The sequence below is a fragment of the Myxococcus sp. CA033 genome, from assembly GCF_013336625.1.
GTDB lineage: Bacteria > Myxococcota > Myxococcia > Myxococcales > Myxococcaceae > Myxococcus > Myxococcus llanfairpwllgwyngyllgogerychwyrndrobwllllantysiliogogogochensis.
In genome coordinates this window covers 1-108,451 of record NZ_JABUMU010000034.1, presented here as the reverse complement: position 1 = coordinate 108,451, position 108,451 = coordinate 1, and the positions used below count along the sequence as shown (strand labels likewise).

Sequence of the window (108,451 nt, the reverse complement as noted above, 5' to 3'; positions counted from 1 at the left end):
GGCCCTCCCAAGCCTCAGGCGCTGCCGAACGCCGTCTGGATAAACGACCCCGCACGGCTCTCCACCTCTCAGCAGACCGCTAAGTAATCTCACGAAGTCGCTGTCTCATCCGCGTTGACAGGTTCCGCAGCTTCAAGCTCTTCATGGTGAGTCCCCTGTCATGAAGGTGTGCGAGCGGAGGACGACCAGGCTGGCGCCATCTTCTGCAATTTAAGAGGCAATTGCAATTCAAGTGCAGTTTGTGCTGCCCGGCCACGGGGACCTGCGTCACCACTCAACTGCTGTCGCAGGTGGATGACTGACTGGAGCCGGGCCTCTTCTTGCGGACCACAAGAACATGGATGCGGACTCCTTCCGACCTCGTGAGTCTTCCAGGGCGGCAGCCTCGCGTCGGCGCACTGTGCCGGGGCCTGGTTTGAGCGGGACGTGAGTTTGAAGTATCCTGTCGGACGGCGCTGATTGCTCGGGGGGACGTATGAGCGAAACTGGAGAGACGCCTTCAGAGGAGCAGCTTCGCCTGGAGCGTGAGCGCTTGGAATTGGAGCGCAGGCGGGTGCTGCTCGAGGAAAAGCGGTTCGAGCATGAGCGGACCACGTCGACCTCTCGCCAGGGGCTCCTCAATCGAAATCTAGGGGCCGTGATTTCGGTGGCGACGATCCTGATTTCTGGCGTCCAGGTCTGGGTGGCCGTGGCGTCGAAGGAGAAGGAGCTCGCGCTCGCGAAGGAACAGAAGGAACGGGAGCTACAGCTTGCTCAGCTTCAAGCGGAACGTGAGCTGGACAATGGGTGGCGCAAGGACTTCTTCGAGTATCTGAAGCTCAATGACGAGGCCATCTTCGGAGCGGATGCGAAGAAGCGCATCTTGAAGCGCAACGTCCTGGTTGCCGCCTTTCCAGAAAGTCTGGTCGGGCAGATTCGGGTGGCGCTCGCCGAGAGCGCGGGCTCCGCCGGTGAGCTGAGCCTGGTGTCGGCACAGACTGACATGGTCGAAAGGCCCCCACCGCGTGTGTATCTGGCGGAGGCCATCAAGTCAGGGCCACCGGCCTCGGATGTGCCGGCTGGCGCGCGCAGGCTGGTTGCCGCGGCCCAGGCGGAGCGAACACGGGTGTTCGTCCACTACGCGGACCCGAACGACAGGTCGATAGCCTCAGCACTTTCCCTGGCGCTGGACGGTGAAGGGTACGGGGTTCCGAGTCCCGAAATCCTCACGGAAGGGGCGTCATCGACGGGTGACGTTCGCTACTTCCACGCCGATGACAAGCAACTCGCCGACAAGGTGGGAGCGCTTGTTCAGCAGGTGCTCGGTGAGAAGGGCGTGGCGCTCAGGGGAAACGTCCGTGTGATCGGGCTGCAGGGAAAGTACGGGAACATGCCGCGCAGGGTTCTCGAGGTATGGCTCCCCGCGCTGGGCAAGCACTGAGTGTGTTGGGATTCGTCACCGTCGCACGGGCCCGCCCGGAATCCTCCCAGGCGGGCCCTCACGACGACCTGACTACAGCAGGGAGCAGAGCAGCCCGCGTCCCGTCGTTCCCGAGGGGCAACCCACGCCCTGGCAGTACGTCACCCCGGAGTCGACCGCGGGATTGCCCAGCAGCGCGGGGACGCGGACCTGACACGTGCCCGTGGTCTCATTGCCCGTCGCGTCCTTCACGCCGTAGGTGAACGTGTAGACGCGTCCGTTGCCCAGCAGCGCCGACTCAGCGCGGACCAGCGCGGACTTGCCATCAGCCGTCAGCTTGATGTCGTCACACGCAAGCAGCCGCAGCAGCGACAGCGCATCGTTCGGCTCGTCGGAGCTGACGCGCAACAGCGTGCCCGCCTGCGCCAGCGGCAGCTCCCCACCACAGTTGTCCACCGCCGGCAGCGCGCAGTCCGCCAGTGACATCAGCACGTAGTCCGAGCCCACCGACGGCGTCAGGACGCGCCCCCGGCTGGCCCCCAGCACCGGCGCCGTGGTGTCGACCACCGTCACCGTCGCGGAGCAGGTGTTCGCACTCGCCCCGTCCGTCACGTCCAGTTGCACAGGCGTCGTCCCCAGCGCGAACGGGCCCGAGGGAAGCTGCGTCACGCTGAAGGGACCCGGAAAGCCGTCCGGGTCATGCGAGCCGTGGTCCACCGAGGCCACGCCCTGGCAGGCAGCGTCCGCCACCACCGTCACGTTTCGACAGAGCGCCACCGGACCCTGGTTCGTCGCACAGGGAACGGAGAAGTCGACCGCGGCGACGTTGTTGGCCTCGTTGTCCTCGTTGAAGACCCCGTCGTCGTCCGCGACGACCACCACCCGCTGGGTGCCCTCCGGCACCGTGAAGGAGAGCTGGAAGGGGAAGCGCTCACCACCCACCAGGAAGGGCACGCTGAGGGTTCCCAGTCGCGTACCGCCCGCGCCGGTGCCGCCCGCATACACGGCCGCCGTGGAACCGGCGATGCCCGTGGCCCCGTGGTTCTGGATGACCCCCGAGAGCGTCAACGCCGTGGCCTGGCACGACGCCACCAGATCCTCGACACTCAAGTCCAGCTCACCCACCGCCCCTTCATGGACGCCCAGGTCACCCACGGGCGCCGTGGCATCTTCGGGGCCTACGCCTTCACAACCTCCCAACAGCAACAACGCCGCGAGCGCGGGAACTCCCAATGCACGTGTCATGTCTGGCTCCGGGGATGGGCCTCGAATCGAGGCATCCAAAGAATACGCGACGAGCCGGTGCCTCGCTCATGGGTCATCCTCGGAATTATGCAATGACTCACGGCGGGTGGGTTCTCACCCAACCCTTGACGTCGGAGCCCTGGGGAGAAGGCCTTTCGAGCAGGGGAGTTTCAGGGTTGATATTCATTTACTGGGGTGGCTGACATTGTTTCCAATGCCATTCATTCACCGGCGGCCTCCGTCGAACGGGTCGCGTCAGCCTCGCTCGCGGCATGACCTCATCGTGGCAGCCCCTGCTCACGAGGCTTTGACGCCCGCGACGATGAGTCCCACGCCGGCCGTCAGCAGGCCGAGCGTGAGGCTCCCCGCGCCAATCCACAGCAGGGCCAGCAGTCGGTTGGGCCGCTGGGGGTCCTTGCCGAGCACGGAGAGGAAGAAGCCCGCGGGCATGAGCAGCGCGGCCACCGGGACTCCAAAGCGCGCGACGACGTCGTAGCCGGCCGGCAGATGGGCCGCGTCGAGCACCACCAGGATGACCAGGCTGAGCATCAGCAGCACGGCCGCATGCGCATGCCCCGCGCGGAAGAAGTTCTTCTGCAGCGCGTTCGCGGGGATACTGCCCCGCCCGACACGGGTGAGGAACCAGCCGCCTGATTCCACGGTGATGAGCGAGAGAAGCAGGACGCCGAAGAGGATGAGGGTGTGGGGTTGGATAGCCATGGTATCCAATATTAGATACCGAAAGTATCCAATGCAAGGGGCCGTGCATGCGCATCTCTGAACTGGTGGAGCGGACGGGCGTTCCGCTCGCGACGCTCAAGTTCTATCTGCGGGAGGGGCTGTTGCCGGCCGGAGAGGCCACGTCGGCGACGCGGGCCGAGTACGGCGAGGCCCATGTGCGGCGCATCGCCGTGATTCGCGCGCTGACGGAGACGGTGGGCCTGAGTGTGCAGAAGGCGCGGGAGGTGCTCCAACTCATGGACCGCCCGGAGGACGACCTCTTCGAGACGCTGGGCAAGGCGATTGCCGCGTTGCCGCCCAGCGTGACGCCGGAGGCGGCGGAGGATTATCCCCGGGCCCGCGCGGTGCTCGAGAAGTTGGGCCAGGTCTATGACCCCCGGTTCGCCGCGGTCGCCCAGTTGGAGCTCGCGCTGGCGGCGGCGGAGTCGGCGGGGATTCCCTTGGATGACAGGCGGCTCGCCGTCTATGGGCCGCACATCCGCGCCATCGCCGAGTTCGACGTCGGCAGTATTCCCCGGGAGGCCACGGCCGCCGTCGAGTACGCCGTGCTCGGAACGGCGGTCCACGAGCCCGTGCTCATCGCGCTGCGGCGGCTGGCGCATCAAGACGTCGCGGCGCGGCGACTGGGGCAGGGGAGCGCGAAAGCAGGTGCTCCGACGCGCCCGGCCCCGCGGCCCCGGCCCAAGGGGCGCTGAGGGCAGACTGGGCGTTTCACGCCAGGGTGCGCCCGTGTGCAATCGACGCGGGTGAACGACGTACCCGTTGCGGCCGTGGGCGTATCATTCGCCCGCATGCTTCTGGCCTCGAGCGAGGAGCGGTGGGGCCTCTTCAAGGAGCGCTTCATGAGTCAGCGTGGAATCGTGACGAGGTGCGGTATCGCGACGGCGTGTCTCTGGGGCGTCGCTTCGAGCGGCAATGCCCTGGCCGCCCCTGAGTCCGCTGCCGTCGTGCCCGAGGTCATGGCCGTGGGCGAAATCACAGCCGCCTTCGCGGACTTTCGCCGGACCTGTGAAGCCGATGGGCGGCGACTGTGGGGGCACTCGCTGTGCGCTCCGTTGCTCGTCGTACATCCTGAAACGCGGGCCTTCGTGGCAAGCGAGTGGCCCGGGAAGTCCGGAGCGGGCCCCTGGGTGGGCGTCCTGCCCACCGACGTCACCATCGCCAACACGGCGCTCACCTGGGCCGGAGTCTCATGGGTGCAGCTGAGGGCGCCGCTGCCCGAGGCCCCCGCGCGTCGGCGCGCCCTGCTGGCCCACGAGGCCTTCCATCGGCTCGCGAGCTCGTTGGGACATCGCGGCCAGGAGGGGGCCAATGCCCACCTCGATGACTTCGAGGGCCGCACACTGTTGCAGCTCGAGTGGCGTGCCCTCGCGTCCGCGCTGCGCTCAAGCACCGCGTCCGCGCGCCGCACCGCCGTCGAGGACGCGCTGGCGTTCCGGAGCGAGCGTCGAGCGCGCTTCGCCTCGGCGACCTCCGAGGAGGGCTCGCTGGAGCGCCATGAAGGGCTCGCGGAGTACACCGGCGTGAGCGCGGCGGCCGGCCAGGCTCGAGAGCGCCGGGCGCTGGCGCTGGAGAACCTGGACGACGGCGCTCGGCGAAACTCCTTCGTGCGGGCCTTCGCCTATGCGTCAGGCCCCGCCTACGGCTTGCTGTTGGATGAAGCGGGCGCCTCCGCCACGGGCTGGCGAAAGCGGGCGCTGGAAGGCGCGGACCTGGGAGACCTGCTCGGGGAGGCCCTCCGGCTGCCCGCGCCAGGGCCCGAGCGGAACGTGGCGCGGCGCGAGACGCGTTATGAGGGCTCCGCCCTGCGCGAGGCCGAGACCACGCGTGCGCGGCTCGCCCGTGAGCGCGCGGAGGCCCTGCGCAAGCGCCTGGTGGAGGGGCCCGTGTTGCGCCTGCCCCTGCTGCGCATGCGCATCCAGTTCAACCCAGGGGAACTCGTCCCGCTGCTCGAGCATGGCACCGTGTATCCGGGAGCCCGCATCGTGGATGAATGGGGCTCGCTCAGCGTGACGTCCGAAGTGCTCGTGGCCCAGGACTGGAAGTCCGCCACCGTCGTCGCGCCACCCGAGCGTGCGCAGGGCTCCCGGTGGCAGGGCGATGGCTGGGTTCTGGAGCTTGCTCCAGGCTGGAGCGTGCGCACAGGAGCACGCCCGGGAGAGCTGGCCCTCCAGGCTCCAGAGTCCCGCTAGCCTGGAGGTGCGTGCTCAGCCCTCCTCGGGCTTGGCCTCCGGAAGGTGGATGCGCACCGAGCGCACGCGCCGGGGCGTCGCCTCCAGGACCTCCAGCTCCAACCCGTCCTTCGTCCGGAGCTTCGTGCCGGGCTCGGGAATCGCGCCGCCCGCCAGCGCGATGGTCAGCCCCGCAACCGTGGAGTAGTCGTCGTCCTCGGTCAGGTCCAGGCCCAGCTCCCGGTTGATGTCCCGGATGGCCGCGCTGCCCTGGACCACCGCCGCCAGGGGGCTTTCGCGCAGCACCAGCTCCTCGGGCGTCTCCGACTCGCTGAGGATGTCGCCCACCAGCTCCTCGACCAGGTCCTCCACCGTCACCAGGCCCACGACGCCGCCGCGCTCGTCCACGATGATGGCCAACTGCATGCGCCGCCGCTGCAGCTCCTTCAGCGCGTCCATGGCCCGCATCGTCTCCACGAGGAAGAACGCGGGTCGCACCACGTCCTCCAGGACGATGAGGTGCCCCTCCCAGGCCACCCCGAGCAGGTCCTTGGCGATGACGTAGCCGACGATGTTGTCCATCGTGCCCTCGAACACCGGCATGCGCGAGTGCCCGTGCTCCAGCAGCGTCTGGCGAATCTCCTCCGCGTTCGCGTGGCGGCGCAGCGCGACGATCTGCTCGCGCGTCACCATCAGCTCGCCCACCGTCAGGTCGCCCATCTCGAACGCACGCGCGGCGATCTCCCCGGCGCGCGGGTCCAGGGAGCCCTGCTTCGTGGCCTCCTCCACCAGCGTTTGCAGCTCCTCCGCCGACAGGCGGCTCTCGCTGAAGGTCGTCCGGTCGCCGAACAACCGCAGCACCACGTTGGAGCTGGCGGTGAGGAACCACACCACCGGCCGCATCAGCCACGACAGCCCGTTGAGAGGACGGCCGATGAGCAGCGCGTAGCGCTCCCCGGCCCGCAGCGCGAGCGACTTGGGCACCAGCTCGCCCAGCACCAGCGACAGGTACGACACGACGATGACGACTCCCGCGAGAGCGACTTCGTCCGCGGTCTCCGTCGGAAGCCCGAAGCCCGCGAGCACGGGGGCCAGCCGGTTCGCGATGCTCGCGCCGCCGAAGGCCGCAGCCGTGGCGCCGATCACCGTGATTCCAATCTGCACCGTCGCGAGGAAGCGCTCCGGGTCCTTGCGCAGGGCCTCCACCGCCTTCGCGGAGCCGCTGCCTTGCTCCACCAGTTCCTTCAGCCGCGTGCGGCGCAGGGAGATGACCGCGAGCTCCGCCCCGGCGAACACGCCATTGGCCAGGACGAGCAACAAGATGATGAGCAGCTCCGAAACGATGATGGCCCTCCTCTCAGGAGCCCTCTACCGTAACCCCGGATGCCCGGCCGCTCACTCACCAAGTGACTGCAAGAGGAGAGACAGTTGATCCTGGCTGGCGCCCTTGGGCAGGTAGTAGTGGGGGCCGGACAGCAGGGCGTCGCCCACGTCCTGGGCCGCCGCTGACGTGAGGAACACCACGCGGGGCAGGGGACCGCGCGGAAGCCGCGCCACGACCTCCAGGCCGCTCATCCCCGGCATGTTGAGGTCCAGGAGCATGACCTCGTAGCGCTCACCGCGCCGAAGACTGGCCAGGGCCTCGTGGCCATCGGCCGCTTCGGTGGCTTCATACCCCAGATCCTCCAGGCTGAGCCGAAGGAACTCCCTCCAGTCCGCGTCGTCATCGACGACGAGCACCCGTCTCGCGCTTTCTTCATCCGTGTCCAGTCGCGCCAAGCATCCTCCCCGACACGGGAAGAACCTCCCTGCGCACCCTCGACATTCGCTTCCTCGGGAGAAATGGCCCCTGCCTGGAGAGCAGGGGGGCGGGCTCAGAACAGGGCCATGCCCAGCTGCGTCACCAGGTACTGAAGAGCAGGTCGCACATTATGCCCCGCGGTCCGGGGACGCTCGGGCTGCGTCGAGTGACACCACTGGGGCTCACCGAGCAGGCGGCCGTCCGAGTGTTGGAACAGCCGGAAGCGCCCCAGGTCCGTGGAGCTGCCCGCGTTGAAGACGCGCAGCGGCCGTCCGTGCGCCGTGTCCAGCACCGTCTCGCAGGGCTGGTGACGGTGGCCATGCAGCACCAGGTCGCACCGGCCCTGCACGCGCGTCACCAGCTCCGCGCCCAGCGTCAGCTCGGAGGCGTGGGGCCAGCCCATGCGCGTGGCCAGGCGCTCCGGGAAGCTCTCCTCGGGCAGCGGCAGCACGTGGTGATGCACCAGCACCGCCACCAGCGCGTCGTGCGGCGCGGCGTCGAGCGCGGCCTCCACCCGCTCCACCGTGTCGAGCGACAGCTCTCCATGGCTCGCGAAGTAGTTGCGGTTGTGCTCACCCGTGGAGTCCACGCACACGAAGTACACGCCGGGGCGCTCCACCGTGCGGACCTTGAGTCCGTCCATCCACGCGCCACCCACGTCCTCACCAGGACGGTCATGGTTGCCGGGGATGAAGGTGAGCCGTCCGGTGTCCAACAGCGGCGCGAAGATGTCGACGAACCGACGGTACTCCTCGCGCGAGCCCTGGTGCGTCAGGTCTCCGGTCAGCACCACGTGGTCCGCGCGGCTGGCCTGGACGGCCGAGAGCAGCGCTTGCGCGGAGGCATCACTGTCGGGGCTCAGGTCCAGGTGGAGGTCCGAGAGATGAGCCAACGTCCGAAGGGGCATGCGAAGCAAGGTAGGCATTGCTCGCGGCGCCTTCACGTCCGTGCGGTGAAACCGCCGCAAGCGTGATGAAACAGATGTGCATCACCCGGCGACCCACTCGTCCCCCGGGGGGAGGGTGGTGTTCACCGTGGACACCACCGCGCGCGGCGGCAACAGCCGGGTGCCGGGGCCCACGCGAAGGCGCGTGCCACGCCAGTCCACCGTGCGGAAGAACGCGCCGTGCCACCACGCGACGAAGAGCAGCAGGTCCTTGGTGAGCACCGCTGGCGCGGCGCGCCACGACACCGACTGCGGTCGCAACGCGCGAAACACCGCGAGATCCACCAGCACCTTGCCGAGGACGACCGCCGTCGCCACCTTCACCGCCTCCGGGGTGGGGCTGGCGAGCACGCCCAGCAGGGCCAGCGGAATCGGGTTGAGCAGGGCCTGCGCCAGATAGGTGGGCGGCGCGACGGCCGTCCGGTGGATGACGCTCCAGCGCAGGTAGCGCTGGAAGAAGGCGCGCACGCTCTTGCCCAGCGACACGTTGTAGACCGGGGCGCACGCGACGACGACGCGCCGGCCCAGCTTCCGCGTCACCCACTGGCCGATGACGTAGTCCTCCGCGAGCACGTCGCGCACCGAGTAGAAGCCGCCCAGGGCCTGGACGTCCTCGCGACGCAGCGCCATGGACTTGCCCACGACGATGTCCTGGTCCGCGCAGCGCTTGGCTCCAATCATCCCCGCCGCCGCGCTGGACGTCAGGTAGAGGTTGTCCAGCAGCGAACCGAAGCTCCGCTCGCCGATGCCCGCCACCGGGTGCGTCACGCAGCCCACCGTGGGGTCCGCGAAGCTGGCGGCGATCTCCTCCAGGTAGCCGGGCCCCACGCGCGTGTTGCTGTCGCTGATGACGAACAAATCAAACCGGGCCCGGTCCGCCAGGGTGATGAGCTGATTCACTTTCGGATTCAGCCCCGGCGCGCCTTCCTGAAGCTCCAGCCGCATGACGCCGGGCCAGCGGCGCACCGCCTCGCACGCGACTCCGTAGGCCGAGTCGCGGGTGTCCTTCACCCCCAGCACCACCTCGTACTCGCCGGGGTAGTCCAGGTGGGCGAAGTGCTTCAGGTTGGTCTCCAGGTCGTCATCCGTGCCGCACAGCGGCTTGAGGATGGAGATGCCCGGCCACGCCGCGCCCGGAGGCAGGGCCCGGGGCCGCTCCCGGCGATGGCGGAGCACGAGCACGTACTGGATGACGAGCGCGGTGAGGCCGAAGCCGGCGGCGAAGAGCAGGAGGGCGGAAGCAAGCGACATGCGCGGGCAGTCCCCGAGGAGGCGCGCGGTCATCGCGCGACCTGGGTTCCACGCTAGGGGGCTTGAGCGTCAGGCCCGCGGAGCGCTCGCGGCGCCGGGGCCAATTCGACGTGACAGCGAAGTGAAGCGGGCGGGCTAGTCGCCCAGGTTGCGGCTGCGCGGGTGGCGGATGTCCTTGCCCCGCACCATGTAGACGACCATCTCCGCCACGTTCATCGCGTGGTCGCCGATGCGCTCCAGGTGCTTGGCGATGAACATCAGCGCGGTGGCCCGGCGGATGTTCTTCGAGTCCTCCATCATGTACGCGAGCAGCTCGTTGAAGATCTTGAGGAAGAGCGCATCCAGCAGGTCATCCCCCTGGAGCACCACCTCTGCCTTCGCCACGTCGCCGGAGACGAAGGCATCCAGCGAGCGCTTCACCTGCTGCTGCGCCAGCTCCGCCAGCTTCGGCGTGTCCACGTAGGGCGCCAGCGGGGGGACCTGGTTCAAGTCCATGGAGCGCTCGGCGATGTTCACCGCCAGGTCGCCGATGCGCTCCAGGTCGGTGACGATTTTCAGCGCCGTGGTGATGAGGCGCAAGTCACTGGCGGCCGGCTGGCGCAGCGCGAGGATGCGGCGGCACAGCTCGTCGATCTCCACCTCCAGCCGGTTGACGTCCTTGTCCGCGGCGACGACCTTCTCCGCCAGGGCGCTGTCGCGGTCCGTGAGGGCGCGCATGCTCTGGACGATGAGGCCCTCCACCTTGGCGCCCATCGCGAGGAGCTTCTCGCGCAAGTCCCTCAGGTCCTGCTCGAACGCCTTGTCCGTGTGAGTCAACGCCATCGCCGCCAATCCCTTCTCTTCGCTCACCCGAACTTCCCGGTGACGTAGTCCTCGGTGCGCTTCTCGCGCGGGTTGGTGAAAATCTGTTCGGTGGCGCCGCATTCCACCAGTTCACCCATGTAGAAGAAAGCCGTCCTGTCACTCACCCGCGCGGCCTGCTGCATGTTGTGGGTGACGATGGCGATGGTGTACGTCGCCTTCAGCTCGTGGATGAGCTCCTCGATCTTCGCCGTGGCGATGGGGTCCAGGGCGCTCGCGGGCTCGTCCATCAGCAGGACCTGGGGCTCCACGGCCATTGCCCGGGCGATGCACAGCCGCTGCTGCTGGCCGCCGGAAAGGCCCAGGGCGCTCTCGTGCAGCCGGTCCTTCACTTCATCCCAGAGGGCCGCGCCGCGCAGGGACTTCTCCACGCGCTGCTCCAGCGCCGCCTTGTCCTTCATGCCGCCCACGCGCAGGCCATAGGCCACGTTCTCGAAGATGCTCTTGGGGAACGGGTTGGACTTCTGGAAGACCATGCCCACGCGGCGACGCAGGTCCACCACGTCCACGCTGCGGTCATGGATGTCCATGTCGTCCAGGAGGATGGTGCCCGTGTGGTTGGCGCCCGGAATCAAGTCGTTCATCCGGTTGAGCGCGCGCAGGAAGGTGGACTTGCCGCAGCCGGACGGGCCGATGAGGGCGGTGACGCGCCGGTCCAGGATGGCCAGGGAGACCTTCTGGATGGCCGCCTTCGTGCCGTAGCGCAGGGTCAGCTCGCGCGCCTCCATCTTCGGGCGCGGGGCGTTGGGATTGAGGGACATGGAGGGCGTGTACCGTTGAGTCAGTGGGCGCCCGCGGCCTTGCGGCGCGTGCGGGTCCGGATGATGACCGCGACGAGGTTGAGGGCGAACGTCAACAACAGCAGCACCAGCACCGTCGAGTAGAGCAGCGGGCGCGTGGCCTCCACGTCCGGTGACTGCGTGGCCATCACATACGTGTGGTAACCCAGGTGCATGAACTGGGAGTTGAGGTGGCTGGGCAGGTCCGGGAGGAAGTAGGCCGCGCCCGTGAAGAGGATGGGCGCGACTTCGCCAGCGCCTCGGGAGATGGCCAGCACGGCCCCGGTGAGGATGCCCGGCAGCGCGCCCGGGAGCACCACCCGCCCCAGCGTCTGGGACTGGGTGGCCCCCAAGGCGAGGCTCGCGGTGCGGTGGTCCATGGGGACGGCGCGCAGCGCCTCCTCGGTGGAGACGATGACGACGGGCAGCGTGAGCACCGCCAGCGTCAGCGAGGCCCAGAGGATGCCCGGCTGCGCCCAGTACATCTCTTCGTGGCCGAGCGCGCGGTCCATGCCCTGGCCCACGAAGAGGATGAAGAAGCCCAGGCCGAACAGGCCGAAGACGATGGAGGGCACGCCGGCCAGGTTCACCACCGCCACGCGGACGATGCGGGCGAAGAGCGAGTGGGGCGGGGCGTACTCGTGGAGGTACACGGCCGTCAGCACGCCCACCGGCATCACCGCCACGGTCATCAGCAGGGTGAGCGCGGCGGTGCCGAAGATGGCGGGGAAGATGCCTCCGCCCATCATGCCGTCGGAGGGCGGTTGGGAGAGGAAGGTCCAGGTGACGCCGCTGGCGCCGTTCTCCACGACGTTGAAGAGGATGATGGCCAGCATCGCGATGATGATGAAGGCCGCGAGGCCGGTGAGTGACGTGAGCGCGAAGCCCACGGCGCGGCGGGTCCCCGGCGTCACGCGGCACCTCCCGTCAGCTTGCGGATGACCCTCTTGGTCCACGTGGAGGCCATGAGGTTGAGCACGAAGGTGAAGATGAAGAGCTGCACGCCGATGAAGAACAGGAGCGAGTAGTGGGGGCTGCCCACCACCACCTCGCCCATCTCCGCGGCGATGGTCGCCGACAGCGAGCGCGCCGAATCCCCCAGGCTCCAGGAGATGACGTCCGCGTTGCCGGAGGCCATGAGGACAATCATCGTCTCGCCAATGGCGCGCCCGAAGCCAAGCACACACGCGGCGAGGATGCCGGGCGCGGCCGCGGGGAGGACGACCTTCCACGCGGTCTCCCAGGGGGTCGCCCCCAGGGCCAGGGAGGCTTCGCGGTAGCTGCGTGGCACGGCTGTGAGCGCGTCTTCCGACACGGTGAAGATGACGGGGACGATGGCGAGCGCCAGGCCCAGGCCGGCCACCATCGCGTTGAGCGGCCGGTCGAAGCCGAGGGCCTCCTTCACCACGGTGGACATCACCATGAGGGCGAAGAAGCCCAGGACGACGGAGGGGATGCCCGCGAGCAGCTCGATGACGGGCTTGAGCAATTCGCGCAGGCGGCGGGGCGCGAACTCCGCGGCGAACAGCGCGCCGAACACGCCCAGCGGGACGGCCACCAGCATGGAGACCGCCGTCGTCTTCAGCGTGCCGACGAACAGCGGAATCATGCTGACCTTGGGAATCTTCGACACCGGCTGCCAGCGGAAGGGCGGCTTGCCCGGGGCCACGTCCTGGGCCAGGAACATCTTGGAGAGGCTGGCCTCGTGGCGGGCCTCCGGCTCCGTGAAGAGCGCGAGGGCCTCCTTGGCCACGAAGATGATGATGAGGATGAGCGCCGCGATGCCGGTGAAGGCCATCAGGGTGATGAACCCCGCGATGACCTTCTCCCGGAGCTGACGCCGCCGCGCCGCGGGTGACAGCGCGGGCGCGATGAGAGGCTGCGTGAGACCCTGCTCCATGATGGCATGTCTATCCATAGTGGCTCGGGCCCCTGGTGACATTCGTGTGACGGAAGGCTCACTTCACCGGGAAGTAGCCGACCTTGGTGACAACGGCCTGTCCTTCGGGTGACAGCGCGAAGTCGATGAACGTCTTGGCATCCCCGGAGGGCTTGTTGCGCAGGTAGAAATACAGGTCGCGCGACAGCGGGTACTTGCCCGTCTTGATGTTCTCCGCCGTGGGGGCGATGTCCTCGTTGCCCTTCTTGATCTTCAGCTCCTTGATGCCCTTGGCGTACGCGGCGCCGCCGTAGCCGATGCTGTTCTTCTCCTTGGAGACGGCGTTCACCACCGCGGCGGTGCCGGGCAGCGTCTGGGCGGAGGCCGCGTAGTCCTCGCCGTCCAGGACGTGGTCCTTGACGAAGACGTAGGTGCCCGAGGAGTTCTCGCGGGAGTAGATGATGATGGGCGCGTCGGGGCCGCCCAGCTGCTTCCAGTTGGTGACATCCCCCACGTAGATGCTGCGCAGCTGCTCCACGGTGAGCGCCGTCACGGGGTTGCCCTCGTTGACGTAGAAGGTGACGCCGTCCTTGGCCACGGGGATTTCCACGCCCGTGGAGTTGTAGCGGGCGCGCAGCTTCTGCTTCTCCGCGTCCTTTATTTCACGGCTGGACATGGCGATCTCCGTGGTGCCGTTCTGGAGCGCCGCCAGCCCCACGCCGGAGCCGCCGCCGGTGACTTGCACCTTGGTGGCGGGTGTCTTCTTCATGAACTCCTCGGCCCATCGCTGCCCGAGGATGACCATGGTGTCGGAGCCCTTCACGGTGACGTTGCCCGCATGGGCGGAGAGCGGGAGGGCGAGCATCAGCCCGATGACCAGTGAACCGAAAATTGCCTTCATGGCGGATTCAGCTCCAGCGAAGTGGTGGTGTTGGGAGGAAGGTAGGGCCTAGTAGCGGGCCTGCATCTGGAGGGTGAACAGGTTGTCATGCGGGTCCTTGGCGTCGTCCGGATGGGCCGTCATGGGCATCTCGTACGCCGCGGTGACCTTGAGGTTCTCCCCGAAGTAGTGGAGGACGGCGACGGCCAGGGTGCCCACCGAGTTGGTGCTCGCGGGACGTCCCTCTGACGCGCTGTTCTTGCGGCCATTCTCCGGGTCGAAGAAGTCGTAGCGGATGGCCACCGCGTCCGACACGCCCACGTTCTGGACAATCAGGCCGTACCAGCCGCTGGCGGGAACGCCGGGCTGCTCCACCTTCACGTCACCGGAGCTCTTCCAGTACGACCTGCCGGTGATGTACTCGCCCTTGATGGCCGTGGCGCCCAGGGGGAGGAGGTCCAGGTAGAGCTGCGCGTCCAGCGCCACGCGGTCCCTCGTGTGCGCCTTGCGGAAGGTGTCCGAGGGGCCCTTGGTGATGGTGTGGCCGTACCAACCGGAGACGCCTCCGGACAGCCAGCCCAGGTCGAAGCCCGCGCGGCCGATGACGTCCTTCTCCTTGTCGTTGTCCACGCCGACGGAGCCCTGGTTGAAGATGCCGTCGCCGTCGAAGAGGCCCGCTGCGACGTGGACCTTCCCCTCGAGGAAGGTGCCGGCGAACTTGACGCCGCGGTCCCGCTCGTCGGGCAGGAAGGCGCGCACGACGCGGGTGCGCTCGGGAATCTCGCGGTCGGCGGAGGACTGCACGGCCTCATAGCCGAAGGGCCACTTCATCTGGCCCAGGGTGAGGCCGGCCTGTTGGTGGGTGCCAGGGATGAAGAGGGTGGCCTCGGCGTCGCGCACGGTGACGAACGGGGCGGTGGGCACCGCGTCGATCTGCAGCATCATCTGCGCCCAGTCCGTGGTGTAGGTCGTCTTGATGCGGCCCCGGCGCACGGCGAAGCGGCTGAAACCGCCCGTGCCGGTGTCGTCCAGGCTCTGCTGGTACTGGTAGCGGCCCTGGACGTAGCCGGAAATCTTCAGCTTCTTGAGGGAGAGCAGGTCGTTCTTCGTCTCGGTGTTCTGCTCCTCCAGGGCGGCGACCTTGCCCTCGGCGGTCGTCATCCGCTCGTCCAGGTCCGCGTCGGCGGGCGCGGCGTCCGCGGGGGGCGCCTCCGGGCTGTCGGACGCGGGGGCCTGGGCGGCGGGCTCTTCGGCGGGCACGGCGGGCGTCTGGGCCACGGCCATGGCCGGGCTCAGGGCGAGGGTGAGGACCGCGGTGGCGAGTTGACGCATCGGGAAGGGTTTCGAGAGGGTCACGAAACTGGCTTCTAGGTAACGCGCGTGGCCGTTTCAGGTCCGTTGTGTGACATCGGTGTCACGAAGTCAGTGGGTCGGGTCGACGATGCGGTAGCCGACCCCGCGCACCGTCTCCAGCAGGGTGCGCGCCGGGCCCAGTTTGTCGCGCAGGCGCATGACGTGGGTGTCGATGGTGCGCGTCTCCAGCGAGGAGGACAGACCCCAGACCTCCTCCAGGAGCTGCTCGCGCGTCTGGACCCGGCCCGTGCGTGTCATGAGGTGCCCCAGCAGGCGGAACTCCAGCGCGGTGAGGGGGACCTCCTTTTCCTCGACGTAGAAGCGGTGCGCGGACAGGTCCAGCTTGAGGGCGCCCAGGGCCAGGGGCGCGGCCTGGGGCTCCTGGGGCGTGCCTCCGCGACGCAGGATGGCCTTGAGGCGCAGCACCAGCTCCCGCACGCTGAAGGGCTTGACGACGTAGTCATCCGCGCCGACCTCGAAGCCGCGGATGCGGTCGGTCTCCTCGCCCTTGGCGGTGAGCATGACGATGAGGATTTCGCGGGACTGGGCTCCGGCGCGCAGCTGCCGGCAGACGTCGATGCCAGACATGTCGGGGAGCATCAGGTCCAGCAGGACGAGCTCGGGCGGACGCTCGCGAGCGGCGATGAGCGCCGTCTCGCCCGTCGCGGCGAGCTGGGTGGAGAAGCCGGCATCGCGCAGGTTGAAGTCGATGAGGTGGGCGAGATCGGGTTCGTCGTCGACGATGAGGACGTGGGCCATGGCGGGCCGGAGTCTGCGCGTCTCGATTTTCATGCACGTGACGCATTTGCAACGATTGTGTGATGACGACCGGTGGGAGGACAGGCGGGCGGCTCACTCGCGCCTCCGGGCATGTCTGGGTGGAAACTGACAGCGGCCCCCCACCGAGGGGCCCCTCGCACGCTCGCGGCGGAGCGTTACCTGTTCATGTCCTTCGGCCTTTTGTCGGAGGTCTTGTCCAGGAGCCCGCATGTCCCTCGACTCACGTCGGTTCATGTCTCGCCTGTGTTTGCTGCTGCTGTCCGTCTGGAGCACCGCCGCGCTGGCGACCGAGGAGTACCTGCAACTGGCCACCTGCCTGGGCCCCCAACAGCAGACCTATTCGCCAGCCCTGAAGCTGTTGCCCCGGCAGACCTATTTCAGCGCGGACGCCACGCTGGATGTGTGCGTGACGCTGGACCCCGCGCTCAGCTCGGCCCGCTTCCAGGTCGCCGGCGGAGGGGTCGCGAGCTGTACGCTCGCGTCGCTCCAGAGCCGAATCGTGCTCGAGTGGAACACGGGGGAGACGAGCATCATCGACATGTCGTCTCCGCTGGACCTCAAGCCCCTGGGCCAGACGGTGGTGCCCTCCTACGGCACGGTGATATCCGGCAGGTTCGAGGGCGCCCTCGTCGTCTCCGTACTGGAGCTGACCCCCAATGACCTGGCCCTGCTCAAATGCCTGACGACGGGAGTCACCGAGTCCTCGGGGCTGATCAGCATGACCTTCCTCCAGCTGTTGCCCTGAGGCGTCAGCCCGGCCTCGTACGAGCCCAGGGGCTTCGTCGTCCCTGCGGGCGAGCCGCGCGTGAGACATCCATGAAAGTCAGACATGGCTTGCGTGCTGCGGGCGCGAGGTGCGGGCTGTTTTCGGGGCGGGGCGGAGGTTCGAGGTGTTTCGATGTCTGGAATGTGGGGCGTCCTCTCGTGAGACTCGCCAGGTCCTCCGGGGTGAAGCCCGTTGTGCCTTGGTGCTAGCTGTCTGTGGGTTGGCCGACCTCGTTTCCCGTGAAGTGTCCACGGGGCAACACAAGCCCCAGGGGGATGAGGATGTGTCATATTGCTCATGGGTTGCTCATGACTCATTTGAGAGGGATTGTGTCGATGTGAGGTGATTGATGGCTGAGAAGCTGGTGGATACCCAAGGCGCCCGTGGGAATGAGTCAAATCAGTCGGTGTTTTCCGGCTTTCAACACCTGTCGTTGGAGGAGCGGCGCGAGCGTCTCGGTGTGGGGCTGGGACTGGACGCGGAGCTCCTGGATGGACTCACCGGAGAGCAGGGGCTGCGGATGGAGGCCGCCCTGGCGATGGTGGAGAACGCGGTGGGGCTCTTCAGTCTGCCCTTGGGGTTGGGGCTCCACCTGAAGGTCAACGGGCGGGACTACACGGTGCCCATGGTGGTGGAGGAGCCGTCGGTCATCGCGGCCGCGTCCTTCGCCGCGAAGCTGGTGGGCGCCGCGGGAGGGTTCGTCGCGGAGGCGGACTCGTCCCTGATGATTGGTCAAATCCAGCTCGCGCGCTTCGGGCCGCCGAGCTTCGCCATGGCGCGCATCCTGGAGGCGCGCACGGAGCTGCTGGCGCTGGCCAACAGCCTGCATCCGCAGTTGGAGCGCCGAGGTGGCGGGGCCCGGGACGTGGAGGTGCGGCTCCTGCCCCCTCCCGAGGGGCCCGGCATGGAGCCGCTGCTGGTGGTGCACGTGCTCGTCGACACGCAGGAGGCGATGGGCGCCAACCTGGTCAACACGATGATGGAGGGCCTGGCCCCGCGCATCGAGCAGCTCACGGGTGGCAAGGTCTACCTGCGCATCCTCTCCAACCTGTCGGACCGGCGGCTGGCCCGGGCGCGCTGCTCCATTCCCGAGCGGGCCCTGGCGGACTTCGGGCTGAGCGGCGGGGAGGTCGCCGAGGGCGTCGTCCAGGCGAGCCGCTTCGCGCTGGCGGACCCGTACCGCGCGGCGACGCACAACAAGGGCATCATGAATGGCATCGACGCGCTGGCGCTCGCCACCGGGCAGGACTGGCGCGCCATCGAGGCGGGGGCACATGCCTTCGCGGCCCGCGGGGGACGGTATGGCCCGCTGTCGGTGTGGCGCAGGGAAGGGGGCCACCTGCTGGGAGAAATCCAGCTGCCGCTGGCGCTGGGCACGGTGGGGGGCTCGATGCTGGCGCATCCCGGAGTCCAGGCCTCGTTCAAGATGCTGGGACAGCCCTCCGCGCGGGAGCTGGCCTGCATCTTCGCCTCACTGGGGCTCGCGCAGAACCTGGCGGCGATTCGCGCGCTGGGCTCGGTGGGCATCCAGCGCGGCCATATGGCGCTGCACGCGCGCACCGTGGCGTCGAGTGTCGGCGCGCCACCGGAGTGGGTGGAGGCCATCGCCGCGCTGCTCGTCCAGGAGGGTGAGGTGAAGGTGGACCGGGCCCGGCAGGTGCTGGACCGGATGCGTGGCGGCGGCGAGTCCGTGACGCTCACGCCCTCCGCGCTGCGCACGGGGCTCCAGGACGAAATCGAATAGGCCCCGGGCTTCACGGCCTCCACGTCGACGAGCAAGGGGAAGGGCGCGCCGAGTGCGCGGTGTCCTTCCCCTTCTCCCCGCGTGGAGGAACCAGGGCCTGTCGCGTGTTCTGGTTCCCACCCGCCCGAGGGCTGTGCAACAACGGCGGGGTGAGCCCCCATGACTCCGCCTGACTCGCACTCCTCGCCGCCCAACACTCCGCCCCTGCGCACCCTGCCGGTGCCCACGCTGACTCCCACGCCGGGCGAGCTGGCGCATGCGCAGAAGCGGGGCGGCCGCTCGGCGCTGCTCGGGTTGGGGCTGGTGGGCGTCGTGGCGCTGACGAGTCCCGTGCTCGGCTACCTGGAGGACGTGGGCAACGCGCGCGAGGAGCTGCTGGGGCACCTGTCGAACCAGGCCCGTGTCCAGGCGGACGCGCTGGGGGTCCACCTGCTGTTGCTGGAGGCGGAGCTCGCGCGCGTCGCCGGGCACCCCACGCTCTTTCCGGAGGATGGGGCGTCCCCCGCGGAGCAGGCCCTGCTCGACAGCGCCTTCTACCACTCGTCGCTGTTCTCGGAGGGCGTGGCCCTGCTCGGTCCCCGAGGCGAGCGTGTGTGGAGCGACCCTCCCGGCATGTCGCTGGGCGCGTCGCCCATCACCGCGCGCCCCTGGTTCCAGCGGATGGTGGAGCGCAAGGCGCCGGCCATCGACCTGTTGGAGGGCGAGGGGGGGCCGCTCGTCGTCGCCGTGCCGATGATCAAGGAGGGCCAGCTCAAGGGCGTGCTGCTTGGCGAGGTGCGCACGGAGGCGCTGCCCACGCGCTCCACGGAGGAGACGGCGCTGTTCCTGATGGATGCGCGCGGACGGCTCCTGCTGCCGTCGTCGCCCTTCTCGCACCAGGAGGACTTCTCTGGAGCGCTGCGCTCGCTGGCGAAGGCGCCAGGGCCGCTGATGCTGGAGGGGAACCGGTTGATGGGCGCGGCGGCGTGGGTGGGACGCAGCGAGCTGTTGCTCGTGGTGCTCGAGGACGAGGAGTCAGCCACGGCCGGACTGCGCTCGCGCTTCCTGCGACAGCTCGCCTTCCACATCGCGCTGCTCACCTGCACCCTCGGCCTGTTCCTCGTCCTGCTGCGGCATTCCTACCGCTCGTTGCTCGCGGCGGAGGAGCGGCTGCGCCGTCAGGAGACGATGGCCGCGCTGGGCACCGCCGCCGCGCTCATCGCCCACGAGGTGAAGAACGCGCTCAACGGCATCCAGGCCGCGCTGTCCGTGCTGCGCACGACGCCCGCGGGCAGCGAATTGCCGGTGCGGGGCCTGCGCTCCCAGGTGGAGCGGCTGGGGCATCTGGCGCGCTCGCTGCTGTCGTTCGGCGCGCCCCGTGCCGCGATGCGGCGAAGCTGCGAGGTGCACCTGTTGGTGGAGGAGGCGCTTCAGGCGGTGCGCATGCTGCCCGAGTCGGAGGAGGTGGAGCTGCGCACGTCGCTGGAGGAGAACCTGACCGTCCAGGGTGACGCGGCGCTCCTGGTGTCGGCCATCGACAACCTGGTGCGCAACGCGGTGGAGGCGGGCGCGGTGGCGAAGGACACGGGCCTGCGCCCCGCGCCCTGGGTGGCGGTGAACCTGTCGCGGGATGGCGATGCGGCGCTGCTGGTGGTGGAGGACAACGCGGGCGGCGTGGACCCCCGGCTCGAGCCCCGGCTGTGGGAGCCGTTCGCCACCGGCCGCGCGAAAGGCGTGGGCCTGGGGTTGCCCATGGCGCGGACGTCCGTGGAGGCGCATGGTGGAAGCCTGACCTATACCCGCCGTCCACAGGGCAGCCTCTTCACGCTGCGGTTGCCGCTGGAGCGCACTTCATGAGCATCCATCTGCTGTTGGTGGACGACGACCGGACCTTCGCCTCGCTGGCGGCCACCGTGCTGCGTCACGAGGGCTTCCGGGTGACGCTGGCGCACTCGCTCCACGACGCGCGCGCCGCGCTCGCCCGGCAGGCGCCCGAGGTCGTCGTGTTGGACCGCCGCCTGCCGGATGGCGACGGCATCCACCTCTTGCCGGAGCTGCGCGCGCAGTTCCCGGACACGGCGGTGATGATGGTGACGGCGCACGGCGACATCGCCAGCGCGGTGGATGCCATCAAGCAGGGCGCGCGCGACTACCTGTCCAAGCCGGTGGAGCTCGACGACCTCGTCCTGCGCGCGCGCCGCGCCGCCGCGGACCTCCAGCTCCACGAGCGGCTGCGTCAGGCCGAGAGCGAGCTGGGGGGCCGGCGTCGGCTCTTGCGCCCGCGCGCCCCTGCGATGGTGGCCGCGCTCCAGATGATTGAGCGCATCGCCACCGCGCCCCGAAGTCCGGTGCTCATCACCGGCGAGACGGGCGCGGGCAAGGAGGTGCTCGCGCGGCACCTGCACAACGTGCAGGGCAACCAGGGCCCCTTCGTCCACGTCAACTGCGCCGCGCTGCCCTCCGCGCTGGTGGAGAGCGAGCTGTTCGGCCACGAGCGGGGCGCCTTCACCGACGCGCGCGCTGCCCGGCGCGGGCTGGTGGAGGTGGCCGACGGCGGCATCCTCTTCCTCGACGAGATTGGCGAGCTGCCGCTCAGCCTCCAGGCCAAGTTGCTCACCTTCCTGGACCAGGGCGCCTTCCGGCGGCTGGGTGGGACGACGGAGCTGACGAGCAACGCCCGCGTGGTGACGGCCACCAACCGCGACCTCACGCGCGAGGTGGCGGAGAGTCGCTTCCGAGAGGACCTGTACTTCCGCCTGAGCGTCTTCCGCGTGGAGATTCCCCCGCTGCGCCAGCGCCGCGAGGACGTGCTGCCGCTGGCGGAGTCACTGCTGGTGGAGCTGTGCGCGGAGCTGGGGCGCAGGCCCGTGGACTTCACCAGCGCCGCGAGGGCGCGCCTGGAGCGCTACCCGTTTCCGGGCAACGTGCGCGAGCTGCGCAACGTGCTGGAGCGCGCGCTGGTGCTCGAGCCGGGACCCGCGCTGGAGCTCCAGGCGCTGGAGCCGCGAGGCCCGCTGGGGCCCGCGGCCACGGACCCGGACGCCTTCGTGGTGTCGGGCACGCGCTCGCTCGACGAGGTGGAGCGCCTGTACGTGAAGCATGTCCTCGGCCGCCTGGACGGCCGGCGGATGGAAGCCGCGAAGGCGCTCGGGCTGTCCTACCCCACGTTCCTCCGCAAGCTCGAGGAGTGAGCCCCAGGGCGTCGGGACGGTCCCTCCGACGTGCCAGGCCGGCGCTTCAAGTTCCTTGCTCAAGTTTCTTGAAGTCCGGCGCGGGCACTTGAAGTTCCTTTCATCGCCCGCCTGCTCCCGGGCGCCGCATTCCCTTGTGAAATCGCCCGTTTAGGTCCTGGCACGGGCGTTGCCATGACGCACCGCGAGACTCAGCGTGCGCCACCGTGGGGTGGCGTCTTCTCGTGGAGGTGTGTGGCATGACGACGAGTGATGGGAACGCTGGCTCGGCCTGGAAGAATCTGGCCGCTGACCTGCCCGCTTCCCTGGTGGTTTTCCTGGTGGCGCTGCCCCTGTGCATGGGCATCGCGTTGGCTTCAGGTGCGCCCATCGTCTCGGGCCTCATCGCCGGCGTGGTGGGTGGCGTGGTGGTGGGCCTGTTGGGAGGTGCGCCGCTTCAAGTCAGCGGCCCCGCCGCGGGCCTGGCGGTGATGGTGTTCGGGTTCATCCAGACCATGGGTCTGGCGATGACGTGCGCCGCGGTGGCCGTGGCGGGCGTGGTGCAGATGATTTTCGGTGGGCTCAAGGTGGCGCGCGCGGCGCTGGCCATCTCGCCCGCGGTGATTCACGGGATGCTGGCCGGTATCGGCATCCTCATCGTGCTGGGGCAGGTCCACATCGTCCTGGGTGGCAGCCCCCAGTCGAGCGCCTGGCAGAACATCAAGGAGCTGCCGGAGCAGATCCTCGGCCTGCATGGCCCGGCCGCGGTGCTGGGCCTGGCCACCATCGGGTTGATGGTGGTGTGGCCTCTGTTGGCCAAGGGCAAGCTGAAGCTCGTGCCGGCGCCGCTGGTGGCGGTGGTGGGAGCGACGGCGGCGTCGGTGCTCTGGGGCGCGGACGTGTCGCGCGTGGAGCTGCCGGCCAACGTGTTCAGCAGCATGCAGCTTCCGGCGATTCCCACCGGCAACTGGGGTCAATTCGTAACGGCCGTGCTGTCGCTGGCGCTGGTGGCGAGCGCGGAGTCGCTGTTGTCGGCGGTGGCCACGGACAAGATGCACACGGGGCCCCGGGCCAACCTGGACAAGGAGCTGTTCGCGCAGGGCGTGGCGAACACGGTGTCCGGGCTCGTGGGTGGCCTGCCCATCACCGGCGTCATCGTGCGCAGCGCGGCGAACATCGCGGCGGGCGCGAAGTCGCGTTGGTCCGCGGTCATCCACGGCGGGTTGCTGCTGCTCTTCGTCACCACGCTCGGCTCGGTGGCGGGCCTGGTGCCGCTGACGGTGCTGGCGGGTCTGCTCGTCGTCGTCGGCACCAAGCTGGTGAACCTGCACCACATCCGCGAGCTGCAGAAGCGCGGCGAGGTGCTCGTCTACGCGGTGACGGTGGCGGGCGTCGTCGGCATCAACCTGCTGGCGGGCATTGGTCTGGGATTGCTGGTGGCCATGCTGCGGTTGCTGTGGCGGTTGGGCAGCGTGAAGGTGGACGTCAAGCAGGCTCACGGGGAGTTCCTCGTGCAGGTGTCGGGCTCGCTCACCTTCGTGGGTGTGCCCCGCCTCTCCACGGCGCTGGCGCAGGTGCCCGCGGGGTCCAGGGTTCGCGTGGACCTGACCGTGGACACGTTGGACCACTCGGGTTTCGAGGCCATCGAAAGCTGGAGTGACACGCATCGCAAGACGGGCGGCTCGGTGGTCATGGAGTCGCTCGAAGAGGTCTGGGTCCGCAGCGGTACAAGCCGGTCCTCCAGTCCTGTCCTGGGTTCGCAGGTTTCCACCAACACTCTCGCGTCTGAAGGTGCCCCATGAAGAAGCTCATCCGTGGCCTGCTGGACTTCCAGCTCAAGGGTCGGCCCGCCTATCGCGAAGTGTTCGCCCGTCTGGCGCAGGGCCAGTCCCCGGACTGCATCTTCATCTCCTGCTCGGACAGCCGGCTGGTGCCGAACCTGCTTGTGACGACGGACCCGGGCGACCTGTTCGTGGTTCGCAACGTGGGCAACCTGGTGCCGCCGTCGGACGCCCACGGCGTCTCCACGGGAGACCAGTCCGAGCCCGCGGCGCTCGAGTTCGGTCTGAGCAACCTGGAGGTGGAGGACGTGGTCGTCTGCGGCCACTCCAGCTGCGGCGCGATGAAGGCGCTGCTCGCCGGAGGCCAGGTGCCGGGCGCGCCCAACCTCCAGCGCTGGCTGGAGCATGGCCAGCAGGCGCTGCGCACCCTCAAGGAGGGCACCACGGTGGGCGAGGGCCTGCCTGAGTACGACCGGCTCTCGCAGCTCAACGTGCTCCAGCAGCTCCAGCACGTGTCGTCGTACCCGGTGGTGAAGGAGCGCATCGCCGCCGGCAAGCTGCGGCTGCACGGGTGGTGGTTCGACATCGCCAACGCGCAGGTTCACGTCTGGCGCCCGACGCACGGCCGCTTCATCCCCATGACGGAGCTGGTGGGGGAGGCGCTCTTGCGCGAGCTCGGCGGCGACCCGCTCTTCCCGGGCGAGGGTCGGGCGGCGAACCAGGAGGGGCCCGGCGGCGAGGGTGTCGCCCGGATTCTCTCCGTGGCCGCCGGCCACTGAGCCTGGGGCCTCTCGTAGCAGGCAGGCAAGGGGGCATGGCCCACATGGGGCCGTGACTCCTGATTGGAAATCGGACGCTGGAGAGGAAGGATGCGGCCTGGCTCCGCATGACCCCCTTCCTCTTCACGTTCGTCGTCCTGGGCTTCTCGGTGGGCGCGGGACTGCTGGGCTCGTTGCTGGGCATCGGCGGCGGGCTCATCCTCATCCCCGTCCTCACCCTGCTGTTGAAGGTGGACATCCACTACGCGGTGGGTGCGTCCATCGTCTCCGTCATCGCCACGTCGAGCGGCGCGGCGGCCGCGTATGTGCGCGAGCGCATGGCCAACATGCGCGTGGCCATGTTCCTGGAGCTGGCCACCACGGCGGGCGCGCTCACCGGGGCCTTCCTGTCGGGTCGGGTGGGAGGGCGCGGGGTGTACCTCGTCTTCGGCGCCGTCATGGCGTACTCGGCGCTGGTGATGCTGCGGAGGATGCACGCGAGCGAGGAAGCGCCGGTGCCCGAGGACGCGCTGGCGGACCGGCTGGCGCTGCACGGCAGCTACTGGGATGAGTCCACTGGCCGCGAGGTGAGCTACCGCGTCACCCGTCCCCTGGCGGGGCTGGGGTTGATGTATGTGGCGGGCACGGTGAGCGGCATGCTGGGCATCGGCTCGGGCGCGCTGAAGGTGCCCGCCATGGACCTGACCATGCGGCTGCCGCTGAAGGTGTCCACGGCCACCAGCAACTTCATGATTGGCGTGACAGCGGCGGCCAGCGCGGGCGTCTACTTCGCGCGAGGCCACATCGACCCGTTCATCGCGGGCCCCGTCTGCGTGGGCGTCACGCTGGGCGCGTGGCTGGGCTCACGTCACCTGATGGCGAGGGTGAATGCGTCGTGGCTGCGCGCGCTCTTCGTGGGCGTGCTGCTGTGGGTGGCCTTCGAGATGCTGCGCAAGGGGTGGTCGTCATGAACGAAGCGCCGTCATCCGAGCCCGAGCCCCGCCCCTTGCCGCCGTCCAGCGTGGCGCTGCCCGTGGGGCCAGAGGCCGTTCCGCTGGTGCCCGAGCTGCTCATTAGCGACCTGCTGCGCTACGGCGTCCTCGTCAGCATGTCGCTGGTGACGCTGGGCACGCTGGTGACGTTCTTCCGCCACCCCGACTACCTCGTGTCTTCCGAGGCCCTGGAGCGCCTCACCGCGCCGCACCCCGTGCCGCACGGGCTGGCGGACGTGGTGGCGGGCGCCATGGCCGCGCGAGGGCAGTCCTTTGTCATGGCGGGGCTCCTGGTGATGATGGCCGTGCCGGTGATGCGCGTGGCGCTGTCGCTGCTCATCTTCCGGCAGCAGAAGGACCGGCTCTACGTGGCCATCACCACCGTGGTGCTGACGCTGCTGCTGGTGTCCTTTCTCGTGGGCGCCGCGGAGGGCTGAGCGCCTCACCCCCCCGTGTCGTAGCGCTTGAGCGCGCGGCCCGGCGCGGCCCACCAGACGAGCTGGAAGCCCGCGTCGTCCCCGGTGGACTGGAGCGCCACGGCGGTGCCCTTGCGCAGCTTCTCCGGCGCCTGGGTGTCGTCGCCCAGCGCGAGCGCCAGCGCCTGCTCCAGCGAGGGGTTGTGGCCCACCAGCGCGAAGCCCGGCCCCAGCTCCCGCGCCAGCTTCAGGATGCGCCGGGGCGCGCTGTTGCGGGGCACCAGCGCGGGGTGGACCTCCACGCGCGACAGGCCCAGGGCCTCGGCGAGCAGCTCCGCCGTCTGGACGGCGCGCACCAGGGGACTGGTGACGATGCCTTGCAGCGGGGTGAGGCGGGCCAGCTTGCGCGCGTGTTGACGGAAGAGGGCGCGGCCCTCCGGGGTGAGGGCGCGGGCTTCATCCCCAAGAATATGCGTGTCTTCGGCTTCGGCGTGGCGGACGAGCAGCAGCGGCAGTTCGCGAGCGGACATGGTGGCCTGCCTCAACCACCCGCCACCGTCCCGGGCAAGCAACGTCCCGGCGACAAAGCTCAGCCGTCCAGGTCGTTCAACACATCCAGCGGCAGCGGTGTCGCGTCCGTCACGGTGCCATCCAGATCCGTGGGCAGCGAGGTGGGGTCCACGTCCGGAGGAGCACGTCCCTCCAGGGGCACCGCCGCGTTGCGAATGGGGGCGCCCGGCGGAGGCCGCAGCACGGGGCCCGCGGGCGGCAGGCCGGAGTGGCGGCGCGCGGCCTCCATCAAGGCGTTGTGATGGCGGTAGCGCGCCTCCACGAGCTTGTGGATGAGCAGCGGGCCGCCGGGGACGCGGCGCGCGGTGAGGGCCTGGGTGGCCTTGCGCACCGGGTAGCGCACCCGGCGAATCTGCACGCGCCAGCCCTTGGGCGTGTACGTGAAGACGCCGTAGGCGGGGCGCAGGTCTCCGTCGCGCGGAATCCCCGCGCTGGCCACGTCGGCGATGAGCATGCGGCCCACCCGGCGGCGGTAGGGGAAGTGCAGGTGGCCGAAGGCGCACGCCGCCGCGTCCAGGTGCGCGAAGTAGCGGCGCACCGCGACGTCATCCAGCGTGGGGTCCAGCGACTCCTCGAGGTTGCGCGGGTTGGCGTGGCAGACGAAGAGGTCTTGCCCCTTGCGCGGCGTGTAGCGCACGGAGAAGGGCAGGGCGCCCAACTGGCGCAGGTGCGCCTCGCCGAGCTGGTCTCTTGTCCAGCGCAAGAGCTCCGTCTTCCAGTGGTCCCTCTCGCGGTACGCACCGCCCAGGTAGTTCCCGGCGAGGTAACAGTCGGTGTTCCCCATCAGCACCGAGTCGCAGCGGTCGAAGAGCAGGTCCACCGTCTCGCGAGGGTGCGCTCCGCGCAGTGCGAGGTCGCCGGCGGCGACGATGTAGTCGGGCGCAACGGAGCGCGCGATGTCCTCGAGGACGGCCTCGCAGGCGGGGAGGTTGCCGTGAATGTCCGCGAGGATGGCGACCCGCATGGTCGTGCCATCCTACCCCGTCGCAGACCGAGCGGGAGCCGCCTGGGGCAGAAAAATGGTGAAGGTGCTGCCCTCGTTCGGTTGGCTCTCGACCTTGACCTCGCCGTCCATGGCCTGGAGCAGGTGCTTGACGATGGAAAGACCCAACCCGGTGCCTCCCATGTCCCGGCTCCGGCCCTTGTCCACCCGGTAGAAGCGCTCGAAGATGCGCGACAGGTGGCGCGGTTCGATGCCCACCCCGGTGTCCCGGACGCGCACCACGCACCGCCCGTCCTCGCACGCTCCGTCCACGTCCACCCGCCCACCCGCCGGGGTGTACTTCACCGCGTTGTCCAGGAGGTTGAGCAGCACCTGCTCCACCGCGCGCGGGTCTCCCACCGCCACCAGTCCCGCAGGGACATGGAGTGAAACCACCTGGCCCTTGCCCTCGGCCTTGGGGCGCACCGTGTCGGCGGCCCGGGCGGCGGCCTCGGCCAGAAGGACGTCGGTGAGTCTCAGGCTCACCTGTTGCGACTCCAGGCGGGACAGCTCCAGCAGGTCCTCCACCAGCTCGGACAGGCGCTCGGACTGCCGGTGGATGATTTCCACCATGCGTGGAGCCACCTGGGCGTCCCCGAGCGCTCCTCCCTGGAGCGTCTCCGCGTAGCCTCGGATGGCGGTAATCGGCGTGCGCAGCTCGTGGGAGACGTTGGCGACGAAGTCCTTGCGCACCTTCTCCAGCCGGCGCAGCTCGGTGACGTCGTGGAAGACGGCGGCGCTGCCCGGCAAGTCCCTTCCCAGCGGCGTCACGCGCACGGACAGGGTGCGGGGAAACAGCCCCTCGAGCGAGAGCTCCAGGTGACTGGAGTTCCCCTCGCGGCAGCCGCGCATGACGGCGTCGTGCAGCTGGTCATCGCGGATGACGGCCAGGGGGCGCTGGCCGACGATGGGCGCGCCCGTCTGGAGGATGTTCCGGAGCGCGTCGTTGTGGCGCACCACGGTGCCCTCCGCGTCCGTCACCCAGATGCCCTCGGCCATGCTGTCCAGGACGGCGGTGAGGGTGCGCGACTCCTGGGTGAGCTCCGTGTTTCGCGCGGACAGGCGGGTGTGCAGCGAGTCGATGGCGCCCTCGAGGCTGGCCACTTCCTCCAGCCGGTCCGGGTCCGGCGTCGGTCCGCCGCCCCCCTCCGCGCGGCCCCGCGTGCTGCGCGCCAGCCTGTCCAGCTGTCGTTGCAGCGCGCCACGGCTCAGGCCCAGCGCCATGAGGGAGCCGGCCAGGGTGATGAGCGCCACGGGCACCGCGGCGCCGGGGGTGCCCAGCGCGGCCACGAGCAGGCCCACCAGGGTGGCGGGCATCAACAGGGGCAGGAGCGTGTAGCGCAGGGGCATGGAGCGGGCGGCCTAGGGAGGGCTGAGCTTGTAGCCGACGCCGCGCACCGTCTCGATGATGTCGCCCGCGGGGCCCAGCTTCTCCCTGAGGCGCTTGATGTGCGTGTCCACGGTGCGCGTGTGGATCTCCGCCTGGATGCCCCAGACATCGGAGAGGAGGGTTTCGCGCGTCTGCACCCGGTCGCTTCGCTCCAGCAGCGTGCGCAGCAGGCGGAACTCCAGCGCGGTGAGGACGACCTCCACGTCCTTCACGCGCACCTGGTGGCGCGAGGTGTCCAGGAGGATGTCCCCGGCGGCGAGCACCTGCGCGGGCCCTTCGTCGGCGTCGCCCCGGCGCAGCACGGCCTTGACGCGCAGGAGCAGCTCGCGGACGGAGAAGGGCTTCACCACGTAGTCGTCCGCGCCCAGCTCCAGGCCCTGCACGCGGTCCGACTCCTGGCCCTTGGCGCTGACGATGATGACGGACGTCTTTCGCAGCTCCGGGTCCTGCTTGAGCATGCGCAGCACCTCGCCGCCCGCGATGTCCGGCAGCATCAGGTCCAGGAGCAGCAGGTCGGGTGGATGGGCCCGGGCCCGGGCAAGACCTCCGGCGCCGGTGTTCGCCGACTCCGTCTCGAAGCCCGCGGCCCGGAGGTTGTATTCGACGAGCCCGGCGAGGTCCTGCTCGTCCTCGATGATCAGGATGCGCGTCATGGGGTCCTCTCGGAAGTCCTGTGGAAGCTCGACGGAAAAGGTGTAGCCGCGGGGGGCCGCGAGCGCGGGCGAGGAGCGCCGCCTTGCTCAGGGGCCGATGGAGGGGTCGCAGGACTGCTCGGTCAACACGAGCGGCGCGGCGACCACCGGGGCGTTGTCCCCGGAGTTGACGACCTTGAGGTAGTTGCAGGAGCTGCCGAGGAAGCGCGACGGGGCGCCCACGGCGATGGCCTCGATGACGAGCGCGTAGTCGCGGCCCACCGGTACGTCGATCTCGAGCGCCTGGCTGCCGCCGTTCTGCATGGCCGCCAGGTCCACGGTGAAGCGCAGCGCGCGGCCCTCGTTGCCGCGCGAGTCCTCCAGCACCACCAGTTCCTCGCGCTTCACCTGGGTGTTGAGGCAGGTGCGCTGCAGCTCGGTGCAACTGCGGCGCGAGCCGTCCTCGAGGACGCTGACCTGGAGCGCGTGGACCTCGGCGGCCACGGCGCGCGACATCGTCACGTCCAGGCCGAAGCGGCCGGCGGGGCTGGAGTCCGTGGGACCGCAGGCGCATAGCGCGAAGGCGAGCGGCAGGGACTTCAAGAGTCGGAGGCTCATGGCTGGGAAGGGTCCACGCGGATGGTGATGGGGACTCGGCCGCGGTCCTCGGAGGAGGAGAGGGCCACCACGCCCGCGGTACCGCCGATGGCCACCGCGCCCACGGCCACCCAGAGCCAGGGGCTCTTGTACCAGGGGCGTCCTTCGGAGACCTCGGCGGCGGCTGTCGAGCGCTGTGGTGCCACCTGGAAGAGCATGGGCTGGAAGGAGTCACCGCGTCCGGCGAGCCGGCGCTGCGCGGCGTCCACCACCTCGAAGTAGTACTCCACCTCGTAGGGCTCCGGCTCCACGGGCACGTCGTAGGCGGGGACGACGGCGCGGAAGCGCTCCTTCTCGCCCCGGTCCTTCACGAAGTCCACGGAGTTGTAGGCCTGGTCTCCGGCGCGCCGGTAGAACAGCCGCGCGCGGGCGCCCAGCGCCAGCTCCTGGATGGTGGCCTCCACGACGATGGGCTCGCCGCCCGGTGGATCCGGAATCGGATCCACGTCGAGCGTCACGGGGCGCACGCGCCTGCTGCGGATGTCCTCCTTGATGCGCGCGTAGAGCGAACGCAGCTTGGGCGGCGCCGTGCGGGGCAGCTCGTAGTCGGGACGGGCCTGGAGCAGCTTCTCGTAGGCCTCGCGCGCCTGGTTCTCGTCGCCCAGGTACAGGGCGGTGAGGCCGAGCAGGCGGTAGAGCTCCACGAGCTGGTCGTCGGTGACGTCCGGGGCGTCCAGGCCCGCCTGGAGCGTGCGCCGGGCCTCCTCGAACTCGCCGTCGTCAATTTGCTCGCGGGCGCGGGTGATTTCTGGGCTTGCTGGACCGAGCTGCGAGAGGGCAGGCGAGGGGAAGAGGGGACGGGCAAGCCCCGGTGGAGCCAGGAGGCCCACGACGAGGAAGAGTGCCCCCACGCGCAACGGCAAATCGTGCCTGTGCATCAAACCGACCCTATCAAAGCGTTGTCTGGAGAATCCACGAAGGCCACCCCACCGGTGGTGACGGCGCAGTGACATCTTCGCGGTGCTGTTGAACCCGGGCGTGTTGACGCTAGAGGGGCCGCCCTCTATGTTGCCCGCCCAATTTTACCTGGATGTCGCGTAAATGCTCGTAAAGGTTGAACAAATTCATGAGTCGGGGCTGAAGCTGGACGAGCCCATCTCGCCGGAGCTGCTGGGCGCCGCGCTGGAAGGGACGGCGTCCGGGTTGGACACCGGCTTCCGGGCCACGCAGGCATCCCAGCTCAAGGCCACGTTGCGGCGGGTGAGCGGCGGGGTGCTGCTGAACGGCAATTTCACCGTACACGTCACCAGTCCCTGCAAGCGCTGCCTGAAGGACGTGGAGCTGGCGCTGCCCGTGGTCTTCTCGCTGAACCTGGTGCCCGAGTCGATGGCCCGGGGCGACGACTTCAAGGACGACGACGAGAAGTCCATGGAGAAGAAGGAGCGTCAGCAGGGGGAGACGGGCGGCTCGTTCGAAATCGATGGCGTGGACCAGGAGGTCTTCAATGGGAAGACCATCGACCTGGACCCCATCGTCCGCGAGCAGGTGCTGCTCGCCCTGCCGATGAACCTGGTCTGCAAGGACGACTGCAAGGGCCTGTGCTCGCAGTGCGGCACGAACTTCAACGAGGCCCAGTGCCAGTGTGACACGAAGCAGGTGGACCCCCGCCTGGCGTCGCTGAAGAACATCAAGCTCGGCAACTGACGTCCGCCGAGGGCGCCGGCCCCGCTGGGATTCGGGGCCGGAAAAGAGCAAGGGCCGCGACCTCCGATTGGGGAGGCGCGGCCCTTCGTGCTGCTCGACGCCCCTCTTCAGGAGCGTCGCTGGCAAGGCCTCAGGCCTCGGCTTGGGGCAGCAGCTCGCGCCCCTTGTACTGGCCACACGACGTGCAGGCGCGGTGAGGCATCACCGGCTCCTTGCAGTTGGGGCACTTGGTCACCTGCACGGCGGTGCGCAGGTTGTTGTTGCCAGCGCGACGAGTGTCACGACGCATCTTCGAAGTACGCTTCTTGGGGACGCCCACGGCTCACCTCTGTCTCACGCGCTGTGCCGGGGTCCCCGGCTGCCTGCGCAACATGTCGGTCAACACCGGCCTTGGAGCAGTCGCGACGAGCTCGCGTACTCCTGGTCCGGCTTGAAAGGCGGCGGACCCTAGCGGCTCATCCGGCCCGAGTCAATGCGCGTGTACTGCCCAGTCACACCGCGAAGTGCCTCGGGGCCGCCCGCCCGCCAGATACCTCACGCGCCCCGCCGGGACAACGCTCGTGATGGGCTCATTTCCGCCCGCCCCGCGGATCATCCGGACCTGGCGCCCCCGCTCGACGCGGCGCTGCCCACCTGGACCCACCCCATGCCATGGGGCAAGCGAGTCGTTGCCCCCCTGGGAGGTTCCTGGTGTGCTGCGCGCCGCCCGGCGGGCCGGGTGGGTTTCGAGCTGACACGCACGCAGACACGGAGAGGGCGGGGATGAGGCTGGTCCTGGACGCGATGGGGGGAGATCACGCGCCGGGGGCGCCGGTGGAGGGCGGAGTGCTCTTCGCCCGGGCCCACCCCGAGCACGAGGTCGTCCTCGTGGGGGACACGGCCCGGGTGACGCCCCACCTGGGACGCGGGCTGCCTCCGCCCAACCTCCGCGTGCACCACGCGTCCGAGGTCGTGGAGATGGATGACCATGCCTCCACTGCCTTCCGGCGCAAGCGGGACTCGTCGCTCCGGGTGGGCTTCGAGCTGGTGCGCGACGGGCACGGGGATGCGCTCGTGTCCGCGGGCAACTCCGGCGCGGTCATGGCGGGCGGCTTGATGACGCTGGGCCGGCTGCCCGGCGTGGAGCGCCCCGCCATCGCCGCGCTCTTTCCCGCGCTCAAGGGCGGCGGGCGCTGCCTGCTCTTGGACGCGGGCGCCAACGTGGATTGCCGGCCGTCGCATCTGGCGCAGTTCGCCGTGCTGGGCGAGGCCTATGTCCGCCTGCTGCTGGGCGTGGCCCGTCCCCGGGTCGCGGTGCTGTCCAACGGGGAGGAGGCGTCCAAGGGGACGCTCCTGACGCGCGAGGCGAGCGACCTCTTGCGCCAGTCCGACCTGGACTTTGGCGGCTACGTGGAGGGCAAGGACCTCTTCTCCGGCGACGTGCAGGTGGTCGTGACGGACGGCTTCACCGGGAATGTCGTCCTCAAGACATCCGAGGGCGTGGGCATGGGCGTCATCGGCATGCTGCGTCAAGCCATCGAGAAGCGGGGTGGGCTGTCGGAGAAGCTGGGGGCGCTGCTGCTCCAGCCCGCGCTGAAGGGCCTGCGGAAGATGGTGGACTACGCCGAGTACGGAGGCGCTCCGCTGCTGGGCCTGCGAGGCGTGGGAATCGTGGCCCACGGGCGCTCCTCTCCTCGAGCCATCCACAACGCCCTGGGCGCCGCGCTGGCCACCGCGCAGGGGGGACTCCAGGAGGAACTGACGCGATGCATCGCCAGGGCCGCCGCCTGGCTCCCTACCCACCCGAGGGGAAAAAGAGGGACAGAAGAAGCCGTTTCCGATTAGAGACCGGCGCCTGGGCGTTGGGTTCGATGAAGCTCCTTTTCGGGAGAACCCTCGTGGCATGCACGCAGATCATCGGCACCGGCTCCTACGCTCCCTCCCGGGTCATCACCAACCAGGAGCTGGAGGCGTGCGTGGACACGTCCGATGCCTGGATTCGTGAGCGCACCGGCATCCACGCGCGAAGGCGCGCCGCGGACGACGAAGCCACCAGCGACCTGGCCGTCGCCGCCTCGCTGAAGGCACTGGAGATGGCGGGCGTGGCGCCGGAGGAATTGGACCTCATCGTGGTGGGGACCATCACCGCGGACATGCCCATGCCCTCGTGCGCGGCCTTCGTGCAGGCGCGGCTGGGCGCGCGCCGGGCCTTCGCCTTCGACGTGGCCGCCGCGTGCGCGGGCTCGCTGTACGCGATGAGCATCGCGGATCAATTCATGCGCTCCGGACAGGTGAAGCGGGCGCTGGTGGTGGGCGCGGAGCTCCTGACGCGGGTGGTGGACTGGACGGACCGGAACACCTGCGTGCTCTTCGGGGACGGGGCGGGGGCCATGGTGCTGGCGCCCTCGGAGAAGGAGGGGCGGGGCATCCTCTCCACCCATCTGTTCACCGACGGGACGCTCGCGGACGCGCTCACCATTCCGGGCGGCGGCTCTCGCACGCCGATGACGGAGGAGGGGCTGCGGGCCCACCTCCACAAGCTGAAGATGAAGGGCCGGGAGGTGTTCCGCTTCGCTGTGCGCGCGCTCGTGGATTCCACGCGGGGTGCGCTGGCCTCTCACGGATTGACGGCGCGGGGGGTGGACCACGTCATCGCGCACCAGGCCAATGTCCGCATCCTGGACGCGGCGCTGGAGCGGCTGGAGATTCCCCGCGACAAGTGCTGGCTGAACCTGCACAAGTACGGCAACACGTCGTCCGCGTCCCTGCCCATGACGTTGGACGAGGCCCACCGCGCCGGAAGACTCCGGCCCGGAGACGTCATCGCGATGATGGCGATTGGCGCGGGCATGACGTGGGGCAGCGCGGTGGTGCGCTGGTAGTCGGGCAACAGGACTGGACGTTTCAGGAGGCAGAGACCGCACATGGCGAAGGTCGCATTCGTGTTCCCCGGGCAGGGCAGTCAGGCCGTGGGGATGGGCAAGGACCTCTTCGAGAAGTTCCCCGAGGCCCGCGCCGTCTTCGAGGCCGCGGACGACGCGCTCGGAGAGAAGCTCTCCAAGCTCTGCTTCGAGGGGCCAGAAGATGCGCTGAAGCTCACGGCCAACACGCAGCCGGCCATCCTCACGGTGTCGGTGGCGGCGCACGCCGTCTTCTCGACGCGGGGCCCGGTGGCTTCGTTCGTCGCGGGCCACTCGCTGGGCGAGTACTCCGCGCTGGTGGCCGCGGGCGCCATGTCGCTGGGTGACGCGGCGAGGGCGGTGCGCGCGCGCGGCGGCTTCATGCAGGAGGCGGTGCCCGCGGGCGTGGGCGCCATGGCCGCGATTCTGGGCCTGGAGCCGGCCAAGGTGAAGGCGGCCTGTGAGGCGGCGGCCGAGGGCCAGGTGGTGTCTCCGGCCAACTACAACTCGCCCGAGCAGACGGTGATTGCCGGCGACGCCGCGGCGGTGGAGCGCGCGGGCGTGAAGTGCAAGGAGGCCGGGGCCAAGCGGGTGATGCCGCTGCCGGTGTCCGCGCCCTTCCACTGCGCGCTGATGGAGCCGGTGAAGCCGAAGCTGGCGGCGGTGCTGGGCGGCGTGAGGCTGGTGGCGCCGTCGGTGCCGGTGGTGACGAACGTGGAGGCGCGGCCCAACTCGGACGTGGCCCGCGTGATTCCGCTGCTCCTGGAGCAGGTGAGCGCGCCGGTGCGGTGGATTGAATGCGTGGAGGCGCTGAAGGCCGAGGGCGTCACGCGCGTGGTGGAGCTGGGCCCGGGCAAGGTGCTGTGCGGCCTCATCAAGCGCATCACCAAGGACATCGAACTCTTCAACGTGGAAGACGCCGCGAGCCTCGAGAAGGTCCTCGCGGCGCTGGGGTGAGCGCATGAGCTTCAAGGACAAGGTGGTGTTGGTGACGGGTGGCTCGCGCGGCATCGGCCGGGCGTGCGCGGTGGCCTTCGCGAAGGCGGGCGCCTCCACGGTCATCATCAGCTATGCGGGCAACGAGGCGGCGGCCCAGGAGACGGTGGGCCTGCTCACCGCCGAGGGCGCGAAGGCGGAGTCGCTGCGCTTCGACGTGTCCGACACCGCCGCCTGCACGAGCGCCGTGGAGGGCATCGTCAAGGCCCACGGCCGGCTGGACGTGCTCGTCAACAACGCCGGCATGGCGGTGGACGGCCTGGTCATGCGGGTGAAGGACGAGGACTGGGACAAGCAGCTGGACACCAACCTGCGGGGACCTTTCGCCCTCATCCGCGCGGCCAGCCGTCCCATGATGAAGCAGCGGGGCGGCGCCATCGTGAACATCACCTCCGTCGTGGGGGATATGGGCAATCCCGGACAGGCGGCCTACTCGGCGGCAAAGGCAGGACTCATCGGTCTGACGAAGACGGTGGCCCGAGAGCTTTCCAGCCGAGGCATCCGCGTCAATGCCGTCTCCCCGGGTTTCATCGGGACGGACATGACGGCCCACCTGAATGACGACCTGCGCCAGAAGATGACGGAGGGCATCCCGCTGGGACGACTGGGCAACCCGGAGGAGGTGGCCCAGGCCGTTCTCTTCCTCTCAGGTGACGCTTCGTCCTACATCACCGGCGAGGTCCTGAAGGTCAACGGCGGCATGTACATGTAACCCAAGGTTGGATTGCCGGCGTGCGTGGGATATACCGCGCCGGCTTTCGACAGGGCTCGGGAAGCCTTCCGGGCCTACATCTGGTTCCTGGAGGGTTCAGCACTTATGTCGACGTCCGCAATTGAGACCAAGGTCAAGGGCATCATCGCCGATCAGCTCGGGGTGGGAGAGGATGAGATCAAGCCCGAGTCTTCCTTCATCGAGGACCTTGGCGCCGACAGCCTCGACATCGTGGAGCTCGTGATGGCGATGGAAGAGGAGTTCGAGGTCGAGATCCCCGACGAGGAGGCCGAGAACATCAAGACCGTCGGCGACGCCATCAACTACATCACCACCCACAAGAAGTAGGCAGCACCACGGCGTGCCGGGGGGCGGGGAGACGCCGCGTCCAGCGCGGCGTCCCCGGCGTCCCAGGCGCCACCGGAGAGGACCGTGTCACACCGTCGAGTCGTCATCACCGGTACCGGGCTCATCTCGGCACTGGGTACAGGAACCGAGAAGAACTGGCAGGCGTTGCTTGCCGGCACTTCAGGCATTTCCCTCGTCACGCGCTTCGACCCCAAGAAGATCGACACGCGAATCGCCGGCGAGGTGAAGGACTTCGAGCCGGAGAAGTTCATCGACAGGCGCGAAGTGCGCCGAATGGACCTCTACGCGCAGTACGCCATGGCCGCGGCGGCGATGGCGGTGGAGGAGTCGGGGCTTCCCGTGGGCCCGGACGTGCCGCATGGCTACACGCCAGAGCGGGTGGGCGTCATCGTGGGTTCGGGCATTGGCGGCATCTCCTCCCTGGAGGAGCAGCACCGCAAGGGCCTGGAGAAGGGGTTTGACCGGCTGTCGCCCTTCTTCATCATCCAGATGATCGTCAACATGGCGCCTGGCCTCATCTCCATGCGCTACAACTGCAAGGGGCCCAACTGGGCTCCGGTGTCCGCTTGTGCCACCAGCGCCCACGCCATTGGCGAGGCCTGGAAGTCCATCAAGCTGGGCGAAACGGACGCGGCCATCGCCGGCGGCGCCGAGGCGGCCATCACCCCACTGGGGCTGGGTGGCTTCTCGGTGATGAAGGCGCTGTCCACGCGCAATGATGACCCGGCCGCGGCCAGCCGCCCGTTCGACAAGGACCGTGACGGCTTCGTCATGGGCGAGGGCGCGGGCATGCTCATCCTCGAGGAGCTGGAGGCCGCGAAGAAGCGCGGTGCCAGGATTCTCGCGGAGCTGGTGGGCTATGGCGCCAACTCGGATGCGTACCACGTGACGCAGCCGGCGCCGGAAGGCGAGGGTGCGGCGCGCTGCATGCGGCTGGCGCTCCAGTCGGCGGGGATGAACCCGGAGCAGGTGGGCTACATCAACGCCCACGGCACCTCCACTCCCTTCAACGACGCGAACGAGACGAAGGCCATCAAGGCCGTGTTCGGGGACCACGCCCGCAAGGTGGCGGTGTCGTCGACCAAGTCCATGACGGGCCACATGCTCGGCGCGGCGGGTGGATACGAGGGCGTGGTGAGCGCGCTGGCGCTGTCGCGCAACATCCTGCCGCCCACCATCAACCAGACGAGCCCGGATCCGGAGTGTGATCTGGACTACGTGCCCAACGCGGCCCGCGAGGCCAAGGTGGACGCGGTGATGAGCAACTCGTTTGGATTCGGTGGCACCAACGCGGTGCTGCTGTTCAAGCGCTTCTAGGTGGCCGAAGGAGACCCGCGTGAAAGTCATTCTTGCTTCGGACCACGCGGGCCTGGAGCTCCGCCAGGAACTGGTGGCGGCGCTCAAGGAGCGCGGCGTGGCCCACGAGGATGTGGGCCCGTTCGCGCGGGACTCGGTGGACTACCCGGACTTCGCGGCCCGGGTGTCCCGGGCGGTGACGTCCGGTGAGGCCACCCTGGGCGTGCTGGTGTGTGGCACCGGCATTGGCATGAGCATCGTCGCCAACAAGCACCGGGGCATCCGAGCGGCCCTGTGCACCACGGAGTTCGAGGCGCGCATGGCGCGGGCCCACAATGACGCCAACGTGCTGTGCCTGGGCCAGCGCGTGGTGGGCTCCGGCGTGGGCCGGGCCATCCTGGAGGCGTTCCTCGGCACCGCGTTCGAGGGCGGTCGCCACGAGCGGCGCGTGCAGATGATTCGCGAGGCCGAGTCCCAGGGCTAGTGGCCGTCGCGGTACCCGTTGTCGAGAGGAAAGCCGCCATGGAGAACACCCGCACTCTGGCCGACGTGGACCCCGAGATTTCCCGGGCCGTCCACGACGAGACGCAGCGCCAGGAAGATGGTCTGGAGCTGATCGCCTCCGAGAACTTCGTCAGCCCCGCTGTCATGGAGGCGGTGGGCTCCGTGCTCACCAACAAGTACGCGGAGGGCTACCCCGGCAAGCGCTACTACGGCGGTTGCGAGGTGGTGGACGTGGTGGAGAACCTCGCCATCGACCGCGCGAAGCAGCTGTTCGGCGCGGACTTCGTCAACGTGCAGGCGCACTCCGGCAGCCAGGCGAACATGGGCGCGTACATGGCGCTGATGAAGCCGGGCGACACCATGCTGTCGCTGGATTTGAACTCCGGCGGCCACCTCACGCACGGCGCCACGTTCAACTTCTCTGGCAAGCTCTACAAGGTCGTCCACTACGGCCTGACGCGCGAGACGGAGACCATCGACTTCGCGCAGGTGCAGTCCCTGGCGCGCGAGCACAAGCCCAAGGTCATCGTCGTGGGCGCCAGCGCCTATCCGCGCACGCTGGACTTCGCGAAGTTCCGCGAGGTCGCCGACGAGGTTGGCGCGGCGATGATGGTGGACATGGCGCACATCGCGGGCCTGGTCGCCGCGGGCGTGCACCCCTCGCCGGTGCCCTTCGCGGACATCGTCACCAGCACCACGCACAAGACGCTGCGCGGTCCGCGCGGGGGGCTGGTCATGGGCCGCGAGCCCTACGCCAAGTCCATCAACAGTCAGATCTTCCCCGGCATCCAGGGCGGTCCGCTGATGCACGTCATCGCCGGCAAGGCGGTGGCCTTCCGCGAGGCGCTGACGCCCGAGTACAAGACGTACCAGCGCCAGATTGTCTCCAACGCGCAGGCGCTGGCGGAGGCGTTGAAGTCCGCCGGGCTGCGGCTGACCTCTGGCGGCACCGACAACCACCTGATGCTGGTGGACCTGCGGCCCAAGAATCTCACGGGCAAGGTTGCCGAGGCGGTGCTCGACAAGGCGGGCATCACCGTGAACAAGAACATGATTCCGTTCGACCCGGAGAAGCCGATGGTGACGTCGGGCGTCCGGGTGGGCACTCCGGCCATCACCACGCGCGGCATGCGCGAGGCGCAGATGGCCACGGTGGGCAAGCTCATTGGCGCCGCGCTGGACTCGGCCCAGGACGACGCGGCGCTGGCCCGCATTCGCGGACAGGTGAAGGAACTCGCGCAGGGCTTCCCCCTGTACGCCTCGCGGCTCAAGTAATCGAAGGGACCAGGAGCCTCGCTCCGTCTCCATGCGCTGCCCGTTCTGCCAGGATGCCGAAAACAAGGTCATCGACTCTCGCGAGTCGCACGAGGGCTCCGTCATCCGGCGGCGCCGCGAGTGTCTGGCCTGCAAGCGCCGCTTCACCACGTATGAGCGGGTGGAGGAGCTCTACCCGCTCATCGTGAAGAAGGACGGCCGGCGCGAGGCGTTCGACCGTGAGAAGATCGTCTCCGGGCTGAAGAAGGCGTGTGAGAAGCGGCCGGTGTCCGTGGATCAGCTCGAGGAGACGGTGGTGGCCATCGAACGGCTGCTGCAGGGCATGGGCGAGAAGGAGATCAACTCGTCCGTCATCGGCGAGGAGGTCATGCGCCGGCTCCAGGAAATGGACGAGGTGGCCTACGTGCGCTTCGCGTCCGTGTACCGGAGCTTCCGGGACATCTCCGAGTTCATGCATGAGCTGAAGGACCTGCTCGAGGACCAGGAGCGCGAGCGCAAGGCGAAGCCGCCCCTCGCGCCGGGCCGGGGGAGCTGAGGGGACACACCATGCGGCTGCTCACGCGGGCCAGGTTGGAAGCCACCAGGGCGCCCCGGGCGAAACGGGCGGCGGACTTCGACCGCGCCGTGGCCGAGTTCTTCATGCGCATCGCCCTGGAGGAAGCCGCCAAGGGCCTGGGCCGCACCAGCCCCAATCCGGTGGTGGGCGCCGTCCTGGTGAAGGGCGGCCGCATCATCGCTCGCGGCTACCACAAGAAGGCGGGCACCGCGCACGCGGAGGTGGTGGCGCTGGAGGCCGCCGGCTCCCGCGCGAGGGGCGCGGACCTCTACTCCACGCTGGAGCCGTGCGACCACTACGGCCGCACGCCGCCGTGCAGCCTGGCCATCATCGAGGCCGGGGTGCGCCGCGTCTTCACCGGCTCCTCGGACCCGAACCCCAAGGTGAGCGGCAAGGGCGTGGCCCGGATGCGCCGCGCCGGGGTGAAGGTCGTCACGGGCGTGCTGCAGGAGGAGGCCGACAAGCTCAACCGGCCCTTCTTCAAGTCCATCCGCACGGGCATGCCCTGGGTGACGCTGAAGGCCGCGGCGACGCTGGACGGCAAGCTGGCCACGGCCACGGGGGACTCGCGCTGGGTGACGGGCGAGAAGGCGCGCGAGTGGGTGCACCGGCTGCGCGACAACGTGGACGTCATCCTCGTGGGCGCGAACACCGTGCGCCACGACGACCCCAAGCTCACCACGCGGCTGCCCGGCGGCAAGGGCAAGGACCCGCTGCGCGTCGTGGTGGACAGCCACCTGCGCCTGTCGCCCGGCTACACCGTCTTCACCCAGAAGAGCCCCGCGCGCACCATCATCGCCACGCTGGAGGACCCGGAGGGGCGCAAGGCGAAGCGCTTCCTGGCCCAGGGCGTGGAGGTGTGGCAGCTGCGCAAGAAGGGCGACCGGGTGGACCTGAAGGCCCTGCTGCGGCGGCTGGGCAAGTCCGGCCTCAACCACGTGCTCGTGGAGGGAGGGGCGGAGATGTACGGCAGCTTCCTGCGCGAGCACCTGGCGGACGAGCTGGCCCTGTTCCTCGCCCCCAAGCTGCTGGGCCGCCAGGGCATGTCCTGGGCGGGCGACCTGGGCGTGAAGGAGATGACCCAGGCCCTCTCCGTCAAGGACCTCACCTTCGAGCAGCACGGGCAGGACATCCTGCTCCAGGCGCTGCTGTAGGCCCCCTCCGAGCCTCCGCCCGAGGCCTCATGCATGAGGCCCGGTAAAGGGGCCGTTGAATGGAGGACACGCCGGGGGCCCCGGTTGTCCGTGGGCGTCGCGACGGCGGGTCCGTTATAAGCCCCGTCATGTTCACCGGGCTCATTCAGGACATCGGCGGGGTGGAGCGCGTCATTCCGGGCGGGATGACGGACTTGTGGATTCGCACGTCGCTGGGCGCGCGGGACTTCGCGCTGGGCGAGTCCATCGCCGTGGATGGCGCCTGCCTCACGGTGGTGGAGCGCACGGGCGAAGCCTTCCGCGTGCAGGCCGCGCCGGAGACGCTGCGGCGCACCACGCTGGACGCCGTGCGGCCGGGAGACCGCGTCAACCTGGAGCGGGCCCTGGCGCTGGGGGACCGGCTGGGCGGGCACCTGGTCTCCGGGCACGTGGACGGCGTCAGCACGGTGCTGGAGACCTACCCGGAGGGCGGCTCGTGGGTGATGGTCTTCGGGCTGCCGGAGGCGCTGGCGCCGTACTTCATCGAAAAGGGCTCGGTGGCCATCGACGGCATCAGTCTCACCGTCAACACCGTGGGCGTGGACCGCTTCAGCGTCCAGCTGATTCCGGAGACGCAGGAGCGCACCACCCTGCGGGCCAAGAAGGTGGGCGCCCGGGTCAACCTGGAGGCGGACCCCATTGGGAAGTACGTGGCGCGCCTGTACCTGCTCCAGAGGGGGCAGGCGGGCGCTCCAGGCCCGGGAGGGGTGTCCGAGGCGGCCGTCCGGGCGGCGGGCTTCGGGACGCCGTAGCAGGCGACGCCGGAGCCTGGGTGGTGTAGGAAGCCCCGCATGCCTCGCTACATCGAAGGTGATTTCCTCCCCCCCAAGGGCCGCTTCGCCATCTGCGTCGCCCGCTTCAACGGCTTCATCACCGAGGAGCTGGCCAAGGGCGCTGTCGACACCCTGGTGCGTCACGGCGTGGCCGACGCGGACGTGGACGTGTACCGCTGCCCCGGCACCTATGAGCTGCCCGGGCTGGTGCGCCGCGTCGCGGAGTCGCGTCAGTACGCGGGAGTCATCGTCCTGGGCGCCGTCATCCGGGGTGGCACGCCTCACTTCGACTACGTCGCGGGCGAGTGCGCCAAGGGCATTGGCGCGGTGGCCTTCAGCGCCGCGGCGGCAAGCCCCCCGGCGGCCGTCACGTTCGGCGTGCTCACGTGTGACACGGTGGAGCAGGCCATCGACCGGGCCGGCGTGAAGGCGGGCAACAAGGGCTCCGAGGCCACGCTGGCGTGCATCGAGATGGTGAACCTGTACGGCAAGCTGGCCACGCTCGACGCGTCGAGGAAGGGGTAGTCATGGGCGCGCGCAGAACGGGACGTGAGCGGGCGTTGCAGGCGCTCTACCAGTTGGAGATGGCGGCGGGCGCGTCCGTGAATGACGCCCTGGAGTCGGCCTGGACGGCGTCGGACGAGGAGAAGCGCGAGCCGGACGCGGTGAAGTTCGCCCGCGAGCTGGTGGAGGGTGTGCAGGCCCACCGCGCGGAAATCGACCGGCTCATCGAGTCACACAGCCACAACTGGCGGCTGGACCGCATGTCGCGCATCGACCGCAACGTCCTGCGCGTGGGCATCTTCGAGCTGAAGTACCGTCCGGACATCCCTCGCAAGGTGACCATCAACGAGGCGGTGGAGTTGGGGAAGAACTTCGGGACGGAGGAGTCCAGCGCCTTCGTCAACGGCCTGTTGGACCGTGTCGCCGTGGCGCTGAACAAGGCCTGAGCTGCCGGAGCCTCGAGCGGAAGAAGGGACGCGCCGTGAGCCAGACGACGACGCACGACATCGGGATGGAAGGGCTGGACTCGCTTGGCGGCGTGGACGCCCTGTGTCTGTTCGTGGCCGAGGATGACCGGCCCCTGCCGGCCACCGCGGGCTACGTGGACTGGCGCCTGTGTGGCGTGCTGTCGCGGGTGCTCAAGGGTGGCTTCTTCTCCGGCGCGAAGGACGACTGGCTCCTGCTTCCCTCGGACGGGAAGCTGGAGGTGCCGCGCATCTTCGTCGTCGGCCTGGGGGCCCGTCGTCAGCTCGACGCGGAGGGACTCCAGGAGGCGCTCGCCGGGGCGGGCACGGTGCTCAGCCGGGCCAAGGTGGCGTCGGTGGCGCTGGAGATTCCCGCCGGAGGTTCGGTGGATGACGCGGCCCGGGTGGAGGGTTTCCAGAAGGGCTTCGTCCCAGCGTTCAAGGGCGGACGGGTGGCCCTCCTGATGGACAAGGCGCTCGTCCGGCTCCTACCAGGCAGGAAGGGCTGAAGCACAGCGACCGGGCAGGGCTTCTGTTAGCATGGGGGACCGTCCGGGGCGTGCGCACATGCGTGTCAAGGTGCTGATTGTCGAGGACTCCAAGGCGTCGCGCGAGTACATCGCGTCGACCGTGGAGGCCGTGGAGGGCATCGAGGCCGTCGTCACCTCGAGCGGCTTCGAGGCCCTGAAGCTGCTGCCGCGCCACCGCTTCGACCTCATCATCACCGACATCAACATGCCCGACATCAACGGGCTCGAGCTCATCAACTTCGTCAAGAAGAACCCCAACTACCGCGACGTTCCGCTCTTCATCATCACCACCGAGGGGCGCGACCAGGACCGCGACAGGGGCATGGCGTTGGGCGCCGCGGAGTACCTGGTCAAGCCGTTCCAACCGGGGAGCCTGGAAGGGCTTCTGCGCCGGTACCTGAAGCTGCCGTGAGTCCTCCGAGCAAGGCGCTGGCCGAGTTCGTGGCCGAGGCGACCGAGATTCTGGAGGCGCTGGGCAAGGACCTGCTCGTGCTGGACGAGCGGCGCGGCCAGGAGGCTGACCCCGAGCGCGTCAACGGCATCTTCCGCGCGGCGCACTCGCTCAAGGGGCTGGCGGGGCTGTTCGGTCAGGAGCGCATCTCCCGGCTGGCGCATGGCACGGAGGACCTGCTGGACAGGCTGCGGCTGGGCAAGCTGCACTTGAACGACGCGGTGCTCGACACGCTGATTGAAGCGCTGGACGCCTTCCAGGCGCTGCTGGCGGAGACGGCGCGGGGCACGGAGTCGGATGGCCTCACCCGTCGCGCGGATGGCATGGCGGAGCGGCTGGGGCAGCTGGGCGAGGTGTCCGTCGCGCAGGACGAGGACCCGCTGGAGCGGCTGGAGCTGGAGGCGCAGGTGCGCTCCGTCTTCACCGAGTACGAGGAGCACCGGCTCCGGGAGAACGTGCGCCGGGGCGTGGCGCTGTGGCGAGTGCGCGCCGCGTTCGACCTGTCCGACTTCGACAAGGGCCTGGCGGACCTGAACACGCGCCTCAAGCCCCTGGGAGAGGTCATCAGCACGCTGCCCTCGGCCCAGCCGGGCGGCGCGCATGGCATCGCCTTCGACCTCATCTTTGGCGCCCAGGTCTCCAGGACGGAGCTGGAGTCGGGGCTGAAGGGCACGCCCGCGGAGCTGTCACCCCTCGCCGTGCGGCCCGCGGCGCCCAGTGCGACGACCCGCTCCGCCGAGGCGCTGGTTCGTGCCACCGAGTCGCCCGCCATCGTCCTGGGGGCCATCGGCGTCGCCTCCGCGCCCGAGGCCTCCGTCGGGGGCGCGTCTCCCGTGAAGCCTGGCGGGACGAAGCAGGGCGTGCGCGCCGCGATGGAAGACGGAGCGCCGCACTCATTCACGGACCCGGACCCCGACACGGAGCTGGGGGAGACCGGGGGGAGCGCGGAGGCCGCCGGCGCGTCGGGCCCTTCGCTGGTGACGTATCTGCAGGGGCCGGGAGGGCGTGCGCCCGGCCGCGCGGTGACGCCCGTGGCGGCGCCTCCCGTCGCGACGGAGCCGTCGCTGCGCTCGTTGACGCAGACGGTGCGGGTGGACATCGGCAAGCTGGATGGTCTCATCAACATGGTGGGCGAGCTGCTGCTCATCAAGGCCAGCCTCCAGCGGCTCGCGGAGTCGGCGCGGCAGGAGGGCGTGGTGCCCCTGTCGAAGCTGTTCGGCCAGGAGCTGGCGCGCGAGACGCGGGGCCTGGAGCGCAAGCTGGAGGCCTTGCAGGAGGGCCTGCTGGAAGCGCGCATGGTGCCGGTGGGTCAGGTGTTCGACAAGCTGGCCCGGCTGGTGCGCCGCATCACCCGCGAGGCGGGCAAGGAAATCGACTTCGTCATCGGCGGCGGCGAGGTGGAGCTGGACAAGCTCATCGTCGAGGAGCTGAGCGACCCGCTGATGCACCTCATCCGCAACGCCATCGACCATGGCGTCGAGTCTCCGGACATGCGGCTGGCGGCGGGCAAGCCCCGGCGCGCGGTGGTGGCGCTGCGGGCGGAGCAGAAGGGCAACCACGTCGTCATCGAGGTGAGTGACGACGGGGCGGGCATCGACGAGCTGCGCGTGCGCGAGGTGGCGCTGACGCGAGGCCTCATCACCTTCGCCCAGGCGGAGGAGATGGGCCGCCGGGAGCTGCTCAACCTCATCTTCCTGCCCGGCTTCTCCACCGCGCGCAGCGTGTCCGAGCTGTCCGGCCGAGGCGTGGGCCTGGACGTGGTGAAGAACAACCTGGGCAACCTCTCCGGCATCATCGACGTGTGGAGCGAGCGCGGGAAGGGCACGGCCTTCCACCTGACGCTGCCCGTCACGCTCGCCATCATCCGCGCGCTGGTGGTGGGGGTGAGCGCCCGCACGTACGCGGTGCCGTTGAACAGCGTGCTGGAAATCCTCTCCGTCCAGCCCCGGGAAATCCGCACCCTGGAGCGGCGCGAGGTGCTGGACGTGCGCGGGCAGACGCTGCCCTTCGTGCGGCTGTCACGGCTGTTCGGCCTGCCGGAGCGTCCGGTGAGCCGCTACTTCGTGGTGGTGGTGGGGCTGGCGCAGGAGCGGCTGGGCATCGCCGTGGACGAGCTGCACGGCCAGCAGGACATCGTCACCAAGCCCCTGGGCGGCAGGTTGCAGTCCGTCCGGGGCATCTCCGGCGCCACGGACCTGGGCAACCGTCGTCCGGTGCTGGTGCTGGACGTGGCGGACCTGCTGGAAGAGGGACTGGCCCTGGAGCGAAGGCGGGCCTGACGCTCGCCCTGGCCGGCTGCTATCCTCACCCACTGTGTCCCGGTTCGCCGAACTGCTCGACGACTTCTTCTTCCGTCCGGACGAGGACGTCAGCGGCCTGCAGGACTTCGCCGCCGGCAGTGACGGCGTCGCCTCCTCCACGCCCGAGGAAGTCCCGGAGGAGTACCTGTCCTTCCTACTGGAGGGAGAGTCGTACGCGGTGCCCATCCGCCTCGTGCGCGAAATCTCCAAGGTGCCCCCGCTGACGGAGATTCCCAGGGCGGAGCCCCACCTGCTCGGGGTGATGAACCTGCGCGGAGAGCTGCTGCCCGCGTACGACATCAAGGTCCGGTTGGGGCTGACGGAGCGTGTGCCCCTGGTCGCGGGGCCGGATGCGCCCGCGCCGCCCCGGGATGCGCGCGTCCTCGTGTTGCGCACGGAGACGGGGCCGGCGGGGGTGTGGGTGGACAGCGTGTCCGGCGTGGTGAAGCTCAAGCCCTCCATGCTGGAGCCGCCGCCGCCCGGCCTGCGCCTGGGAGACAAGGACTGTGTCGTGGGCATCGGTCGACGCGGGCCCTCGCTGTACATCCTGCTGGACCCTGAACAGGCACTGACGCCATGAAGGACTCGGTCAACCTGTTGGCGCGCCACCCCTCGGGGGCACCGGATGCGCCCGGTGAGCAGTCGGACACCGTGGTTCAGCTGTGCGCCTTCTTCGTGGGTGAAGAGGAGTACGTGCTGGATATCCAGCGAGTGGAAGAAGTGCTGCCGCTCCAGCGCGTGACGCCCATTCCGCATGCCCCTTCGTTCGTGGAGGGCGTGCTCCACCTGCGGGGCGTCATCCTTCCCGTGGTGGACCTGCGCTTCAGGCTCCAGGGACAACCTTCGGTGCAGTCGCGCAAGGCACGGCTCCTGGTGTGTCGACTGGGCGCGCGGCGGGTGGCGGTGCGTGTGGAGCGGGTGGCCGAGGTGCTGCGGGTTCGCCGGGGTGACATCAAGCCCGCGCCCGCGCTGAGGGTGTCGGGGCGCTCGCCCTTCGTGGTGGGCGTGTGCGGCCCGCCGGACCGCTTGCGGTTGCTGCTCGATTTGAAGGCGTTGCTGCGCATGGAGCTGGAGCGCGAAGCGGTGCGCCCGTCGAAGTGAGGAGGGTGACGATGGACCTGCAGCGCAGTGACTTGGACAACCACCGCCGCATCCTGGGCATCGCGTTCATCGCCATCAACGCGCTGACGGTGCTCGTGGGCGTCGGCCTGGCCGTCTTCTTCGCGTTCGCCGGGGCGATGATGGTGAGCGAGTCGTCGCTGGCCGAGGACCGCGCGAGCTACTGGCTCTTCGGCGGCGGCATCAGCGCGTGCGTCCTGGCCTTCGGCCTGCCGGGCGTCATCGCCGGCATCGGCTTGTTGAAGCGGCGCGGATGGTCGCGGGTGCTCGCGCTGGTGTTGGGAATCGTCGGGCTGTTCAACTTCCCGCTGGGCACCTGCCTGGGCATCTACGCCATCTGGTTCTATGCGCAGGAAGGCTCCGACCGGGTCCTCGCCTCATGAGCCACCTGCCCGTCTTTCCCGCGGAGGAGGAGCGCTACCGCGCGCTCCAGGAGTTGGACCCGCGTGGCGAGGGCATCCTGGACGTGCTCCTCACGGGGCTGCACGACGAGAGCTGGCGCGTGCGCCACGCGGCGGCGGAGGGGCTCCAGCGGTTGGCCGCGCCCGAGGACGTGGCCCTCCGTCTCGTGGGGGTCCTGGGCGAGCGCGGTGAGACGGGGGCTCGCAACGCGGCGGCCGAGGCGCTCGTGGGACTGGGCCTTCCAGCCCTGAGGCCCCTGGTGAAGCTGCTGGGACACGCGGACCCGGACCAGCGCAAGTTCGCGGCGGACATCCTCGGGCAGCTCGGACTTCACGTGGCGGAGGCGCCGCTGGTCCAGGCACTGGAGGACCCGGACCTGAACGTGCGCGTGGCCGTGTCGGAGGCGCTGGGCCGCGTGGGCAGTGAGCACGGCGCTCGCGCGCTGGAGCGACTGCTGGGGGACCCGGAGCCGCTCTTGCGCCTGTCCGCGCTGGAGGGACTGGTGCTGCTGCGCCGTCCGCCGCCGCTGCCGGTGGTCGTGGCGCTGCTGGACGACGCGCGGCTGCGGCGCAGTGCCTTCCGCGCGCTGGGCCTCATTCCGCAGGTGGCGGCCACGGAGCGGCTGTGCCTGGGGCTGGAGTCGGCCACCCGTTCGGTGCGCGAGGCCGCGCTGGCGGCACTGGGCACGCAGGCGTCGCTCGTGGAGCCCGCGCGGCGCTGCGAGTTGGAGGCCGTCATCCGCGCGGCGCTGCGGCGGTTGCCGGACGCGGTGGCTCGGCTGGCGCAGGCGCTTGAGTCGGAGGACGTGACGGTGCGCGCGGGCGCGCTGCTGGCGGTGGCCGCGCTGGGCGAGGCGTCCCTGGCCGTGCCCGTGGCCGAAGCGGCGCGCGAGGACCGCTTGCTGCGGGACGTGCTGAGCACGCTGGGACGGCTGGGCGCGGAGGGTGGGCGCACGTTGCTCGCGGCGATGTCGGACCTGTCCGCGCCCGCGAGGGCCGCGGCGGCCGAGGCGCTGGTGGACCTGGTGGATGCGACGTCCGTCACGCCGCTGTGCGCGCTGCTGGAGTGGGCGGAGGACGACTTGCGCGGCGTGGTGGTGCGGGCGTTGGGGCGCACGCGCTCATCGGAAGCGGCGGGCCCCCTGGTCGACTTGCTGAGGGACTCGGTGACGGCGGGCGCGGCGACGCGGGCGCTGGGCGTGCTCGCGGGGAGCTGTCGCGGGGCGGTGCTCGCGGCCCTGGAGGATGCGGTGGCTCGTCGGGCGACGCCGGTGGCGGTGGCCGCGCTGGGCCGGGTGGGTGGCGCCCCCGCGTTGCCTTCTCTGCGCAAGCTGGCGCGGGACGTGGACCCCCGGTGGCGGGCGGCGGCGGTGGAAGTCGCTGGCGAGGTGGACGGCGGGGTGGGACGCGAGCTGGCGCGGGCGGCGCTCGCGGACGAGGCCGCGCCAGTGCGAGCCGCGGGCGCGCGGGCCATGGGAAGACTGGGCGGCACGGAGGCGGGGGCGCTCTTGCGCTCCGCGCTCCAGGACGAGGAGTCCTCCGTGCGACGGGCGGCGGTGGAGGCGGTGGGTGAGAGTGGCGCGATGGACCGTGTCACCGAGCTGGAGCCGCTGGTCCGCCATCCCGACGGAGCGCTCGCGGTGGCGGCGGTGCGCGCGTTGTCGCGGCTTGGGCGAGTGGGTGAGCGCGTGTTGAGAGAGGCTTCGGGTCATCCGGACGCGGAGGTGGTGAAGGCGGTGCTGTCGGCGGGAGCGGTGTCTCGGGAGGGCGTGTCGTTGGCGGTGTCGCTGCTGGAGCATCCGCACTGGGACGTTCGCGCGGCGGCGGCGCGGGTGCTGGGAGATTCGGGAGGGCCGGAGTGTCTGGGCCCCACCCAGCGGGCGCTGGAGGCGGAGTCGGACGTCCTGGCTCGACAGGCGCTGTCGGACGCGGTGGAGCGCCTGGCTCGGCGCTGAGAGAGGGACACGGGGTGGCGCGCTTCGACGACAGCCGGCCGGAGATGACGGCGGAGGAGTTCCGGCTCCTGAGGGACCACGTGTACTCGCACTGCGGCATCCTGGTGCACGAGGACATGAAGTTCGTCATGGAGCGGCGGCTGTGGCCTCGGCTGGAGGCGCTGGGCGTGCCGGACTTCAGCGCGTATCACCGCTACCTTCGCTACGACGCGAACCGGCACGCGGAGCTGGAGGCCGCGGTCGAGTCGCTCACCACGCACGAGACGTACTTCTTCCGCGAGCCCTCGCAGCTCAAGGCGTTCCGCGAGGAGCTGTTGCCGCTGTTGGAGAAGCGCAACGGGCGCACGCGTCGGCTGCGGCTGTGGTCCGCGGGGTGCTCGTCCGGCGAGGAGGCGTACACGCTGGCGATGCTCCTCAAGGACGAGCGCCGCTTCGAGGACTGGGACGTGGAGGTGTACGGCAGCGACATCTCCCGGCGCGTGCTGTCGATGGCGCGGCGCGCGGAGTATGGGCCGTCCGCGCTGCGCGCCACGTCGGCGGACCTGCTCGAGCGCTTCTTCGTTCCGGCGGGCAACGCGAAGGTGCGGGTGCGCGACGACGTCCGGGCGATGGTGTCCTTCGGTCACCACAACCTGCTGGACGAGGCGGGCAGTCAGCTGGTGATGAAGATGGACGCGGTCTTCTGCCGCAACGTGATGATCTACTTCGACCAGTCCGCGCGCAGGCGGGTGCTGCGCATCCTGCGAGACCGGCTGGTGCCGGGAGGCTATCTGCTGCTGGGGCACTCGGAGAATCTGCTCAACCTGGGCGCCGACTTCGAGCTGGTCCACCTGCGAGGCGACCTGGTGTACCGGCGGCCGGAGCTGCCAGGGCTGACGGGGGGCGAGGCGCGATGAGCGGGCAGAAGGGCGTCTCCGTGCTCGTCATCGACGACTCCGCGCACAACCGGCACACGCTGACCACGCTGCTGGAGTCCGCGCCGGACGTGAGGGTGTTGGACCGCGCGGCCGATGGTGAGGAGGGGCTGAAGAAGGTCCTGGAGCTGAAGCCCGACGTGGTGACGTTGGACCTGGAGATGCCGAAGCTGGGCGGCTACACGTTCCTCCGGCTGCTGATGCGCACGGCGCCCACGCCGGTCATCGTCATCTCCAGCTATGCGCACCGCTCGGACGTCTTCAAGGCGCTGGAGCTTGGCGCGTTCGACTTCATCGCCAAGCCCGCCAAGGGCACCCCGGCGGAGTTGGAAGTCCTTCGCCAGGAGCTGCTGGAGAAGGTGCGAGCGGCGCTGCATGTGCGGCCGGGGCAGCGTCACGCCTCGCCCGGGGCTCGGGCGCTCGCGGTGGCGGGCGAGCTTCCGCTGGTGGTGGCCATCGGCGCCTCGACGGGGGGACCTCCCGCGGTGCAGCGTGTGCTGGAGGGCCTGGCCGCGGAGCCCACGCCATGCGTGTTGGTGAGTCAGCACATGCCCGCGCAGTTCACCCGGGCCTTCGCGGACCGTTTGGACCGCATTGGCCCCTTCACGGTGACGGAGGCGAATGAGGGTGACGTGGTGCAGCCGGGGCACGTGTACATCGCTCCGGGCGGGCGGCACCTCGTGGTGGTGGAGCGCGGCACTCGGCTGGAGCTGCAGACGCCGCCGCTCACGCACCTGGACAAATACGCGCCGAGCGTGGACCGGCTCTTCACCAGCGTGGCGCAGGTGTTGGGCAACCGCGCGCTGGCGGTGGTGCTGACGGGCATGGGCGCGGATGGGGCGGTGGGGGCGCGCGAGGTGCAGCGCGTGGGCGGAGAGGTGTGGGCCGAGTCGGAGGAGACGGCGGTCGTCTTCGGCATGCCAGGCGAGGCCATCGCCTCGGGGGCGGTGAAGCGGGTGCTGCGACTGGGGGAAATCGGACCCGCGCTGGCGGCCATCGCCCGGCGGCGGCGATGAGGGGACGCGGAACAGCGGGCGGTGGAAGAGGCCCGGGTGTTAGTCTGGGCGGGTCATGACGCAGCAGATTCGAGCACTGGTGGTGGACGACTCGCAGGCCATGCGACGCAGCATCATGTACGCGTTGCAACGCATCAGCGGGATGGTCTGCACCGAGGCGCAGGACGGCGCCGAGGGACTGAAGAAGTTGACCCAGGGACGCTTCGACCTGGTGCTCACGGACATCAACATGCCGTTGATGGATGGCCTCAAGCTCATCCACCACATCCGTCAGGCGACGGACCATCGCCATGTGCCCATCGTCGTCATCACGACGGAAGGCGCGGCGGCGGACCGCGAGCGGGCCCTGTCCCTGGGCGCGAGCGCGTACCTGGTGAAGCCCGTGCAGGCCAAGGTGGTGATGGACACCGTCAGGGACTTGCTGAAGCTGGACTGAGGGCGAGCGAGCGAATGGACTTCGTCCTGCGGGTGGCGGGCCTGGAGAAGCGCTACGGCGCGGTGAACGCCGTGCAGGGCCTCACCTTCGCGGTCGCACCCGGCGAGGTGCTGGGGCTGGTGGGCCCCAACGGCGCGGGCAAGACGTCCACGCTTCGATGCCTCGCGGGCATTCTTCCTCCCACGTCGGGCCGGGTGGTGGTGGCGGGCTACGATTTGGCGAAGGACGCGGTGGACGCCAAGCGTGAACTGGCCTTCCTGCCGGACGAGCCGCGCTTCTTCGACTACCTCACGGTGTGGGAGCACCTGAACTTCACCGCGCGCCTCTACGGCGTGGAGGACTGGGAGGAGCGAGGCAAGGCGCTCTTGGAGGAGATGGAGCTGACGGGCAAGGAGAAGGCGCTGCCGGGCGAGCTGTCGCGGGGCATGAAGCAGAAGCTGTCCATCGCCTGCGGTTTCCTGCACTCGCCCAAGCTCATCCTCCTGGACGAGCCCCTCACGGGGTTGGACCCGATTGGCATCCGCCGGATGAAGGCGTCGTTGCGGCGGCGCGCGGAGGAGGGCGCGGCGCTGGTGTTGTCCTCGCACCTGCTGCCGCTGGTGGAGGAGCTGTGCCACCGGCTGCTGGTGATTGCCGGAGGGCGGGCCATGGCGCTGGGCAGCCTGGAGGCGATTCGCGCGAGGCTGAGTGGACCGGAGGGCGAGAGCGCGTCGCTGGAGGACCTCTTCGTGCGCATCACCAGCGCGGCGGAGACGGAGAAGCCCCCGCCGTGAGCTTCTCGAGCGCCGTCGTGTTCCTGTGGCTGGCCTCCTCGCGCAACCGCCTGCGGCTCCAGCTCCAGCGATTGCGCAGGCCGCGCTACCTCGTCGGGGCCCTGGTGGGACTGGGCTACGTCTACTCCATCTTCCTGCGACGGCTGGAGTTCGGTGGGACGTTGAGCAACGTGCCTCCCGGGGTGCGGCTGTTCGCGGAGCTGTCACTGGTCGTCTCCGCGCTCGTCACCGTGTTCTCCGCGTGGGCGCTGGGGCCGGACCGTCCCTCGCTGACCTTCACGGAGTCGGAGGTGGTGCAGCTGTTCCCCGCGCCCGTCACCCGGCGCTCGCTGCTGCACTACAAGCTGGCTCGCGGATTGATGGGTGCTGGGGCCGGCGCGTTGTTCGCCTCGCTGTTCGTCGGCCGGTTGGTGAGCCCGGCTCCGGGCTTCTTCTTCCTGGGCGCGTTCCTGTCCCTGGGGACGCTGTATCTGCACTCCACGGCCGCGTCCTTCATGCGCACGCGCTGGGGGGAGTGGGGCACGCGGGGCCTGGTGGCGCGCTGGGTGGCGCTGGGGTGCGTGCTCGCGGCGGTGGGCCTGGCGGTGTACTCCTCGCTGGAGGCGCACCCGTTCCCCAGGACGGTGGGGACGCCCGGGGTGCTGCGCAACTGGGTGCAGTCCCTGGTGGAGGCGCCAGGGCTGAGCGCGGTGCTGTGGCCCGCGCGGCTGTTGGTTGCGCCCGCGTTGGCGCGGGACGCGAGCGACTTCCTGAGCGCGCTCCCCCCGGTGCTGGTGCTCGCGCTGGCGCACTACGTCTGGGTGCGGCTGGCGGAGGTCCCCTTCGAGGAGTCCGCGGTGACGCAGGCCGAGACGCGCACGCGCGAGCGGGCCCAGCGGGCCTCGGGAGGGAGCGCCCGGGGCGGAGCGCTCGCCTCGCGCAAGGCCCCCTTCCGGCTGTCGGCGCGAGGGCGTCCGGAGGTGGCGCTCATCTGGAAGAACCTCATCACCCGGAGGCGGATGACGGGGGGCGTGGTGTCGGTGCTGGCCTCGCTGCTGCTGGGGTGCGCCATCGTCGCGATGATGGGCGAGTCGCGCTTCTTCACGGACACGCGCCGGGTGCTGGGGCCGCTGGGCGTGTCGCTCGCGGCGATGATGGCGGTGGTGGGGCCGAGCGTCTTCCGCATGGACCTGCGCATGGACCTGCCGAAGCTGGACCTGCTGCGCGCGTTGCCGCTGGCGGGCTGGCAGGTGGTGGGGGCGGAGCTGGCGGCATCGGCGCTGGTGGTGGGCGCGCTCCAGCTCGGGCTCCTGACGGTGGGTCTGCTGTGTGGCCCGGGCGCCGAGGACCCGTGGCTTGCGACGTGGTGGTGGCCGGGTGGGGTGGCGCTCGCGGTACTGCTGCCCACGGTGTCGTTGGCCGGGCTCTTCGTCCAGAACGCGGCGGTGGTGCTGTTTCCGGCGTGGGTGCCCGCGGACAGGACGGGGAGCGCGCGGGGCATCGAGGCGCTCGGGCAGCGCCTGCTGACGTTGGTGGGCTCGCTGGTGGTGTCGCTGGTGGGCTTGTTGCCGGCGGCGCTGGCGGGCGCGGTGGTGGGCTTCACCTTGTGGTCCTCGCTGGAGGTGTGGGCGCTGCCTTTGGGGGCGGCGGCCGCGTCGGCCGTGCTGGCGGGGGAGGTGGGCCTGGGCGTGCTCACGCTGGGCCGCGCTTTCGAACACCTGGATGTCTCCGAGGACCGCCCGGAGTAGGCCCGGGCGTTTGCTCCTGGACGCGCGCTGACAGGGTGCTTGCGGCGTCCGGAAGCGGGGCGCAGGGTGGCGCGGACCGAAGGGACGGGAGCGCGACATGAAGCTGGGTTTCGTGGGACTGGGCAACATGGGGCTGCCCATGGCGAAGAGTCTGCTCTCCGCGGGGCACGAGGTGGCGGTGTGGAACCGCACTCCGGCGCGCGGCGAGCCCCTGGTGAAGCAGGGCGCCCGCGTGGTGGCGTCGCCGGCGGAGGCCGCCAGGGGCGCGGAGGTCGTCTTCAGCATGCTCGCGGACGACAGCGCGGCGGAAGCCGTGGCGCTGGGCCCACAGGGCATCGTCACGGGGCTTTCGAAGGGCGCCGTACATGTCTCCTCGAGCACCATCTCCGTGGCGCTCTCCCAGCGCCTCACGGACGCGCACGCGAGTGCGGACCAGGGCTACGTGGCCGCGCCGGTGTTCGGCCGTCCCGAGGCCGCGGAGTCGAAGCAGCTCTGGGTGGTGGCCGCGGGCACGAAGGCGGACGTGGAGCGCTGCCGGCCGCTCCTGGAGGCGCTGGGGCGGGGCCTCACGGTGCTGGGGGAGCAGGCCTCCATGGCCAACGTGGTGAAGCTCTCCGGCAACTTCCTCATCGCGTCGATGCTGGAGTCGCTCGCGGAGGCGTTCGCCTTCACGCGCAAGTCAGGCATCGAGCCGAAGCAGTTCCTGGAGCTGTTCCAGGCCGTCTTCGCGCGCTCGCCCATCTTCGAGCGGTATGCGCAGGCCATCGCCGAGGAGAAGTACTCGCCGGCGGGCTTCGCCATGCGGCTGGGGCTCAAGGACGTGGGGCTGGTGCTGGAGGCGGCGCGCACGGCGGAGGTGCCCATGCCCCTGGCCAGTCTCGTGAGGGACCAGTACCTCGGTGGCGTGGCCCAGGGGCACGGAGACCTCGACTGGTCCGCGCTGGGGGCGCTCGTGGCGGAGCGCGCCGGGTTGCCGAAGGCCCGTTGATGCATCGGCGCTGACCACGACTCCAGGCGAGCGCAGTGCCGCGCGCCTGGAGCGGGAATGACGAGGGCCTCCAGGAATCAACCCTGGAGGCCCGGTGCGGCGGCCTACTGTCGCGCGTTGATTTCGGCGACGGGGATGGGGTAGCGCTCGTGCGGCCCGTAGCTGGCGTCCAGGTTGCGGGGCAGATCGTTCAGCCGGTTGTAGCGACGCATGTCGATCCACCGGTGCCCGCCCTCGAACAGGAGCGAGTAGCGCTTCTGCACCAGCAGCTCGTCCAGGGCGTTCGCGGCGGTGATGTCCGCGCGAGGCGAGAGCCGGCCGGAGCGGGTGCGGATGTAGTTGAGGTCATCCGCCGCCGGGCCAATCTGGCCCAGGCCGATGTTGGCCTCCGCGCGAAGGAGGATGAGCTCCTCGTTGCGGATGATGGGCACCGGCGACTCCGCCGACGGGTACAGCGTGAAGCCCCGGTCCGCCGTCAGCCGGCCACCCGCGGCGCTCGCCGGCTCGTCCAGCTTGGCCGTCTTGCGAGTGACCCGGTCATCCAGCGCGTCGTTCGCCTGGCGCGGCGCATCGGTCTCGATGGAGGGGTGGGCGACGATGGTGAGGCTCAGGAGGTTGTTGTCCACGTCGCCCGAGGCCGCCCGGAACACGTGGTAGACGCCCACGTTGAGCGACGCGAGCGCCGCCGCCTTCGCGCCGTCTTCAGCGGGCGCGGTGGCGTCGATGAACGACTGGCTCAGCGCCGTCAGCGCGTCCTCGTTGCGGCCCATGTACACGGACACGCGTGCCTTGATGGCGCGGTTGAACTTCCGGAACGTCTCCGGCGTGTCGAAGCCCGCGAACCCGGTGCTCAACCGGAACGAGAACGAGCCACCCGCGTTGTCCAGGTGCGCCGCCGCCTCGTCGAGCAGCGTCGCGATGCGGGTGAACACCGCGTCCTTGCCGACGATGGGCGCCAGCTGGCCCAGCGGCAGGTCCACGTCGATGGGCGCGCCGTTGGTGTCGTGGGTGTTGATGACCACCAGGAAGTCGAGCGCCTGGATGGTCTTCGTGAAGCCCCGGATGCCCTCCTTCTGCTCGTCCGAGAAGGCCGCGACCTTGTCCAGCGCCGCCAGCACCGTGTTGGCGTTGCGGATGTTGGAGTACGGGGCCGCCCAGAAGTTGCCGCCGAAGGCGCCAGCGCCCGGGTCCAGCGTCGGCCCGAGAATCTCCTCCACCGTGCGAGGATCCGCGGGGTCGAAGACATACGCCTCGCGGCCGATGGTGCCCAACTGCGCGACGTAGCCGTTCTGAATCGCCACGCCCGCGCGGTGTCCGAGCAGCAGGCCCGTGGACGCGCTGTTGACGGCGGAGCTGGTGGGGTTGTTCTTGAACTCGTCCAGGCTGGGGTTGTTCAGGTCACCGATGTCCAGGCTGCCGCAGCCGCCCAGGCCCAGTACGGCGCAGAGCGCCAACACGGTCTTCTTCGTCTGGTAGATATTCATGGCCTTAGAACCCGACGTCGAGCGACGTCCAGAAGCTGCGGCTGGGGGGGAAGGGGGCGACGTCGATGTTGCGAGCGATGGCCTGGTTGCCGAAGTTGCTCACCTCGGGGTCCAGACCCGAGTAGCTGGTGAACATCAGCAAGTTGCGGCCGCTCAGGCTGAGTCGCGCGTTCTGCAGCTTCGGAATCGCGGACACCCAGCCCTTGGGCAGGTTGTAGCTGAGCGTCACTTCGCGCAGCTTCACGAAGGACGCATCCTCCACGTAGATGCCCGCGTTGTTGCGGCGGTCCTGCAGGCGCTGACGACCCGCCGTCTCGTAGTCCACGGACGTGCCGGCGCCGTCATACAGGAAGCGCGTCAGGTTGATGACGTCGCTGCCCTGCTGCCAGTGCCACAGGAAGGACAGGGTGAGGTCCGAGTAGCGCAGGGTGTTGGCCCAGCCGAGCGTGAAGGTCGGCTCGGTGTCGCCAATCTTCTTCACGATGGGGACGTTGTTCTCGTCGCGGCCGACGTTGCCGACAATCTGCGTGGCGGACGAGCCCTCCTCGATGAAGAACGCGCCCAGGGAGTTACCGAAACCACCCGCCTGGAACGGCCCCGCCGGCAGGCTCGTCACCTTGCTGCGGTTGAGGGCGAACGTCGCGGAGCTCGTCCACTCGAGCGCCCCGCGCACCGGCGTCACCTGGAGCATGGCCTCGATGCCGCGGTTGCGCAGCGAGCCGCCGTTGACGAACTGGGTGGTGAAGCCCGTGGAACTCGGCAGGGCGCGCTGCAGCAGCATGTCGCTGATGGCGCGCTGGTACACCGACAGCTCCACCATGACGTCGCCGCCGAACATCAGCGCGTCGACACCGGCCTCGATTTCGCGCTGGCGCTCCGGACGGATGTTCGGGTCACCGGCGACGCCCGTGCCGACGAGGCCCGGGGTGCCCTGCACGTTGCCCAGCGCGCTCATGCCGCTGAACTTCATGCCGTACAGCGGCTGGTTGCCCGTCTCGCCGTAGGCCGCGCGGACCTTGAGCTCGTTGATGACCGGGACGGCCAGGGGGATGCGGTAGGCGGACGCCAGCTTCGGGTAGAAGAACAGCTTGTTCGGATTGCCGTTGGCGCTGCTCTGCTCACCACGGATGGCGCCGACCAGGGTGAGCCGGTCGTCCAACGTGACGATTTCCTCCTGGACGTAGTAGCCGCGGTCCCGGATGTGCGTCGAGGTGTCGCGCACGCCAATCACGGTGCCGTTGTCCACGCCGGGCTGACCGGCGTTGAGGTTCTCGGAGACGACGTACGTGGAGTCGATGCGGCGCTCCTCGAACTGCACACCGCCGGACGTCGTGGCGGTGAGGAACTTCGAGGCGGGCTTGTACGAGTGCACCAGGTTGAGGCCACCGTTCAGGTTGCGCACCTGGCTGGTGCCGAACAGCGACGTGCCCGGGAAGGTGTCGTCCACCGGCTCGAAGTTGAGCTCTGGCGGGAACAGCAGCCGGTTCTCCTGCTGGAAGCGGTCCACACCCGCGTTGGCGAGCACGCGCAGGTGGTTCTCGTCGTTCTTCCACAGGTGGATGGTGGCATCACCGGACCCGATGAAGCGCCACACGTCCTCGTCGTTCTTCACCAGCGCGGACGTCTGCAGCGGGTTGGCGCCGTTGGCCAGGAACGGGTTGACGGGGTACACGCCTTGCGCGTTCGGTTCCATGTCGAGGAACTCGGGCACGTTCGGCAGCACCATGTAGTTGGTGATGGTCTGGTTGTCGTTGTTGGTGAGGCCGCGCCGGCCCAACGTGTGGATGAGGTTGGTGGCGACGTTGATGTCCACCGCATCGCCCAGCGACTGACCCAGGTTCAGGCGGAACGACTGCTTGTCGTAGCCCGTGTTGGCGATGATGCCCTCGTCGCTGCGGAGCATCGCGGAGGCGAAGTACTTCGTGTTGCCCGACGCGCCGCTCACGCTGGCGAGCGTCTCCGTGGACAGATCCCTGCGGCCCGCGAGCTTGGCCTCGTGGTCGTACGTCTTGCCCGTGTAGTACTGGGCCGCGTTCGCGCCGAACTGCTCGACGGCCTCTTCGACGGTCTCGAAGCGGCGGGTGCCGAGCTTGTTGGCCAGCGTGTACATGCCCACGCGCTGGGTGATTTCGAACTTCGGCTCACCGGCGCGACCGCGCTTGGTGTTGATGATGATGACGCCGTTGGCGGCCTTGGAGCCGTAGATGGCGGCGGCGGACGCTCCCTTGAGGACCTCGATGCTCTCGATGTCGTTGGGGTTGATGTCCGCGATGCGGTTGACCTGGTTGTCCTGCGTGGGGTTCGGGTTGGAGCCGCCCACGGAGTCCGTCACCACGTAGACGCCGGAGGCGATGGCCACGTCGCTGACGAGCACGCCGTCGATGACGTAGAGCGGCGCCGTGGAGCCGTTGATGGTGGACACGCCGCGCAGGCGCATCTGGATGCCGCCGCCCGGGGCGCCGGAGTTCTGCTGGATGTTGGCGCCGGCCACCTTGCCCTGGAGGGCCTGGTCGATGGTCTGCGCGGGGGCGCGGTTCATCTCCTCGGCGCTGACGGAGGCGACCGAGTTGGCCAGGTGCTTACGGGCGAGCTCGGAGGCTCGACCCACGACGACCATCTCCTCGGAGAAGATGTTGTCGAGCGCCACCGTCACGTCGCTCTGCGCGGCGCCGACGCGCACTTCCCGCTCGCCGTAGTCCTGGCTGGAGAAGAGCAGCGTCACCGAGCCCGCCGGGACGTTGGGCAGCGAGAAGGTGCCGTCCAGCTCCGTCTCCACACCCTGCGTGGTGCCCTTGATGATGACGCGAACCAGGGGCAGGCCCTCGTTCGTCAGACGGTCCGCGACGCGCCCCTTCACGGTGCGACCCAGAGCGGGCGCGGCGGCCGGCGCGGGAGCCGTTGGAGCGGTGCTGGCCGGAGCCGTGGGCGCCGGTACCGCGGGGGCCTGAGCAGCGGGCGCCTGCGGTTCCGGAGCAGGCGGGCTCGCTTCCTGCGCCATTGTTTCCAACGAGAAGAGTGCGATCACGCACCCCGGAATCAACGCTCTCTTAAGCGTCATTCGGATCTTTCCTCGCAACGAACGGTAGGTACGGCCCCCCCAGCAGGTGCCGTGGGCGCGAATCGTCACCGTCTGAACTGAACCAGTCAATGGCGAGCCTTGTTTTTCAAGAATGTTGGCCAAATCCATCCAAACGGAAATATTCCGATCTCGTACCGAGTCGGCGGTGACGCGGGGCGCGATCCGCCTCACGACAGGGGGAGAGCACGTCCCTACCTAGCTGGAGACATCGTGGATCTCCCCGAGGCCAACCCGTCGGGATGGGTGGTGCCTGGCCCGCGGAAGAGCCCGCACGTCGGCCCGTGGCGGCTCGCGTTGGCGCGAGGGGTCGGGCCCCCAGCGCGCGCGGCGAGCGCGTCGCGTGCAGGCGCGGAGCGGGCGGACGGGGGCTTGGACGGGGACAGAAGTGGCCCCGGTCGCGGGTTTACTCAGGTCAGCCGGAGAAATCCGGCCTCGTCGGCCTGAGGGGAGGGCTCCGTCCCCGCCGAGTGTCGGCGAGCACGAGGGCCCGGCGAGACTTGTTGCCCCCAGGGCCGGCCCTCCCATAAGAGGCGCAGCGGATATGGCGATGAACGAGCGTTACGAGCCGCAGTCGATTGAAGGCAAGTGGCAGGCCCGCTGGGACGAGGCCGGCATCTTCCGGGCAGGCAAGCGCCCGGGCGCACCGAAGAAATACGTGCTCGAGATGCTGCCGTACCCCAGTGGCAAGATGCACATGGGCCATGTGCGCAACTACCTCATCGGGGATGTGTACGCGCGCTACTTCCTGATGCGCGGCTTCGACGTGCTTCATCCCATGGGCTGGGACGCCTTCGGTCTGCCGGCGGAGAACGCGGCCATCAAGGACGGCGTGCACCCGGCCATCCGCACCGCGGAGAACATCGTCTCGTTCAAGCACGAGATGAAGAGCCTCGGCTACAGCTACGACTGGGAGCGCGAGGTCAACACCAGCCAGCCCGAGTACTACCGCTGGAACCAGTGGTTCTTCATCAAGATGCTGGAGCGCGGGCTCGTCTATCGCCGCTTCAGCAAGGTGAACTGGTGTACCGGCTGCCACACCGTCATCGCCAACGAGCAGGTGAAGGACGGCGTGTGCGAGCGCTGCTCGTCGCCCGTGGTGGACCGGGAGATGCCCGAGTGGGCGTTCCGAATCACCCGCTTCTCGCAGGACCTGTTGGACGCGCTGGACACGCTCAAGGAGTGGCCGGACCGCATCACCTCGATGCAGCGCAACTGGATTGGCCGCTCGGATGGCGCGGAGGCGGACTTCCGCATCCAGGGCCATGACGCCTCCTTGCGCGTCTTCACCACGCGCATCGACACCATTTACGGCTGCACCTACGTGGTGCTCGCGCCGGACCACAAGCTGGTGGCGCAGGTGACGACGCCCGAGCGCCGCGCGGACGTGGACGCCTTCGTCAAGCGCATGGCGGCCCAGTCCAAGACGGAGCGGACGGGAGAGGACACGGAGAAGGAGGGCATCTTCACGGGCGCCCATGCCGTCAATCCCTTCACGGGCCAGCAGGTGCCCATCTGGATCGCCAACTTCGTGTTGAGCGACTACGGCACGGGCGCGGTGATGAGCGTGCCCGCGCACGACGAGCGCGACTTCGCCTTCGCGCGCAAGTACGCGTTGCCGGTGAAGGTCGTCATCCAGCCGGCCACGGGCGACAAGCTCCCGGCGGGCGACGCGCTGGAGGCCGCCTTTACCGACTACGGCGTGCTGGTGGACTCGGGTGAATACACCGGGATGACGTCCGAGGCGGCGCGCACGGCGATGGCCGCGAAGCTGGAGAAGGACGGCCAGGGCCGCGCCACGGTGACGTACCGCCAGAAGGACTGGGGTTTCAGCCGCCAGCGCTACTGGGGCACGCCCATCCCCATCGTCTACTGCGAGAAGTGCGACCCGGAGCGCCACGGCATCCCCGTGCCCGTGGAGCAGCTCCCGGTGAAGCTGCCGGAAATCGACGTTCAGGAGGTGCTCACCGGCAAGGGCGAGCCCCCGCTGGCGAAGGTCGCCTCGTGGGTGAACACCACGTGCCCGAAGTGCGGTGGCCCCGCTCGGCGCGAGGCGGAGACGATGGACACCTTCGTCGACTCCTGCTGGTACTTCGCGCGCTACCTGTCGCCGCACTACGACGCCGCGCCGTTCGACCCGAAGCAGGCCCAGCGCTTCCTGCCCGTGGACATCTACGTGGGCGGGCCCGAGCACGCGGTCATGCACCTGCTCTACTTCCGGTTCTGGACCCGGGTGATGAAGCTGCTGGACTTGAGCCCGGTGGACGAGCCCGTCAAGCGTCTGATTACGCAGGGCATCGTCAACGGTCCGGATGGCCGGAAGATGTCCAAGCGCTGGGGCAATGTCGTCGCCCCGGCCTCCATCATCCAAGAGTACGGCGCGGACACCGCGCGCGCATACGTCATGTTCGCTGGCCCGCCGGAGCGCGACTTCGACTGGTCCGACGATCAGGTGGAGGGCGTGTTCCGCTTCCTCAAGCGAGTCTGGGTGCTGGCCTCCACCCACCACGCCTCCGTGGCGGGTGCCACGCATGACGGCCCCTTCGAGGGCAAGGCGCTGGAGATCCGCCGCGCGGCGCACAAGTGCCTGAAGCGGGTGGGGGAGGCCATCGAGCGGCTGTCCTTCAACACGGCCATCGCCGGCATCATGGAGGGGCTCAACGCGCTGTCCGCGACGGGGACGCCGGAGACGCCCGCGGAGAAGGCTGCCATGGCGGAGGCGGTGCGCCTGCTCGCGGTGGTGCTCACGCCCTTCGCGCCGCACATCGCGGACGAAATCGCGGAGGCCTACGGGAGCAAGGAACTCACCGTCGCGCAGCCGTGGCCCGACTTCGACCCGGCGCTGGTGGTGGACGACGTCATCCCCTACGCCGTGCAGGTGAACGGCAAGCTGCGCGCGGAGATTCGCGTGGCGGCGGACGCGGGAGAGGCGGACGTGCGCGCGGCGGCCGAGGCGGATGAGCGGGTGCAGTCCGCCATCACCGGCAAGACGCTGCGCAAGTTCGTCTTCGTGCCCAAGCGGCTGGTGAACTTCGTCGTCGGCTGAGCGGGGACCCTGGGTGCCCGCCGAGGTCCTCGTCATGTGCACCGCGTGCGGCCAGCCCCAACCGGCGGGCGGCGCGCGGTGCATCTCCTGCGGCGCCCCGCTCCCGGAGGCGCCCATGCCAACACCGCTCGGGCCCTTCCTTTCGGCGGACCTGGGGGGAGGGCGCTCCCTCGTCGGAGAGGGCGGGCGCCTCACCTACCGCGCGGCCGACGCCGTCCCCCCGCTCATCGTGGAACTCATCCAGCTCCGGGCGCTGACGCTGGAGTCGCGTCCCTTCTTCGAGGCCCTGGTGCTGTGCGGCTTCGCGGTGGTGGGGTTCGTGGCCGTGGGGCTCCCGCTGAAGCTCGTGATGTTCGGCCTGGCGGCGCTGGGTGGCCTGCTGGCGGCGGTGTGTCGGGTGCACGCGCTGGTGCTGGAGACGTCCACCGGAGGGCGGCTGCGCTGGCCCCTGGGGCTGGCGCGGCGGGGCTCTGAGCGGGACGAGCGACTGCTGGGTGCCTGGAGCACGCTGGCGGGCGCGGTGAAGGCCCGAGGCGTCGTGGTGAGGGATGCGAGCGGGGCCGTGCTCACCGCGCCCTCATCGGAGCCGCCCGAGGGCCCTCGCGCTTGACGGAGTGCTTCGGGCGGGTAGGGTGCCGGCCATGTCGCTTCCCTTCAGGAGTGCCTCACGGCGTCTCCACCTGGCCGTGTTGCTGACGGGTTGCTCGGCGTTGTTTTCAGGGTGTGGCTATCGCCTGACGCCGCGCGGCTCGGGCCTGCCCGCGGGCGTCAATACCGTGTGCGCGCCCATCTTCGGCAATGACACGGCGGAGCCCGCGCTCGAGACGCTCTTCACGCGCTACTTCCGTCAGGAGCTGACGCGGGTGGGGCGGCTGGGGAGCGGGGGGGCGTGCGACGCGCGCGTCGAGGGGACGGTGCTCGTGCTGTGGAGCTCGCCGACCATCCTCGAGGGGTTCTTCCGCGTCTCCGCCACGGTGCGGCTGCGGTTGGTGCGCGATGGTCAGCAGCCCCAGGAGACGGTCATCTCAGGGACCGAGGACTATCGGCCGGGGAGTGGAGACATTCTCGAGGCGGAGTCCAACCGTCAGGCGGCCATGGACCGGCTGGCGGAAGTGCTCATGCACGACGGGTTTGATCGGCTGGCCAGCACCTGGTGAGGAGGCGGATGCCTCCTCCCGGGGAGCCTGCTTCCGAAACTGCGCAGGGGACTCCGAGGAGTCCCCTTGGTGCATCAGGCCTGACGCGCGCTCTTGGTGGCGGCCTTGGCGAGGCGGGAGATACGGCGGGACGCGGTACGCTTGTGCAGGACGCCCTTGGTCGCGGCCTTGCTCAGCGCCTTGGAAGCCGCCTTGAGCGCATCCGTCTTCTTGGCGCCATCCTTGGTGCCAATGGCCTCCCGGGCGGACTTCACCGCGGTCTTCACGTCCGAACGGACGGTGACGTTGCGGGCGCGGCGCTTCTGGGACTGACGGTGACGCTTCTCTGCGGACTTGGTGTTGGCCAAGAGAAATCTCCAGCGAAAGGCAGGCTAAAAAGAGGGGCCGTCCTTACTGCGACGCCTCGCAGGCGTCAAGGCGGGCGTGCGCGTCCAGCCGGGTTTTCCGGACTCTGGACGCGGATCAGCGGGTACGCGGGGGGAATCATCCGGAGAAGGGGGTGTATTCCCACACCAACCCGGCCGGATCCCGGAAGGTCAGATTTCCGGCTGAGAAGATCAGGACTCCGTCCGGGAGGGCCTGCTCCACCTCCTGCCGCAGTCGCTCCACGGCGCGGGCGGAGGGGGCCTCCAGGGTGAAGCGGGTGCCCACGGCGGAGGAGGTGGAGGCGCGCTGGAAGATGAGTCGCAGCGAGCCGTCCTCGTAGCGAGCCTCGTCCGGCCCGGGGCGGCTGGTGATCCAGCCCAGCGTGGGGGCCAGCGAGTCCCAGAAGGCGCGCTGGGCGTCCAGGTCCGCCACGCCCAGGCGCAGCGTGGAGACCGGAGCGCGGGGCAGCGACATGGGAGGAGGGAGGGACTTCTCCTTCGCCTTGGCGGCCTGCCAGTGGCGCTCCATGTGCTCCAGGGTGGCGCCGCCAAAGGGGACACCCTCGGAGTTCAGGGCGGACTCGATGTGCTGGAAGCGGGAGGTGAATCGGAGGATGGCCATGCGCAGGGCATCCTCGGCGGGTGTCTTCACGAAGCGCGCGAGGTTGGCCAGTGAGAAGAGGACATCTCCCAGCTCGTGCGCGATGGCGTCGCGCTCTCCGGAGGCGATGGCCTCGTCCAGCTCCACCAGCTCCTCGGCCAGCTTGCCACGCACGCCGGCCAGGTCGGGCCAGTCGAAGCCGATGCGGCTGGCCTTCTCGGTCAGTCGCTCGGCGCGCAGGAGGGCGGGCGCGGCGGTGGGCACCCCGTCCAGGACGGAGCCCGCGTTGCCCGTCTTGCTCTTGCGCTCATCGGCCTTGAGCTTGGCCCAGTTGGCCAGGACCTGCTCGGAGCCGTCCACGCCGCGCAGGTCGCCGAAGACGTGGGGGTGTCGGCGGGTGAGCTTGTCGCTGATGGCCTTGCTGACGTCGGCCATGGTGAACTCGCCCAGTTCGGCGGCGAGCTGGGCGTGGAAGACAATCTGGAAGAGCAGGTCGCCCAGCTCCTCGCACAGGGGGGACCAGGGCCCGCCCGAGGCGACGCGGTCCATCTCGTCCAGGACCTCGAACGCTTCCTCGACGAGGTAGGGCCGGAGCGAGCCCAGGTCCTGCTCCCTGTCCCAGGGGCAGCCGTCCTTGGCGCGCAGCCTCTTCATGATGGCCACCAGACGTTCCAGCTCCGTCCCGGGGGTGCTCGCTTCGCTCACGGTCGCCTCCTGGCGGGGACAGTCCCGCGACGTGCGTCCCTCTAACACGCGGGCCGTGGGCCTCATCCGGAAAGGCGGGAGCGGTGGCGTTCCGTTTCGTGGTTCGGCCGGGCTCGCCTATCATCCGAGCCCTGGATGATCCGCCTCCCGCTTTCCTCCCTGATCCTCTGGGGCCTGCTGCTCCTGACTCCGGCGTTGGCATCCGCTCAACTCGAGGCGCCCACGCGGCTCCAGGAGGTGGACCCCGGTCCGCTCGAGCCCGACCTCCAGGACGAGTCCTACGACACGACCGAGCCGGCCGACGAGGGTGCCGTCGACGACGGTGAGTCCGAGTCCGACCCGGACGACGTCCCCCGGAAGTCCCCGAGGGGCGCGAAGGGGAAGGCCCCGGCCGTCCCGGTTCCCTCGAAGACCGCCGTGACGCCTGCTCCGGTCGAGCCGCCTCCCGTCGTCATCGCGCCCAGGCCGGTGCTCAGTCCCATTTTGGCGCCTCGCGTGTCGGACGACGAGGTGCTGGCGGTGTGGGACCGGTGGCGGCAGGCGCGTGCGACGAATGACTCCGCCACGGCGGAGAAGGCGCAGCAGGAGCTGGTGACGCTGAAGCGCGAGCTGCTCGCGGCGGACCTGGAGCCCATCAGCATCGGCTTCCTGCGCGAGTCGGAGGTGCGCAGGCGAGCGGGTGACATGGGGGGGGCGCTTCGGCTGGCGGAGCTGGCGGTGGAGCTGTCGCCCCGGTTGCCGCTCACGCGCTTCGGGCTGGCGGAGCTCTACGCGCTGTCGTCCCCGGCGGAGCCGGGCCGCTACCTGGGGGAGCTGCGAGCGGCCTTCGTGTCGATGGCGTTGGACCCTCGCTATCGCGGACCGGCGCTCGCGGACCTCGGCTCGCTGATGCTGCTGGCGTGGTCGGCCACGGCGGTGGCGCTGGTGGGGCTGCTGTTCCTTCGGCGGGTGCGCTACGCGTTGCACGACTTCCACCACCTGCTGCCGCGCGCGGTGGCCCGGTGGCAGTCCGCGCTGCTGGGGGTGTTGCTCCTGGGCCTGCCTCTGACACTGGGAATGGGTCTGGTGCCCCGGTTGCTCGTGTTGCTGGCGGTGGTGGTGCCCTACCTCACCCGGCAGGAGCGGGTGGTGGCGGCGGTGCTGATGGCGGGACTGGGGCTGACGCCGCTGGCCGCGGGACAGCTCACCCGGGTGACGGCCTTCGCGGGCACGCCCGCCGAGGACGTGTATCTGCTGGAGCGCGGCGGCCTGTCCGCCGAGGGCGCCATGGCTCGGGTGAAGGCCCGGCACGAAGCGCGCGCGGCCACCTTCCCGGAGCTGGCGGCGCTGGGGCAGTACGAGTCACGTCGAGGACTGCTGGAGGATGCCCGGCTGCACTTCAAGGCGGCCTCGGCCGTGCGCAATGGGGATGCCCGGCTGTTGACCCGTTTTGGCAACGCGCTGGTGGGGCTGGGGGACGTGGATGGGGCGGCGCAGCTCTACGTGCAGGCGTCCCAGGCGGATCCGCAGATGGCGGCCCCGCACTACAACATCGCGCAGGTCTACCGCCGACAGGCCAAGACGCTGCCGGACGAGCAGGTGGGCAAGGCGATGGAGCGGGTGACCACCGCCACGGCCTCCGCGCAGGCGCTGGACGGCGCGCTGCTCCGGCGCGAGCCACCCCCGGAGGACCGGCTGCTGTTGAACCTGCTGATGCTGGCGCCGGCGCTGCCGGAGTCGGAGTGGTTGTCGCTCGCGGATGGAACAGAAGCGGGGCGGCGGGTGGAGGCGCAGCTGGAGCGCTGGCTGCTGCCGGGCGTGGAGCCAGGGCCGGTGGCCTGGGCGCTGCCGGCCGTGGCGGCGGTGCTGCTGGTCTTCTGGGGCCTCCTGGCACAGAGGCTGAGGGCCGCGAAGGTGTGCGAGCGCTGTGGCCGCCCGGTCTGCGTGCGGTGTGATCCGGAGCTGGGCATCGGCAGCGCTCAGTGCGGTCAGTGCGTGAACGTCTTCTCCCGCCGGGGGTTGGTGCCGCAGCAACTGCGGCAGCGCAAGGCGGATCAGGTGCAGCGTCATCAGGCGTGGGCGGGCCGGGTGACGTATGCGGTGGGCGCGGTGCTGTCGGGCGCCGGGCATGTGTTCTCTGGAGGCGCGGTGCGCGGCGCGCTGTATGCCTTCCTCTTCCTCTTCGCGCTGGCCGCGACGCTGCTGCACCACGGACTGGTGCGAGCGCCCCATGGGGACGCGCCGCTGTATCTCAAGCTGGTGCCGGCGGTGTTGCTGCTGGTGAGCGTCCACCTGCTGTCGCTGCGCGGCCTGCACCGGCTGCGGCAAGGGGAGTGAAACCATGTCCCTGAAGGGAACGCTCAAGGACTTCGGCATCGGCGACATCCTGCAGCTCATCGGGCAGCAGCAGAAGACGGGCTCGCTCCAACTGGACAACAAGGACCAGGAAGTCCGCATCGGCTTTCGCGACGGCCACATCATCAAGGTCGAAAGCGTCACCCGGAAGCGCAAGGACCTCATCGGCGCGATGTTGGTGCGCGCCGAACTCATCACCGAGACGCAGCTGGAGGCCGCGCTGGAGACGCAGCGGCGCACCCTCAAGCGACTGGGCGATGTGCTCGTCTCCAGTCAGGCCCTCACCGCGGACCGCTTCCAGTCGATGATGCAGTTGCAGGCCACGGAGACGCTCTACCGCCTCTTCACCTGGAAGGCCGGCACCTACGAGTTCATCCAGGAGCCGGTGGAGCCTGACGCCGAGGCCATCCGCCCCCTGCGCGCCGAGACGGTGCTCATGGAGGGCTTCCGGATGGTGGACGAGTGGCCCGTCATCCGGAAGTCCATCCACCGCGACGACCTCTCCTTCGAGCGCATCAAGGCGCTGCCCCCGCCTCGCGAGGGCGAGGAGGGTGGGGAGCTGGGCGTCATCGCCACCACCGAGCGGCGCGTGTATGACGAAATCGCGCTGGGCCGCGACCTGCGAAAGCTGGTGGACGTCTGCTGCCTGGGCGAGTTCGAGACCTGCAAGGCCCTGCACAACCTCGTGCGAGGCGAGTACGTGCGTGTCATCCACCCCGAGGGGGCTCGGGCTCCCGCGCCAGGGGACGAGCGCCTGCTCTCCCGCCTGGGGGGCGCGGTGGGACGCGTCATCGCCACCATGGGCGTGCTGGCGGTGCTGGCGGTGGTGGTGTCGAGGGTGGCGCTGGCGGATCCGGAGCGCACGCGCGCGGCCACCGCGTTCGCCGACGCCGCGGCGCAGCGTCATGTTTCCGATGCCCAACGCGTCCGAATCGAGGCCGCGCTGGAAGTGTTCCGTCTGGAACGCGGTGAGCTGCCAGAGCGATTGGATGCTTTGGTGCAAGCTGGTTTGTTGAGTTCGGAGGAACTCAGATACCCCTGGCGGGAGGAGTACTACTACCGGCGGCTGGCCGCTCGGCGGTTCGTCCTCCTGCCACCCTTGCGCTAGCCTTCACCCAAAGTCGTCTTTCGGAGCCTGGGGGGCGGCGTTACGTTGAAGACAGCGGTACCGACCGAGGAACGACACGCATTGCGAAATCCCGCCACGTTGGAAGCGACCGCAGCCGTCTCGACCACCTCCGCCAAGGTGGACGTTCGGGACAATGAGACGGCCATGGCGCTGTGCGGCAACCAGAACGAAAACCTCAAGCTGATGGAGCGGCGCCTCGGGGTCCGGGTGGGACAACGGGGCACGGAGTTCCATCTGTCCGGCCCCGCTGACGCCGTGGCCTTCTCCGTGCGCCTCCTGGAGAACCTGGAGGGGATGATTCGCGCGGGCCGCCCCCTGTACCGCGAGGACGTGGAGCAGGGCATCAAGGTGCTCGGCCGGGGCGCGGAGTCGCTCCAGGAGGTCATGCTCGGCCCGGTGCTCAAGAGCTCCGGCAACCGGCAGATTGCTCCGAAGAGCATCGCCCAGAAGCGCTACGTGGACGCCATCCGCGCCCACGACATCGTCTTCGGGGTGGGCCCCGCGGGTACGGGCAAGACGTACCTGGCCATGGCGATGGCCGTGGCCTTCCTCCAGGAGCGCAAGGTCAAGCGCATCATCCTCGCGCGTCCCGCCGTCGAGGCGGGTGAGAAGCTGGGCTTCCTGCCTGGCGACATGCAGGAGAAGGTGAATCCCTACCTGCGTCCGCTCTACGACGCACTGCACGACATGATGGCCGCCGAGCGCGCGGCGACCCTGGTGGAAGAGGGCGTCGTGGAAGTGGCGCCGCTGGCCTTCATGCGCGGCCGCACCCTCAACGATGCCTTCGTCATCCTCGACGAGGCGCAGAACACCACCGTGGAACAGATGAAGATGTTCCTGACGCGCCTGGGCTACAACAGCAAGGCCGTCATCACCGGCGACGTGACGCAGGTGGACCTTCCCACCGGGAAGATGTCCGGCCTGAATCACGCGCGGACGGTGCTCAAGAACATCGAAGGCATCCACTTCGCGGAGTTCTCCGACGTGGACGTCGTCCGGCACCCGCTGGTCCAGGAGGTCATCCGCGCCTACGACAAGGCGGAGCTGGCGCAGAAGGAGGCCCAGCACGCTCGCGCGGCCGCCCACTCCGCTTCGACGCTGGACAAGGGGGCCGCGTCCCTGGCTCCCGTGACTCCCGAGGCCGCTGTCGGCTGAACTTCGGGCTCTGGCCTACCTATGCCCACCCGCCCGTACCCTGGCGGGCGGGCATTCGTATTTCCGCCCCCGTGAATTTTCCGGGGCGCTGCGGCCTTGATGGAGCCACGGCCCCTATCTAGGGTGAGGACCTCCATGGACGAACCGGAACCGCAGTCCCCCGCGCCCAGTCCGTTGGACGCGCTCGCAGCACGCCTTGGGTTGGGAAAAGGCGTCTGGGGGCGGCGTGCGGTCCAGGTGTTCCTCCTGCTGGCCGTCTCGGTGGGGGCGGGCTTCGTCATCTCCCCGGGCCTCTACAGCCAGCAGATTCCCGCGCTCGCGGAGGAGAACCTCGGCAAGCCCTTCCGGGCCAGCTCTCCCGCGGGCTTCAAGGCCGCGCGCGACTACGAGGTCGTCCACCGGGCCATGACGACCCAGCGGCGCCAGGACGCCCGGGCCGCCGTCAAACCCGTCTATGACCTGAACCCCGCGGTGGTGGGACATCTGCGCACCGTGGTCCGAGCCTCCTTCGCGACAATGCGGGAGCGGCTCACGGAGCTGACGGACGCCCAGCCGGCCGTCGAGCCGGAGGACGGCAAGAAGCCGCGCCGCCACCCCGCGCCGACCCCGGAACAGGTGGAGCGCGAGCGCCGAGGCCGCGAGTCGATGCAGGCGGAGCTCCAGGAGTTGCTCTTCGGCCAGCGTGACGCGGGGCTGGAGGCGGAGGACTTCCAGGCGCTCTACGGGAAGGGGTTCTCGGAAGAGGTGGAGGCCGCCACGCTGGTGCTTCTGGAGCGGGCCTACCGTTCGGAGCAGGGGCCCGTGCACGTCGCGGGCTCCCGGGAGGAGCTGGCGCGAGAGGCGCCGCAGGGGCTCACCGTCCGGGACGTGGTGAACAAGGGTGAGGACACGCTGCCCAACGGTGCGCCGCAGGTGGTGGACATTCGCGAGGCGCACCAGGAGCTGGACCGCTTCGCCTCCATCCCCGGCAACCTCCTCCCGGACGCGCCAGGTGTGCAGCGCCGCGCCGTGCTGCGGCTGGCCAAGCGGCTGGTGCGGCCCAACCTCACCATCAACATCGCGGAGACGGACGCGCGACGTCACCAGGCCGCGCAGGCGGTGAAGGACGCGGTCATCTCCATCAAGAAGGGCCAGCGTGTCATCGGTGATGGCGAGCTGGTGAACGAGGGGCACCTCGTCGTGCTGCGCGGGATGCGCGCGGAGACGGACCGGTTGGACCTGGTGCAGGTGCAACTGGGGGGCACGGGGCTGGTGGCGCTGCTGGTGGTCGCCTCGTACTTCTTCTGCATCAGCGCGTTCCGCCGCTTCCGGCCCACCCGCAAGGACGGGTTGCTGCTGGGAATCCTGCTCGTGGGGACGCTGGCCCTGTTGCAGCTGTGGGTGTCCATCGCGGACGCCATCCAGGACCGGTACACGGCGCTGCCCATCGAGGCGCTCTACTACGTGTTCCCGGTGGCGGCCGGCGCCATGCTGGTGCGCTTCATCCTCACGCAGGAGCTGGCGCTCTTCTTCGCCATGGTCTTCGCCTGTCTGGCGGGCGTGATGCTGGGCAATTCGCTGGCGTTTGGCATCTACACGCTGGTGGGCTCGCTGGTGGCCGCCGACCGCATCGTCAAGGCGAAGGACCGCGTGGGCATCTTCCGGGCGGGACTCGTCACGGGCGCGGCCAACACGGTGGCGGTGCTCTTCCTGTTCCTGGTGGAGGGCAAGGGGCTGTCGGCGGACACGGCCATCACCGCGGTGAGCTCGTTCATCGGTTCGTCACTCGCGGTCCCCGTCATGGTGATGGCGCTCACGCCGCTCATCGAGATGACGTTCGGCTACGCGTCCGACATCAAGCTGTTGGAGCTGGCGAACCTCAACCACCCGGCGCTCAAGGAACTCATCGTCCAGGCGCCCGGCACGTACCACCACTCCATCATCATCGGCACACTGGTGGAGAACGCCGCGGAGACCATCAGCGCCAATCCGCTGCTGGCGCGCTCGTGCGCGTACTACCACGACATCGGCAAGGGTCGGAATCCGCTGTACTTCGGGGAGAACCAGAAGGGCGAGAACCGTCATGACGCGCTCGCGCCCGCGATGAGCGCCGTCATCATCAAGCGCCACGTGACGGAGGGGCTGGAGATGGCGCGGCAGTACCGGCTTCCCAAGCTGGTGGCGGATGCGATTCCGCAGCACCACGGCACGCGCACGGTGGGGTATTTCTACCACAAGGCCCTGAAGGAGCAGGAGGGCAAGGAAGGCGCGCCGCCCATCGACGAGAGCATCTACCGCTATCCGGGACCGAAGCCGCAGTTCCGCGAGGCGGCGCTGGTGATGATCGCCGACGCGGTGGAAGCGTCGACGCGGTCCATGACGGACCCGACCAGCACGAAGCTGCATGCGCAGGTGCAGAAGATCATCAACCTCATCTTCTCCGAGGGGCAGCTGGACGAGTGCGACCTGACGCTGAAGGACCTGAACCTCATCTCCCAGTCCTTCCTGCACACGCTGGAGGGCATCTACCACACGCGTCCCGTCTATCCGGCCGGTGCGGTGGGGGGCGGCAAGGCGCCGCCGCTGGTGGTGGCGGGTGGGAAGGCCGTGGAGGCGAAGGACAAGCCTCGCTCGGCGGGGGCGTTGTGAGTGGGATGCGGGGAGTGACGGCGTGAGACTTCGCAAGGGCAAGGTCATCCCGAGGGATGACGGCAAGCGCATCGAGGAGTTCGTGGGCGCGGCGACGACGGGGACGGATGCGGCGTCCGTGGCGCGGATGCTGGCGCCTCCGGGCTGGGCCGAGCCGGCTCAGCGACCCGAGTTCGACGAGGTGGTCATCGTCCTCAAGGGCGAGCTGACGCTGGTGGTGGAGGGCCGCCGCGAGCGCATCCCCGCGGGCGAGGTGGGCATGGTGCCGCGCGGCAAGCGCGTGGTGTACCGCAACGACGGCAAGGGCGCGTGTGACTACTGGTCCGTCTGCGCGCCGGCCTTCCGTCCGGAGCGCGCGCACATGGAAGCGCCGGCGCCCCGGGAGAAGGAGAACGTGGTGACGGTGCAGGTCGCGCACGGGCAGGGCAAGGAGTTCGGCCGGCTCCTGACGACGTGGGCCCGGGACTACCTGAAGCGCCTGTCGCTGGCCCACTGCGAGCTGTCGCTGTCGCTGGTGGATGACCGCGCCATTCGTCGGCTCAACCGCACCTGGCGGGACAAGGACAAGGCGACGGACGTCCTGAGCTTCCCCGCGGGCGAGCAGCCCCGGGGGACGCCAGGTCCGCGCCCGCTGGGCGACGTGGTCATCTCCCTGGACACGGCGAAGCGACAGGCGAAGGAGTATGGCCGCACGCTGGAGTCGGAGATGGCGCGCTACCTGGCGCACGGGCTGCTGCACCTCCTGGGACACGACCACGAGCGCCCGCGCGATGCGAAGCGGATGGCGGCGCTGGAGGAAGAGCTTCTGGGGGAGCGCGGCATGGTGGCGGACTCGCTCCAGGTGGACGCGAAGGCCCGCCGGGCCCGCAGCCTGATGTAGGGGCCTCGCACGGCCCCCTGGCGGACAATCCGGCATCCTGTCGATTGAGTCGGACGGCGTGCATGATAGGTAGGCCGCCTCCCGCGTGTTGGACAAAGCCATGCCTCGCTTGTCGCTCATCGCTCTCTGCCTGCTCGGCCTGTTGCTCGCGGCTCCCGCGCGCGCGGCTGCTTCGGACCTGGTGCCTCCCTGGGGAACGGGGGAGAGCCAGGGCGAGGACCTCGTCATCTCGCTGGCCACCTTCAGCCCGGGCGACGATGTGCCCTCGTGGTGGGGACATGGCTCGCTGGTGGTGGAGGACCGCCGGCTCGGCGTGGCGCGCCTCTACAACTACGGGATGTTCTCCTTCGACGACGCGATGCTCGCTCGCTTCGCGATGGGACGGCTGGAGTTCTGGGTCGGGCAGGCGCGCGTCGACAGGACCTATGGTTTCTACCGAGCCGAGGACCGCGACGTCCGCATCCAGGAGCTGAACCTCACTCCGGAGCAGCGACAGCAGGTCGCCAAGCGACTGGCCGACAACGTCCTGCCGGAGAATCGCGAGTATCTGTATCACCACTACAACGACAACTGTGTCACGCGCCTGCGGGACATGATTGACGGGGCCACGGGTGGACAGCTCCGCGAGGCGGACCGGGCCCCGGGCCGGATGACGCTGCGCGAGCACACGCGGCGCTACACGTCGGTGAATGCGCCGATGAGCGTGCTGCTCGACTTCATGATGAACGATGAGATCGACCACCCCATCACCCGCTGGGAGGAGGCCTTCCTCCCGGACGAGTTGGAGACGCAGGTGGCGGCGCTCCAGCTGAAGGGCGAGGATGGTCAGTCCCGGCCGTTGGTGGCCAGGAGCTGGAACTACTACGCGTCGCCCGACCGCGCGCGTCCCCCCGCCGAGCCGCCCGCCTGGGGCCCCTGGCTTCTCGCGCTGGGCCTGATGTTGGGCGGCGGGGCGCTGGGACTGGCTGCCTGGGAGCGCAAGCGGGGGAGCCGGCTGGCGCGGGTGCTGCTCGGTCTGGAGAACGCGCTGCTGGGACTGGTGCTGGGCATTCCAGGCACGGCGCTCTTCGTCATGTGGCTGGTGACGGACCACACGGTGGTCTACCGGAACGAGAACCTGTTCCTGGCAAACCCGCTGACGCTGCTAGCGGTGCCCTTTGGTGTGTCGCTGATGCGGGGCAACCCGAAGGCGCGAGCCCGGCTCTTCACGGTCTGGGGCGTGCTCACGGTGACGGCGGTGCTGGGAATCCTGCTCAAGCTCTTCCCGCCGTTCGACCAGGACAACGGGCGGCTCATCGCGCTCATCCTGCCCATCTCCATCGGGATGGCGGGGGCCTTCAGCCTGGACCGTGTCCTCGCGCGCTTCACCGGGACCCACCGCGCGTCAGCGGACCGTGGCGACACCGTCGCTCCGCTCAAGACGCCCTGACGCTTTCGTTTTCAACCTACTTCCACGCGGTGGCCGCTGACGGCACCGCGCGCCCGCGGAGAACAAGACATGGCGAACGATTCGATGGAGAAGATCAACGGCCTTCGGGAGCGCGTGTTGGCGCTCCGGGGGCATCTTTGACCTGGACCGCAAGCGGTCCCGCATCGCGTTGATTGAGCGTGAGAGCACGCTGCCCACCTTCTGGGACGACAACACCAAGGCGCAGTCGATGTTGAAGGAGAAGTCCGCGCTGGAGGCGGGCGTGGCCTCCTACGACAGGGTGATGCGCGGGCTGGACGACGCGCAGACGCTGCTGGAGCTGGCGGCGGAGATGAGCGACGAGGACACGGCCCGGGAGGCGGAGGGCTCGCTCGCGGGGCTGGACGGCGACGTCGCGAAGCTGGAGCTGGCGCGCATGCTGTCCGGCGAGCAGGACCGCAGCAGCTGCTTCATGGACATCAACGCCGGCGCCGGTGGCACCGACTCGATGGACTGGGCGGCCATGCTGTTGCGCATGTACACGCGCTACTGCGAGACGAAGGGCTGGAAGGTGGAGATCAGCGACGAGGTGCCGGGCGAGGAGGCGGGCTTCAAGAACGTCTCGCTGCGCATCGAAGGCGACTTCGCCTACGGCTACCTCAAGGCCGAGGTGGGCGTGCACCGGCTGGTGCGCATCTCCCCGTTCGACGCCAACGCGCGGCGGCAGACGGCCTTCGCGTCGGTGGACGTCTACCCGGAGGTGGATGACGCCATCCAGATCGACCTCCCCGAGAAGGACATCGAGCTGAAGTTCATCCGAGGCAGCGGCGCGGGTGGACAGAAGGTGAACAAGACGTCCTCCACCGCTCAGCTGCGCCACCTTCCCACGGGCATCATCGTCACCACCCAGACGGAGCGCTCGCAGTCGGCCAACAAGGAAATGGCCTTCAAGATTCTGCGAGGCCGCCTGTACGAGCTGGAGATGAAGAAGCGCGAGGCCGCGCGCGACGCCGCCGAGGCCGCGAAGAAGGACATCTCCTTCGGCTCGCAGATCCGCTCCTACGTGCTGGCCCCCTACCGCATGGTGAAGGACCTGCGCACCGGTGTGGAGACGGGCAACGTGGACGCAGTGCTGGACGGCGACCTGGAGGAGTTCATTACCGCGCAGTTGTTGGGGGTGAAGAACCCCAACCGCAACGCGGCGATGGATTAGCCCCCGACACCCGGGAACCTTTTTCCGCGCCTTGTTGTCGGAGGCGCGGTGGGGCAGGGGAACGGGATAGGCTTGAAGGGGCAGTGGCCCTTCCTCCTCGGAGGGGCTGTCGCGGGAGGACACTGGTGTCGCCGGGCGGCGTGCTCGAAATCGGACAGGACGGGCCGGCCGCGGATGCGACCGCGTCACGGCGCGAGGACGCGGTCCTGCTGGCCCGGCTACGCCAGGGCGAACCCGAGGCCTTCGAGCAACTGGTGCGCACGCATCAGGACCGGCTCTACGACTTCTGTGTCCGCATGGTGGGGGACCGCGAGGAAGCCCACGACCTGGTGCAGGAAATCTTCGTCAGCGTGCACCAGAACGTCCGCCGCTTCCGCGAGGACGCGAAGCTGTCCACCTGGCTGTTCCGCATCACCAAGAACCACTGCATCAACCGGCTGAAGTACCTGAAGCGTCGAGGCAGGGGCCGCTCGGAGGAGTACGACGAGACGAGCACCCTGTGGGTGGACGGGCCTGGAGCTCCGCCCGCACCGGATGCCGCGCTGGAGTCCGCGCGTGAGCGGGCCCGGGTGCAGTGGGCCATCTCCCAGCTCGAGCCCGACGCACGCATGCTGGTGGCCCTGCGAGACATCGAAGGGCTGAGCTACGACGAAATCGTCGACATTACCGAGCTGCCCGAGGGCACGGTGAAGAGCCGGCTCCACCGGGCGCGCGAAAAGCTGGCGAACCTCCTGGGGCGGCTTGAGCCATGAGTGGATTCCATCGCAGACTCCCGGACGTGGACCCGCACCTGAACCACCGCGAGGCCAAGGCCCTCTTCTTCGCGCTCGCCGACGACGAGCTGCCCGCCCCCCAGGCGCAGGCGGTGCGTACGCACCTGGACGGCTGCGACGAGTGCCGCCAGGGGTGGGAGGGATATTCGCGCACCGTACGACGTCTCCAGGGCGTGGAGCGCGAGAAGGCCCCGCCCGCGCTGGCGTCGCTGGTGATGACTCGAGTGCGCCGCCAGCGTCGTTTCGGGCTGAAGGGCCTGCACATGGCGCACATGCAGCACCGCTTTCCAGTGGAGATTCTCATTCCCCTGCTACTGGCCGCGGCGGTCGCTGCCTTCCTGTTGATGGCGGCCCCCTGAAGCTTCCCGATGTGTTGCGTTGCGTCCTGAGGGAGCCTTGGCTACGGTGCCGCGCCTCTTGGAAGGGCGCGCGATGGCTGACGACCAGAACAACGAACTGGGCTCGAAGGAGCAGGAAATCTACGACCAGCGGCTGGAGAAGGCCGCGAAATGGCGTGAGGCCGGCTTCAACCCTTACGGCAATGGCCACCGCCCCCAGCACCTCGCGGCCGACATCCTCGCGAAACACGCTGATGACACCCCCGAAGCACTGGAGCAGACCCCCGTCTCCTACGACGTCGCGGGTCGGCTCGTGGCGATGCGCTCGTTTGGCAAGGCCGCCTTCATCAAGCTGAGAGATCGCTCCGGCGAAATCCAGGTCCACATGAAGAAGGACGCGCTCGCGGAAGGCTACGAGGTCTTCAAGCTGTGTGACTTGGGCGACTTCCTGGGCGTCACCGGCACGCTGTTCCGCTCGAAGACGGGCGAGCTGACGCTGGCGGCGACGAAGTTCGCGCCGCTCACCAAGTCCCTGCGGCCCCTGCCGGAGAAGTGGCACGGCCTGACGGACGTGGAGATCCGCTACCGCCAGCGCTACCTGGACCTCGTGTCCAACCCGGACGTGAAGCAGACCTTCCTCCGGCGCAACAAGCTCGTCCGCTTCATCCGCTCCTTCCTCGACGGCCGTGACTTCATCGAGGTGGAGACGCCCATGATGCACCCGCTGGTGTCGGGTGCCGCGGCGCGGCCGTTCTCCACGCACCACAACGCGCTCGACATCGACCTGTACATGCGCATCGCTCCAGAGCTGTACCTGAAGCGACTGGTGGTGGGCGGCCTGGAGCGCGTCTACGAGGTGAACCGGAACTTCCGCAACGAGGGCGTCAGCACCCGGCACAACCCCGAGTTCACCATGCTCGAGTTCTATCAGGCGTACGCCACGTACGAGGACCTGATGGACCTGAGCGAGGAGATGATCTCCGAGGCGGCCAGGGCCGTCACCGGCGACACCAAGGTGAAGTACGGCGAGCATGTGCTGGACTTCGGCAAGGGCTGGAAGCGCATCTCCATGGTGGAGGCCATCCGCGAGGCCGTGGGCGGCGGGACGCTCTCCGACAAGGACATGGCGGACGCCGACAAGCTGCGCCACGAGCTGCTCAAGACGTCGCATGGCGAGTCCGAGCGGCGCGCGATTGATACGATGAACCACGGGGAGCTGGTGGGCGCCCTCTTCGAGGCCCACGTCGAGCACACCCTGATTCATCCCACCTTCATCACCCATTTCCCCACCGCCGTCTCCCCGCTGGCCCGCAGGAACGACCAGAATCCGGAAATCGCGGACCGGTTCGAGCTGTATGTGGCGGGGCGGGAAATCGCGAACGCCTTCTCCGAGCTGAACGACCCGCTGGACCAGAAGGGCCGCTTCCAGGCCCAGCTCGACGCCAAGCAGCGCGGACAGCAGGAGACGATGGACTACGACGAGGACTACATCCGGGCACTCGAGCACGGCATGCCTCCCACGGCGGGCGAAGGCATCGGGATTGATCGTCTCGCGATGCTGTTCACGGACTCTCAGAGCATCCGCGACGTCATCCTGTTCCCCCTCCTCAAGCCACTGGCGAAGTAGCCAGGAGGCCAAGTGCACTCGGCAGAACGGCAGACCGTCCACCGCTGGATTCTCCTCTGGGCCGGGGCCCTCGTGGCCCTGGTCGGATTCATCCTGCTCGGGTGGTCCATCTCCGCGTCCGGCGCCTGGGCGGAGGTGAGCTCCGCGCTGGGGTTGTCCCTCTTCGGCTGGGGCGGGGTGCTCCAGGCCATCAACGGGGCCTCCCTCCTGCCGGTGCATGCCGCGGTGAAGGACTCGCTGCCGCCCGCCGGGTCCTGGTCGCTCGTCTCCGGCACGCTCATCTGGTTGCTGGGCTGGGGACTGGTCGCGCTGGGGACCCAGCGCGCGCCGGCGACGACGGAGGGCCCGAGCCTCGCGGCCGGGGCTCCGCTGTACCCGCGTCTGGCGCGCTACCGGGACTTCTACTGGAGCACGCTGGGGGCCTACGGCGGCGGCATCCTGCTCGCGGAGCTGGTCCTCGTCCTCCTCCAGACGGTGCTGTCCAGTGGCGTGCCCTCCTCGGACCTGAGCGCGGCGAAGGACTCGGGCGGAGGGCTGTCGCTGCCTCCCACCGGGGCGTTCGCCATCTCCCTGGTGATTGCCGCCGCGGTGGCCTTCATCTCCGGCTTCGTGGGGGCGTCTCGCGCGCAGCGGCTGTCGCTGCCGGAAGCCACCATCGGCGTCCTCTACCTGGGGCTGCCCGTCCCCCTCCTGCTCACCTTGATGGAGCGGATTCCGTGGCTCCAGCTCCAACTGGGCTACCGGCTGCGCGAGGTGACGTACGTGGCGAGCCTGCTCGGCCGCCCCGAGCTGGCGTACTGGCTGACCTTCACCGGCCTGGTGCTGGCGTTGGTGCTGGGCATCAACACGGGCTTCGTCGCCGCCGGCAGTGGGCGCGTGGACCTGAAGCTGGGCTTCGAGCTGTTCGTCGCCCGCCGCCACGTGGCCGTCTTCCGCCCGTCGCTGCTGCTGGGGACGCTGGCGGTGCTGATGTTCGGCATCATCCCGCCCTTGCTCGTGTACTTCATCATCCGCGCCGCCGAGGCCGCGGTGGAGCGCACCCGCATCCGCGCGCTGGGCCTGTCGGACCCGTTGGCCGCGTCGGAGGCGCTGCACTCGCTGAAGCTGCGCGAGCAGTCGCCCACCATGATGATGACCGCGCTGTCGGTGGGCGGCGTGGGCGTGGGCGTCATGGCCCTCATCATCGTCCTGTCGGTGATGAGCGGCTTCGAGGCGGACCTCCAGAAGAAGATTCTGGGCACCAACGCGCACGCGGTGGTGACGCGGTATGCCGGCGACCTTCCTGAGTACTCCAAGGTGATGGAGTCCATCCGCAAGGTGCCCGGCATCGCTGGGCAGACGCCGTTCATCATCAACCAGGTGATGATTGCCTCCGAGGGCAACGTCGACGGCGTCATCATCAAGGGCATCGACCCGGCCACGGTGGGCGAGGTCACGGACCTGCCCCGCAACATCCTCGGCAACGGCTCGCTCGACATCCTCTACACGCCGGAGAAGATCCTCTCGCGCGGACTGGACGAGGAAGAGTCGGAGACGCCCGAGGGGGGCGGGGCAGGGGAGGAGGGCGGAGACGACATCATCCGCCGTTCCGGCAAGCCGACGAAGCCGCCCGTGCTGCCCGGCATCGTCATCGGCCGCGAACTGGCCGCGTCCCTGCGCGTGGTCGTGGGCGACCGGGTGAACGTGGTGTCGCCCCTGGGCACGGAGCTGGGACCCACGGGGCCCATCCCCAAGAACCGGGCCTTCCGCGTGGCGGCCGTCTTCTACTCGGGGATGTACGAGTACGACTCCAAGTTCGTCTACATCCTGCTCAAGGAAGCGCAGGACTTCTTCAACATCCAGGGCGCGTCCGGCATCGAGCTGAAGGTGCTCGACATCGACGATGCCCGGCGCATCTCCGGCCAGGTGGTGAAGCTGCTCGGTGGGTACCCCTACCGCGCCCGCGACTGGGGCGAGATGAACAAGAACCTCTTCTCCGCGCTGCGCCTGGAGAAGCTGGTGATGGGCATCATCCTCTCCATCATCATCATCGTCGCCGCGGGCCTCATCGTCGCCACGGTCATCATGCTGGTGCTGGAGAAGCGCAAGGAGATCTCCGTCCTCAAGGCGCTCGGTGTCCCCGATGGCGGCATCGTGAAGATCTTCCTCGCGGAAGGGCTCCAGATTGGCGTCGCCGGAGGCCTGCTGGGCCTGTTCTCCGGCCTTGCCTGGTGTCTCTTCATCGAGAAGGTCGGCATCAAGCTGGACCCGGAGGTCTATTACATTCCCGCGCTGCCGGTGCGCATCGAACCTTTGCAGACCGCGCTGGCTGTCGTCATCGCGGTGCTCGTCACCTACCTGGCGTCCATCTACCCGGCCCTCAAGGCGAGCAGCGTGGAACCGGTGGAAGGGCTCAAGGCGGAGTAGCCATGACGCTGTTGTCCATCCGCAACGTCTTCAAGAGCTACTTCCTGCACGGCAAGCGCATTGACGTGCTGCGTGCGGTGTCGCTCGATATCGGCAAGGGGGAGCTCGTCTCGCTGGTGGGAGCCTCCGGCGCGGGGAAGAGCACCTTCCTTCACGTGCTGGGCACCCTGGACGCCCCCGCCGCCGGCGAGGTCTTCTTCGATGGCCGCTCCGTGTTCGACATGAACGACGCGGAGATCGCCGAGTTCCGCAACCGCACCATGGGCTTCGTCTTCCAGAGCCACTACCTGCTGCCGGAGTTCACCGCCCTGGAGAACGTGGCCATGCCGGCCCTCATCCAGCGCCGGGAGCGCTCCGGGGCCTACGGTTATGCCCGGGAACTCCTGGAGCGGGTGGGATTGGGTCAGCGGGTGGACCACAGGCCAGGGGAACTGTCCGGTGGTGAAGCCCAGCGGGTGGCCCTGGCCCGCGCCCTGGTTCTCAAACCCGCGGTCCTGCTCGCCGACGAGCCGACCGGAAACCTGGACCCGGCGACGGGCGAGGGCATCCACCAGCTCCTGAGAGACGTCAATCGGGAGTTGGGCATCACCGCCGTGGTCGTCACCCACAATGAGACGCTCGCCCGTTCCATGCCCCGCCGCCTGCGGCTGGCTGGCGGGCAGGTGTCGGAGGCTTGATGGCTCCGCGCTTTTGGATTGAGGGCGTCGCGCCCCTTCCCGTACATTGCCCCGCCTTTCTCTGGCCGGTCTCCCCTTGAGGCACCCCGTTCTGTCCCGCAAGTCACTGCTCCCGCTGCTAGCGGTCGTCCTGTGGTCGCTCGTGCCTGGCTCCGTCCAGGCGCAGGTGAACGGGGGTGCGCCTTCCGCGGCCCCGGTTCCGAGCACCCCTGCCCCCGCCTCTGAACGTCCTCAGGACGCCCCTGTCGACGCCGCCCCCGCTGACGCCGCCCCCGCGTCCGAGGATGACCTCAACCGGGTGGTGGAGGTTCGCGTCGAAGGAAACAAGCGCGTGGAGGCCGAGGCCATCCGCCGCGCGTTGCGCACCAAGGTCGGCCAGTCCCTGGCGTCCGCCCGCAGCGCCGAGGACCTCCGGGCCGTGTGGGCCCTGGGGTACTTCCAGAACGTGGAGCTGCTCGTGCAGCGGCTTCCGCGCGGCGTCGCCTACGTCGTCCGCGTCGAGGAGCGGCCCATCGTCCGCCTGGTGACGCTCAAGGGCAACGAGGAGCTCAGCCGGGACGACCTGAAGGAGGAAATCGAGGTCAAGCCCAACACCATCCTGGAGCTGGAGACCGTGCGCAGCACGGTGAAGAAGATCCAGGCCAAGTACGTGGAGAAGGGCTTCTTCCTCGCGGAGGTGACGTACCAGATCAAGCCCAACGAGGGCGGCGCTAACAACAGCGTGGACGTCATCATCATCATCAACGAGCACGCCAAGGTGATGGTGAAGCAGATCACCTTGATTGGCGCGGAGAAGGTCCCCGCGTCGGTGCTCAAGGAGACGATGATCACCCGCGAGGGAGGCTTCTTGTCCTTCTTCACGGGCGAGGGCACCTACCGCGAAGAGGCCTTCCAGCGCGACCTGGCCGTCATCCAGATCGCCTACTACGACCGCGGTTTCATCAACGTCAAGATCGACAAGCCCACCGTCCAGCTGTCCGCGGACAAGCGCTACATCTACATCACCCTGCGCATCGTCGAGGGTGAGCCCTACGACATCGGGAAGATCGACTTCTCTGGCGACCTGCTCTCCGACGTGTCGAAGGAGAAGATGGCCGAGCTGATGAAGTCGACGCCGGGCCAGCGCTTCAACCGCTCGCAGTTGTCGCAGGACATCGTCGGCGTGTCGGACATCTACTTCGACCGGGGCTACGCGTACGCGAACATCAACCCCGTCACCAGCGTCAACGCGGACAACCGCACGGTGGACCTGACCTTCGACGTGCAGAAGGGCCCCCAGGTCACCATCGAGCGCATCGACGTCGTCGGCAACAGCAAGACGCGCGACAAGGTCATCCGCCGCGAGCTGCGTGTGTACGAAGGCGAACTCTACAGCGGCACCGGTGTGCGCCGCAGCAAGGAGCGCGTCACCGCGCTGGGCTTCTTCGAGACGGTGGAAATCACTCAGAGCGCGGGCAGCACGGACGACACCATCGTCCTGCACGTGGAGGTGAAGGAGAAGGCCACCGGTACCTTCCAGGTCGGCCTCGGCTTCTCCAACGTGGAGAACTTCATCTTCACGGCGCAGATCTCCCAGAACAACTTCCTGGGCTGGGGCCAGAGCGTCTCCGCGTCCGCGCAGATCTCCGGCCTGCGCTCCCTGGTGCAGCTGTCGTTCTATGACCCGTACTTCCTGGACACCAACTACCTGCTGTCCGCGGAGTTCTTCCGAGTCCAGGCCGACTACGACGGCTTCATCCGCAACTCCACCGGTGGCACCATCTCCATCGGCTACCAGTTCATCGACGACCTGCTCGGCACGGTCGGCTACACCCGTGAGTGGGTGAACGTGGAGGCGGGCTCGAACCTGGGCGCCGTGCTCCTGGCCAACCAGTTCCTCTCCGGCACCACCAGCGCGGCCCGGCTCTCGCTGTCGTTCGACCGCCGAGACAACCGCCTGTTCCCCTCGCGCGGCTTCATCCACTACGGCTCGGTGGAGCTGGCGCCGGACTTCATGGGCGGCACGTTCCTCTTCAACCGGTACACGGCCTACTCGCGCCTGTACTTCCCGATGCCGCTGGGCTTCGTGTTCAAGACGAACGCCACCATCGGCTACATCCAGCAGCTGGATTCGAACAGTCCGCTGCCCATCTCCGAGCTGTACTACGTGGGTGGCATCAACAGCGTCCGCGGCTACTACCTGCGCAGCATCAGCCCCTCGGTGAAGGTGCCCCGCTCCAGCAACCCGGACGCCACCGTCACGGACTTCCTCGTCGGCGGCAACAAGCAGCTCGTCTTCAACTTCGAACTCGAGTTCCCCATCTTCGAGAAGGCCGGCCTGCGCGGCGTGCTCTTCTATGACGCGGGCAATGCTTTCGCCTCGAACGAACGGTTCTTCCAGGACCGACAGGACAAGCTGCCGCTCGGCCTCTTCCACTCCGCGGGCTTTGGCTTCCGCTGGTTCAGCCCGATTGGTCCCCTGCGCTTCGAGTGGGGCATCCCGCTGACCAGGCGGCCGGAAGACGACCGGATTCTGTTCGAGTTCACTATCGGCAACTTCTTCTGATAAGCCATCGTCCGTCGTCCCGGCCCCGCCCTGGCGGGAAGGGTTGAACAAGCCCGGGCGTCTGACGTCGGACCCTGTACCCTTCCCTGAGGAGCTGTTGAACATGTCGCTTCGCACCACTGTCGCGGCCATGGCCGCCGTCCTGTCGCTTGCCCTGCCGGTGGCCGCCTCGGCCGCCGACCTGAAGGTCGCCTACGTGGACCTCCAGCGCGTCCTGCTCGAGGTGGATGACGGCAAGGCCGCCAAGGCCCGCCTCCAGAAGTGGCTGGAGGAGAAGCAGAAGGAAATCGACAAGGAGCAGACCGCTCTGCGCACGGAGAAGGAGACGCTGGACAAGCAGTCCAGCGCGATGACTCCCGACGTCCGCGCCCAGAAGGAAGCGGACCTGCAGCGCAAGGTGATGGTGCTCGCCCAGAAGTGGGAGAAGAGCCGCGGCGAGGCCGCCACCAAGGAGCGCCAGGAGATGGAGCCCATCATCAACAAGATCGACCAGGTGGTGGCGTCCATCGCCCAGCGGGACGACCTGGGCATGGTGTTGGACAAGCGTGACTCGGGCATCGTCTTCGCCAAGGCCCAGTACGACATCTCCAACGAAGTGATTCGCGCCTACAACGGCTCGAAGACGACGAAGACGACGGCGGCGAAGGACGCCCCGACGAAGTAATCGGCTCCACGTGAAGACCTCCCCCGCACCCCGACGGCTCGGGGAGCTCGCCGCCCATGTCGGGGGAGAGCTTCTCGGTGACCCTGAGCAGCTCATCCACGGACTCAACGGGCTTGAAGAAGCCGGCCCGGGAGACGTGTCCTTCTACGGAAACACGCGCTACCGCCGCCAGTTCGAGGCCTCCAAGGCTTCGGCCGTGCTGGTCGGCGGTGACGCCCCGCCCCGCGAGGGTCTTTCGCTGGTGCGTGTGTCCAACCCGCACCTCGCCTACGCGAAGCTGCTGCGATTGTTCCATCCGGCCACCCGCCCCGCGCCCGGCATCCGTCCTGGCGCGTGGGTCCATCCGGAGGCCACCGTCCATCCGGAGGCCACGGTGTTGGCGGGCGCGTGCGTGGAAGCGGGCGCCCGGGTGGGCGCGCGCAGCGTGCTGTATCCCGGTGCCTATCTGGGGGAGCACGCCACGGTGGGAGAGGACAGCGTCCTGCATCCCAACGTCACGGTGCGCGAGCGCTGTGTCATCGGCTCCCGCGTCATCCTCCATGCGGCGAGCGTGGTGGGCGCGGACGGCTTTGGCTTCGCCTTCAATCCCGAGGGCGAAGAGGGGCCCGAGCACTTCAAGATTCCCCAGGTCGGCAACGTCCGCATCGAGGACGACGTCGAAGTGGGCGCCTGCACCTGCATCGACCGCGCGACGGTGGGCGAGACGGTGGTGGGGCGAGGCAGCAAGCTCGACAACCTGGTGCAGATCGCCCACAACGTGCGCGTGGGGCCCATGTCGCTCATCTGCGCGCAGGCGGGCGTGTCTGGCTCGGCGGAGATTGGCACCGGCGTGGTGCTGGCCGGGCAGGTGGGCGTGGTGGGCCATATCCGCGTGGGTGACCTGGCCAAGGTCGGCGCCCAGTCCGGCGTGGCCCATGACGTCCCGGATGGTCAGGTGGTGAGTGGCAGTCCGGCGATTGCCCACCGCGAGTGGCTGCGTGCCAGCGCGGCGTCGGGGCAGGTCGCGGACTTGCTCAAGGAAATGCGGGCCCTGCGCCGCAGGGTGGAGCAGCTCGAGAAGGCGAAGGGGGAGTGATGGACATCGGAGAAATCCAGAACCTGCTGCCGCATCGGTATCCGTTCCTCCTGATTGACCGGGTGGTGGAGATTGTTCCGGGCCAGAAGATCACGGCCTACAAGAACGTCACCATCAACGAGCCCTTCTTCAACGGTCACTTCCCGGGGCACCCGGTGATGCCGGGTGTGCTCATCCTGGAGGCGCTCGCCCAGGCTTCGGCCATCCTTGCGTATAAGAGCGAGAACATGGACCCGACCCAGAAGGTGACCTACCTGATGGGCGTGGACGGGGCGCGCTTCCGCAAGCCGGTGGTGCCGGGAGACAGGCTGCAGCTCCTCATCGAGGTGCTGCGACACAAGGGCGCCGTGTGGAAGACGAAGGGCACGGCGACCGTGGATGGAGTGAAGGTCGCCGAAGGCGAGTTCCTGGCCACCGTGGTGGACAAGAACAAGGACGCTGGAGCGGCAGAGGGCGCGGCGTCCTGACCGCGAGCTGGCGAGGCAGAGGAAACGACATGGCTCAGGTTCATCCCTCCGCGGTGGTTCATCCCGATGCGCGTCTGCACGACACGGTCGAGGTGGGACCCTTCTCGGTCATTGGTCCCCAGGTGACGATTGGCGAGGGCTCCCGCGTGGGGCCCCACGTCGTCATCGAGGGCCGCACCACGCTCGGCGCGCGCAACCGCATCTTCCAGTTCTCCTCGGTGGGAGCGGACCCGCAGGACTTGAAGTACGCGGGTGAGGACACCGAGCTCACGCTCGGCGACGACAACACGATTCGCGAGTTCGTCACCCTGCACAAGGGCACGGCGGGCGGCGGCGGCGCGACGCGGGTCGGCAACGGCAACCTCTTCATGGCCAACAGCCATGTGGCCCACGACTGCATCGTGGGAGACGGCTGTCGCATCGGCAACGGGTCCGCGCTCGCGGGCCACGTGACGATGGAGGACCACGTCATCATCAGCGGCCTGGCGGCGGTGCACCAGTTCACCCGCCTGGGCAGGTTCGCCTTCATCTCCGGCGGCGCCATGGTGACCATGGACATTCCCCCGTATGCCACGGCGCAGGGGGACCGGGCGGAGCTGGTGGGCCTGAACACCGTGGGCCTGGAGCGCGGCGGCTTCTCCAAGGAGCAGATCGAGCGCATCAAGGAAGCCCACCGCATCCTGTTCCGCTCCAAGCTGGGGCTCCAGGAAGCGCTGGCGCGGCTGCGCACGGAGCTGGCGGGCCACCCCGAGGTCGACCACCTCGTGGACTTCATCGCGCAGAGCAAGCGCGGGCTGACGCGCTAGTCCGTGGACATGGAGCGCGAGCCTCCCGTCGTCGACAAGATTGGTCTCATCGCGGGCAACGGCCAGCTTCCGCTCCTCTTCGCGCGCGCGGCGCGGGCTCGGGGCCTGGAGGTGGTGGCCGTGGCGCACCGGGGAGAGACAGACCCGGCGCTGGCCTCCGAGGTCGCCTCGCTCACCTGGGTGCGCGTGGGGCAGGTGAACCGCATCCAGAAGGCCTTCCAGGCCGCGGCCGTGAAGCAGGCGGCCATGGCGGGTGGCATCGGCCGGGTGAAGGCGCTGAAGGACGCGCGTCCGGACCTGGGCGCCATGCGCATCATCTCCCGCCTGCGCAGCTTCCGGGATGACGCGCTCCTGCGCGCGGTGGCCGCGGACTTCGAGTCGCGCGGTATCACCATCATCGCCCCCACGGACTTCCTGGGAGAGGTGCTGTGCCCAGCGGGACACCTGGCGGGACCGCCCCTGAGTGCGACGCAGGAGCAGGACGTCGCGCTCGGGCGCGAGGTCGCCGTGCTGCTGGGGCAGGCGGACGTTGGCCAGACGGTGGTGGTGCACCAGGGCCATGTCCTGGCGCTGGAGGCCGTGGAAGGCACCGACGAGGCCATCCGTCGCGGAGGTCGTCTGCTGGGTGGTGCGGGCGCGGTGGTGGTGAAGCGCTGCAAGCCGCAGCAGGACCTGCGCTTTGATTTGCCCGCCGCCGGGCCCCGCACGCTGGAAGTGATGAAGGAAGTGGGCGCGAAGGTGCTGGCGCTGGAGGCGGGGCGCACCGTCCTGCTGGACGCGCCGGAGCTCTTCGCGGGCGCGCGGGCCGCGGGCATCACCCTCGTCGGCGTGCCCTGAGCCGGGCTCCGGAGAGCGGGTAGGAAGCTGGAGCATGCCTCCCCGGCTGCCGGCGTCCATGGCGCGCGCGGGTGAATTCCGTCGCGCTGTTCGCGTCTGGCTCGCGAAGCATTTGCTCGCAGGGAGCATCCGCCTACCCTGTCGCGGAGGAATCCACCCATCCGGGCCGCTGTTGCAGCGCGGCCCGTGACGCCGGAGGTCGACGCCGCGCCATGAATGCCCGCCTGCTGCTAGTGCTCAGTCTCGTCGCCGCAACCCCGTTGCCCGCGTTCGCGGACGCCATCCGGGTGTCCCTGGAGGGTCGGGCCGCGGTGGGCGAGAAGCTCCCGGCATTGCTCGTGCACATCGAAGAGCCCATCGCGGGCTTCGAGGTGAAGCTGAAGCGCGGCGACGGGAAGGTGGTCGAGGTGAAGGGCGGGGGGAAGCCGGGTGTCACCCGGCGCATCGAGCTGGAGCAACCCGAGGGCCGCTTTCATTACGAAGGCGAGCTGGTGGTGCGCTTCCCCAACGGCGAGTCGGGCAGCATGCCGCTGTCCCTCGACACGGAGCTCAACGGGCCGCTGCGGTTGGACGTGCGGCCGGAGGACGTGGACGTCGCGGGGCGCAAGCTTCGCTTCCAGCTCTCGCGTCCCGCGGGCCACGTGGAGCTGACGGTGCTGATGGACACCGGAAAGAAGGCCTTCGAGGGCGAGGTGCCCTTCAAGGGCGAGGTGGCGGGCACGCCGCTTTCGTTGAGCTGGCCGCCCGCCGAGGGCCGGGTGATGAAGATTTCCCTCCGAGCCTTCGACACATCGGACTTCTACACGGGCGTGGACCTCTTTCCCTGGCGCGTGGACATTCCACACGAAGAGGTGAGCTTCGCCTCGGGCCGCGCGGACATTCCCGCAGCGGAGCGCGGCAAGCTGGACAGGAGCCATGCGTTGATCGCGGAGGCGCTGGCGAAATACGGCCGCTTCGCGGCGGTTCGTCTGTACGTCCTGGGGCACACGGACACGGTGGGCGCCACGGCGGACAACCGGGAGCTGTCGCTCAAGCGGGCGCGGAGCATCGCCGCGGCCTTCCGTCAGCGCGGGCTGAAGGTTCCGATTTTCTACGAGGGATTCGGGGAGGAGTCGCCAGCGGTGCGGACTCCGGACGAGACGGCGGAGGCGGGCAACCGCCGGGCCGAATACATCATCGCGGTGGAGGACCCGACGCTGGACGGGGCGCCCTTCTCGCCGCGGTGGCGGAAGCTGTAGCGGACGCGACGACGCAACGAGGAGGCGACGGGATGGAGCGATTCCAACGGTGGGCCTGGGGCGTGGTGGGTGTCACGCTCCTGGCGGGGGCGGGCTGCGCGCATCAGGCGCCGCTCGCCGTGAGGCGGGAGGTGGAGGCGGAGAAGTGCTCGTTGATTCAATCCGTGCTGAAGGAACCGACCCCGTCGCGCGTGGTGGAGGAGATCGCCGCCCAGGGCCGGCAGGAGCCCACCCCGGTGCGGGTGTACGTGCGGCGCCCCGAGCAGTCCATGCTGGAGCGCTTCTTCGAAGGTGATGAACCCCGCTGCGGCGACGCCACCTTCAAGGTCGTCCAGGAGAGCGTCCTCGACGCGGTGGTGGTGTACCTGCAGGAAGTGCGAGAGGGCTACGCGTACGACGCGCGCCGCTCCGGTCCGGACGAACTCACGCTGGAAGGCACGCCCCAGGGCACGCTGAAGCGCGCGGGCCCTCAGTGGGTCGCGGGCAAGTGAGCTACTTCATCAACTCCTTGGCGCCGTCCGCGATGAACTGCACGGCGATGGCGGCGAGGATGAGCCCCATGACGCGCTCGACGATGGCGACCCCGGACTGACGCAGCACCCGCTGCACCAGGCCGGAGGCGCGCAGGATGAAGTAGCTGGCCACGAAGGTGAGGATGATGGCCGCCAGCACGGGCAGGGTGGCGGTCATGGAGTTGCCTCGGGCCATCAGCACCATGGCAGTGGCGATGGCGCCGGGGCCGGACAAGAGCGGAATGGCCAGCGGGACGATGGCCACGTCTTCCTTCACCGCGCCTTCCTGCTCCTCCGTGGGCGTGGTGCGAGTCGCGGAAGGCCGGGCGCGGAGCATGTCCAACGCGGTGATGAGCAGGAGGATGCCGCCCGCGACGCGGAAGGCCCCCAGCGACACGCCGAACACCTTGAAGATGATGGTGCCGAACAGGGCGAAGAACGTCATCAGCCCGCACGCCACCAGACACGCGCGCATCGCCGTGCGGCGAATCTTCTCCTTCGTGTCGCCGGACGTCATCGCCAGGAACAGCGGCACCACGCCGATGGGGTCCACGACGAAGAAGATCGCCGGAAGGGCGACGAGGAATTGCGCCAGGTATGCCTTCATCACCGCACGCCCTTCTTCGCTACACCGTGAGACGCAGCTTCCACACCATGGTGAGCGCTTCGGCGAAGATCTTCTTGTTCATCTTCGAGTGTCCCACACGCCGGTCCTCGAAGATGATGGGGATCTCTCGCACGGTGAAGCCGTTCTTCAGCGTGCGGTAGGTGAGTTCAATCTGGAACGCATAGCCGGTGCTGTGCACGGCATCCAGGTCGATGGCCTCCAGCACCCGGCGGTGGAAGCACTTGAAGCCGCCCGTCAAATCCGAGACGCCCACGCCCAGAATCGTGCGGGCGTAGAGGCTGCCGCCGCGGCTGATGACCTGCCGGCCAACGCCCCAGTTCACCGTGCCGCCCCCGGTGACATAGCGCGAGCCCAGCACCAGATCGGAGCCCGCCTCGGCGGCATCCAGCAGGCCGGGCAGGTAGCGCGGGTCATGGCTGAAGTCCGCGTCCATCTCCAGGATGTACGTGTAGCCCTCGGCCAGTGCCCAGCGGAAGGCGGCGAGGTACGCGCGACCCAGGCCCTCCTTCTTTTCGCGGTGCAGGACGCGAACCCGGGGCTCCTTCGCCGCGAGCTGGTCGGCGATCTGCCCCGTGCCGTCGGGGGAGTTGTCGTCGACGACGAGAATATCGACGCGGGGGTCGGCCTTGAGCACCGCCAGGGTGATGGCCTCGATGTTTTCCCGCTCGTTGTACGTGGGGATGCAGACCAGCGCAGGGTTCATGGCCGGGCCGACATACCCTAAATGGCGCGCGGGGGCAGTAGCTCCATCACCGACTCAGCCGCCCGGGTGGCCGCTCCTGCCTCACCCAGGCGCCCCCGCACCTCCGCCAGCCCCTTCAGCATCTCCTCCCGTGGCGCCCCGGGGGTCCACACCCGGCGCACCTCGTCCGCGATTCGCTCGGGCGTCATCTCGCCCTGGAGCAGCTCTGGCACCACGCGCCGGCCGGCCAGCAGGTTGATGAGGGACACGAAGGCCACCTTCAGCATCAGCCGGCCCACCCAGTACGTAATGAGCGACACCCGATAGATGACGACCAGGGGGCGCTGCATCAGTCCTGCTTCCAACACGGCTGTACCGGAGGCCACCACCGCCGCGTCGCTGGCGCCCACGACTTCCGGGGCACGCCCATCCACCAGCACGGGCTTCAGGCCACTGCCCTCGAAATGGGAGAGCACTTCCTGGCGGGGGATGGTGGGGGCCACGGGGACGACGATTTGAAGCCCGGGGCGCTCGGCGGACAGGCGCTTCGCCGCGGCCACCATCGCCGGCAGGAGCCTGCGAATCTCACTCATCCGGCTGCCCGGTAGCAGCGCGAGCGTGGGGGCGTCCTTGTCCAGGCCCAGCCGCTCGCGAAAGGAGACGGCGGTGTCGGGGGCGGGGACCTGCTCGACGACGGGGCTGCCCACGTAACGGGCACTCACTCCGGCCTCGCGATAGAAGTCCTCCTCGAACGGGAGGATGCACAGCATCCGGTCCACCAGCCGCTTGATGGTGCGGACCCGGCCCCGGCGCCACGCCCAGATCATCGGCGAGATGTAATAGGCGACGGGGATGCCCTGGGCCTTGAGCTTCTCGGCCAGCCGCAGGTTGAAGTCCGGGATGTCCACGAGGATGGCGACGTCGGGGCGTCGCTCCGTGGCGGCGTTCGCCAGCCCCTTGAGGATTTGGAGGATGCGGGGAATGCGGGGAAGGACCTCGGTGATGCCCATGACGGACACCTCTCGGGCGTCGAAGAGCAGCTCCACCCCCCGAGCGGCCAGGCGCGAGCCTCCCATGCCAAAGAAGGTGAGGTCAGGGCGGCGGGCCTGGAGGGCGGCGACGAGTTCGGCGGCGTGTGCGTCGCCGGAGGCCTCGCCTGCCACGACGAGGATTCGGGGTGGGGGCGTCATGTGAGGGGGGCGCATCGTACCCTGATGCAAGCCAGGGTGAAGGTGTAGACTGCGCTACCCTTGAAGACGCTTCTGCTCGCCGAGAGCCATCCCCCCACGCTCGAACACCTGACGGGTCTGCTCTCCCAGGCCGGGTATTCCGTGCGCGCGGTGAATGACCCTATCGCGGTGCTGGAGCATTTCGCGGCGGACAACCCGGATGTGATGGTGTTGTCGGTGGACCTTCCCCGAGTGGAAGGCTCGCACGTGGTGCACCTCATCCGAGGGCACAGCCAGGGCGGGCGCGTGCCGATTGTCGCCATCGACAAGGGCCACCTGGGCCGGGCGCGGGGTGTGGCCTCGGTGCTGGACCTCAAGGTGAACGCGTACGTGGCGGACCCGCTCAAGCCGGGCGAGCTGGTGCCTCGGCTGGAGTCGCTGGTGCGCGCGGCGCAGGCGGTGCCGCTGACGGGGCTTTCGGCCACGCTGTCGCGTCCGGCGGTGAACAGCGGTGACTTGAAGGGCTATCCACTGCCCTCGCTCCTGCACTCCATCCACCGGCTGCGCCGGGATGGTGTGCTGGTGGCGGCGCACCGAGGCCTGAGTCGGCGGGTGTACTTCCTGCGCGGTGGGCCGGTGAGCTTCGACTCGTCGGCGAAGGAGGACTCACTTCCGCGCTACCTCGTCGCGCGCACGCTGGCGACGGCCGCGCAGGCGGAGCGGGTGGTGGAGGCGCTGGCGTCCGGGCTGCGCATCGGCGCGGCGCTGGCGGACGCGGGGGTGGAGGCGGCGGGCGAGGAGCTGTCGCAGCTGCTGCGCGACTACACGCGCGACAACCTCGCGCGGGTGCTGGGCATGCGCGAGGGCCGGTATGCCTTCTACTCGGGCGACGAGTTCACGACGGAGGTCGCCTCGGTGGACCTGCCGCCGCTGGCGCAGGTGCTCGAGGGCGCAAGGCGCTGCTTTCCGTTGAAGGTGATGGCGGCGTCGCTGCGGGCGAACCTGGGGGAGTACCCGGTGCGCTCGTCCGACTTCGGTCGGGACCTGCAGGCCATGGCGCTGGACACGGACGACATCAAGATCGCCATGCAGGTCAATGGCCGCATCGTCCTGAAGGAGCTGCTCGCGCATGGCCGGGGCGAGCTGCGCGCGGCGTACTCGCTGCTGTGGTTCCTGAAGCTGACGGGGGGAGTGACCTTCTCGCCCACGCCGGTGGCGACGGGGGCGGACGTGCTGTCGGCGGTGGTGGTGCCGGACCGGATAGGGCCTCGCAAGCGCAAGTCGTTGCCGGTGGCGACGGGTGCGTCGCTGCGTGAGGAGGCGGTGCGCATCATCACCCGCAGCTACTTTGGCAGCCTGGGGTTGGACATCGCGGCGGACGCGGAGGCGGTGGAGCGCGCGTACCACGAGACGGCGATGCGCTTTCATCCGGACACGTATGCCGAGTTCGACATCTCCGACCTGAAGGACCTGCTGGACTCGGTGCAGGAGAAGCTGTCCGCGTCGTACCGGGTGCTGAGCGTGGAGGAGAAGCGCAAGGCGTATCTCCAGTACCTGTTCAGCAAGCTGGACGTGGGGCGGAACACGGCGGTGGTGGTGGACGCGGAGATAGCGCTGCGCCGGGGCGAGTCCGCGCTGAAGCGTCGCGACTTCCTGTCGGCGATGCATGCGTTCGAGGAAGCGGTGTCGCTCAACCCGCGCGAGCCGGAGTACTACTCCTTCCTTGCCTGGGCGACGTACCAGGCGGCGGGCGGTCCCCTGGTCCAGCGGGCGCAGAAGGCGCAGAAGGTCTTGAAGAAGGCGCTGTCATTGGGGCCGTACGTGGAGCGGCTGCACATCATCGCGGCCATCATCGACACGGACCTCGGGGACGCGCCGCTGGCGCGAAAGAAGCTGCTGAAGGTGCTGGAGTACAACCCGTACTCGCAGCTGGCCAAGGCGGCGTTGCGCAAGGTGGGACGGTAGGGAATGCGGCGGACACTGTTGCGACTGTTGCGCTACGCGCGCCCGCATGTGGCGGTGCTCGTGGTGGCGTTCGTGTGCATGGCGGTGGTGGGAGTGACGACGGGGGCGTACGCGTACCTCACCGGGCCCGCGCTGCGCTTCTTGTTGTCGGGGGGCGAGGACGGCTTCTCCGGGGCGAACAGCGTGCCGTGGCTGTCGAGCCTGCCGCGCGACGCGGCGCTGTGGGGCTTCCCGCTGCTGATGGTGGTGGTGGGGGTGGTGAAGGGCGTGGGGTACCTGGGCCAGTTCTATTTCATGGGCCTGTTCGCGCAGCGGGTGGTGAGGGATGTGCGGCGCGAGCTCTTCATGAAGCTCACGTCGTTGTCTCCCGCGCAGCTGGCGCGAGAGCGGCAGGGTGACCTGCTCAGCCGATTCACCTCGGACGTCACGGCGGTGGAGGCGGCGGCGATGTACACGGTGGGCTCGTACCTGCGCGACAGCCTCCAGGTCATCATCCTGGCGGGCGTGGCGCTGTCGATGAGTCCGCTGTTGGGTGGGTTGATGCTGGTGGTGATTCCACTGGCGGCTCTGCCCGCGTCCAAGCTGACGCGCAAGGTGTTGAAGGGCACGCGCGAGGGGCAGACGCAGCTGGGGCACCTGGCGGGCCAACTCCACGAAGGGCTGGGCGGGCTGCGGACGATTCAGGCCTTCAACGGGCAGTCGGCGGAGCTGGCGCGTTTCGCGTCGCACGCGAAGGCGCACGAGGACGCGGTGGTGGGCGCGGCGTGGGCGCGAGGCGCGGTGCCAGGGGTGATGGAGGTCCTGGCGGCGGCGGCGCTTGCGGGCGCGTTGGCCTACGCGGCGGGTGCTCGACTGATGGAGCCGGAGGCCCTGCTCTCGCTGCTGACGGCGGTCATCCTGGTGTACCAGCCCGTGAAGGACCTGGGCCGGGTGACGCAGTTCGCGATGCAGGCGGGGGCCGCGGGTGAGCGGTTGTTCGCGCTGCTGGATTTGAAGCACCCGGTGCTGGATGCGCCGGACGCGGTGCCGGCGCCGCCCCTGTCGCAGTCCATTCGTCTGGAAGACGTTCGCTTTGCCTACGGTGACCGGCCCGCGCTGGATGGGGTGACACTGGAGCTGAAGGCGGGCCAGGTGACCGCGTTGGTGGGTGGCAGTGGGGGCGGCAAGAGCACGGTGACGACGCTGCTGCTGCGCTTCGAGCGACCCCAAGCGGGGCGCCTGTTGCTGGATGGCGTGGACATGGATCGGTACACGGCGGCGAGTCTTCGCGAGCAGCTCGCGCTGGTGACGCAGGAGCCGCTGTTGTTCCAGGGCTCGGTGTTGGAGAACCTGCGTTATGCGAGGCCGGATGCCACGCGCGAGGACGTGGAGGCGGCGGCGCGGGTCGCGAACGCGGACGGTTTCATCCGGACCTTGCCTCAGGGCTACGACACGCGAATCGGTGAGCGGGGCGTGACGCTGAGCGGTGGGCAACGGCAGCGGCTGTGTATCGCGCGAGCGGTGCTGGCGCGTGCGCGGGTGCTGGTGCTGGACGAGGCCACGAGCAGTCTGGACCCGGAGAGCGAGCGTGAGGTTCAGGCCGCGCTGGCGGCGGTGCTGCCGGGACGCACGGCCCTGGTCATCGCGCACCGGTTGTCGACGGTGGTGAACGCGGACGTGCTCCACGTCATGGAAGCGGGCCGCGCGGTGGAGAGTGGCACGCACGCGGAGCTGCTCCAGAAGGGTGGGCGCTACGCGGCGCTGTGGCGGATGCAGACGGAGGGACCTGTCGAGCGAGGCGCCGCGTGAGCGGGACGCGGGTCGCAAGCGGCGTCATGTGTCCCGGGCTCGGTCGGTGGCGAGGATGAACCCGCGCCGTAGTCGTCCCGCGCGGGGCCAGGCGAGTGCCGGGCAGTACGCCGCCCTGTGGCACGCTCGGACCGAGGCTGAAACGAGCCCGCCTCGCGAGGCAGCGGGGATGGTCATGTGGGCACGGGACGAAGTGCTCGGGCGGTACCGAGGATGAGTCGACTTCGCAAGGGCGCGGGCAAGGCCGTCCAGGCACTGGCGGGCCTGATCTTGTTGGTGCTGGGGCTCTGCGGCTTCTTCGCGTTGCCCGCCTCGTACGCGACGTATCCGGTGGTTCCTCCAAAGGAGGTCGCGCCGAGGTGGGTCCGAGGCGCGTTCCACGTGCACACCACGCGTTCGGACGGACGGGGCAGTCCCCTGGCGGTGGCGCGCGCGGCGAAGGCGGCCGGTCTCGACTTCGTGCTGCTCACGGACCACAACGACTTCACCCCGCCGGCGCCCACATGGGTGGACGGAGTGTTGCTGGTTCCGGGCGTGGAGATCTCCACGTCGGCGGGACACCTGATTGCCTTCGGCATGGAGCGCCCGCTGGAGGGCATGCAGCGGTGGATGCCCTCGGGCGATGCTGTGCGCGCCGTGCACGCGGCGGGAGGGACGACGGTGCTCGCGCACCCGGTGCAGCGTCACAACCCATGGACTGACTCGGAGAGCGCGAGTCAGGCGAAGGGCTTCGAGCTGTACTCCGCGGACACCTTCTTCCGGCACGCGATGCGCAATCCGATGAGCCGGTTGCTCCCAGCGGTGGGCGCCTATCTGGCGAACCCGATGCACGGGGTGATGGTGCTCGTGGCGCCCGAGCCCGAGCCCGGGGAGCGCTTCATGGAACTCGCGCGCGAGCAGCCCCAGCTCGCGTTCTGCGCGCACGATGCCCACGGCCTGCCGTCCTACGAGTCCGTGTTTCGCTCCCTTGCGATGTACCTGCCGCCAGCGCAGGTCCCCGCGCCCCTGCCCTCGGATGCGAAGGCGGCGGCGGCGCTGGTGACGGGGGCGCTGCGAGGTGGGGGGGCCCTGTGTTCCTTCCGCGCCCTGGGGGAACCCGAGGGCTTCGCGCTGGAGGGGGTGGACCCGGAGCGCAGGGAGGCTCGGGTGGGGGACGTGCTGAGCGTGCGCCTGCCTGGCATTCCGGACGTGGACACGGTCCGGGTCGAGGTGTGGGGAGAAGGCCGCCTGGGGACGGACGGGACCTCGGTGGAGCTGACGGGGCCGGGCGTGGTGCGGGTGGAGGTGTGGGTGAAGGGGCCTGGGCGCTTCTTTGGCTCCGAGTGGCGACCGTGGATTGTCCCGAGCCCCGTGCGTGTACTGCCTCGGGGGCCTGGCATCTGATAGAGGGCCGGGGAGCCGTCCATGCGACTCCTGTACATCCTCGCTACATATCTTCTCTTCCCGCTGCTCTTCCCGGTGCTCTGCGTGCACCGGAAGACGCGTCATGGCCTGTGGCAGCGGCTGGGGTTCTACGGGCGAGGCTCGCTGCCCCCGCGAGGTGACGGGCCCGTGGTGTGGTTGCACGGTGCGAGCGCGGGAGACCTGCTCGCGCTGTCCCCCATGTTTGGTCCCTTGCGGGCTCGCTTCCCGGGCTGCCAGCTCATCCTGTCGACGATGACGGACAGTGGCCATGCGATGGCGACGGGCCGGCTCGCCAAGGACATCGATGGGGTGGTGTACGCGCCCTATGACTTGTGGGGCGCGACGCGCCGGGCGGTGAAGGCGCTCCGGCCAGACGTGTTGGTGCTGGAGTACACGGAGGTGTGGCCGAACCTCATTCGCGCGGCGAAGCGCGGTGGGGCGCGCGTGGTGATGACCAACGGCCGTTTTTCTCCGGCGAACGTGGAGCGCTACCGCTGGTTGTTCCGGCTCATCGGCAATCCGCTGAAGGACTTCGACCTGATGTTGATGCGTCAGGAGGATGAGGCGCAGCGGGCGCGGAGTCTCGGCGCGCGGCCGGACTGGGTGCGGGTGACGGGGAACACGAAGTTCGACTCACTGGCTTCGGGGCCGGCGGCGGAAGACGGCGTGTTGCGCGAGGCGCTCGGGCTTCCGGTGGACGCGCGGGTGTGGATTGCCGGCAGCACGCACGAGGGCGAGGAGGACGTGCTGCTTGGCGTCTATCGGCGGCTGCTCGCGCGGTGGCCGGACCTGCGGCTGGTGATTGCGCCCAGGTACGTGGACCGGGCTGGGCGCGTCGTGGCTCTGGCGCGGGAGGCGGGACTGGGTGTCGGCCTTCGCTCCCAGGGGAATCCCGAGCGAGCGCAGGTGGTGGTGCTGGACACCATTGGCGAGCTGTCGCGGGCGTACCGGCTGGCGACGGTGGTCTTCGTGGGCGGCTCGTTCACGAAGCGGGGCGGGCAGAACATCCTGGAGCCGGCGGGGCAGGGGAAGCCGGTGTTGTTCGGTCCGCACATGGACAACTTCAAGGACAGCGTGGCGGTGCTCGCGGGGCAGGGAGGCATCCTGGTGGCGGACGCGGAGGCGCTGTACGCGAGGCTCGCGGAGTTGCTGGAAGAGCCGGGTCGAGTCGCGGAGCTGGGTGCGCGGGCCTTGGAGACGGTGGGGCGGATTTCCGGCGCGAGTGAGCGCAACGCCGAGGCGATGACGACGCTCTTTCCCCATGGGAGGGCCGGGCCGCGATGACGCTCATCGTCCACCCGCATTTCCACAATCGGTACACGGGCGTCACGCGCCACGTCGAGTCGGTGGTCCCCGCGTTGGTGAAGGACACGGGCTCGGAGACGCGAGTCATCGGCTCTGGGCTGAGCGACGGGCTGCCGCGAATCACCTGGCCGGAGCTGTTGCGTCGGGCGCGCTCCGAGCCGGTGGTGTGGCATGCCCACCGGAACAACGAGCTGCTCGCGGGGATGTTGCTGAAGCTGGTGGGTCGGCAGGTGCGGCTGGTCTTCACTCGGCACACGTCGGTGGCGCCCAGCGGCTTCACGCGCTTCATCGCGCGAGGCGCGGATGCGCTGGTGTCGTTGACGCGGCAGGTGGCGGAGGTCATCGCGCTCCCGTCGACCGTCATTTCGCATGGCATCGACCTGACGCGCTTCCATCCACCGGAGGACCGGGCGGCGGCGTGGGAGAAGCTGGGGCAGGGCGGACGGTTCGGGGTGGGCGTCATTGGCCGCATCCGCAAGGAGAAGGGGCAGGGCGACTTCCTCGATGCGGTGCGCCCGTTGCTGCCCGAGCACCCCGAGTGGCAGGCGGTGCTGGTGGGGTTGGCGAAGGGCGCGGACCTGGACTGGGTGAACGGCTTGAGGGCGGGCATCGAGCCCCGCGTGTCGTTGGCCGGAGAGCAGTCGGTCATCGAGCCCTGGTATCGAGGGCTGACCGTGCTGGTGCACCCGTCCTATGCGGAGGGGTACTCGCTGGTGCACGTGGAGGCGATGGCGTCCGGTTGTTGCGTGGTGGCGTCGAAGTTGCCGTATCTGGACACGCTCATCGAGCATGGCCGGACGGGCTTCTTCTTCGAGCCAGGGGACGTGAAGGCGTTGCGCGAGCTGCTGGACATGCTCATGCGAGAGCCGGAGCGGGCGCGCGAAGTGGGGCGCAACGCGGCCGAGGAGGCACGTCGTCGGTGCGGCGTGGAGCACGAGGCGCACGCGCTGGAAGCGCTGTATCGCACGTTGGTCGGGCGGTAGTCGGATGAGAATCCTCCACCTGTTGGCGAGTCCCTTCTTCAGTGGTCCGGCGGAGAACGTCGCGTTGCTCGCGCTGGCGCAGCGGGAGGCCGGGCACGAGGTGACGGTGGCGGTGGACCGTCGGCGCAAGGAGATGCCGGCGGAGGAGCCCGCGGTGCCTCGGCTGCGAGCGCTGGGCCTGCTGGATGACGAGGGGCTCGAGTTGTCGGTGAAGTCTCCGCCCTGGCGGGTGTGGAGTGATTTGCGCCGGCTGCGTGCGCGGCGAGTGGACGTGGTGCACTCGCACTTCAGCCATGACCACTTCCTGGCGAGGTGGGGACGGCCCCAGGGGGCGGTGTTGGTCCGTTCGCTTCATGCGCCGCGCTCCATCCGCTCCTCGTTGCCCGCGGCGGATGCGTACACGGTGCCGGCGAGTTCGCTCTTGCCTCGCTTGTTGGAGCGAGGAAGGACGGCTCGGGTGCTTCCCGCGTTGGTGGACCCGCGCTTTCGCCCTGAGTCGGACCGCGAGGCGTCGAGGCGCGAGTTGGGACTGAAGGGCGCGCCCCTGGTGGGGATGGTCTCCACGTTCCAGCCGTCGCGACGGCACGCCGTGGGGGTGGAGGCCTTCGCGCTCTACCGCGAGCAGCGGCCGGATGCGCGGTTCGTCCTGGTGGGGGATGGCGCGTTGCTGGAGGCGACGCGGAGTCAGGTGGCGTCGCTGGGGCTGACGGATGCGGTGGTGTTCACGGGCTACCAGCAAGGAGAAGACTTCGCGCGGTGGTTGAGGGCCTTGGACGAGGTCTGGCTCCTGGGGCTCGGGAACGACTGGAGTGCGAGGGCGGCGGCTCAAGCCCGGGCGTGTGGTGTGCGAGTCGTGGCGGTGGAGGAGGGCGCGCTGCCTGAGCTGGCGGATGCACGTGTCGTCGAGCCGACGCCCGAGGCGGTGGTGGCCGCGTCACTGTCGGGGCAACGGGCCCCCGTGGCTCATCCGACGAATGCGAGCATCGCCGCCGATGTCCTTGCGTTGTATGCACAGGTGGCGAGCACGCGCGCTCGGTGAGCCCGCGCTGACGTGTCGAGTCGTACGTGATGGCGCGGGCTGATAGCGTAGCGGGCGCATGCTGACCCTTGATGATGCCCGGCGACTCGTGTCGGGACACGCCTTGTGCGGAGCCTCCAGGTCTTGAGCGCTCAGGCTCCCGAGTCACCCACCGCCATCGAGCGGGTGTTCTATCCGCCGTCGCCCGAGCCCTGGGGACGGCGGGCCTTGCTGTCTCCCCTCACGGCGTTGTCATGGACCTATGCCGCGGCGGTGCGCCTGCGAGGCGCGCTCTATGACCTGGGCATGCTTCGCGCCGAGCGAGTGGAGGGCCTCCGCGTCATCTCCGTGGGCAACCTCAACGTGGGAGGAACGGGGAAGACGCCCGCGGTGCTTCACCTCGCGGAGTTGCTGGTGCGCGAGGGCCGCAAGGTGGGCATCCTCACGCGAGGTTATGGGCGTCGCTCACAAGAGCCCCTTACCTTCACGGGGGCGGAGTCATTGCCTCCGGTGGAGGACGCGGGGGACGAGCCGTTGCTGCTCGCGAGCCGCTGCCCGAGTGTGAGGATCTTCGTGAACGCGGACCGTGTCTCCAGCGCTTGGCGCGCGAGAGACGACTACGGCCTGGACACGGTGCTGCTCGACGACGGCTTCCAACACCGGCGGCTCGCCCGGGACGAGAACCTCGTCGTGGTGGACGAAGCCGTGGGACTCGGCAATGGCCACATGTTGCCAAGGGGGCCGCTGCGAGAGCCGGCTTCTTCTCTCCGGCGCGCCACGTTGCTCTGGGTCCGCACGTCGACGCCCCCATGTGCCACGGCGTCCCCCATTGTCTCGCGTGCAGGCGAGGCACCCCGAGCACCGTTCGACGCACGGGCCCTGGGGTTGCCTGCGGAGGGAGAAGGACTCCCCCGCGTCCGCGCACGCTATGGACCTTCGGCCTGGGTGGACCCTTCTGGAGGGCTCCATCCGACAGAGGCACTGAGTGGCCAGGGGGTGCTGGCGCTGGCGGGGCTCGGTCGGCCGGGGGGCTTCCTGAAGACCCTGAGGTCTCTCGGCGTGGAGGTCCTGGATGCGGCACTTTTTCCGGACCACCACCGCTTCACCGTGGACGAGCTTCGCGACGTGGAAGCTCGAGCCGCGAAGCTGGGAGCGGTGAAGGTCGTGACGACGGAGAAGGACGCGGTGCGTCTGCCCGTGGGGTTCTTGGCCTGGAAGGTGCGGCTGGGGGTGGACGTGCTGGAGGGCGAGTCCCATCTGCGTCGAGCGCTTGGCCTGTCGGGTGCGTCTGCCGACTTGTGAGACGAGGAGGGCTGTGGGACAAACCGCCGCCATGGCCGCAGTCTCGCCCGTTCGCTCGTCGCCTCCGCCCTCTCGCCTGCCGCACGCGTTCGCGCGCCGCAGGGTGTTGCTGGTGGGGGACCTGGTCGCAGACCATTACATCTACGGGCAGACGGACCGGGTGAGCCGCGAGGCCCCGGTGCTCATCGTCCGCTACGAGTCCGCCGAGGTGAAGCTGGGCGGCGGAGCGAACGTGGCGGCCAATGTCCGTGCGTTGACGGGGCAGGTGACGGCCGTCGGAATGCTGGGCGCGGATGAGATGGGTCGCGAGCTGCGTCGCCTGTTCTCCGAGTCAGGGGTGCGCCTGCACGCGGTGGGTGGACGCGGTCTGGCGACGGAGACGAAGACCCGCATCCTCGCGGGCGGCGTGAGCACGACGCGCCAGCAGATGCTGCGCCTGGACCGTGGCCAGCGCTCCTCGCTTCCTCCGAGCGTGCGCAAGGCCCTGGCGAAGCACGTGGCGGAGGCCGCGAAGGACGCGGACGCGGTGGTCGTTTCGGACTACGGCGCGGGAGTGCTGAGCGACGAGGTGCGCGCCGTGCTGCGGAAGCTGGCGGCGGATGGGTTGCCGGTGTGCGTGGACAGTCGCTATGCGCTGTCGTCGTTCTCGGGGCTGACGGTGTGCAAGCCCAACGAGCCGGAGCTGGAGGCGTTGGCGGGGCGTCCCGTGCGCTCGCAGGAGGACTTGCTGGCGGCGGGGCATGAGGCGGTGCGCAGGCTGGGGTGTCGTGCGCTGCTGGTGACTCGGGGGCGGCACGGCATGGCGCTCTTCGACGCTGACGGTGGGGTGGACCTCATCCCGGTGCATGGCGCGAAGGCGGCGGTGGACGTGACGGGGGCGGGCGACACGGTGATTGCGACATTCTCGCTGGCACTGGCGGCCGGAGCCTCGTTCGGGGAAGCGGCGCGACTGGCGAACGTGGCCGGTTCCATGGTGGTGCAGAAGTCGGGCACCGCGACGGTGTCCCGGGACGAACTGCTGGCGGAGCTGCGGAGCACGCGATGAGCACCTTGGAGAAGATTCAGTCGCTCGAGCAGGTGGTGGAGGCGAGGGCGCGCTGGAAGGCCGAGGGCCGCACCGTGGCGCTCGCCAACGGCGTGTTCGACCTCTTGCATGTGGGCCACGTGCGCTATCTGGAAGGCGCCCGCGAGTTGGCGGATGTGCTGGTGGTGGCGGTGAACTCGGACGCCTCGACGCGGGCGTACAAGGGGCCTGGACGGCCACACATTCCCGAGGGCGAGCGTGCGGAGCTGGTCGCCGCGCTCGCCTGTACGGACCGCGTCATCGTCTTCGACGAGCCGAACGTGCGCGTCATCATCCGAGCGCTGAAGCCGGATGTGCATGTGAAGGGGACGGACTACACGCCGGACAGCATCCCCGAGGGCGACGAAGTGCGTGCCTATGGTGGGCGTACGGCGGTGTCGGGAGACCCGAAGGACCACAGCACCACGGAGCTGGCGCGCCGGCTCGGCCGTGAGAGCGCGAAGTAGGACATGCCCGCGCTGGATGAGGGGTTGATGGCGGTGCTGGGCTGTCCCCAGTGCAAGGGGCCTCTCACGGTGCTCTCGTACGAAGAGCAGGTGAAGGCCCGCTGTCCCCGGTGTCGGTGCGAGTGGCCCGTGGAAGAGGGAGTGCCCCACCTCCTCCAGGAGCGGATGTCTAGGTGGGACGCGCCTGACGAGTGAGCTGTGCCGCGAAGGCGCGGGCCTCTTCGGCCGCACGAGCCTCGAGCCCCTGGCCTCCCGAGCCATCGACGAGGCTGGTGAGGTCGACCATCCGGTGCGGGGCATACGCATGGCCCCACCGCTCCATGTCCATGCGGAGGAAGTACGCCAGCGTCGGAGCGCCCACGGACACCGAGAGGTGCATGGGCCCGGTGTTGTTGCAGACGGTGAGCCCGGCGGCGCGCATGAGCGCGGCGAGCTCATCCAGGTTCGTGGCGGGTGCGAGCCGCGAGCCGGGCGCGGCGGCCACCACGGCGCGGGCAAGCTCCTCTTCGCCAGGTCCCCACGTGACGATGGGAACGCGGCCGATTTCGAGGAGCGCGCGAGCCGCGGCGGCGAAGGCCTCGGGAGGAATGCGCCGAGGGCCCAGGCGGCCACCCGGGTTGATGACAGCGCGGGGCGTGGTGGCGTCCGTCTCCAGGAACGCACGGAACGGGGCGCTGATGGTGGGTTCGCGGAAGGAGAGTCCCCGCGACAGGGTGCCGCCCGTGACAGGGGTCAGCAGGTGGGTTCGCTGAAGCGCCTCGCTTCTGCTGTCGTCGCGGGCTGGGACGGACAGGGAGTGGAGGCGAGTCACGGGCCAGACGCTCGGCCCGATGACCACGGCGCGCGGGCCGGCGAGGCGTGCCACCAGGGCGCTCGTCACGGAAGGGGCTTCCCAGTTGGCGCAGTCGACCACCAGGTCATAGCCCGCGCGGCGCAGGGCTCGGATGCCCGGGGCCAGGGGGCCCATCCAGAGTCGCCGGCGGTCGAACGCGATGACCTGGTCCGCGTCGGGGTGCCCCGCCAGGACGCGGGCCACCTTGGCATGAACCAGCACGTGCACCTCGGGGGCCGGGTGCACATGGGCCTTGAGGGTGCGCATGAGGGGGGTGGTGAGGAGCGCCTCGCCCACGCGGTTGTCGGGCCGCACGAGCAGCACCTTCCGGGGGACGGGGAGGGAACTTCCGGGACGGAGCCGGCGGCCGGGGCGCCAGAACAACACGGACGCCACGAGCGCCAGCGCCAGCTTCGCCCACAACTCGAGCCGCTTGTGCCAGGCCATCGCGGCGCGGACCCTACACAGAACTGAAAGGCGTGCAAGCACGCTGCTTGACCTGCGGACGGAAAGCCCCTAGCAACCGCCCAATGCTGAAGAGCATGACCGGGTTTGGCGCGGGCCGTGCGCGCGTGGGGGACGAAGAAGTCTCCGTGGAGTTGCGCTCCCTCAATCACAAGTTCTGCGAGGTGAAGGCGAGGCTGCCTCGAGAGCTCACCTCGCTGGAGCCGAGCGTCACGAAGCAGGTGAAGGACCGGCTGGCACGTGGCTCGGTGGAGCTGCTGGTGAAGCGGCAGTCCTCCACGACGACGGGAACAGTGCCCACGGTGGACCTGAACCTGGCGCGCGAGTACCTGCGCACCTTCCGGGAGCTGGCCAAGGAGCTGGGTCTCCCGGCGGACGTGGCCTGGTCCCAGGTGGCCAACCAGCAGGGCGTCGTGCGCCTGGAGGAGAAGGGCGTGAATTTGGAGTCGGCGACGCCCGCGGTGACGGAGGCGCTGGAGCAGGCGCTCGGAGCCCTGGAGAAGATGAGGCTCGTCGAGGGCGAGGCGATCTACGTCGACCTGGATGCGCGACTGAAGTTGATTGAGGGCTGGAGCCGCGAAGTGGCCCACCTCGCTCCCCGCGCGGTGCACGACTACCAGCAGCGACTCACGGAGCGCGTGGCGGAACTCGCGCGGGGCGTCGCGGTGGACCCGCAGAGGTTGGCGCAGGAAGTGGCGCTCTTCGCCGAGCGCACGGACATCGCCGAGGAAGTCACGCGCCTGGCGAGTCACCTCGAGCAGTTCCGCGCCCTCATGGCGAGCACCGAGCCCGCTGGCCGTCGCATGGATTTTCTTGTGCAGGAGATGCACCGCGAGGTGAACACGACCGGTTCCAAGAGCCAGCACACGGAGATCTCCGCGCGCGTGGTCTCGATGAAGGCCGAGGTCGAGCGCATCCGCGAACAGGTGCAGAACGTCGAATGAGCGAACCCACCATCCTTCAGCCCGGTCTACTGCTCGTCCTCTCCGCGCCCTCTGGGGCCGGGAAGACCACCCTTGCCCATCGGCTCCTCAAGGAGACGCCGCAGGCGAACTTCTCCATCAGCGTCACGACGCGCCGCCCTCGAGGCAAGGAGCAGGAAGGGGTGGACTACCACTTCGTGGACGTGGCCACCTTCCAGGAGAAGATCGAACGGGGCGAGTTCGTGGAGTGGGCGGAGGTCCACAACCACTTCTACGGCAGCCCCCAGTCGACGGTGGATGTCGCGCGCGCCCGTCGGGGCGTGGCCATCTTCGACATCGACGTCCAGGGCGGGCAGGCCATCAAGCGCAAGCACCCCGACGCGGTCACCATCTTCGTGCTCCCGCCCTCCATGGATGAGCTGGAGCGCCGGCTGCGGGACAGGCAGACGGACTCCGATGAGACGATTCGCCGCCGGATGCTGGCGGCTCGCTCGGAGATGGAGCGGGGAATCGCCTCCTACGACTACATCGTCGTGAACGATGACTTCGAGCGCGCGTACAGCGAGCTGCGCGCGGTGGTGGTGGCCGAGGGGTGTCGTCGTGGCCGGGTGGACGTCTCGAGGTTGAAGCTGGGCGTAGGGAGCTGAGCGCAGGGGGCAGGGAAGGGTGCTGAAGTGACAATCAGCAAACTTCTTGCGCCGTCCCTTCGCTTGGTGGATAAGCCGCCCACCTCACGGCGAGGCGCGGGCGGCCAAAAGCCCTCCGCGACGAGCAGGCAGCCGTGGATTCCGTCAGCAACAGTCTCGGAATCAGCGCGCATGGCGCTGGGGTTCTCTGAACCACGCAGAATAGGACCGTGGGTCCCTGAAGGATTCCCTGGATGGGGCCTTCGTGGGATTTCGAGTGTCCGGAGCGGCTCGTGACCACGAGTTGACATTCTCCGGAGCGCTCCATAGATGGTCAGCCAGCAGGAAGTGGTCCGGTGGGCGTCGCGGTGGTGGGGTTGGAGGTCGTCTCGTGCGAGACGGCACTGGAGCTGGGGCTGATGGTGGGGTGGGGCTCGGAAGCGGTTTGACTCTGGATGCGGCGGTGGTAGAAGCCGCGCCCCTCATGACGAAGCCCGCGCACTGGCGCGAAGCACTTCGGCGTGTGGATTCAGAACGACATTGGAAATACGGCGGTCAGCGAAGCGAGTTGACAGAAGATGCGGCGGTGGTAGAAGCCGCGACCCCGACGAAGAAGCCCGGAAGCAGCAGGGCGGAGGCGGCGAGGGAGTCAACGAAGCAACGGTTGACACGGGATGCGGCGGAGAGATAGAAGCCGCGCCCTTCACGAAGAAAACAGCGGAAGCCACTGGGCGGCGCTGAGGACTTCGGAGGACGCCGAAAGGGACGCAAAGCGAAGTTGACAGCTGACGCGGACCTGAATAAAAGATGCGACCCGCCGGCAGGAAGCGGCGAGCAGCAGACGGAAGCAAAGTAGCAAAAAGTCGCGGATGAAACAAGCGGCTCGGTCTTTGAAAACCAAATAGCAAGCCCAAGAAGAAGAGAAGGATTGCGGAAACCGCAGTCAATCTTTGAGAAGGCACCAGCAAGGGAGCGCTGAGAAGCGCA

102 protein-coding genes are annotated in these 108,451 nt (G+C 69.2%); 73 read left to right on the top strand and 29 right to left on the bottom strand.

The features are described 5' to 3' along the window. The first annotated feature begins 532 nt into the window (after positions 1 to 532). The gene (locus HUA78_RS43100) at positions 533 to 1,420 is read left to right on the top strand and encodes a hypothetical protein (RefSeq protein ID WP_174478842.1); all 888 of its coding nucleotides are present in this window, start codon (positions 533 to 535) and stop codon (positions 1,418 to 1,420) included. Positions 1,421 to 1,492: 72 nt separating this feature from the next. Here HUA78_RS43100 and HUA78_RS43095 read toward each other — a convergent pair whose 3' ends face one another. Beyond that, positions 1,493 to 2,644 (bottom strand): CARDB domain-containing protein, encoded by a 1,152-nt coding sequence (locus tag HUA78_RS43095; protein ID WP_174478841.1) that lies wholly within the window; start codon positions 2,642 to 2,644, stop codon positions 1,493 to 1,495. A 297-nt stretch (positions 2,645 to 2,941) separates the two neighbouring features. After that, positions 2,942 to 3,364, bottom strand: a complete 423-nt coding sequence (locus HUA78_RS43090; RefSeq protein WP_174458898.1) for a hypothetical protein — start codon at positions 3,362 to 3,364, stop codon at positions 2,942 to 2,944. 47 nt (positions 3,365 to 3,411) lie between these two features. Between HUA78_RS43090 and HUA78_RS43085 the strand changes: the two genes are divergently transcribed. Next, positions 3,412 to 4,080, top strand: a complete 669-nt coding sequence (locus tag HUA78_RS43085) for a MerR family transcriptional regulator (RefSeq protein WP_174478840.1) — start codon at positions 3,412 to 3,414, stop codon at positions 4,078 to 4,080. A gap of 96 nt (positions 4,081 to 4,176) precedes the next feature. Continuing rightward, positions 4,177 to 5,577 (top strand): hypothetical protein, encoded by a 1,401-nt coding sequence (locus tag HUA78_RS43080; protein WP_254624217.1) that lies wholly within the window; start codon positions 4,177 to 4,179, stop codon positions 5,575 to 5,577. A gap of 15 nt (positions 5,578 to 5,592) precedes the next feature. Here HUA78_RS43080 and HUA78_RS43075 read toward each other — a convergent pair whose 3' ends face one another. From HUA78_RS43075 to HUA78_RS43025, 11 genes are all read right to left on the bottom strand, one after another. Next, entirely contained in the window at positions 5,593 to 6,873 is a 1,281-nt protein-coding gene (locus tag HUA78_RS43075; protein WP_141647371.1) for a hemolysin family protein, read from the bottom strand. A 78-nt stretch (positions 6,874 to 6,951) separates the two neighbouring features. Beyond that, the gene (locus HUA78_RS43070) at positions 6,952 to 7,335 is read right to left on the bottom strand and encodes a response regulator (protein ID WP_141647363.1); all 384 of its coding nucleotides are present in this window, start codon (positions 7,333 to 7,335) and stop codon (positions 6,952 to 6,954) included. Between the two features lie 95 nt (positions 7,336 to 7,430). Then, positions 7,431 to 8,264: a metallophosphoesterase gene (locus HUA78_RS43065; RefSeq protein WP_254624216.1), complete on the bottom strand. Its 834-nt coding sequence runs from the start codon at positions 8,262 to 8,264 to the stop codon at positions 7,431 to 7,433. A gap of 81 nt (positions 8,265 to 8,345) precedes the next feature. Continuing rightward, positions 8,346 to 9,554: a ceramide glucosyltransferase gene (locus tag HUA78_RS43060; RefSeq protein WP_174458894.1), complete on the bottom strand. Its 1,209-nt coding sequence runs from the start codon at positions 9,552 to 9,554 to the stop codon at positions 8,346 to 8,348. A 135-nt stretch (positions 9,555 to 9,689) separates the two neighbouring features. After that, a complete protein-coding gene (gene phoU / locus HUA78_RS43055; protein WP_141647373.1) occupies positions 9,690 to 10,376 on the bottom strand; it encodes a phosphate signaling complex protein PhoU in 687 nt (228 codons plus the stop codon). A gap of 23 nt (positions 10,377 to 10,399) precedes the next feature. Further along, positions 10,400 to 11,143 carry a phosphate ABC transporter ATP-binding protein PstB gene (gene pstB, locus HUA78_RS43050; protein WP_217440826.1) on the bottom strand — a complete coding sequence of 248 codons (744 nt, stop codon included), beginning with the start codon at positions 11,141 to 11,143 and terminating at the stop codon, positions 10,400 to 10,402. Positions 11,144 to 11,196: 53 nt separating this feature from the next. Then, the gene (gene pstA, locus HUA78_RS43045) at positions 11,197 to 12,108 is read right to left on the bottom strand and encodes a phosphate ABC transporter permease PstA (RefSeq protein WP_174458893.1); all 912 of its coding nucleotides are present in this window, start codon (positions 12,106 to 12,108) and stop codon (positions 11,197 to 11,199) included. Next, positions 12,105 to 13,094 (bottom strand): phosphate ABC transporter permease subunit PstC, encoded by a 990-nt coding sequence (gene pstC, locus HUA78_RS43040; protein ID WP_246137655.1) that lies wholly within the window; start codon positions 13,092 to 13,094, stop codon positions 12,105 to 12,107. The genes pstA and pstC overlap by 4 nt, the downstream gene beginning before the upstream one ends. A 58-nt stretch (positions 13,095 to 13,152) precedes the next feature. Next, on the bottom strand, positions 13,153 to 13,974 hold the full coding sequence (locus HUA78_RS43035) for a phosphate ABC transporter substrate-binding protein (protein WP_141647368.1): 822 nt from the start codon (positions 13,972 to 13,974) through the stop codon (positions 13,153 to 13,155). A 48-nt stretch (positions 13,975 to 14,022) separates the two neighbouring features. Further along, positions 14,023 to 15,285: a porin gene (locus HUA78_RS43030; protein WP_217442824.1), complete on the bottom strand. Its 1,263-nt coding sequence runs from the start codon at positions 15,283 to 15,285 to the stop codon at positions 14,023 to 14,025. 90 nt (positions 15,286 to 15,375) lie between these two features. Further along, positions 15,376 to 16,065 carry a response regulator gene (locus tag HUA78_RS43025; RefSeq protein WP_174458909.1) on the bottom strand — a complete coding sequence of 230 codons (690 nt, stop codon included), beginning with the start codon at positions 16,063 to 16,065 and terminating at the stop codon, positions 15,376 to 15,378. A 253-nt stretch (positions 16,066 to 16,318) separates the two neighbouring features. On the opposite strand from HUA78_RS43025, the gene HUA78_RS43020 reads away from it, so the two are divergent. The 8 genes from HUA78_RS43020 (at position 16,319) to HUA78_RS42985 (ending at position 25,713) form a co-directional block, all read left to right on the top strand. Next, the gene (locus HUA78_RS43020; protein ID WP_217442823.1) at positions 16,319 to 16,831 is read left to right on the top strand and encodes a hypothetical protein; all 513 of its coding nucleotides are present in this window, start codon (positions 16,319 to 16,321) and stop codon (positions 16,829 to 16,831) included. Positions 16,832 to 17,201: 370 nt separating this feature from the next. Next, complete coding sequence (locus HUA78_RS43015; RefSeq protein WP_174458890.1) at positions 17,202 to 18,596, top strand: hydroxymethylglutaryl-CoA reductase, degradative; 1,395 nt, start codon at positions 17,202 to 17,204, stop codon at positions 18,594 to 18,596. Positions 18,597 to 18,755: 159 nt separating this feature from the next. Beyond that, positions 18,756 to 20,432: a PAS domain-containing sensor histidine kinase gene (locus tag HUA78_RS43010; protein WP_174458889.1), complete on the top strand. Its 1,677-nt coding sequence runs from the start codon at positions 18,756 to 18,758 to the stop codon at positions 20,430 to 20,432. Further along, positions 20,429 to 21,766, top strand: coding sequence for a sigma-54 dependent transcriptional regulator (locus HUA78_RS43005; RefSeq protein ID WP_174458888.1), 1,338 nt, complete (start codon positions 20,429 to 20,431; stop codon positions 21,764 to 21,766). The genes HUA78_RS43010 and HUA78_RS43005 overlap by 4 nt, the downstream gene beginning before the upstream one ends. A gap of 239 nt (positions 21,767 to 22,005) precedes the next feature. Then, the gene (locus HUA78_RS43000) at positions 22,006 to 23,547 is read left to right on the top strand and encodes a SulP family inorganic anion transporter (RefSeq protein ID WP_141648862.1); all 1,542 of its coding nucleotides are present in this window, start codon (positions 22,006 to 22,008) and stop codon (positions 23,545 to 23,547) included. Then, positions 23,544 to 24,305, top strand: a complete 762-nt coding sequence (locus HUA78_RS42995; RefSeq protein WP_141648863.1) for a carbonic anhydrase — start codon at positions 23,544 to 23,546, stop codon at positions 24,303 to 24,305. Before HUA78_RS43000 ends, HUA78_RS42995 begins: the two co-directional genes overlap by 4 nt. 107 nt (positions 24,306 to 24,412) lie before the next feature. Then, entirely contained in the window at positions 24,413 to 25,255 is an 843-nt protein-coding gene (locus tag HUA78_RS42990; protein ID WP_174458886.1) for a sulfite exporter TauE/SafE family protein, read from the top strand. Beyond that, positions 25,252 to 25,713, top strand: a complete 462-nt coding sequence (locus HUA78_RS42985) for a DUF1634 domain-containing protein (RefSeq protein ID WP_174458885.1) — start codon at positions 25,252 to 25,254, stop codon at positions 25,711 to 25,713. Before HUA78_RS42990 ends, HUA78_RS42985 begins: the two co-directional genes overlap by 4 nt. A 5-nt stretch (positions 25,714 to 25,718) precedes the next feature. On the opposite strand, the gene HUA78_RS42980 is transcribed toward HUA78_RS42985, so the two are convergent. From HUA78_RS42980 to HUA78_RS42955, 6 genes are all read right to left on the bottom strand, one after another. Then, the gene (locus HUA78_RS42980) at positions 25,719 to 26,222 is read right to left on the bottom strand and encodes a histidine phosphatase family protein (RefSeq protein ID WP_174458884.1); all 504 of its coding nucleotides are present in this window, start codon (positions 26,220 to 26,222) and stop codon (positions 25,719 to 25,721) included. Between the two features lie 59 nt (positions 26,223 to 26,281). Continuing rightward, positions 26,282 to 27,226, bottom strand: a complete 945-nt coding sequence (locus HUA78_RS42975) for a metallophosphoesterase (RefSeq protein ID WP_141644370.1) — start codon at positions 27,224 to 27,226, stop codon at positions 26,282 to 26,284. A 12-nt stretch (positions 27,227 to 27,238) separates the two neighbouring features. Continuing rightward, on the bottom strand, positions 27,239 to 28,594 hold the full coding sequence (locus HUA78_RS42970; RefSeq protein ID WP_174458883.1) for a cell wall metabolism sensor histidine kinase WalK: 1,356 nt from the start codon (positions 28,592 to 28,594) through the stop codon (positions 27,239 to 27,241). Positions 28,595 to 28,606: 12 nt separating this feature from the next. Then, on the bottom strand, positions 28,607 to 29,287 hold the full coding sequence (locus HUA78_RS42965; protein WP_141644368.1) for a response regulator: 681 nt from the start codon (positions 29,285 to 29,287) through the stop codon (positions 28,607 to 28,609). Between the two features lie 87 nt (positions 29,288 to 29,374). Further along, complete coding sequence (locus HUA78_RS42960) at positions 29,375 to 29,884, bottom strand: hypothetical protein (RefSeq protein ID WP_174478838.1); 510 nt, start codon at positions 29,882 to 29,884, stop codon at positions 29,375 to 29,377. Continuing rightward, the gene (locus tag HUA78_RS42955; protein ID WP_174468332.1) at positions 29,881 to 30,801 is read right to left on the bottom strand and encodes a lipopolysaccharide assembly protein LapB; all 921 of its coding nucleotides are present in this window, start codon (positions 30,799 to 30,801) and stop codon (positions 29,881 to 29,883) included. Before HUA78_RS42955 ends, HUA78_RS42960 begins: the two co-directional genes overlap by 4 nt. A gap of 163 nt (positions 30,802 to 30,964) precedes the next feature. Here HUA78_RS42955 and HUA78_RS42950 point away from each other — a divergent pair, with 163 nt between their 5' ends. Next, the gene (locus HUA78_RS42950) at positions 30,965 to 31,567 is read left to right on the top strand and encodes a DUF177 domain-containing protein (RefSeq protein WP_141644365.1); all 603 of its coding nucleotides are present in this window, start codon (positions 30,965 to 30,967) and stop codon (positions 31,565 to 31,567) included. 130 nt (positions 31,568 to 31,697) lie between these two features. Here the strand turns inward: HUA78_RS42950 and rpmF are convergent, their stop codons facing one another. Further along, on the bottom strand, positions 31,698 to 31,886 hold the full coding sequence (rpmF, locus tag HUA78_RS42945) for a 50S ribosomal protein L32 (protein WP_141644364.1): 189 nt from the start codon (positions 31,884 to 31,886) through the stop codon (positions 31,698 to 31,700). Positions 31,887 to 32,329: 443 nt separating this feature from the next. On the opposite strand from rpmF, the gene plsX reads away from it, so the two are divergent. From plsX to HUA78_RS42815, 26 genes are all read left to right on the top strand, one after another. Next, positions 32,330 to 33,391, top strand: a complete 1,062-nt coding sequence (plsX, locus tag HUA78_RS42940; RefSeq protein WP_141644363.1) for a phosphate acyltransferase PlsX — start codon at positions 32,330 to 32,332, stop codon at positions 33,389 to 33,391. A gap of 53 nt (positions 33,392 to 33,444) precedes the next feature. Continuing rightward, complete coding sequence (locus HUA78_RS42935; protein ID WP_371745801.1) at positions 33,445 to 34,428, top strand: beta-ketoacyl-ACP synthase III; 984 nt, start codon at positions 33,445 to 33,447, stop codon at positions 34,426 to 34,428. Between the two features lie 42 nt (positions 34,429 to 34,470). Further along, positions 34,471 to 35,403: an ACP S-malonyltransferase gene (fabD, locus tag HUA78_RS42930; RefSeq protein ID WP_174458880.1), complete on the top strand. Its 933-nt coding sequence runs from the start codon at positions 34,471 to 34,473 to the stop codon at positions 35,401 to 35,403. 4 nt (positions 35,404 to 35,407) lie between these two features. Further along, a complete protein-coding gene (gene fabG / locus HUA78_RS42925; RefSeq protein ID WP_141644360.1) occupies positions 35,408 to 36,154 on the top strand; it encodes a 3-oxoacyl-[acyl-carrier-protein] reductase in 747 nt (248 codons plus the stop codon). A 105-nt stretch (positions 36,155 to 36,259) separates the two neighbouring features. Then, positions 36,260 to 36,502: an acyl carrier protein gene (gene acpP / locus HUA78_RS42920; RefSeq protein WP_141644375.1), complete on the top strand. Its 243-nt coding sequence runs from the start codon at positions 36,260 to 36,262 to the stop codon at positions 36,500 to 36,502. 84 nt (positions 36,503 to 36,586) lie between these two features. Beyond that, positions 36,587 to 37,840 (top strand): beta-ketoacyl-ACP synthase II, encoded by a 1,254-nt coding sequence (fabF, locus tag HUA78_RS42915; protein ID WP_141644359.1) that lies wholly within the window; start codon positions 36,587 to 36,589, stop codon positions 37,838 to 37,840. A gap of 19 nt (positions 37,841 to 37,859) precedes the next feature. Beyond that, on the top strand, positions 37,860 to 38,303 hold the full coding sequence (gene rpiB, locus HUA78_RS42910) for a ribose 5-phosphate isomerase B (RefSeq protein ID WP_141644358.1): 444 nt from the start codon (positions 37,860 to 37,862) through the stop codon (positions 38,301 to 38,303). Between the two features lie 38 nt (positions 38,304 to 38,341). Beyond that, positions 38,342 to 39,598 carry a serine hydroxymethyltransferase gene (gene glyA / locus HUA78_RS42905; RefSeq protein ID WP_174478837.1) on the top strand — a complete coding sequence of 419 codons (1,257 nt, stop codon included), beginning with the start codon at positions 38,342 to 38,344 and terminating at the stop codon, positions 39,596 to 39,598. Positions 39,599 to 39,629: 31 nt separating this feature from the next. Further along, positions 39,630 to 40,133 (top strand): transcriptional regulator NrdR, encoded by a 504-nt coding sequence (gene nrdR / locus HUA78_RS42900; protein WP_141644356.1) that lies wholly within the window; start codon positions 39,630 to 39,632, stop codon positions 40,131 to 40,133. 11 nt (positions 40,134 to 40,144) lie between these two features. Next, positions 40,145 to 41,308, top strand: a complete 1,164-nt coding sequence (gene ribD / locus HUA78_RS42895) for a bifunctional diaminohydroxyphosphoribosylaminopyrimidine deaminase/5-amino-6-(5-phosphoribosylamino)uracil reductase RibD (RefSeq protein ID WP_141644355.1) — start codon at positions 40,145 to 40,147, stop codon at positions 41,306 to 41,308. 128 nt (positions 41,309 to 41,436) lie between these two features. After that, positions 41,437 to 42,099, top strand: a complete 663-nt coding sequence (locus HUA78_RS42890) for a riboflavin synthase (protein WP_141644354.1) — start codon at positions 41,437 to 41,439, stop codon at positions 42,097 to 42,099. A gap of 39 nt (positions 42,100 to 42,138) precedes the next feature. Then, positions 42,139 to 42,645, top strand: a complete 507-nt coding sequence (gene ribH, locus HUA78_RS42885; RefSeq protein WP_141644353.1) for a 6,7-dimethyl-8-ribityllumazine synthase — start codon at positions 42,139 to 42,141, stop codon at positions 42,643 to 42,645. Between the two features lie 2 nt (positions 42,646 to 42,647). After that, complete coding sequence (nusB, locus tag HUA78_RS42880; protein ID WP_141644352.1) at positions 42,648 to 43,070, top strand: transcription antitermination factor NusB; 423 nt, start codon at positions 42,648 to 42,650, stop codon at positions 43,068 to 43,070. A 35-nt stretch (positions 43,071 to 43,105) separates the two neighbouring features. Continuing rightward, the gene (locus HUA78_RS42875; RefSeq protein WP_174458878.1) at positions 43,106 to 43,597 is read left to right on the top strand and encodes a M17 family peptidase N-terminal domain-containing protein; all 492 of its coding nucleotides are present in this window, start codon (positions 43,106 to 43,108) and stop codon (positions 43,595 to 43,597) included. Positions 43,598 to 43,655: 58 nt separating this feature from the next. Further along, complete coding sequence (locus HUA78_RS42870) at positions 43,656 to 44,030, top strand: response regulator (protein ID WP_141644350.1); 375 nt, start codon at positions 43,656 to 43,658, stop codon at positions 44,028 to 44,030. Next, the gene (locus HUA78_RS42865) at positions 44,027 to 46,348 is read left to right on the top strand and encodes a chemotaxis protein CheA (protein ID WP_174478836.1); all 2,322 of its coding nucleotides are present in this window, start codon (positions 44,027 to 44,029) and stop codon (positions 46,346 to 46,348) included. The genes HUA78_RS42870 and HUA78_RS42865 overlap by 4 nt, the downstream gene beginning before the upstream one ends. A gap of 34 nt (positions 46,349 to 46,382) precedes the next feature. Further along, complete coding sequence (locus tag HUA78_RS42860; protein ID WP_141644348.1) at positions 46,383 to 46,949, top strand: chemotaxis protein CheW; 567 nt, start codon at positions 46,383 to 46,385, stop codon at positions 46,947 to 46,949. Continuing rightward, a complete protein-coding gene (locus HUA78_RS42855; RefSeq protein ID WP_141644347.1) occupies positions 46,946 to 47,470 on the top strand; it encodes a chemotaxis protein CheW in 525 nt (174 codons plus the stop codon). The genes HUA78_RS42860 and HUA78_RS42855 overlap by 4 nt, the downstream gene beginning before the upstream one ends. Before the next feature lie 11 nt (positions 47,471 to 47,481). Further along, on the top strand, positions 47,482 to 47,871 hold the full coding sequence (locus HUA78_RS42850) for a hypothetical protein (protein ID WP_141644346.1): 390 nt from the start codon (positions 47,482 to 47,484) through the stop codon (positions 47,869 to 47,871). After that, on the top strand, positions 47,868 to 49,844 hold the full coding sequence (locus tag HUA78_RS42845; RefSeq protein ID WP_174463730.1) for a HEAT repeat domain-containing protein: 1,977 nt from the start codon (positions 47,868 to 47,870) through the stop codon (positions 49,842 to 49,844). Before HUA78_RS42850 ends, HUA78_RS42845 begins: the two co-directional genes overlap by 4 nt. 14 nt (positions 49,845 to 49,858) lie before the next feature. Further along, complete coding sequence (locus HUA78_RS42840) at positions 49,859 to 50,740, top strand: protein-glutamate O-methyltransferase CheR (protein WP_246137324.1); 882 nt, start codon at positions 49,859 to 49,861, stop codon at positions 50,738 to 50,740. Further along, positions 50,737 to 51,774 carry a chemotaxis-specific protein-glutamate methyltransferase CheB gene (gene cheB / locus HUA78_RS42835; protein WP_141644344.1) on the top strand — a complete coding sequence of 346 codons (1,038 nt, stop codon included), beginning with the start codon at positions 50,737 to 50,739 and terminating at the stop codon, positions 51,772 to 51,774. Before HUA78_RS42840 ends, cheB begins: the two co-directional genes overlap by 4 nt. A 55-nt stretch (positions 51,775 to 51,829) precedes the next feature. Further along, the gene (locus tag HUA78_RS42830) at positions 51,830 to 52,210 is read left to right on the top strand and encodes a response regulator (protein WP_141644343.1); all 381 of its coding nucleotides are present in this window, start codon (positions 51,830 to 51,832) and stop codon (positions 52,208 to 52,210) included. Between the two features lie 14 nt (positions 52,211 to 52,224). Further along, a complete protein-coding gene (locus HUA78_RS42825; protein WP_141644342.1) occupies positions 52,225 to 52,983 on the top strand; it encodes an ABC transporter ATP-binding protein in 759 nt (252 codons plus the stop codon). Further along, on the top strand, positions 52,980 to 54,710 hold the full coding sequence (locus tag HUA78_RS42820) for a putative ABC exporter domain-containing protein (protein WP_174478835.1): 1,731 nt from the start codon (positions 52,980 to 52,982) through the stop codon (positions 54,708 to 54,710). The genes HUA78_RS42825 and HUA78_RS42820 overlap by 4 nt, the downstream gene beginning before the upstream one ends. 97 nt (positions 54,711 to 54,807) lie before the next feature. Continuing rightward, a complete protein-coding gene (locus HUA78_RS42815; protein ID WP_174458873.1) occupies positions 54,808 to 55,698 on the top strand; it encodes an NAD(P)-dependent oxidoreductase in 891 nt (296 codons plus the stop codon). A gap of 104 nt (positions 55,699 to 55,802) precedes the next feature. On the opposite strand, the gene HUA78_RS42810 is transcribed toward HUA78_RS42815, so the two are convergent. Then, positions 55,803 to 57,182: a RagB/SusD family nutrient uptake outer membrane protein gene (locus tag HUA78_RS42810; RefSeq protein WP_174478834.1), complete on the bottom strand. Its 1,380-nt coding sequence runs from the start codon at positions 57,180 to 57,182 to the stop codon at positions 55,803 to 55,805. A 4-nt stretch (positions 57,183 to 57,186) separates the two neighbouring features. Beyond that, complete coding sequence (locus tag HUA78_RS42805; protein WP_371745799.1) at positions 57,187 to 60,039, bottom strand: SusC/RagA family TonB-linked outer membrane protein; 2,853 nt, start codon at positions 60,037 to 60,039, stop codon at positions 57,187 to 57,189. Positions 60,040 to 60,802: 763 nt separating this feature from the next. Here HUA78_RS42805 and leuS point away from each other — a divergent pair. From leuS to HUA78_RS42790, 3 genes are all read left to right on the top strand, one after another. After that, positions 60,803 to 63,304: a leucine--tRNA ligase gene (gene leuS, locus HUA78_RS42800; RefSeq protein ID WP_174468296.1), complete on the top strand. Its 2,502-nt coding sequence runs from the start codon at positions 60,803 to 60,805 to the stop codon at positions 63,302 to 63,304. Positions 63,305 to 63,419: 115 nt separating this feature from the next. Further along, positions 63,420 to 63,914, top strand: coding sequence for a hypothetical protein (locus tag HUA78_RS42795; protein ID WP_174478833.1), 495 nt, complete (start codon positions 63,420 to 63,422; stop codon positions 63,912 to 63,914). A 31-nt stretch (positions 63,915 to 63,945) separates the two neighbouring features. Next, positions 63,946 to 64,461 (top strand): LptE family protein, encoded by a 516-nt coding sequence (locus HUA78_RS42790; RefSeq protein ID WP_174458869.1) that lies wholly within the window; start codon positions 63,946 to 63,948, stop codon positions 64,459 to 64,461. Positions 64,462 to 64,535: 74 nt separating this feature from the next. Here HUA78_RS42790 and rpsT read toward each other — a convergent pair whose 3' ends face one another. Both rpsT and mazG read right to left on the bottom strand, forming a co-directional pair. Next, the gene (gene rpsT / locus HUA78_RS42785; protein WP_141647340.1) at positions 64,536 to 64,808 is read right to left on the bottom strand and encodes a 30S ribosomal protein S20; all 273 of its coding nucleotides are present in this window, start codon (positions 64,806 to 64,808) and stop codon (positions 64,536 to 64,538) included. Between the two features lie 136 nt (positions 64,809 to 64,944). After that, positions 64,945 to 66,081: a nucleoside triphosphate pyrophosphohydrolase gene (gene mazG / locus HUA78_RS42780; RefSeq protein WP_254624218.1), complete on the bottom strand. Its 1,137-nt coding sequence runs from the start codon at positions 66,079 to 66,081 to the stop codon at positions 64,945 to 64,947. Between the two features lie 186 nt (positions 66,082 to 66,267). Between mazG and HUA78_RS42775 the strand changes: the two genes are divergently transcribed. The 20 genes from HUA78_RS42775 (at position 66,268) to HUA78_RS42680 (ending at position 90,823) form a co-directional block, all read left to right on the top strand. Continuing rightward, the gene (locus tag HUA78_RS42775; RefSeq protein ID WP_174458867.1) at positions 66,268 to 68,448 is read left to right on the top strand and encodes a tetratricopeptide repeat protein; all 2,181 of its coding nucleotides are present in this window, start codon (positions 66,268 to 66,270) and stop codon (positions 68,446 to 68,448) included. Between the two features lie 4 nt (positions 68,449 to 68,452). Further along, a complete protein-coding gene (locus HUA78_RS42770; RefSeq protein WP_174458866.1) occupies positions 68,453 to 69,574 on the top strand; it encodes a DUF4388 domain-containing protein in 1,122 nt (373 codons plus the stop codon). An 81-nt stretch (positions 69,575 to 69,655) separates the two neighbouring features. Next, on the top strand, positions 69,656 to 70,750 hold the full coding sequence (locus tag HUA78_RS42765) for a PhoH family protein (protein WP_174463723.1): 1,095 nt from the start codon (positions 69,656 to 69,658) through the stop codon (positions 70,748 to 70,750). A gap of 135 nt (positions 70,751 to 70,885) precedes the next feature. Further along, positions 70,886 to 73,378, top strand: a complete 2,493-nt coding sequence (locus tag HUA78_RS42760; RefSeq protein ID WP_174463722.1) for an HD family phosphohydrolase — start codon at positions 70,886 to 70,888, stop codon at positions 73,376 to 73,378. 22 nt (positions 73,379 to 73,400) lie between these two features. After that, positions 73,401 to 74,258, top strand: a complete 858-nt coding sequence (ybeY, locus tag HUA78_RS42755; RefSeq protein ID WP_141647334.1) for an rRNA maturation RNase YbeY — start codon at positions 73,401 to 73,403, stop codon at positions 74,256 to 74,258. A 100-nt stretch (positions 74,259 to 74,358) separates the two neighbouring features. Then, complete coding sequence (locus HUA78_RS42750) at positions 74,359 to 75,687, top strand: DUF4105 domain-containing protein (protein ID WP_174478832.1); 1,329 nt, start codon at positions 74,359 to 74,361, stop codon at positions 75,685 to 75,687. Positions 75,688 to 75,756: 69 nt separating this feature from the next. Next, positions 75,757 to 76,879, top strand: a protein-coding gene (gene prfB, locus HUA78_RS42745; RefSeq protein ID WP_246137653.1) for a peptide chain release factor 2 whose coding sequence is annotated in 2 segments (ribosomal slippage) — positions 75,757 to 75,825 and positions 75,827 to 76,879 — 1,122 coding nt in all. Because the reading frame shifts where the segments join, the coding sequence is not laid out codon by codon here. Positions 76,880 to 77,004: 125 nt separating this feature from the next. Further along, positions 77,005 to 77,631 carry an RNA polymerase sigma factor gene (locus HUA78_RS42740; RefSeq protein ID WP_141647331.1) on the top strand — a complete coding sequence of 209 codons (627 nt, stop codon included), beginning with the start codon at positions 77,005 to 77,007 and terminating at the stop codon, positions 77,629 to 77,631. Next, positions 77,628 to 78,011, top strand: coding sequence for an anti-sigma factor (locus tag HUA78_RS42735; protein ID WP_141647330.1), 384 nt, complete (start codon positions 77,628 to 77,630; stop codon positions 78,009 to 78,011). The genes HUA78_RS42740 and HUA78_RS42735 overlap by 4 nt, the downstream gene beginning before the upstream one ends. A 73-nt stretch (positions 78,012 to 78,084) precedes the next feature. After that, positions 78,085 to 79,617, top strand: a complete 1,533-nt coding sequence (gene lysS / locus HUA78_RS42730; RefSeq protein WP_174478831.1) for a lysine--tRNA ligase — start codon at positions 78,085 to 78,087, stop codon at positions 79,615 to 79,617. A 12-nt stretch (positions 79,618 to 79,629) separates the two neighbouring features. After that, positions 79,630 to 82,023 carry an ABC transporter permease gene (locus HUA78_RS42725; RefSeq protein WP_174458861.1) on the top strand — a complete coding sequence of 798 codons (2,394 nt, stop codon included), beginning with the start codon at positions 79,630 to 79,632 and terminating at the stop codon, positions 82,021 to 82,023. A 2-nt stretch (positions 82,024 to 82,025) separates the two neighbouring features. Next, positions 82,026 to 82,700 (top strand): ABC transporter ATP-binding protein, encoded by a 675-nt coding sequence (locus HUA78_RS42720; protein WP_141647327.1) that lies wholly within the window; start codon positions 82,026 to 82,028, stop codon positions 82,698 to 82,700. 76 nt (positions 82,701 to 82,776) lie between these two features. After that, entirely contained in the window at positions 82,777 to 85,245 is a 2,469-nt protein-coding gene (gene bamA / locus HUA78_RS42715; protein ID WP_254614766.1) for an outer membrane protein assembly factor BamA, read from the top strand. Between the two features lie 103 nt (positions 85,246 to 85,348). Next, positions 85,349 to 85,909 (top strand): OmpH family outer membrane protein, encoded by a 561-nt coding sequence (locus HUA78_RS42710; RefSeq protein WP_141648300.1) that lies wholly within the window; start codon positions 85,349 to 85,351, stop codon positions 85,907 to 85,909. Positions 85,910 to 85,919: 10 nt separating this feature from the next. After that, positions 85,920 to 86,984, top strand: a complete 1,065-nt coding sequence (gene lpxD, locus HUA78_RS42705; RefSeq protein WP_141648301.1) for a UDP-3-O-(3-hydroxymyristoyl)glucosamine N-acyltransferase — start codon at positions 85,920 to 85,922, stop codon at positions 86,982 to 86,984. Further along, positions 86,984 to 87,451: a 3-hydroxyacyl-ACP dehydratase FabZ gene (gene fabZ / locus HUA78_RS42700; protein ID WP_141648302.1), complete on the top strand. Its 468-nt coding sequence runs from the start codon at positions 86,984 to 86,986 to the stop codon at positions 87,449 to 87,451. The genes lpxD and fabZ overlap by 1 nt, the downstream gene beginning before the upstream one ends. 29 nt (positions 87,452 to 87,480) lie before the next feature. After that, positions 87,481 to 88,257 (top strand): acyl-ACP--UDP-N-acetylglucosamine O-acyltransferase, encoded by a 777-nt coding sequence (lpxA, locus tag HUA78_RS42695; RefSeq protein WP_141648303.1) that lies wholly within the window; start codon positions 87,481 to 87,483, stop codon positions 88,255 to 88,257. A 9-nt stretch (positions 88,258 to 88,266) separates the two neighbouring features. Beyond that, positions 88,267 to 89,094, top strand: coding sequence for an LpxI family protein (locus HUA78_RS42690; RefSeq protein ID WP_174458859.1), 828 nt, complete (start codon positions 88,267 to 88,269; stop codon positions 89,092 to 89,094). Between the two features lie 212 nt (positions 89,095 to 89,306). Further along, positions 89,307 to 90,332, top strand: a complete 1,026-nt coding sequence (locus tag HUA78_RS42685) for an OmpA family protein (RefSeq protein WP_174458858.1) — start codon at positions 89,307 to 89,309, stop codon at positions 90,330 to 90,332. A gap of 32 nt (positions 90,333 to 90,364) precedes the next feature. After that, the gene (locus tag HUA78_RS42680) at positions 90,365 to 90,823 is read left to right on the top strand and encodes a hypothetical protein (protein ID WP_174458857.1); all 459 of its coding nucleotides are present in this window, start codon (positions 90,365 to 90,367) and stop codon (positions 90,821 to 90,823) included. Position 90,824: 1 nt separating this feature from the next. Here HUA78_RS42680 and HUA78_RS42675 read toward each other — a convergent pair whose 3' ends face one another. The 3 genes from HUA78_RS42675 to lpxB are packed head-to-tail and all read right to left on the bottom strand — an operon-like array spanning position 90,825 to position 93,344. Further along, a complete protein-coding gene (locus HUA78_RS42675; protein ID WP_141648311.1) occupies positions 90,825 to 91,451 on the bottom strand; it encodes a MarC family protein in 627 nt (208 codons plus the stop codon). 19 nt (positions 91,452 to 91,470) lie between these two features. Next, positions 91,471 to 92,175, bottom strand: coding sequence for a polyprenol monophosphomannose synthase (locus HUA78_RS42670; protein WP_141648307.1), 705 nt, complete (start codon positions 92,173 to 92,175; stop codon positions 91,471 to 91,473). Between the two features lie 17 nt (positions 92,176 to 92,192). Then, positions 92,193 to 93,344: a lipid-A-disaccharide synthase gene (gene lpxB / locus HUA78_RS42665; RefSeq protein WP_174478830.1), complete on the bottom strand. Its 1,152-nt coding sequence runs from the start codon at positions 93,342 to 93,344 to the stop codon at positions 92,193 to 92,195. Between the two features lie 60 nt (positions 93,345 to 93,404). Here lpxB and HUA78_RS42660 point away from each other — a divergent pair, with 60 nt between their 5' ends. The 10 genes from HUA78_RS42660 (at position 93,405) to HUA78_RS42615 (ending at position 104,813) form a co-directional block, all read left to right on the top strand. Further along, positions 93,405 to 95,288 carry a DUF4388 domain-containing protein gene (locus tag HUA78_RS42660; protein ID WP_141648309.1) on the top strand — a complete coding sequence of 628 codons (1,884 nt, stop codon included), beginning with the start codon at positions 93,405 to 93,407 and terminating at the stop codon, positions 95,286 to 95,288. A 3-nt stretch (positions 95,289 to 95,291) separates the two neighbouring features. Further along, entirely contained in the window at positions 95,292 to 97,076 is a 1,785-nt protein-coding gene (locus tag HUA78_RS42655; protein WP_174478829.1) for an ABC transporter ATP-binding protein, read from the top strand. A 213-nt stretch (positions 97,077 to 97,289) separates the two neighbouring features. After that, positions 97,290 to 98,459, top strand: a complete 1,170-nt coding sequence (locus tag HUA78_RS42650) for a PHP domain-containing protein (RefSeq protein ID WP_174478828.1) — start codon at positions 97,290 to 97,292, stop codon at positions 98,457 to 98,459. Positions 98,460 to 98,480: 21 nt separating this feature from the next. Continuing rightward, a complete protein-coding gene (locus HUA78_RS42645) occupies positions 98,481 to 99,764 on the top strand; it encodes a 3-deoxy-D-manno-octulosonic acid transferase (RefSeq protein ID WP_174468234.1) in 1,284 nt (427 codons plus the stop codon). Further along, positions 99,761 to 100,768 carry a glycosyltransferase family 4 protein gene (locus HUA78_RS42640; protein ID WP_174468235.1) on the top strand — a complete coding sequence of 336 codons (1,008 nt, stop codon included), beginning with the start codon at positions 99,761 to 99,763 and terminating at the stop codon, positions 100,766 to 100,768. Before HUA78_RS42645 ends, HUA78_RS42640 begins: the two co-directional genes overlap by 4 nt. 4 nt (positions 100,769 to 100,772) lie before the next feature. Further along, positions 100,773 to 101,807, top strand: a complete 1,035-nt coding sequence (locus HUA78_RS42635; RefSeq protein WP_141648430.1) for a glycosyltransferase — start codon at positions 100,773 to 100,775, stop codon at positions 101,805 to 101,807. A 123-nt stretch (positions 101,808 to 101,930) separates the two neighbouring features. Beyond that, positions 101,931 to 103,088, top strand: a complete 1,158-nt coding sequence (lpxK, locus tag HUA78_RS42630; RefSeq protein ID WP_217442822.1) for a tetraacyldisaccharide 4'-kinase — start codon at positions 101,931 to 101,933, stop codon at positions 103,086 to 103,088. Positions 103,089 to 103,119: 31 nt separating this feature from the next. Beyond that, a complete protein-coding gene (locus HUA78_RS42625) occupies positions 103,120 to 104,133 on the top strand; it encodes a bifunctional heptose 7-phosphate kinase/heptose 1-phosphate adenyltransferase (RefSeq protein WP_141648432.1) in 1,014 nt (337 codons plus the stop codon). Then, positions 104,130 to 104,618, top strand: coding sequence for an adenylyltransferase/cytidyltransferase family protein (locus HUA78_RS42620; protein WP_141648433.1), 489 nt, complete (start codon positions 104,130 to 104,132; stop codon positions 104,616 to 104,618). The genes HUA78_RS42625 and HUA78_RS42620 overlap by 4 nt, the downstream gene beginning before the upstream one ends. A 3-nt stretch (positions 104,619 to 104,621) precedes the next feature. Next, positions 104,622 to 104,813, top strand: a complete 192-nt coding sequence (locus tag HUA78_RS42615) for a Trm112 family protein (protein ID WP_141648434.1) — start codon at positions 104,622 to 104,624, stop codon at positions 104,811 to 104,813. On the opposite strand, the gene HUA78_RS42610 is transcribed toward HUA78_RS42615, so the two are convergent. Then, complete coding sequence (locus HUA78_RS42610; RefSeq protein WP_174468237.1) at positions 104,788 to 105,897, bottom strand: glycosyltransferase family 9 protein; 1,110 nt, start codon at positions 105,895 to 105,897, stop codon at positions 104,788 to 104,790. The genes HUA78_RS42615 and HUA78_RS42610 overlap by 26 nt on opposite strands. Before the next feature lie 83 nt (positions 105,898 to 105,980). Here HUA78_RS42610 and HUA78_RS42605 point away from each other — a divergent pair, with 83 nt between their 5' ends. Continuing rightward, entirely contained in the window at positions 105,981 to 106,859 is an 879-nt protein-coding gene (locus HUA78_RS42605; RefSeq protein ID WP_174458850.1) for a YicC/YloC family endoribonuclease, read from the top strand. Then, positions 106,856 to 107,485 (top strand): guanylate kinase, encoded by a 630-nt coding sequence (gene gmk / locus HUA78_RS42600; protein WP_141648437.1) that lies wholly within the window; start codon positions 106,856 to 106,858, stop codon positions 107,483 to 107,485. The genes HUA78_RS42605 and gmk overlap by 4 nt, the downstream gene beginning before the upstream one ends. Before the next feature lie 534 nt (positions 107,486 to 108,019). Here the strand turns inward: gmk and HUA78_RS46060 are convergent. After that, positions 108,020 to 108,451: hypothetical protein (locus HUA78_RS46060; protein WP_217442820.1), on the bottom strand; the 432-nt coding region annotated here is incomplete at its 5' end.

Coding starts and splice junctions, on each gene's coding strand:
- HUA78_RS43095 (WP_174478841.1), bottom strand. CDS start 2,644: ATGACACGTGCATTGGGAGTTCCCGCGCTCGCGGCGTTGTTGCTGTTG.
- HUA78_RS43090 (WP_174458898.1), bottom strand. CDS start 3,364: ATGGCTATCCAACCCCACACCCTCATCCTCTTCGGCGTCCTGCTTCTC.
- HUA78_RS43085 (WP_174478840.1), top strand. CDS start 3,412: ATGCGCATCTCTGAACTGGTGGAGCGGACGGGCGTTCCGCTCGCGACG.
- HUA78_RS43080 (WP_254624217.1), top strand. CDS start 4,177: ATGCTTCTGGCCTCGAGCGAGGAGCGGTGGGGCCTCTTCAAGGAGCGC.
- HUA78_RS43065 (WP_254624216.1), bottom strand. CDS start 8,264: ATGCCCCTTCGGACGTTGGCTCATCTCTCGGACCTCCACCTGGACCTG.
- HUA78_RS43060 (WP_174458894.1), bottom strand. CDS start 9,554: ATGTCGCTTGCTTCCGCCCTCCTGCTCTTCGCCGCCGGCTTCGGCCTC.
- phoU (WP_141647373.1), bottom strand. CDS start 10,376: ATGGCGTTGACTCACACGGACAAGGCGTTCGAGCAGGACCTGAGGGAC.
- pstB (WP_217440826.1), bottom strand. CDS start 11,143: ATGGAGGCGCGCGAGCTGACCCTGCGCTACGGCACGAAGGCGGCCATC.
- pstC (WP_246137655.1), bottom strand. CDS start 13,094: ATGGAGCAGGGTCTCACGCAGCCTCTCATCGCGCCCGCGCTGTCACCC.
- HUA78_RS43035 (WP_141647368.1), bottom strand. CDS start 13,974: ATGAAGGCAATTTTCGGTTCACTGGTCATCGGGCTGATGCTCGCCCTC.
- HUA78_RS43030 (WP_217442824.1), bottom strand. CDS start 15,285: ATGCGTCAACTCGCCACCGCGGTCCTCACCCTCGCCCTGAGCCCGGCC.
- HUA78_RS43025 (WP_174458909.1), bottom strand. CDS start 16,065: ATGGCCCACGTCCTCATCGTCGACGACGAACCCGATCTCGCCCACCTC.
- HUA78_RS43020 (WP_217442823.1), top strand. CDS start 16,319: ATGTCTCGCCTGTGTTTGCTGCTGCTGTCCGTCTGGAGCACCGCCGCG.
- HUA78_RS43015 (WP_174458890.1), top strand. CDS start 17,202: ATGGCTGAGAAGCTGGTGGATACCCAAGGCGCCCGTGGGAATGAGTCA.
- HUA78_RS43010 (WP_174458889.1), top strand. CDS start 18,756: ATGACTCCGCCTGACTCGCACTCCTCGCCGCCCAACACTCCGCCCCTG.
- HUA78_RS43005 (WP_174458888.1), top strand. CDS start 20,429: ATGAGCATCCATCTGCTGTTGGTGGACGACGACCGGACCTTCGCCTCG.
- HUA78_RS43000 (WP_141648862.1), top strand. CDS start 22,006: ATGACGACGAGTGATGGGAACGCTGGCTCGGCCTGGAAGAATCTGGCC.
- HUA78_RS42995 (WP_141648863.1), top strand. CDS start 23,544: ATGAAGAAGCTCATCCGTGGCCTGCTGGACTTCCAGCTCAAGGGTCGG.
- HUA78_RS42990 (WP_174458886.1), top strand. CDS start 24,413: ATGACCCCCTTCCTCTTCACGTTCGTCGTCCTGGGCTTCTCGGTGGGC.
- HUA78_RS42985 (WP_174458885.1), top strand. CDS start 25,252: ATGAACGAAGCGCCGTCATCCGAGCCCGAGCCCCGCCCCTTGCCGCCG.
- HUA78_RS42980 (WP_174458884.1), bottom strand. CDS start 26,222: ATGTCCGCTCGCGAACTGCCGCTGCTGCTCGTCCGCCACGCCGAAGCC.
- HUA78_RS42975 (WP_141644370.1), bottom strand. CDS start 27,226: ATGCGGGTCGCCATCCTCGCGGACATTCACGGCAACCTCCCCGCCTGC.
- HUA78_RS42970 (WP_174458883.1), bottom strand. CDS start 28,594: ATGCCCCTGCGCTACACGCTCCTGCCCCTGTTGATGCCCGCCACCCTG.
- HUA78_RS42965 (WP_141644368.1), bottom strand. CDS start 29,287: ATGACGCGCATCCTGATCATCGAGGACGAGCAGGACCTCGCCGGGCTC.
- HUA78_RS42960 (WP_174478838.1), bottom strand. CDS start 29,884: ATGAGCCTCCGACTCTTGAAGTCCCTGCCGCTCGCCTTCGCGCTATGC.
- HUA78_RS42955 (WP_174468332.1), bottom strand. CDS start 30,801: ATGCACAGGCACGATTTGCCGTTGCGCGTGGGGGCACTCTTCCTCGTC.
- HUA78_RS42950 (WP_141644365.1), top strand. CDS start 30,965: ATGCTCGTAAAGGTTGAACAAATTCATGAGTCGGGGCTGAAGCTGGAC.
- plsX (WP_141644363.1), top strand. CDS start 32,330: ATGAGGCTGGTCCTGGACGCGATGGGGGGAGATCACGCGCCGGGGGCG.
- fabD (WP_174458880.1), top strand. CDS start 34,471: ATGGCGAAGGTCGCATTCGTGTTCCCCGGGCAGGGCAGTCAGGCCGTG.
- fabG (WP_141644360.1), top strand. CDS start 35,408: ATGAGCTTCAAGGACAAGGTGGTGTTGGTGACGGGTGGCTCGCGCGGC.
- acpP (WP_141644375.1), top strand. CDS start 36,260: ATGTCGACGTCCGCAATTGAGACCAAGGTCAAGGGCATCATCGCCGAT.
- glyA (WP_174478837.1), top strand. CDS start 38,342: ATGGAGAACACCCGCACTCTGGCCGACGTGGACCCCGAGATTTCCCGG.
- nrdR (WP_141644356.1), top strand. CDS start 39,630: ATGCGCTGCCCGTTCTGCCAGGATGCCGAAAACAAGGTCATCGACTCT.
- ribD (WP_141644355.1), top strand. CDS start 40,145: ATGCGGCTGCTCACGCGGGCCAGGTTGGAAGCCACCAGGGCGCCCCGG.
- HUA78_RS42890 (WP_141644354.1), top strand. CDS start 41,437: ATGTTCACCGGGCTCATTCAGGACATCGGCGGGGTGGAGCGCGTCATT.
- ribH (WP_141644353.1), top strand. CDS start 42,139: ATGCCTCGCTACATCGAAGGTGATTTCCTCCCCCCCAAGGGCCGCTTC.
- nusB (WP_141644352.1), top strand. CDS start 42,648: ATGGGCGCGCGCAGAACGGGACGTGAGCGGGCGTTGCAGGCGCTCTAC.
- HUA78_RS42870 (WP_141644350.1), top strand. CDS start 43,656: ATGCGTGTCAAGGTGCTGATTGTCGAGGACTCCAAGGCGTCGCGCGAG.
- HUA78_RS42855 (WP_141644347.1), top strand. CDS start 46,946: ATGAAGGACTCGGTCAACCTGTTGGCGCGCCACCCCTCGGGGGCACCG.
- HUA78_RS42850 (WP_141644346.1), top strand. CDS start 47,482: ATGGACCTGCAGCGCAGTGACTTGGACAACCACCGCCGCATCCTGGGC.
- HUA78_RS42845 (WP_174463730.1), top strand. CDS start 47,868: ATGAGCCACCTGCCCGTCTTTCCCGCGGAGGAGGAGCGCTACCGCGCG.
- cheB (WP_141644344.1), top strand. CDS start 50,737: ATGAGCGGGCAGAAGGGCGTCTCCGTGCTCGTCATCGACGACTCCGCG.
- HUA78_RS42830 (WP_141644343.1), top strand. CDS start 51,830: ATGACGCAGCAGATTCGAGCACTGGTGGTGGACGACTCGCAGGCCATG.
- HUA78_RS42825 (WP_141644342.1), top strand. CDS start 52,225: ATGGACTTCGTCCTGCGGGTGGCGGGCCTGGAGAAGCGCTACGGCGCG.
- HUA78_RS42815 (WP_174458873.1), top strand. CDS start 54,808: ATGAAGCTGGGTTTCGTGGGACTGGGCAACATGGGGCTGCCCATGGCG.
- HUA78_RS42810 (WP_174478834.1), bottom strand. CDS start 57,182: ATGAATATCTACCAGACGAAGAAGACCGTGTTGGCGCTCTGCGCCGTA.
- leuS (WP_174468296.1), top strand. CDS start 60,803: ATGGCGATGAACGAGCGTTACGAGCCGCAGTCGATTGAAGGCAAGTGG.
- HUA78_RS42795 (WP_174478833.1), top strand. CDS start 63,420: ATGCCAACACCGCTCGGGCCCTTCCTTTCGGCGGACCTGGGGGGAGGG.
- HUA78_RS42790 (WP_174458869.1), top strand. CDS start 63,946: ATGTCGCTTCCCTTCAGGAGTGCCTCACGGCGTCTCCACCTGGCCGTG.
- mazG (WP_254624218.1), bottom strand. CDS start 66,081: ATGAAGAGGCTGCGCGCCAAGGACGGCTGCCCCTGGGACAGGGAGCAG.
- HUA78_RS42775 (WP_174458867.1), top strand. CDS start 66,268: ATGATCCGCCTCCCGCTTTCCTCCCTGATCCTCTGGGGCCTGCTGCTC.
- HUA78_RS42770 (WP_174458866.1), top strand. CDS start 68,453: ATGTCCCTGAAGGGAACGCTCAAGGACTTCGGCATCGGCGACATCCTG.
- HUA78_RS42760 (WP_174463722.1), top strand. CDS start 70,886: ATGGACGAACCGGAACCGCAGTCCCCCGCGCCCAGTCCGTTGGACGCG.
- HUA78_RS42750 (WP_174478832.1), top strand. CDS start 74,359: ATGCCTCGCTTGTCGCTCATCGCTCTCTGCCTGCTCGGCCTGTTGCTC.
- HUA78_RS42735 (WP_141647330.1), top strand. CDS start 77,628: ATGAGTGGATTCCATCGCAGACTCCCGGACGTGGACCCGCACCTGAAC.
- lysS (WP_174478831.1), top strand. CDS start 78,085: ATGGCTGACGACCAGAACAACGAACTGGGCTCGAAGGAGCAGGAAATC.
- HUA78_RS42720 (WP_141647327.1), top strand. CDS start 82,026: ATGACGCTGTTGTCCATCCGCAACGTCTTCAAGAGCTACTTCCTGCAC.
- HUA78_RS42710 (WP_141648300.1), top strand. CDS start 85,349: ATGTCGCTTCGCACCACTGTCGCGGCCATGGCCGCCGTCCTGTCGCTT.
- fabZ (WP_141648302.1), top strand. CDS start 86,984: ATGGACATCGGAGAAATCCAGAACCTGCTGCCGCATCGGTATCCGTTC.
- lpxA (WP_141648303.1), top strand. CDS start 87,481: ATGGCTCAGGTTCATCCCTCCGCGGTGGTTCATCCCGATGCGCGTCTG.
- HUA78_RS42690 (WP_174458859.1), top strand. CDS start 88,267: ATGGAGCGCGAGCCTCCCGTCGTCGACAAGATTGGTCTCATCGCGGGC.
- HUA78_RS42685 (WP_174458858.1), top strand. CDS start 89,307: ATGAATGCCCGCCTGCTGCTAGTGCTCAGTCTCGTCGCCGCAACCCCG.
- HUA78_RS42680 (WP_174458857.1), top strand. CDS start 90,365: ATGGAGCGATTCCAACGGTGGGCCTGGGGCGTGGTGGGTGTCACGCTC.
- HUA78_RS42675 (WP_141648311.1), bottom strand. CDS start 91,451: ATGAAGGCATACCTGGCGCAATTCCTCGTCGCCCTTCCGGCGATCTTC.
- HUA78_RS42670 (WP_141648307.1), bottom strand. CDS start 92,175: ATGAACCCTGCGCTGGTCTGCATCCCCACGTACAACGAGCGGGAAAAC.
- lpxB (WP_174478830.1), bottom strand. CDS start 93,344: ATGACGCCCCCACCCCGAATCCTCGTCGTGGCAGGCGAGGCCTCCGGC.
- HUA78_RS42655 (WP_174478829.1), top strand. CDS start 95,292: ATGCGGCGGACACTGTTGCGACTGTTGCGCTACGCGCGCCCGCATGTG.
- HUA78_RS42650 (WP_174478828.1), top strand. CDS start 97,290: ATGAGTCGACTTCGCAAGGGCGCGGGCAAGGCCGTCCAGGCACTGGCG.
- HUA78_RS42645 (WP_174468234.1), top strand. CDS start 98,481: ATGCGACTCCTGTACATCCTCGCTACATATCTTCTCTTCCCGCTGCTC.
- HUA78_RS42640 (WP_174468235.1), top strand. CDS start 99,761: ATGACGCTCATCGTCCACCCGCATTTCCACAATCGGTACACGGGCGTC.
- HUA78_RS42635 (WP_141648430.1), top strand. CDS start 100,773: ATGAGAATCCTCCACCTGTTGGCGAGTCCCTTCTTCAGTGGTCCGGCG.
- HUA78_RS42625 (WP_141648432.1), top strand. CDS start 103,120: ATGGCCGCAGTCTCGCCCGTTCGCTCGTCGCCTCCGCCCTCTCGCCTG.
- HUA78_RS42620 (WP_141648433.1), top strand. CDS start 104,130: ATGAGCACCTTGGAGAAGATTCAGTCGCTCGAGCAGGTGGTGGAGGCG.
- HUA78_RS42615 (WP_141648434.1), top strand. CDS start 104,622: ATGCCCGCGCTGGATGAGGGGTTGATGGCGGTGCTGGGCTGTCCCCAG.
- HUA78_RS42610 (WP_174468237.1), bottom strand. CDS start 105,897: ATGGCCTGGCACAAGCGGCTCGAGTTGTGGGCGAAGCTGGCGCTGGCG.
- HUA78_RS42605 (WP_174458850.1), top strand. CDS start 105,981: ATGCTGAAGAGCATGACCGGGTTTGGCGCGGGCCGTGCGCGCGTGGGG.
- gmk (WP_141648437.1), top strand. CDS start 106,856: ATGAGCGAACCCACCATCCTTCAGCCCGGTCTACTGCTCGTCCTCTCC.